Origin of the sequence: Streptomyces sp. NPDC086549 (assembly GCF_044746205.1) — a bacterium.
In the GTDB taxonomy this organism is placed as follows: Bacteria; Actinomycetota; Actinomycetes; order Streptomycetales; family Streptomycetaceae; genus Streptomyces.
Genome location: NZ_JBIVBS010000021.1, coordinates 55725 through 143923, shown reverse-complemented (window position 1 = coordinate 143923; position 88199 = coordinate 55725). Strand labels below are relative to the sequence as shown.

Here is an 88199-nt window from a genome sequence, read left to right as displayed (position 1 = left end):
ACACTCACGGGGTCGGTCGTAAGCAAGAGTCAGACCGCCTCAGCCGGGGCTACCCGATCCTTGCGGGATCCGGTGCGAAAAGACTGACAGTCGTAGGCGTCGCCGACCGATCCGATGGACGCGGCGATGCCTGCCCGCTCGAGGTGTTCGGCGAGCGCGAATGACGTGTATTGCGACCCGGCGTCGCTGTGGTGTATCAACTCGCCTTCTTCGTAAGGGTGTTGGTCGCGGTCGCGTTGCCACAGGGCCATCTCGAGGGCGTCCAGGACGAGCCGGGTCTCCTTCGAAGTGGCCGCGGACCAGCCGACGATGCGGCGGGAGAAAGTGTCCACGACGAAGGCGACGTAGACGACGCCGGCGAATGTGTTGACGTGGGTGAAGTCGGCGACCCAGCAGCGGTTCGGGCTCGGGGCGACGAAGTCACGGTCCACCAGGTCCGGGGCTCGTTCCGCGCTTGCGTCGGGAATCGTGGTGATCACCTTCTTGCCGCGGACCGCGCCGCTGATGCCGAGGTCGCGCATGAGGCGTTCGACGGTGCAACGGGCCACCGCGACGTCCCGGCGGTTCAGGTGCCGCCAGATCTTCCGCGCGCCGTAGACACGGTAGTTGGCCTCGTACGCCTGGATGATCAGGGCTTTCAGCTCGGCGTCGCGCAGGGTGCGAGCCGCTGGCCTGGCCCGGCGTTTGTGGTGGGCGTAGTAGGTGGAGGGGGCGATCTTGCAGTCGTGTGCGGTCAGCACGCGGCAGATCGGCTCGACGCCGCCGAAGCGGTCCTTGTACTCGTCGATGAACGCTACGAGCGTGTGCGTGGCCGGTCGAGCTCGGCCGCGAAGAAAGACGCCGCGGCCTTCAGGATCTCGTTGGCCCGCTTGAGCTCGGCGTTCTCCTTCTTCAGCGCTTTCATCGCCGCGGACTCCTCCGTGGTCGTCCCCGGACGCTGCCCGGAGTCGATCTCGTCCCGCCTGACCCAGTTCCGCAGCGTCTCGGCGGAGCCGATGCCGAGCTTCTGGGCGACCGCCCGCAGCGCAGCCGACTCGTTCGGATGGTCACCGCGGACTTCGGCGACCATGCGGACCGCTCGTTTGCGCAGCTCAGCTGGGTAGGAGGAAGGGCGTGCCATGACTCGATCCTTTCATGGAATCGAGTCTCTACCGAACCCGGAACGGTTCACCCCCCTTGCTTACGAAGCCGTCCGGACCGCCACAACGGCGCTCTCCGACAGCTCCCACATCGTCGTTCCCCTCCAACTGGGGCTCACTGCAGGCCTCGTCAGGGCCCTCCAGCCCCTGGCTGCGGACGATCCAGCTGCCAACGAACCCGACCTCGCCAGCGCGCTGACCAACTTCGGCGGCCGGCTGTTGCAGGTGGGTCGGCACACGGAGGCCCTTAGAACTCCTAACAGAATGCTGCAACTTGCCTTGGAATGTTGGGGCCTGATGGGTTGTTAGCCTGCACATGAGAAGGGGTGAGCAGCTGCCGTGGATCGTGTCCGATGAGCTGTGGGCGCGGATCGAGCCGTTGCTGCCGGTCGTGCCGCGCCGCACGGATCACCCCGGGCGCAAGCGTCTGGACAACCGGAAGGTGCTGTCGGGCATCCTGTTCGTGCTGTACACCGGCATTCCGTGGGAGTTCCTGCCGCAGGAGCTGGGCTTCGGTTCCGGCATGACCTGCTGGCGGCGCCTGCGTGACTGGAACGACGCGGGTGTCTGGCAGCGTCTGCACGAGTCGCTCCTGGCTGAACTGAACGCCGCCGGCGCGCTGGACTGGTCGAGGGCGGTGATCGACGGCTCGCACGTCAGGGCGCTCAAGGGCGGCCCAAAACCGGGCCGAGCCCGGTCGACCGTGCCCGACCGGGCTCCAAGCACCATCTGATCACCGAAGGGCACGGCATCCCGCTGGCGGTATCGCTGACCGGCGGAAACCGCAACGACGTCACCCAGCTCGTCCCCCTGGTCCAGGCCGTCCCGCCCGTACGCGGCCGACGAGGGCGGCCCCGACAGCGACCGGTCGCGCTCTACGCCGACCGCGGCTACGACCACGACAAGTACCGCAAGCAGGTCCGGGCCCTTGGGATCACCCTCGTCATCGCCCGTCGCGGCACCGACCACGGTTCAGGTCTGGGCGTCCACCGGTGGGTCGTCGAGCAGAGCTTCGCGCTGCTGCACTGGTTCCGCCGGTTACGCATCCGCTGGGAGATCCGCGACGACATCCACGAAGCCTTCCTCAGCCTGGCCTGCGGCATCATCTGCTGGCGCCGACTGAAGAAACTCTCACTTTGATAGGAGTTCTTACCGCCACCGAGCAGGCGGTGGAGATCTGGCGGCGCCTGGCGGCGGACAATCCGGCCGCCCACGAACCCGACCTCGCATCCGGGCTGACCAACCTCGGCATCTGGTTGTCGGTGGTCGGTCGGCACACGGAGGCCCTGAGCACCACCGAGCAGGCGGTGGAGATCTGGCGGCGGCTGGCGGCGGACAATCCGGCCGCCCACGAACCCGACCTCGCCCGCTCGCTGGCCAATCTGGCCAATCTGGGCAGTCGGCTGTCGGCGGTTAGGCAGCACACGGAGGCCGTGACCGCCACTGAACAGGCGGTCACCATCTACCGTCGGCTGGCGGCGCACAATCCAGCTGCCTACGAACCCGACCTCGCCACCGCGCTGTCCAACCTCTGCAACCGGCTGTCGGAGGTGGGTCGGCACACGGAGGCCCTGAGCGCTGAGCAGGAGGCGGTGGGGATTCGACGGCGCCTGGCGGCGGACAATCCGGCCGCCCACGAATCCAATCTCGCCCACTCGCTATTTGTCGTGGCCGTGCTTCTGGCGATGGGGAATGACCTTTCCAGAGCCCTGCATGCCACTGGGGAAGCAGTGGAGCTCTACCGGAACCACATTTCCGTGATGCCCTCCGCGCTTCAGCAACTCCATGCTGTGCTGAGCCTGCAGGCGCAGTTGCTCGACGATCTCGGACGTCAGAACGACGCGCAGGCAGTCCGCCGCTGGCTTTACTGGCGGCCCCGCACAGGACGGCAACCGCGACCGCACTGGCCAGGGTGGTTGTGGCAAGGTCCAGTTTGAAGGCGGGGGCGCGGGCGCTGTCCTCCCAGAAGCGTTCCTCGTGCTCCAGGAGGATCTCCTCGGCCGGGGCGTCAGGGGTGGTGGTGACGGGAGCGGGGCCATGCTGTAGCAGGGCGGCCAGCTGCAGCGTGAGGACGTTGTTGTAACGGAGATCGCTCAGGTCGTTGTGGGGCTGACGCGTGGCGGCGAGGGCTTCCCAGTCGTACTCAGGCAGGCTGGGCACGCGCGGCAGCAAGCGGGCGAGGTCTCGCGCGGTGTCAGTGAAGGCCGTGGTGCGGTCCTGTGCCACCTGGCAGCGGGGCAGGAGCGGGGCGAGTTCGGTGACCGGTGCTGCTTTGAGCAAGCGGCGGGTGCGCGGCGTAGCGTTGAGCGCGTCGGTGCGCCATTCGCCGTCGGAGCGGGCGAGCAGCAGCAGCCGTACCGGGTGCCGTGAGTCCAGGTGAGTGACCAGTCGGCGGAGCAGGCGGGGGCGGGTCTCGGCGTAGTCGACGACGAGCAGCAGGGGCAGGGCGGTGGCCAGAGGGCTGAAGTCGGTGCTGTCGTCGTCGGTGAGGTCGGAGCGCAGGTGCCCGGTAACCCAGCCTTCCTGGCTGATGGTGTGGGTGAGATGGCGGGCGAGGCGGGTCTTGCCCTGGCCGCCGGGTCCGGTCACCACGCGTACCAACAGGGCTGCCGGGCCGCTTTCGCACCAGGTGCGGAGGTCGGCCAGTTCGTGCTCGCGGCCGTGGAAGGCGACGGCTTCAGTTTCGGCGCGCAGTAGCGCGGCCGGCGAGTGCAGGTCGCGTTCAACTGCGGCGGGGGCGAGCAGATGAGCTGGTTCCGCCGGTTCGAGGAGGGGTTCCCAGCCGCAGTGCTCGGTGACCAACGCGCGGAAGGCGCGGTCGGCGAGGAGGAGGGCGGCGGGGGTGGCGGTCAGGCGGGTGCCGCCGGTGGCTTGCCGATCACGGCGGGTGACGCCGCACAGCAGAGAGCCGCCGAAGGGGGTATCGCTGAGCACGACGGCGCCGGACATCCCCGACCACCGGCTGCCGCCGGACCCCTCAGGCAGGTCGACGGGGACGGTGGGGCCGGTGCTGGAGATCTCGTAGCGGCCGGCGAGTGTGCCGGTGCCCGGGGTGATGTGTCCAGTGAGCTGCTCGTCCAGACGGCGGCCGCCATCGGCGTCTTTCTGCATGCGGGGGAAGCCGGCGAGGGCGACCGGGTGTGGGCGGGTGCCGATCAGGTGGCCCCACCGCTGCGGCGGTCGGGTGAACAGATCGCTTAGCGATTCGGGTGCCTGCCAGCCGTGGGCGTTGTCGACCTCGACCAGCGCGGCATCCACCTGCTCGTCCCTGCGCCGCCAGCGCACGGTCGCGGGATACTCCCTCTCCCGCGCATCCGGCAGCGACACGCTCACCCTGACTGGTCCGGGGTCCGACACCTCACCCAGGATGTGGGCGGCGGTCAGCACAAGGCGCGGCGCTACCAAGTAGCCCGAACCGAACCCTCGCTCATCCGTCCCTGGCCTTCGTGTACGAATCTGCACCCGGCGGTCGAACTCCACCCATGCCCTCCTCTTCCTCGTCCCCGCCTGCCGTGTCTCTACTGGGCCTGGGTGTTACTCCTTGTCGCTGACCTCGACATCGCGACCGCCGGGTTGGTGTGGCTTCAACCGCACGGTGACCGTGTGGGTCGCCTTGTCTGCGGTCTCTTTCTTGCCGCCGATGCCGACGACGCTGAAGCGCAACCCGCCGTTGATTCCGCGCGTGTGGGCCAGCTCCATGCCGAGGTCCAGCGTGATCTCCCCAAGGGTGAACAACACCCCCTGGTGCCGGGCGTCCGTTCCGTTTGGGCTGGCGATCCGAAACTGGGCCTCGGCGATCTGGTCACGCAGCAGCGTGATCGCATCCGCCAGGTCCAGCCAGTCCTCGCCCTGGCTGTGCCCGTTCCCCATCGCACTCCTTTCCTGGTAGGTGCCGCCCGGCCGCGCGGCCGGATCCAGATTGCTCACCACTCCGGAGTAAATGTGAACAAAATACATATATCTGACCTGCGGCGACGCCGCCTGTCCCGTCCCGCGGGCGGGATGCGTCGGCTACAGGTCACCCTCCGCAGCCGTGTTGTCGGTATCGCCCGGGTCAAGCAAAGGGCGCAGGCCGACTGCGGGGATGGAGGCGCGGAAGCTGTAGCACCCGGGCAGTTGGCGTTCGCGCGGCGGAGGCGAGAGAGCCGAGGCCGTCCTCCCCACACAGGCGATATCCGGCCGGGTCCGTTCGGCCCGGAGCAGACCGGCGTCCTCGCAGAAACGCAGCGTGGTCACCGGTACACCCCAGCGCTCGGCGAGCTGCGAGATGGGTCCTATACCAAGATCTCAGCGCACCCTTTGGTATCGCACAGGCGTACGCGCTGCCTCGGTGGGGACGAGTCCGTCTCCACGATGTCCTGGATGTCGGGCCAGGCCGACTTCCTCACCCCGGGTGGCCTACTTGGCGGCCCAGCAGCCCAAGTTGTTCCGGTTCCCCTCCGCCGCCCGGCGCGGCGCGTCCGGCGACCCCAGCAGACCGTACGGCAGATACCCGGACCGGACACCGAGTTCCCACCCATGGACCTGGACGGCGAGGCAGGCCAGGGCGAGGGTGCCGAGGGGGAGGAGGGACCGGGGCGCGGGATCACCGGCATCGGCCTCGACGCTCTCCCGGTACGCGACCAGCCGGGCGACGAGGGCGTCCTCGAAGGCGTGCTGGTCGTCGTCGAGGAGTACGCGGAGCAGCCGCTGGTCCGCGCTCAGCGCGTCGCCGACCTCGTCGAGCCGCCGGGCGGCCTCCGCGCGCTCCCCGGCGTCCGGCTTGCGCAGCGGAACCGTCGGCCAGTCGCGGGGCAGATGCCCGGCCGCCTCGGTGAGATAGGGGCACAGGGCGTCCATGGCGGCGAGGTCGGCGGGGTCGGAGACGGAGGTGTAGCGGTTGTAGGGCACGCCGTCACGGATGGCGGGCGCGTAGTCGCCGCGCAGCAGCAGCCCGGTGACCCGCTCCCAGTCCCACACATGCCCGCTGACGACACACATCTCGAACATGTCGAGCCAGGTCCGCGCGGTGGGCGCCTCCTGGACGACATCCCGGAAGGTGATGGGCCCGTCCCCGAACTCGTCGTCGTCCGGGTCCGTGCTGATCCGCTCCCCGACAAGGGGGAACCGGATCTCCTGGTCCCCGCTCGGGAAGCACATGACGCTCAGCACCCCGTGCACACACTCCGCGGCGGTGACGGCGACCGTGCCGGCCGCGGCGTCGAGCCCCGGCTCCGTCACCGTTCGCGCGGCGACATGGTCGAGAAGCTCGTCCGCCATGGCCCGGATCAGGGCCGGCGAGATGCTGCCGTACCGCAGCGAGTGCCACCGCGTGTAGGCCCGCCCGTCGATGTCGTCGAGCGCCTCGGCCAACCGGTCCTCGGAAACCTGATGGCACGTCACATTCCGCACGTACTCCGTCCCTTCATGAACTCTCCGCGACTGGACGAAGCACGTTATCAACGGGCACTGACAGCACCGTCCTCTCGCGAGGCCGGGCAGGAGATGTTGGTCCGGTGCGGTATACACGAGGAGATCACAGACCGCCGCACTGTGAGGCGGCGCACCGGGGGTAGGGAATGACCGTTCCGCACGTGAGTACCGCGCTTCGCCCGGGGGACTACCTCCAGATCGCCTCGGAACGGATGGTCGTCGACGGCGTGCCGGACGGCGAAGGGTTCGCCCGGATCGAGCGGGTGGAGGTCATCACCGACATCGGTTTCCTGGCTCCGGACTCCACCCAGGTGCGTACCCGGGCAGCCCGGCAGATCGCGGTCGTGTTCTGTCACGGCATGCCGGGCCCGGTCATGCTACGCGAGGGTGATCAGTGGACCCTCGGCGAGGTCGACAGCGGCCGGGCCCGCTGGGATTCCGCCCATCCCTGGTGGCCAGAGACCCAAGAACCCCTGTTCACCGGAAGCCGCTTGGCCGCCGGACCACACCCCTTTCGCAGCAACATCCACGGCCCCGACCTCGTGGCGCCGGCCGCCGCGCTGGACGCCCTGCGCTTCGTGCCGGCCCTGGCGAAGGCGGCCCACCACGGCTGATGTGCGACTGCCGTGAAATGACTGCCTGCTGACGGTTGCTCGGCCGACGGCGGCTCGGGTGCCCACCCGGGCCGCCGTCCCCTTCACAGTGATGAGGCGGGAGCGTGTACCGCGTTCGACCACTGGAGCTGGACCGGAACCTTGCCGGCCCCGTCAGTGAGGGGCACCTCCTTGAAGACCGTCTTGATGTCGCGGCCTTGGGCCTCGAGTTCGTTGATGGGGAGATCTCCGATCTCACCCCGGCCGTCCAGGGAGTACCACCCGAGCTTCGAGAAGTCGTTCGACCGGGCGGCGTCCTCGACATCGGGGTCGGTCCGCGCTTCGTTGAGCTCGTGGTAGAAGGTGGCCACCACGTTCTTCCAGGCGTCCGGTCCGTTGAACACCGGTATGCCGTTCCTCACTCCGTTGACCACCTGGGAGAAGACCCCGACCGCGTAGTAGACCGTGACGTTCCGGCCGTTGTGCCTCAGGTGCACCGACCCGTGGAAACCGGCGAGTCCGTTCTCCGAGTCGGAGTCGGCGTCGTCATCGAGTTTGATCAGCGCCTGCTGGCGGCGTTCGTGTTCCTCTTCCTCGCCGGCCGGAGGCCGGAACTGCGGTGAGAACCCGTCGACGAGGACGACGCCGCGCGGAAGCATGAGGCTGATGACGCTCTCGCCGGGGTCGCTGTCACCGAGCGCCCCGTCCTGGAACAGCCGTGCGGCGAGTTTCTCCGCCTGGTCCTTGAAGAACCTCTTCGGCGCCGGTTCCGCCAGCACGTCGGAGTCCAGCATTCTGGACGAGATCTCGCCCGGGTAGTACTGGGCGATCACCGATTGCAGCCGGGGGTCCGTCATCGCGGCCTCGAGCGCTGCATCGATCTCCTTGATGTCGTCCGTGTCCCAGGCGTCCTGCCCGCCGAGGTAGCGGTTGACGAAGACGAGGTCCGTGATCTTCCTGCCGCCGTGGTCCGTCAGGTCCCACGCCGGGATCTCGCGGAATCCCTCGGACGTCACCGCCTCCGTCGTGACCGTCGCAGGTGCCTGCTCCCTCGCGTAGGCCTGGGAGACCGGCGACTCGGGACGCAGCACGACATTGAGCGGTCTCACTCTCCTGTTCGCTGAGTCAGCCATGTCTGTTCCCCTTTCAACCAGAAGTCAGAGGATTTTTCTGCTCACTTCTAGTGTCGAAAGCAGCCGCCACACCTGCAACGGGAGCCGCTGCCGTGTCGAAGGGGCCCGGCACCAGCCGACGTGCGCGAGCCGTAGCGGACCGCGCAGTCCGAGGCGGACGTCGTGCACGCCCTCGGTGACGAGGCCGGCGACCACGGTGGTGTAGGCGTCGGCCGTGGGGGTGTCGAGGATGAGCGACGCCAGGACCGGACCGCCGTCCAGGGAGAGTTCCAGCGGGCCCTCGCCCGCGAGCTGGGCGGTCAGTGCGGTGATGCGGTGACCCCCGTGCCGAAGTCGCACGCTGGTACATCAGTTCGCCCGTTCCGCCCTCCGCCGGCGTCACCGCGTCGCCCGCCGCTTCGTCCGGTCCACGATCGCGATGCCCGACTGCTCGTCGAAGTCGGCGCCCGCCAGGCCGCGTCGGACCACCGGGCGCGGGCACCCGGGGGCTCGCCGTGGAGGAGGACGGTCGTCCGCAGGCGGATTGTCCTCGCCGGACGTGCCGGCCGGCACGTAGTACGAGCCCCGTTCGAGGCGTCGGCGACCCTGCGCCACGTCCCAGAACTCCAAAGCGCTGAGCGGTGCTTCGAAGGAGACCTCGGCCTTCTCACCGGGGGCGAGCGTGAGACGGCGATGGGCCGGCAGTTCACGGCGCGGGCGGGGCTCCGACGGGGCTGACGGCCGGCGCTCTGACCCGTCGAGTTGGATGCCGAGGGCCTGGTCCGCTTCCTGCACAGCGAGGACGGCTCGGAGCTGCTCCCGAAGACCCTGCGGGATACGGCCGGCGGGACAGACGTCACCGGCCAGTACCCGCGCCAGGGCCGTGCCCGCCGCCTGTCCGCGCGTGCGCCGTCCACAGCACGACGGGCAGCCCGGAGACGTCCACCGCGTACGGGTACGCCGACGTCAGGACCAGCACCGTGTGCGGGTCGGCGGCGCGTGCCGCGTGCAGAATGCGCTGCTGGTGGCCGCGCAGCCGCAGGGTCGTACGGGCGCCGTTCGCCTGCGCCGACCTGACGGCCCGGGCCGGGGGCGGCACGCTGCGGGTGTGCTGCACGATCACCCCCACCTGCGACCGCCCCCGGCGGACGAGGTGGTCCAGCTCTACGCACGCGCCGTGGACGGGCACGCCGTCGGCGGTCTTCACCGTGCCGGTCCGGTCGGGCGGGGAGTCGAGGAGCGCCCCGGGCAGGCCCTCGAGGACCGGGCCGCCGGGCGGGCGCGCACCCGGACCGCGTCCGTACCCCACGGCTCGATCCGCACCGTCTCCTGGCGGCCGCTCCACTGCAGCGCGCCGTCCCGCTCCCAGAAGGTGCCGACGGTGGGGGTGGACTGGGCGAGGCCGACCTCGGGCTGTGCGACGGCATTCTGATGCACGGCGTGCTCCTGGAGCGAGGAGTGCAGACAGGGGAAGCGGGCAGAGGCGCGCCCCGAACCGGGCGTGACCGGAGGGTGTCAGGCCGCGGCCGGCGCCGGTCCCGAACTCGCCCGTACCGTCGGGCGAGCAGCACGACCTCGTCGCCGCCCCGCCCGTCCAGCTTGGCCACCAGGTGCTCCACGGCGTGCCGGCCCCTCTCCTGCGCGAGGACGGCGACCGAGGTCAGCCGCACCGAGGCCCTGGACGGCGACCTGCTCCGGGCAGATCGCGACCACCGCCGCGTCCTCGGGCACGGCCCGGCCCTGCCGGCGCAGCAGCGCGAGGAGCGGCTCAACCGCCGACTCGTTCTGCACCACGAACCCGGTGGTCCCGGACCGCTCGTCGAAGATCCGGGCCAGGGTGAGGGCCATGGCGTCGTACCCGCCCTGGCATGGCCGGTGCAGCACTCGGACGCCCGACTCCCGGACCCGGGAGCGGTGCCCGTCGAGGGTGCGCTCGGCGAACCCGGTGACTGCGATCCGGGTCGGCGCAGTGGCTCGAGGAACCTGGCCTCGCGGTCCAGAAGGCACCGTTACATCAGGTGGGAAGCGGCCGGCGGGCTTCACCTTTGTACGGCAATTCGCGGCGGTGCAGGCCCGAGCGGGCCCACGACCTACGTTCCGGACTCGTCAGAGCGCGGCGAGCACAGGTCGCGCCACGGATTTGAAGGCCGAAGGACTGTTCTATGACTGCTGAACTCATCGAGGATGTACGCCTCTGGACCGCGACGCTCGCGCGCACCATCGTTGCCGGCCTGTGGGCCCACGACGATGATCTGCCCACGCCTTACGGGCGCGTGCACGAAGGGCTTCTGCCGCCTCTCCCCACCGAGGTGCGAGCTCCCGCGGTCACGTCGGCGACTGAGGTCGCCGTCGACGACCTCGTGGTGATCTTCGACCAGCGACGTCGCGCCCGTCCCTTCGACATCCTGCGCTTCTACACCGCTCGCGAAGCGGTGGCCGATAGGGAGACAGCGGTCGCACGCGTGACGGCCACGACCGCCAGGACCATCACCGTGACCAACTTCCCGACTACTGGCGTGCCGTCGACCCTGCGGCCTTCGGGGAAGCGGCGGAAGACGCACCGCGCTACACGCTGCGCCCGAACATACCCAACCGGCAGATTGGCCGCCTCGGAGCCCTCGACGACCTTCGTCGTCGCATCGCCGCGCACCCGCACTATCCGGACTGGCAGCAGAGCTACGCCGCATCCTGTCGTGCGGAACAGACCGAAGCCGAAGAGCAACACACCCGGCGGCAGAAAAACAGGAACGACAGGTGCCGCTGCGTGCCGCCACCCAGCACCTCGCTCTGCTCATCGGCGACGACTTGATCAGCTGGGGCGGACCCGTAGCGGGCAACGCGGTGGTGGCACGGGACCTGCGCGCCCCGGGACGGCTGCGTACCTGCGTCGCGGGCCTCCGGAGCACCGAAGCGATCGACGATGGAACGTACACGGCAGCGAGGAAGCAACTGAACCTCCTCGGCCTCTGACAGACCCGCAGCGGAGAACTGGAAAGCACGAGAGCAGAGAGCGACCGAAGCGACCGGCTGTCGGTCCCGGCCCAAGAGCTGCTGAAGTTCAGCACGCCTCGTGACCCGGCGCAGCTGGCCGCGTTCATCAACCTGCGCGTCCTCAACCCCGAGCACGAGCACTGGCGGCGCGGCATCGAGGCCGCCGTCATCTACGCCCGCGAGCACGGCGACCTGAAGGTGCCGTTCACGTACCGCGTGCCCGGCGGCGACGACCAAGCGGTAGGAGCCGAGGGGTGGCCGGTCTCACTCGCCGGGTACCCGCTCGGGCAGTGGATCGCCGACGCCAGGAGGTTCTACGCCCGCGGCCGTCTGGACGAGGAACGCATCGAGCAGCTGGAGAAGCTGGGCATGGTGTGGTCGCATCTCGCCGAGTGCGACCGGGTCGGCGACGGACGGGCCGACCACTCCCACAAAGACCGCCGGCACGGGGTGAACGTGCAGGTGGTCACCGATCCGGGCGGCCGGCTGCTGTGGCTCTCACCCGCATTGCCCGGCCGGGCTCACGATCTGAGCGCCGCCCGCACCCACCGGATCATCCGCATCTGCGAGCGCCAGGGCGTCCCAATCCTGGCCGACCTCGCCCACCAGGGCGGCGGCCCCTGGGTGAGCACCGGCATCAAACGCAAGCCCCTGCAGGAACTCACCCTCACCGAGAAGACCCTCAAACCGGGCCCTGACCGCGGCACAGGCACCGGTCGAACGTGGCGTCGCACGCCTGAAGTCCTGGCAGCTCTTCCGCAGATCCCGATGCAGCCCAAACCGCATGACGTCAATCGCCAAAGCCATCCTCACCCTGGAGCGGCAACACTGAAGAAGCTCACTGAAAGTGATATCTATGCGCTGTGCAGTGATATCCGGTGAAAGGTGATCTCTTGTCCGATATCCAGGCGTTCGACGTCATTATCGTCGGCTCCGGGGCTGCCGGCGGAATGGCGGCGCACGAGCTCTGTGCAGCGGGTGCTCGCGTCCTGATACTGGAGGCGGGCCGGGACTACGATCCAGGGACCGAGACGCCGATGTTCAACACTCCGCAGGACGCGCCTTTGCGGGCGGCCTCGACGTCGGACAAGCCGCAGGGTTTCTACGACGCCACCGTCGATGGCGGCTCACAGATCGTCGGTGAGCCCTACAGCCAGGCGGACCCTCCGAATCCGGATAAGTCGAATCAGTTCAGCTGGTGGCGGCCGCGGATGCTGGGCGGTCGCACCAACCACTGGGGTCGGGTGGCGCTGCGCTTCGGACCGTACGACTTCAAGCCGAAGACCCGTGACGGACTGGGCTTCGACTGGCCGATCGAGTACGCCGACCTGGCGCCGTGGTACGACAAGGCCGAACGCCTCATCGGTGTCACCGGCCTTCCCCACGGGATCGAGAACGCCCCCGACTCCCCGCCCGGCGTCCAGCTCCCACCGCCGCCCCCGCGCGCCTTCGAGATGGTCCTCAGCCGGGCGTTCGAGCACCTGGGCATGAAGACGGCGGCGATCCGGGCGGCCGTACTCACCCGCCCGTTGAACGGCCGCGCGGCGTGCTTGTACTCGACCCAGTGCACCCGCGGCTGCTCCAGCCGCTCCAACTTCCAGAGCACGACCGTCCTCATTCCTCCGGCCCACGCCACCGGCAATCTCACCGTCGTGTGCAACGCCATGGTGTCCCGGGTCGACGTCGACGCGACCGGGCGGGCCGCCGGGGTCACCTACAACGACCGGGTGACCGGCTCCGAGTTCTCGGTCACGGGGCGGGTGGTGGTGCTGGCGGCGGGAACCTGCTCGTCGGTGCGCATCCTGCTCAATTCGCGAAGCGCCGCGTTCCCCAACGGGATCGGAAACGGCCACGGGCTGGTCGGCAAGTACCTGATGGACTCGGTTGAGTTCTCGCGCTCGTCGCGAATTCCGATGCTCGAAAAACTCCCCGTGCTGAACGACGACGGCATCTTCACCCCGCACATCTACGTGCCGTGGTGGCTGCTGCCCGAGCAGGCTGCCGGGCAGCTCGGGTTCCCGCGCGGGTACCACATCGAGCCGCGTGGGGGGCGCAGGATGCCGACCACCGGCATCGGAAGCCTGATCGACAACAGCAGCGCGATCTACGGCGACGCCTTGCGGGCGGAGGTCCGGCGGAGGTACGGCACCGCCGTCACTCTCATCGGCGAGGGCGAGATGATCCCGAACGAGGATTCCTTCTGCGAGCTCGATCCGACGGTCAAGGACAAGTGGGGCGTTCCGGTCCTGCGGTTCCATTGGAAATGGGGAAACCCGGAAGTCCGGCAGGTCACGCACATGCGCGACACCTTCAACAAAGTCTTCAGCCTGCTCGGCGGCGCGCCGGACACCAGTCCCATCGCGATGCCGCAGGGCGGCGGGGCGGTCCACGAGGTCGGCGGCGCGCGGATGGGGACCTCGCCGCAGAGCTCCGTGCTCGACGCCTACAACCAGTGCTGGGACGTGAGGAACCTGTTCGTCGTCGACGGCGCCTCATTCGCGTCGAGCCCGGACAAGAACCCCACGCTCACCATCCTGGCCCTGGCCGCGCGGAGTTCGGCCCGCATCCTCGAACTGCTGAGGAGCGGCGGCATCTGACCACGCCAGGCACCTAACAGCCGAGCGAGCGCGACCGGATGACGGTACAACGGAAGCGAAAGGAAAAAATGGACCAGCACAGTGCCGCCGAGGCCGGCACCGCACCGCAGGGCTACGGCACCGATCCCAACCTCGTGACGCCGCACACGCCATGGTCGCGCACCCTCTCGGAGCGCGAGCGCGCACTCGTCGGGGCCCTCGCCGACATCGTTCTGCCGGGCACCGCCGAGTACCCGGCGCCGAGTGCGATGGGGATCGCCGATTTCCTCGACGACTGGGTGAGTGCTCCCTACACGACGCAGCAGGGCCACAGGACCGTCATCACGACCGGCCTTGCCATGGTCGAAGCGGAGGCGCGGCGCCAGTTCGGGACGGGGTTCGTCGAACTGGACGGCTCCCGGCAGCGCGCGATCGTCGACCAGATCGCGTCGACCACCGCCACGGACCGGAGCTTCTTCACGAGGTTCCGGTCCCTGCTGCTCGCCGGCTACTTCACCTCCGACATCGGCTTCAAGGCGATCGGGTATCCCGGGAACGTGCCGCTGCTCGCTTTTCCGGGCGTCCCGCCGGAGGCGCAGCGCATCATTGACGACGAACTCAGGAAGCTGGGGCTGTAGCGTGGATTCGGTGACCGCGGACACTCCGCGCATGAAGACCATCAGGGAGTACGTCGAGGCGGGGGTTCTGCCGCTGGACGACCTCAAAGGCGCCTTGCAGCTCGCGATGCGGCTGGAATTCGCCACCATCCCGCCGTATCTGTGTGCGCAGTGGTCGGTCAAGGACGACCCGGACCGCACTGAGGGTGCGCTGCACAGAATCGTCAGCCAGGAGATGAACCACTTCGCACTGGCCGGAAACCTGCTGGCCGCGATCGGCGGCCGGCCGTCGATCGCGCACCCGGACTTCCTGCCGACCTATCCGGCCGACGAGCTGCCCGGCGGCATTCCGCAGCAGCTTCCGGTTGATCTGAAGCCGCTGGTCAAGCACCAGCTCGCGGTGTTCATGCAGATCGAGTACCCGGAGTTCCCCCCGATCGCCCTCCTGCGCGAGCGGCCGCCTGCCACGATCGGCGCCTTCTACGACACGATCATCCAGACGTTCCAGAAGCTCGAGCCGGCGATCGACCTGAAGGCCCACGCGGTGGCGGTGCCTTTCGCGAAGCCGATCAGAACGGTCGCCGACGCGGTCGACACGATCGACCGGATCAAGCGCGAGGGGGAGGGGACGCAGGGCTCCCCCGATCAGCCGCCGGAGGAGGGGGGTAGCGGACACGCGCACTACTACCTGTTCAAGGAGCTCTACGTCCAGAAGCGGCTGGTCAAAACCGGCGGCAAGTGGAGTTTCAGCGGAGCTCCCGTCACCCTGCCGGAGGTGTACGACTTCGCGTCCTCACAGGCCCGGCCGAACCCCTCGACCGAGTTAAACCGCACCCTGTCGAAGCTGCTGGTCGACCTTGAGACGTGCTGGACGTCTGGCGCACCGCCGAACGTGGCGGCCATGTTCCAGCTTCAGACCCTCGGGCGGGACCTGATCAAGCGAGGGATCCGTCCGGAGTTCCGGTGGGATGACGGAGCGGCCTGAGCGAGCTCTGCGCGTGCCGGCGGGACCGGCCGGACACACAGCGGCCCGGAGGCGGGCTGTGAAGTTTGCCCCGGGCATGGCGGGTATGTCGACGGATTACGCGTAACGCCTGACAGCGCGGCCATGAGCCAGGACCCCTCGCAAAAAAAGGGGCCCCGGCCGACGAGCCCGGCGACCATGCCCTCGGCCGGTCCCGCGGCGGTCTGACGACCAAGATCCACCTGGCCGCCGACGGCCTCTGCCGCCCACTGTGCTTCGTCCTCACACCCGGGCAGGCCGGCGACGCACCCGCCTTCGAACACGTCCTGGCCAAGGTCCGGCTGCCACGACCCATCGAAAGACCCCGAAACCAGGCCGGATGCGGTCCTGGCCGACAAGGCCTATTCATCCCGCGCCAGCCGCGAACACCTGCGACGCCGCGGAATCCCGGCAGTGATCGCGATCCCCACCGACCAGCAGGCACACCGCAAACGACGCGACAGCCACGGTGGCCGGCCACCCACCTTCGACCGCGAGGCCTACAAGCAACGCAACACCGTCGAACGCTGTATCAAGCGCCTCAAACAGTGGCGTGGCATCGCCACCCGCTACCCAGTAGGTACGAAGTGATCGGTGCGCTCGCACCGCCCCGAGGCGCCGCACAGAAGATGCCAGGGCCCAGGTCACAGCCACGCCCACTGAAATCTTCTGTACGGCCCGACACCTGATCTTCGCCTTCGCCGCCTCTGGCCCACCGAAGCGGGGCCAAGATCGGCCCGTTGTCGCCGCTCGACCCGGCACGAGCATCGCGGCGATCGCGACAGCCGGGGCGGTCGACCGCCGCACGGTCTACCGGCGCTTCGCTACCCGCGAGGCGCTGACGGCCGCCGTCCACATCGCCAAGCTCGACGCCTGCGAGGAGCTCGTCGCCCGGGCCCGGCTGAACGAATCCGTGAGCTGCGCGAGCACGGGTGTCGGCCCGGCTTGAGGCGGAAGCTTCACCCCTCCCTCCACCGCAGATCGGGCCCGCGGACCAGGCCGGGTGCGCCGGTGCGGGAGAACGGATGACGCAATGTTCCGAGTGCCTCCTGAACGTCGGGGGTGTGATCAATACAACGGTGAAGCTGTGCGGCACGGCAGGCTCACGAGGGCTGAACCCGGGACCCAGAAGCGCCTAGGGGGTGTCGTGGAAACGGCTCTGTGCCACTGAACCGGGCCTCCCAGGAACCGGTCGGCGGGTCCGTATTGTGTGCGGGTCCGATCTTCTCTGTCACCCTCCGGCCTCGACGTACCGGAATTCCGGACCGAAGGTCATCTCGCTGCCGTCCGACAGTGGGATCTGCATCAGCTGCCGCGCCGGATTCTCCAGTTTGCGCATCTCCTTGACGGCCTGGTTCAGCAATTGTGCCGGTGTTGGCGTACTTGACGGGTCAGCCTGCCAGGCGTTTTCGAGGGACCGAAGCATCGCACTGTAGCGCTGATTGAAGGTGTCAAGGAGTCCACGCACCTCACTGGAGATCGGAACCCCTCCCTGCTCCCAGCCACCGGTGGGGACTGTCCCCATGCGGGAGGTCCGTGGCATGGGAATCTCGTCGCCTTGGAAGTCGAACCGCTGCGGGTCGCTTGACACCAGGACCAGTTTTCGGCCGTGGAAAATCTCCCGGAAGGAGTAGAAGTGGGCCAGTTCCCCCGGCTGCCCCGGGAAGGGGTTGTCCGGCGACGCGGTAGTTCCTTCCCCCTGTTCCTTGATGATGATGATGGCAGCATCTACGTCATCCAGCGATGTGAGTGCGACGACATCGTTCCCCTTGCCGTGGAACGACATGTCCCTGGTGACCTGCTTGGTTCCCTTGATGAGCTGCGGCTGGTTCCGGAACGCTTCAAGGATTTGCGTGTAGAAGGCCCCGATGGACGTGTGGACTTCCGCGTCCTCGACGACAGGGTCGTCGGGCCTCTCGATCTGGGAGTACATGTTGACCGCCTCCCTGGTCAGGCCGGTGAGGGAAACGGACAGCTCAGGCCGTACGCCGCCGGGCAGTGGGCCGGGATATTTCGGCACCAGTGCCGCGTCGGCGATCCGGGGGGCGCCGCCGATGGTGGTGAGCATGTTGCAGACCAGGCCCATGTGGGACATCTCGTCGAAGATGATTTCCTTGATCGTTTCGGAGACGTCGCCGTCACGGTCCGGATCTTCGATCGACCAGAGACCGCACAAGTAAGGGGGAAGCGTCGCCAGCTCCAGCAGGACCGCCTGCTGCAGTGCGTTTTTTAGCCACAGCTCGTCGTGTTCCTCGGCGGGCATCCGCATCAGTTCGACGATCATGTTGCTTCGATAGTTGAGAACCGCGGACACAGTGGTCTCCTTCTCGCTCACGGGGGATTCTGATTCATTGTGAAATAGGGCGGGTGTGCGTCACTGGAGGTGCGAGACCGCGCTGGCAGAGTTCATCCGTACGGTCGGCGTGGGTTGCGATACGTCGAAGCGGTGCTCGGGGAGGAATTCCTATTGCCCGGTAGGGATTCCCGTGTCGACTGCTGTCACATTCACCTGTTTGGCCGCGGCTCGTCGGAGTGCAAACCGGCACGACAGCCCTCCCCGGAGGTGCCCGTAGAAGAGGAACGGTGCTCCTGGAGCCTGCCTTCACTCGGGAAGCTGTCGGGCAACCTCGCGCTCAGGTGAACGCAAGTCGGCAGTCGGGAGCAACTGAGGACGTGATGGCCAAGTCGCGTATCACTGAATGATCCGCCAGGCTGGACATCAGGTCCTGCACCGCCCACGACAGCCTTCTGATGCCTCCGACTGATCCAGGTAGACGGACCCATCCACGGTGCGGGCTTCTGTTCCGGCACCGGCCACCCTGTAGGCCAGCCCGGAAGACGTCACGTCCCAGGCTCGATGAAAGGGGCCCGCATGCCCGTCGATCTCAACAACCCCCTGTCGTGGAAGAACGCCACCGGTGACGCCGACACGATGCTGCAGAATCTGCAGGCCAATATTCTGAAGGGCCACGTACGCGAACACCTTCACATCCGGCTGCTGCAGTTCGGCCAGGGCGCGGAAGCCATTGCGGAGGCGCGGGCGTTCCTGACCGGGCTGGCCCCGCTGGTGAAGTCGGCCAAGACGCAACTTCAGGAAGTGAAGGCCTTCAAGGAGAACGGGCCGAAGGACGTGTCGGACGTGCCCTACGTCGGTGTGGGACTGACATTCGCAGGCTACGAACAGCTGGAACTGGCGGACCGGGCTCCCTCCGATGAGGCGTTCAGGAGGGGGATGCGGGACGACGGGACCCGGGAAAAGCTGGGAGACCCGGAGGTCGCGCAGTGGGAAGCCGGCTTTCAGGAGACGATCCACGCCGTCGTTCTGGTCGGCGGCGCCGAAGCCGGCCCGGTGGACAGCAAGCGCCAGGAGATTGAGGGCCTGCTGACGGGCTCGATCCGTGTGCTCGGCAGGGAGACGGGACGCGGCATGCACAATGCGAACGGTGATGGGATCGAGCACTTCGGCTATGTCGACGGCCGCAGCCAGCCGCTGTTCCTTACCGAGGACCTGGAGGAAGAGCTCCGCCGGACCGACGGAGTCTCCGTATGGGACCCGACCCAGCCACTGGAACGCGTACTGGTCGCGGATCCGGCCGCACCTGACCCCGCGACGGACTTCGGCAGCTACTTCGTGCTGCGCAAGCTGGAGCAGAACGTCTTGGCGTTCAGGCAGGCGGAGGAAGCCCTCGCCGATGCGTTGAAGCTTGAGAACAACGACCGCGAGCGAGCCGGTGCCATGCTCGTCGGCCGCTTCAAGGACGGCACTCCGCTCACGCTGCAGGCCACGCCCGGAGCACACAGCCCGGTGATGAACAACTTCAACTACGCGAGCGACGGCGCCGCCGACAAGTGTCCGTACCAGGCACACATCCGCAAGACCAACCCGCGCGGCTCCGGCGGCTTCGGGCAGCCACCGGAAGCCGAACGCCGCCACCTGATGGCGCGGCGCGGGCAGACCTATGGCGAGCGGTCCGAGGGCGACCTTCCCGAGACCGGCGTCGGCCTGCTGTTCATGGCATTCAACTCCGATCTGAGCAAACAGTTCGAGTTCACGCAGCACACCTGGGCCAACAAACCCGGCTTCCCAGAGCCCGGTGAAGGTGAGTCGGCCCCCGGCCTCGACCAGGTCATCGGGCAAGGCGATCGCCCCCCGGCGACCTGGCCGCGGGTGTGGGGCAAGGCGGAGGGCCAGGAAGTCCCTGCAATGGTGCAGGCCGTGACCATGAAGGGTGGTGAGTACTTCTTCATGCCCTCGCTCTCCTTCCTGCGCGGTCTGTGACCGGCACGCGCCGACCACCACGAGCTGGAGACCTCCTCGTAGCCTTAACGGACCCTGTCCAAGGACCCGGTACTGCTGGTGACGATGTACTGCCGCACCGACCTCTGACCATGCACAGGCCTGGCGGCATAGGTGTCAGGCCTGCGCGGCGCGGGGACAGCGTCACGCGGCCGGCGCCGGACGGCGGTGGTCGTCATCCAGAGCGGCGGTGACGGTGCCGCCGCCCCTCATATCGCCTCGGCCGCTAAGCCGTTGGACGCGCGGACGACGGCCGCCGTCCCACACACGCCGCGAACTGCGCGACACCGCCTTCGCGTTCAAGTGCACCAGGGTGGCCGGGCCTCACGTTCCTGCGTCCGCGCCGCACGCGGTCCGCGCACGCCGTCGAAACCGCACGGCAAGGACTCGGCGACCGAACAGCAGCAGGACTGGGCGCTCGACTCGGCCGGCGGCGGGCGTCGACGAGGCGCGCACGGTACGGGTCTGGCAGCGGGTCGAGGCGTTGTCCGGCGCGTGCGAGATGGCCCGTAGACGCGCCGTACACAGCACCGGAGGCCGGGCCGCGCGGACACGGCCACCGGTCGCTCAGGCTTCGACTCCTTCCGGGGAGGCCGGCAGGGGGTGGGGGCGGTGGTTACGGAGACCATGTGCGCCACTTCCTCGTGCGCGGTGGGACTGATAGGCCGGTCCAGGCTCGTCGCTCGGCTGCGTGACCGGACCGGATTCCGGCGTTTGGCGATCAAGGAGAACTGCGCAGGCCGCCACGCCGCCGAATGAGCCCAGGTCACTGGGGGCGCATAGGGAACACGGGTGCGCCCCCAGCGCACGACCCAGGCCATCCTGTGCGCATGTGCGCCGCACACCGGCCGGGTGTCACAGCCCGGATGCCCGCGTCCCGGCAGGAAGACTTTCTGGCATATGCCACTGCGGGCGCTGCCCCGGCCACGGAAGGGCCGCCCCGACGCGCCGAGCCCAAGGACGGTACCCATGCGAACGAGGATGACCAGGCACCTGGAGTCCGTCCTCACCGAGGCCGCCGCCGGTGCCAAAGCCGCACCGGCGCGCCGGCCCGTCCTTCCGCCGGAGTTCAACTGGCGCGACTACGCCGTGCTGCTGCTGCACATCGCTGCGGAGATCGAGCACTCCCTGATGGTGCAGTACCTCTTCGCCGCGTACTCGCTGGGCGGACCACAGGTCCCCGAGCGCCTGCGCGCAGACGTACGGCGATGGCAGGAGGTCGTCCTCGGCATCGCGAAGGAGGAGATGGGCCACTTGCTCACCGTGCAGAACCTCCTGATCGCGCTCGGCGGCCCGGTGCACCTCGGCCGTGAGGACTACCCGTGGGGAACGGACTTCTATCCGTTCCCGTTCACGCTCCGGCGGCTCACCCAGGAAACGCTCGCCCGGTACATCTGCGCGGAAAGCCCGCCCAACTGGACCGGCGAGGAGGCCGAGCGGATCCGGCAGCTGGCCGCGGGCCGGCAAGGCGCACCGGTGAACCGCGTGGGCGCCCTCTACGACCGGCTGACCGACATCCTGGGAGATCGCGATCGCATCCCGGATGCCGCCTTCCAGGCCGCGACCCTGCCCTACCAGGCCTCCTGGCACGAGTGGGGTCGCGGCTACACCCTCGGCGAACGCGGCCGGGACGCCGGCAACGTGCCCGAGACGCAGTCCCCCGACCTGCTGATCATTGGCGTCTCCTCGCGTGACTCCGCCCTGAACGCGCTGAAGCAGATCGGCGAGCAGGGTGAGGCGTTGCCTCCGCTGCAGGCACCTCTCCCCGCGGCCGGCACGGATTCGAGGGAACTCTCCCACTTCTTCCGCTTCCTGACGATCTTCCGCGAGCTGGATCGGCTCGACCCGCCCGACCAGGACACCGTCGCGCGGCGGGTCGCCGAGAACCCTCGCACCGATCACCGGCTCAACCAGGAGACTCTGGCACTGACGCGCACATTGGTCCTCGAACCGGACCAGCCGCGCCCCGAGGTCAACCCCATCACCGACCCCAAGGCCGCTCGCTGGGGCCACTTGTTCAACCTACGCTACCGCATGCTGCTGACCGACGTGGCACACGCCTTCCGCCTGATCGGCCCACTCGACAACGGCGCCACCCTGACCGCGCGTGGATCGCTGATCCACCGGGCATTTGGCGAGATGTACAACCTACGGGCCGTCGCGGGAACGCTGCTCCAGCTCCCCCTCGACCACGAACGGGACGGCGGCCTGCTGGCCGGCCCGCCGTTCGAGATGCCGTACACGCTGGACCTCCCGGCGGGCGACCGCAACCGGTGGCTGCTCCAGCGCGATCTCACCGAGGCCTCGCTGCTCGCCGTCGACGCCCTGCTCCAGACGAGGTTGACGCCCGAGGGCGAGGCGTACCTGCGCGCGCTTCGCGAGACCGACATCCAGGCACGGAAGTTCGCCGAACGCGTTCTGGCCGAGCGCTGAACACCCCTCGGCAACCGACCAACCACCGACGAGGAGAGAGCGTGGCCATCAAGGAACTCCGGATCCTGCCGCCCCTGGCGATCGGCCGCCTGGGCTCGGCCGCCCGGCCGATGGACAACTACGAGGTACTGGTCGACCCGCACCGCCCGTTGGCGCCCCGGCAGGTGCGGCCGGCCCCGACCTTCCAGCTGGATCCGCACAGCGGCGCCATCACATCGGCCGAGACCCCGCCGACGCTGCGCTTCACCGAAGACGGCCAGGTCCGGCCGGTGGCTCCGTTCCTGGAGGTCTGGGCGCTGACCTCGCAGCCGGACCGGGAGGACGTGCTGGAACCGCTGACCCTCGACCTGCTCGCCCGTCACGGGCTCGGGCCCGAGGACGTGCACTGGTCCGTGCACGTGGCCAACCACAAGATCCACCGCAGGACCGGTGACGAGAACGACCGCATCGATGCGCGGGTCGGCCCCGTCAACGACCACGCGGTGCACCCGCTCAACGGCACCTGCCCAAACTTCTGGGAGGGTAAGGCACTTCCGCTCGGGCATGTCCGATACCTCAAGCCCACCCCCGAGTTCCCCGGCATCCGGCTGCGTTTCACCCCCGCCGCCGGCCGCGTCTACGGCTCCAGCCCGCAGCAGCCGCCGCCCGGACCGCCCCGGCCCGACCCGGAGCGCGACCCGAACGTGGTCGACGTGCTGTACGACGCCAACCGGGGCACGTGGCTCGGCTACCACGACGACCCCGCGAGCCCCCGGGTCACCAATCCCTCCCAGATCTACGCCGGTTCCGCACAGAACGGCAACTGGGCCAGCAAGGGCTACCTGGACGATGAGTGCGACGGCCTGGTCAGGGCCGAACTCACCGTCGACGGTACCCTGCTGAGCGCCTACGGCCGGATCGGCGCAGGGCCGCCGGCCTACGCTCCCGACAGCTTCCCGGTGCGCGCCGTCGCGGACGAGCTGGAGCAGGCCATGTTCGGCCCCACGGTCGGTGCCGGCCAGGTGTCGCCGGAGGCCGCCGAGGAGGTGGTCCGGCGTGCCTTCGACACGGTCCGGCTCATGAACACAGCCGTGCTGAACGGCAACACGGTGAACGGCCAGGTCCGTGGCGCCTCCACCATGGTCGCCCAGGACACCAACGACACCGGCCGTCTGTACGAGCCGATCATGGCTCCGTCGCTGGTCGACCGCAGCGCGCTGCTGAACCTGCACCAGCAGGTGCTCACCGGCCTGCGCAGCGGCACGGCGCCTTGGTTCGCCGACGTGCTGCGCGACTTCGACGACGTCGGCGACCTGTCCGACAAGGGGCGGCGCAAGATGCCGGCCCTGATGCGCGGTGCGGACGGCCGCTCCCTCGCGCTGACCCGCCGCCAGGTCGACCTGGTCCGCAAGGTCGCCCAGCGGGCGATCTTCACCGACATCGGCCCCGCCGCCACTTCGACTTCCGACCCCGAGGAGCGGGGATGACCGAGCCGCAGCCCATCACCTCGATCCGGCCGAGCAACCTCTCGGCGCAGCTTCACTACCGGGCAGCCGGTAACCCGCCCAGTACTCTGGCCGCCTCCGCCATCTCCAACGCCTTTCCCGGTCTTGAGTTCGACTTCCGCAACATCTGGCGCCGCATCTTCGAGGGCATCGAGCTGCACGAGGCGGACAACCTGGTGGTCCGGGCCGATCCGGACCACCAGGAGCTGGAGGGTTGCCGGTTGCTCCGGGTGGCCGGTGAGCCGGTGGTCGGCAGCCTGCTCGGCCCGCAGCTTCCCAGGGGCACGTCCGACCCGCTCACCTCGGCCGGCAACCCCGACGGGGTGACGATGCTGGAATGGTCCAACTCCCTTGCCAAGGTCCTGGACGGCCATGCCGGACGGCCGGTGGCCTGCGAGTTCACGATGCAGCCTAGCGACAGCCCGGTGGGCATCCCGGACGACCCGGCCACGCTGCGCTCCGTCGACCTGGTCATCCGTCCACTGTTCGCCGTCAGCGAGGCGGCGAAAGGCTGGATGACGGTGATCGACGAGCAGCTGGTGCAGCCCGGCGACCTCACCCGCAGCCTCTGCTCTCCCTGGCAGAACGACTACCGCGAGTGCGCCTGCTACTACTGGGCGGCCAGCCGGCCGGACTACGTCAACGTGGACGTGGACGAGCAGGGCGTCAGCGTCGGCAACAACTGGCTCGCGGTGCATCGCGAACCCAAGGAGTACGTGCTCGACAACGGCCGGGACACCCGCCTCCTGACGTACGAGAACCTGTTCCGGGAATGGCAGTCGCACCTGCGATTCATCGTCGGCGGCCGGGACTACCCGGACGACGGCCGGCCGACGCACAACCCCTGACGAGGTCTTGTCTGATGAACCCCTCCCTCACCCCGCACGCGACCGGTGGACCGGCCCGTGAGCTGTTCGAGCTGTCCGCCCCGGTCAGCCCCGACCTCCACCTGGTGCGCACCGAGGTCGGCCGACACGCCCTGGTGGTCAACGGCAACCGCATCTTCGACCTCGACGCGGAGACCTACCTGGCCCTCGACCGCGCACGGCACGCCGACGACGGCCCCGGGTTGTCCCGGTTGATGTCCGAACTCGGGCTGGACGCCCCACGGCTGATCGACGACCGGCCTCCCGCCGAGCTGCCGGTGCACGCCCTGTCGCTCTCCGTGGCGCAGAAGTGCAACCTCGGCTGCACCTACTGCTACGCCCAGCAAGGCAGCTTCGGCGGGACACCCACCAGCATGTCGGCCGAGACCGCGCTCACCGCAGTGGAACTGCTCTTTCGCGAGGTCGCAGCGGGAGAGCGGGTGAACCTGGCCTTCCTCGGCGGCGAGCCCTTGCTCAACCGGCCGGTCGTACACGCCGCCACCGAGTATGCGGTCCGGCTCGCGGCGGAGCGGAATGTGCAGGCGACCTTCTCGATCACCACCAACGGCACCACGCTGACCGCCGCGGACGCCGACTTCTTCGAGCGGCACGGCTTCGCGGTGACGGTGAGCCTGGACGGCACCAAGGAGGCGCACGACTCGCTGCGGCCCTACCGGGGCGGAAGGGGCAGCTTCCGGAGAGTGATCACCAACGTGACCCCACTGCTGGCGGCTCAGCAACGGATGCAGGTCTCGGCACGGGTGACAGTGACCCCGCACAACCTCGCCCTGCGGGAAACCCTGGATGCCTTCGTCGAACTCGGCTTCCACAGCGTCGGCTTCTCGCCCATGCTGAACTCTCCGACCGGCCAAGCCGAACTGTCAGCTGCACACCTAGAGTTGATGCTTAATCAGATGGTGTCATGTGGTGAGGAGTTCGAACGACAGATGGTCGCAGGCCGCCGTTACCCTTTCGCCAACCTCGCCAACGCGCTGCGTGAGCTCCACCGGGGCACCCATCGCCCCTATCCCTGCGGTGCCGGCGCCGGGTATCTGGGCGTCTCCGCGGAGGGCGAGCTCGCTGCCTGCCACCGCTTCGTGGGCGATCCCAGGGGCGCGCTGGGCAGCCTCGACCGGGGCGTGGACCGTGCACGGCAACTGACCTGGCTCGGCGAACGGCATGTGCACCGCCAGGAGCCGTGCCGTTCGTGCTGGGCGCGTTATCTGTGCGGCGGTGGCTGCCACCACGAGGTGATCGACCGTGGCCGCCCCGCCTGCCAGTACATCCGCGGTTGGCTGCACTATGCCCTGGGCGCGTACCACCGGCTGCTCAGCCGCAGGTCCGACTGGTTCCGCCCCGCGCCGGCCGGCGGGACACCGGCGTGACCGACGGGTCGGAAGCCGCCCGTCGCATCCACACCGAGGTGTGCGTGCTCGGTGCTGGACCGTCGGGTGCCCTCTGCGCCCGGCGACTGACCGAACTGGGTCACCGGGCACTGCTGGTGGAGCGGCACCCGTTTCCGCGTCCGCACGTGGGTGAGGCGCTGACGCCGGCCGTCCGGCCGCTGCTGGACAGCCTCGGGCTGCTGCGGGCTGTACGCGACTCGGGCGTCCTCGCCTCCACCTGGTCGTGCGTGCGCTGGGCGGACGAGCACGTGCGTCAGGTTCGCCTGCCAGCCGGTACGAGCGGGTTCACGGTCTGCCGTGCACGCTTCGACCAACTCCTGCTGGACGCCGCCCGATCCGTCGGCGTCGCGGTGCTCCAGCCCGCCCGCGCCCACCGACCCCGCCGCCACGCGGCGGGCTGGGAGGTGCCGCTCACGACCCCCGACGGGCCCCGAATCCTGCGCGCGCGGTTCCTGGTCGACGCCACCGGGCGGGCGCGGGTCCTCGGCGGGCGGGTGACGCGTACGGGCCCGCGGACGATCGCACTGTACGCGGCGTGGCGCATCGGGACCCGGAGAGTCCCGCCGACCTGCCTGGAGGCCGGACCGCACGGCTGGCTGTGGGGCACGCTGCTGCCGGGCGGGGAGTACCGGGTCATGGCCTTGACCGACCCCGAGCAGTTGCGCCGCTGCGGTGTCCACCGCTCCTCCCGGGCCGATTTCCTGCGAGGCCTGCTGGCCGGCTCCGAGCTGCTCAGCGAGCTGGCGGCAGACCGGCCCGCGAGTGCGGTGGCGGTGTGCGACGCCACCGGCTACCTCGATCCCGACCCCGTCGCCGAGGACCGCATCAGCCTGGGCGAGGCGGCGTTCGCGATCGACCCGCTCTCCTCCTCCGGGGTGGACAAGGCCCTGCAGAGCGCCATGGCCGGGGCGGTCACCGTACACACCCTGCTCGGTGCGGGCGGTGACCGACGGGCCGCGCTGGCCTACTACCGCGACAGCCAGCACGCCTCGGTCGAGCAGCACGCGCGCTGGGCCGGCGGCTACTACGCGGAACACCTGACATACCGGGGTAACGCCTTCTGGCGCCGCCGCGCCCGGCCCCTTCCGGACCCTGGACCGGATTCCACGCCCCGCCCGGACCTCGCCGCCCTGATGCACCGGCGGGTACGCCTGGCACCCGCCGGCCGGCTCACAAGCACCGCGTGCGTGGTCGGCGACCAGGTGATCTTCCGTCCCGCGCTCGTCCATCCGGCGCTGCCCCGGCCGGTGGCCTATCTCGGTGGACATGCGCTCGCCCCGCTGGTCGCGTCCCTGCACGCCGGACAGACACTCGCCGAGACCCTGCGGACCTGGAGCCGCACCATGCCGGCCGAGCAGGCCCTGACCGTCGCCACCTGGCTGTACGGGCAGGATCTGCTGGTGCCCCAGCCGTAGTCCGACACCGGACGCCGCTGCCACGGCGGTCGAGCCGCAGACGCGCCTCCGGTACGGCGTGACAGGAGAAGTGGAGCAGATCCGCGGAGCCCAGCTGACGGCGCGCTCTTGATTGCTCCGCTCTGGTGATGATTCGCCAGTCCGGTAGGGCTCAGACGCCTGAGCGTGAATCAATTTGTCGTATTGTGCAACGTTCCTTTGCCCTGAGGGTGGCCCATGACGCAACCACAGACCCCGGCAGGCCCCGTCAAGCACGTGGTGTTCATGGTTCAGGAGAACCACACCACGGACAACTACTTCCTCTCCATGGCGGCCTACGGCGCCAACATCGCCACCGGCTGGCAGGTCACGCCGAACCCGCCGGTGATGGACCCGCCGCACGACCGGCATGCCTACTACCGCTGGCTCACGCAGCAGTCCAGCGGTGACCATGTCCAGTTCGACACCGCCTCGGTGCTGCCGTTCTACGCCTGGCTGGCCGCCAGCGGGGCGTTCCTGGAGAACCACTGCTCCGGTTTCGGGACCAACTCGACACCGAACCACCTGCTCATCGTCGGCGGCCAGTCCCCTACGCTGCGCAACCCCCGCCACAACACCCAACCGGTGTGGGATCTGCCTTCCCTGCCGGGGCACGCTCAGGACAACAACCTGAGCTGGAAGGCCTACACCGGCGCCACTGGCTACCCGGTCGAGTTCTACCAGCAGCTCAAGGGGTCGGCGAACATCATCCGCTCGGCCAAACCGTCACAGCAGTTCCTCGACGATGCCGCCAACGGCTCCTTGCCCACGCTCGCCATGGTGTGGCACGACGAACCGTACGACGAGCACCCGACGGCGGATGTATCACTTGGCATGGACGCGGTCTGGCAGGCCGTCGACGCGGTGGTACAGGCCGGACGGTGGGACGAAACGGTCTTCTTGCTCACCTGGGACGACTGGGGCGGTTTCGATGACCATGTAGCCACGCCGAACGTGGAATACACGCCGGACGGCGTCCAGTTGGCCTACGGGCCACGGGTGCCCCTGCTGATGTTCGGTGGTCGGGTCCGTCCCGGCATCGACAGCCGGTGGTGCTCGCACGTCAGTCTGCCCAAGACGGCCTTGCAACTGCTCGGTCTGCCGCCACTCGGTGTACCTCGGTTGGACAATGACGGCGGCCTGGCGGACCTGGTCGACCTCGCTGGGGGTGGTGGCACCATGCCGCAACCGCCCGCCTATGGCAGCCAGATCATCCTACCGGCCCCGCCTCAGCCGACACCTCAGTCGGCGCCATTGCCGCCCTCGCCGGTCGCAAGTCCGAAGCTCGTGGATGAAGTGATCCTGCGCGATGGCACTTCGTTGGGCCGACCTCAGGATGTGCTCATCAAGACGCACTGACCCGCCGGCCCGCGAAGCCCATACGAAACGGAGCGCGCCCGTATGACCACTCCACCGAGCACCGGCGGGCGCATCCCAACCCTCACTCGCCAACAGGCAAAAGCCGCCTCCTGCGTATTGTTCGCGGCATTCGTCGGCCTGATGGTCCTCCTCGGGTGGATTGCATGGAATGTGCCGAGCCTCGACCTGTCGAGTTTGACGAAGAACCTGTCGGTCGTGGTGGCTGCTCTCTTCGGAGCCGTGATCAATCCGAAGAAAGACTCGGCACTTGCAAAAAGGGGTCTGGTCACCGGCTGGGCCTGGGTTGCCCTGACAGTGGTCGGATTGTTCGGAGCCATTGCGACGGGGGGCGCACTGTGTTGGCACGGCAACCAACCGAACAGCGTGCCGGCCCTGACTGCAGCCGTAGCCGCATTTGCCGGATTGTTCGTCGACACAACAGGGCTCACCCACTCGGACTAAGCCTCGATCCACCGACGTGGCTCGCGGGTGATCTTCTGAGGCGGGTGTGGAGCCGTGGCCGTGGTTGGGCAGGGAGTATCCGCTGGTCTGCCCAGCTCTTCCACGTATTCGGCTCCGGTTGGGCCCTGGCGGGCGAGGCGGTCGGGGGTGTCAGGCTGCCTCGGGTGGGCGATGGACGGTGTCGAACAGGTGTGTCCAGGCATGCTGCCAGGGCCAGTTGTTCGGCAGGTGCAGGGTGATGCGCCGGGCGGAGCGGGCGATCCGGGCCGGGACACGGACGAGGTGGGCGCGCAAGGTGGCGGTGGTGGCCTTGGTGTGGAAGGCCGAGGTCAGGGCGCCTGCGGCCCGCAGCAGGTTGTAGGCCATCGCCCACAGGATCAGCCAGGCGGAGTTGGCGTGGAAGTGGCCCGAGGGCAGGTGGGCCAGGGCGGAGGCTTTGCTGTCGGCGATGACCTGCTCGACGACGGCGTGGTGGCGGTGTTCCCGCTCGGCCTGGAGGGTGGGGGCGGGGTTGTCGGTGAAGAAGGGGTGGTAGCGCCAGACCGGGAACAGTTCGCCCTGTTCCCCGATGGCGGGTGTGGCCAGGTCTCGGACTCGGCGCACGATCAGTCGGGCGGTGACCTGCTCGCTCTTCTTGCGGCTCGCGAACGCGGTGTAGGCGGGGATCTCGGCGACCTCGGCGTCCGAGATGAGCTCGCCGGTGTCGGGATCGGGCACGGCGGTGGTGTAGGTGATCTGCTGCCATGCGGTGTCGTCGATGGCCAGGACGGCGCGTTTGACGGAAGGGTTCATGCCGCAGGTGATGGAGAAGCGGGCCCCGGCCCGGCGGCACGCGGCGATCACACCGGCGTTGTAGAACTGCGCGTCCGCCCGCAGGATGCGCATGCCCGTGCAGCCGGCCTCGGCCGCGGTGGCCAGGGCCTCGCTGACGAGTTTCGGGGCGCCGCGGGAGTCGGCTGCTTTGCCGCGGCGCAGCCGCACGGTGGCGATCACCGGCCGGGAGGTGGGGGTGCAGATCGTGGCGAGCAGAGGGTGCAGGGTGCGGATGCCCTTGAACCGGCCGTACTCGGCGCCCTGCTTGGTGCGGCCGTAGACCCGTTTGTGGGTGGAGTCGACCTCGATGAACGCCTTATCACTCGCGCCGGGCAGCAGCGGGGTGTGCGCGGCCAGTTGGGCCAGGAACCGGCGGTGCACGGCGTGGAGTTGGAGGGCGTGACCATGGGTGAACGCGCGCAGGAACGTCCCCAGCGTGGACGGGGCGCGGACACCTGCGAACAGGGCCGGCATCGCACCGTGCCGCAGGACATCCAGGTCGTCGATGCTGTCCGCACCCGCGACCATGCCGGCCACGATGCTGGTGACCTTGGCGTGGGCTGCGGCACCCGCGCTGTTCTTCGCCCCGGTCAGCCTCACCTTCTGCGCCGTCAGACGGGCAAGCCCGCACCGCTCGGCCAGCCGCATCACCGGGACCAGCCCGGCATACGCGACCAGGTTCGTGTCATCGAACGCGGCGGACACCGCCGAAGCGGCATGGGAAGATTGCATCTCGCGGATGCACTCCGAATCTGTGGACATGGAACCCTAGGAAGTCCCATCGTCCCAGCTCAGAGGGCATTCGCGTCTTCATGTCCAAGCCCTGTACCGGCTATTGCCCGGTGGATCAAGGCTAAGCCCCCGATACTCCGCGGGGACGAGCGCACCGCGAAGGTCCTGATCGCCGGGCACTTCGGCGCAGGCAAGACCACCTTCGTTCATGGCCTGTCCCAGATCGCGCCCGTCAGCACCGAAGAGGTGATGACCAGCGCCGGCGAAGGCATCGACCACTCCGACCTGCCGCAGAAGACCACCACGACCGTGGCGATGGATTTCGGCCGGCTCCACCTCGCCGATGACCTGGTCCTCTACCTCTTCGGAGCGCCCGGCCAGCCCCGCTTCTTCAACATCCTCAAGGACCTGGCGTACGGCGCGCTGGGCGCGCTCGTCCTCACCGACACCCGCCGCCTGCACGAGACCTATCCCATCCTCGAGCTCGTCGAGCAGCTCCACATGCCGTACGCGGTCGCTGTCAACGCCTCCGACGGTGCTCCGGTCCACGCCGAGCCGCGGCTGCGGCAGGTCATGGACCTTGCCGAGACGACCCCGCTGGTCACCTGCGATGCCCGCGAGCCGACGAGCTCCCGCAACGCGCTGATCGTCCTCATCCGCCACCTCCTGACGCCGGAGTCCGCCCGATGACCGCCCGCCACGTATCCGATACCGCCCAGTGCCCCGCGCGCGGGCAAATCCCGCCGCCCGAGCGGCCCCTGCCGACCTACGGCCCGGCCTTTGACGCCGACCCGCAGGCCACCTACCGGCGGCTGCGCGAATTCGGCCCGGTCGTGCCCGTCGAGATCTCGCCCGGCGTCTTCGGATACCTCGCCGTCACCTACCGGGCCTGCCTCTACCTGCTGCGCCACACCCCCGCGCTGTTCCACAAGGACCCCACCTACCACTGGGAGGCTCTGCGAACCGGGCAGATCCCGGCGGACAGCCCGGCGCGGCAGATGATGATGCCCCGGGACAACGCGCTGTGGAAGGACGGCACGGAGCACCAGCGGCTGCGGGGCGCCATCACCGGCGCGCTCGCCCGCATCGACACCTACGCGCTCGCCGACACCGTCGCCCGCGTCGCCGACAAGCTGATCGACGCGTTCTTCCCGGCCGGTCAGGCCGATCTCGTAGCCCAGTACGCTGACCCGCTGCCAATGCTCACCGTCATCGAGCTGTTCGGCTGCCCGCCCGAGCACGGCGAGCGGATCATCCGTCACGTCACCCGTCTGTTCGCCGCCGGGGCCGACGCCGCCCAGGCCAACGCCGCGCTCGAGGCCGCCTGCCTGGAGCTGGTGCAGCTCAAGCGGGCCCAGCCCGGCCGCGACATCGTCAGCTACCTGATCCAAGCCGGGCTGAGCGACGGCGAACTCGTGCAGACGCTGCTGCTCCTGTTCGGCGCGGCGGCCCCGCCGACCGCCAAGCACATCGGCCGCGGCATCCAGCGCTTCCTCGCCAGCGAGCGGTTCGCCGGCAGCGTGTACACCGGCGTCACCCCGGTCGCCGCCGCCCTCGAAGAGGTGCTGTGGGACGAGCCGCCCGTGCCGAACTACTCCCCGCTGTACGCCCAGGGCCCCCAGTACGTCGAAGGCGTCACCGTCCAGCCGGGCTACCCGATCCTCATCTCCTTCGCCGCCGCCAACAGCGACCCGGCCGTGGCCGTCGACACCGACCAGCGCGCCGGGAACCGCGGGCACCTGGCCTTCAGCGCGGGCGTCCACGCCTGCCCGGCCCCGGGACTGGCCCGCGTCATCTCCGAGACCGCCGTCGAACGCCTCCTCGACCGCCTGCCCGGCCTCGCGCTCACCGTCCCCGCCGCCGACGTGGCGAACCTGCCCGGCACCTTCCTCGCCGGCCCCGCCTCGCTTCCCGTGCACTTCCAGCCCGCAACGCAACCAGGCCGCGCCCGCGCTCGACATCCGGTCCACAGCCCAGACCAGCAGTGATCACCCGACGCTGGTTCCCGGAGAGATAGCGGTCCCATAGGAACAAAGCCATGGCCGCGGCATCGAGGAGATGCCTGATCAACGGATACGCTGGCAACGCTGGATCCAGCCCCCGCGATTTCCCCCAAACCGACTCATCCACAACAGGGCGGTGCATGCGAACCTCCTCGAAACGCTGCCGCGAGGCAACCATGAGGCACTGACAACGACTACCGTCAGAGTTCAGGCCAAAACGCCGAGCACACACGCATCACCACGCCGGGAGGCGCCAGGTGCTTTCCGAGCAGGCGAAAGCAAAGAAAGTACAAAGGCTCCGCTGAGTCGCAGGTCAGGAAGTGTCCTCCCCGCCGACGCGGGGTTGTTCCCACGCTGATGCTGCCCGGCGGCGGCGTCTCCTTGTCCTCCCCGCCGACGCGGGGTTGTTCCGGCCGCGCTCGTCGTGCCCGGCCACATGCTCGAGTCCTCCCCGCCGACGCGGGGGTGTTCCGCCCCGTCGGCCGACGACGCCGAACCCCGGGACGTCCTCCCCGCCGACGCGGGGGTGTTCCGAAACCGGATGGCACGTGGGGGTCTGAGCCCGGGTCCTCCCCGCCGACGCGGGGGTGTTCCGTCGCCGGCCGGTCCAACGCCACGCTCCGGGCGTCCTCCCCGCCGACGCGGGGGTGTTCCGCCGCCTACAACCGGGTCAAGACGCAACTCGAAGTCCTCCCCGCCGACGCGGGGGTGTTCCGCGCTGGGCACCCGCGCCGGCCGAGACGATCGCGTCCTCCCCGCCGACGCGGGGGTGTTCCGCCGGCGTTCATCTTCCCGGCGATCGCTGACGCGTCCTCCCCGCCGACGCGGGGGTGTTCCGAGGCCGCGCCGGACGCTCACCGATGTGACGGAGTCCTCCCCGCCGACGCGGGGGTGTTCCGTCGACGAGGTTGATGTCACCCGCGGTGCCCACGTCCTCCCCGCCGACGCGGGGGTGATCCGGCAATGCCTCCGGCGACCGCGGCCACGTCACAGTCCTCCCCGCCGACGCGGGGGTGTTCCGATCGTGACCCGTCCGTGTCCGCTCATGTCCTTGTCCTCCCCGCCGACGCGGGGGTGTTCCGGGCGACACGGGCGATCGGGGTCCGGCGGGGCCGTCCTCCCCGCCGACGCGGGGGTGTTCCGTCGGCCGCGCGGATCGTGCTGGAGGCGAAGGCGTCCTCCCCGCCGACGCGGGGGTGTTCCGTGGGCGCCCAGGGTGCCGAACGAGAAGCTCGGGTCCTCCCCGCCGACGCGGGGGTATTCCGGTTTCCCGACCACCGCACCGGCACCCCCGCCCAGATCGACCGCGGAGCCAGCCCATCTCGCACGACCGATCTACAGCTCGATCTCCAGTTCTTCGATGTCGGTGAACTCGACCTCCAGGCCGTGCGCGCGGCGGCCGCGGTCGCGGAAGTACATCTCCCCCAGGCCCTCGGCGAGGATCGCCCGCAGCTGCTGGTCGGTGGCGCCGGCAGCCAGGCGTGCGCCTGACGCCGGAGAACGGCTTCAACTCGATGTCGGACTCCGACCCGCAGGGCCACTTCGAATACACCCTGGGGCAGCTGAGTGCCCGAGGCCTGGCGTACGCGCACGTCCTGGAAGGCAACATGGCGACGAAGACCGCTTCCGTCGACTACCGCGCGCTGCGGACAAGGTTCACCGGAGCGTTCATCGCCAACAACGGCTACGACCTCGCGCGCGCCCAGGCGACGGTGGACGCCGGGGACGCCGACCTGGTCGCCTTCGGCACGCCGTTCGTGGCCAACCCGGACCTGGTCCGCCGCTACCGGGACAACCTGCCTCTGGCCGCAGCCGACCCGACCACGTTCTACGGCGGCGGGGAGGCCGGCTACACCGACTATCCGTCCTACCGGGGCGACGAAACCCGGACTCGCGAGAACGCAGCCGCGGCCGATGCCCAGTCCGGCATGCCGCCGCACCTGGCTCTGCAGGACCTGCCGACGGTCGGCTGACGCGCCTGCCGGCCTCGGGCCGCTCGGGCAGGTTCACCGGCGTCACCGGCACGCCGGGTGGGGCGGGCCGGCCCCGGACACCGCTGCCGCCAAGCCGGCAGGCCGTTGCCGGTCGGCGCCAGGGGCCGTCCCGCTGCCGGGCTGCGGACATGGTGCGTCACTCATTTCGCGTGGTGAGACGCCCGGCGGCGTCGAGTCGTGCGAGGCGGTCGCGTTCCCTGTCGGCCCACTGCCGTACCCGGTCGGCGTCGAGCGGGGTGCCGTGGCCGACGTGGAGGGCGGTGGGGTTGAGGGCGAGCATCCGGCGAAGGCTGGCGAGATTCTGCCGGGGGTCGTCGTGGAAGGGCGGGTTGGCGGGCTTGCCGGGGACCAGGCCCATGAACGACCCTGCGATCAGGTCGCCGGCGACGAGGTCTCCGTCGTCAGTGAGGACGGAGACCGATCCGGCAGTGTGGCCGGGGGTGGGCATGATGCGCGCCGCAAGCCCGAAGTCCTCCAGGCTCGACTCGCCGCGGATCAGCACGGCAGGTTCGAAGGGTTCGGCCTGGACGTGGAGCTTCTTGTTGCGGGCCATGAGGCGGCCCATCGGGCCGGTGGGCAGGTACGGTTCACGGACCCGGCCGGAGCAGTACGGCCCGAGGTCGGCGACGTGCCCGGCGACGGGCGCGCCGGTGAGCCGGTGCAGTTCGGCGGCGGAGCCGAAGTGGTCGATGTGGCCGTGGGTGATGACGATCAGCGAGATGTCGGCGGGGTCGACGCCGCGAGCGGTGACCTGGTCGAGGATCTTCTGGCCGCTGCCGGGGGTTCCGGCATCGACGATGACGGGCCGGCGGCCGAGCAAGAGGTAGGCGTTGATGTTGTGCCGGCCCATGACCGGGATCGGGACGACCTTCGTGCTGGACATGGCTTTCCTCCGGAGTGTGCTGGTCGATGCCACCCTGTGCGGGCATGGCGAAGCTCGGCCGGTGATTCCGGCAGGTGGTGTGGGTGGGGTGGGTCAGAAGCGGCGGCGGTACTCGGCCGGGGTGGTGCCAAGCCGCCGCCTGAATACGCGGTGCAGCGTCTCCACGGAGCCGAGGCCGCTGGCGGTGGAGACCTCGGGCAGGCTCCGGTCGCTGTCCTCCAGCAGTCGCCGGGCCGCCTCCAGCCTGGCCGCCTCCACGTAGGCGGCCGGTGTCGTGGAGGTGCGCTGGTGGAACAGCCGGGTGAAATGGCGCACGCTCAGGTGTGTCCGGGCCGCGAGGACTTCGAGGGAGAGGTCCTCGGTGAGGTGTTCGGCGATCCACCTGCGCAGCTCGTCGATCCGGTCATCCTCGGAGCTCTGAACGGACAGAGGCACGCTGAACTGGCTCTGCCCGCCGGAGCGTTTGACGTACATCACCATCATCCGGGCCGTCGCGAGCGCGAGGTCCTGGCCATGGTCCTCGGCGACCATGGCCAGCGCCATGTCCATCCCGGAGGTGACGCCGGCGCAGGTCCACACCTGCCCGTCCCGGATGAAGATCGGATCGGGGTCGACCCGGACGCTGGGGTGTTCGGCGGCCAACCGGTCAGCGGTGAGCCAGTGTGTGGTGGCCGGGCGGCAGTCGAGCAGCCCGGCGGCGGCCAGCAGGTGTGCTCCCGCGCAGATCGATCCGATCCGCCGGGCCCGGGGTGCAGCGCGACGCAGCCAGTGGGTGACCTCGTGGTCGATCACGGGCTCCACGCCGCCGTCGACGAGCTCGATCGCCCCCGACACCAGCAGGGTGTCGATCGGGCCGGTCACGTCGTCGAGGGCCAGGTCGGCCATCAGCCGGACGCCGCTGGAGGTGGTCACCGGCCCGCCGTCGGCCGTCGCGATCCGCACGAGGTAGCCGGGCCGGTCGGCCCCGGCGACCCGGGAGGCGACGGAGAACACCTCGGCGGGGCCGGTGGCGTCCAGCAGCTCGATGCCGGGGAAGGCGACGATCACGACGCGGTGGGGTTGGGGCATGCCCTGATCATCCGCCCGGCCGGACATGGCTGCAATGACCAGGATCTGTCACATCAGGCCATCGAGAGGGGTGGCCGGACCCGCACGCTGATCAGCGCCCTGGCCGGATCCTGACACTCAGTCCGCTTCCGCCGCGTCGTCCTCGTCCACAGCCTCCGCCGGGTCTCGTAGGGGCCGCAGCCCGCCGTCGGCCGGACCGATGGTGCGGAAGATGCGCGAGCTCACCGGTACGAGCCCCGGTCTGCCTTCCGGCGGGAGAGTTCGGCAGCGTAGGCGGCGCGCGTGGATGCCGATTCCTGCGTGCCGCGCAGGTGATCCTCGCGGAGATCGGCGACGACATCGCCCGGTTCCCCAGCGCGGCCGACCTGGCCTCCTGGGCCGGCGTCAGCCCCGGCAACCACCACTCTGGCGGCCGGCAGGGCAGCGGCAAGACCCGGCACGGCGACCCCTGGCTCAAGGCAGCCCTTGGCCAAGCCGCCGTCTCCGCCTCGCGCACCAAGGACACCTACCTCGCCGCCCGCTACCGGCGCATCGTCGCCCGCCGCGGCAAGAAGAGAGCCCTGGTCGCCCTGGAGCACTCGGTCCTCACCGCCGTCTGGCACATGTTCACCCGCGACACCGAATACGCCGACCTCGGCGGCCAGTACTTCATCGAACGCACCGGCCGAGCCAGGCAGACCCGACGTCTGGTGAGCCAACTCAACCAACTCGGCTACCAAGTGACCCTCCAAGCAGAAGGAGCCTGACCAGCGGCTACGGACACGGGACGGGGGATTTTCGAATCAGGCGGGCCGCCCTCACGGCGGTGGACGAGCCGATGCAGCATGCGCCGCAGTTCTGCCCAGACGGCGCGCGATTCGTATCCGAACATGGTCCGCTCCCATCGCTGCGGCCGGGCTCATCGCCCTCAGGCGCGCCGCCCCACCAGCGGGGGCAGGAGGCTGTCCCCCGGCCAGAAGGGCTGCTCGGTCGCAATGCCGGTGAGGTACATGCCGACTTCGTCCAGGACCGCGGCGCGCTCCGAAGAGCCGTAGACAACGAAGTCGTCGGCCGCGGCGTCATAGGCGCGGGCGTGGCTGTGGGGCCCCGTGCAGACGAGGGCGCGCGCGATCTCGGGCAGGCCGAGGCTGAGGGCGTCGCAGTCCCCGGAGCGGACGAGCTGCAGCAGGTGGGTGGTGACGCTCTCCCAGTCGCCGACAGTCGGCCAGTCGGCGCCGCCGTTCAGTTCGTGGGTGAGGGTGGCCAGCGGGATGATCTCGCCCGGCTGCCTTCCTTGGGTGAGGAGGTCGTGGATGCGGGCACCGTCGGGCTGGCGCACCTGCGGGTGGAGCAGCGAGTCTGCGGCCACCACGGTGTCGGACACGAGAACACCAGCCACGGCTGCGTCGGCCTGCACGACGCCAAGGGCGCGAACGACAGCTCCGTGGCGGGCTACAGGTTCTACGAAAGCTCGATGCTCGGCGACGTGGTGATCGTGAAGAACTCGGGCGAGAGGACCGTGGAGCCGTCGAACGGCCTGAACGGCTGGAACCTGTCCTGGGCGGACTGGAAGGACGGCAGCGCGCTCTAGCCCGTCCACGCCTTCACCGGGTGAACTCCCCTGCGCCGGAAGGACTTTCTTTGTTTTAACTCTTGACGGTCGGAGGGTGCGAGAGCACAGTGACCGCACCTTGAGAGCGCTCTCAAGAGCACCCGCGCACATCCCTCCGTACCCGAGAGGCCTCCCCATGAGCGCAACCTCCGGCATACCCACACGGCGCCCCCTCGGGCGGGCGCTCGTCGCCGTGCTCTGCACACTCGGCCTGGCCGCAGCCGTCGCCACGGCCGCCGCCCTCCCCGCGGACGCGTCCGCCCCCACCCCACCGTCCGGCTGGTCCCAGGTCTTCCTCGACGACTTCAACGGGCCCGCCGGATCGGGCATCAACACGGCCAACTGGCAGTACACGACGGGCACGAGCTACCCCGGCGGGCCCGCCGGCTTCGGCACCGGGGAGGTCGAGACGATGACCTCCAGCACCAGCAACGTCTCGCTCGACGGCGCCGGAAACCTCAGGATCACCCCACGGCGCGACACCGCGGGCAACTGGACGTCCGGCCGTGTCGAGACGAACCGCTCCGACTTCCAGCCGCCCGCCGGCAGCAAGCTGCGCGTCGAGGCCCGCCTCCAGATGCCGAACGTGACCGGCGCCGCCGCCAAGGGTTACTGGCCGGCCTTCTGGATGCTGGGCGCCCCCTACCGCGGCAACTGGTGGAACTGGCCCGGCGTGGGCGAACTGGACATCATGGAGAACGTCCAGGGCATCAACAACGAGTGGGCCACGATGCACTGCGGCACCAGCCCGGGCGGCCCCTGCAACGAGAAGTCCGGCATCGGCGGCCAGAAGGCCTGCGCGGGCACGACCTGCCAGGGCGGCTTCCACACCTACGCCGTCGAGTGGGACAGGTCGACCAGCCCCGAGGAGATGCGCTTCTACCTCGACGGCGTCAACTTCCACACGGTCAGGCAGAATCAGGTCGACGCGACGACCTGGGCCAACGCCACGAACCACGGCTACTTCATCATCCTGAACGTCGCGATGGGCGGCGAGTTCCCGGCGGCCTTCGGTGGCGGGCCCGACGGCGGCACCGACCCTGGTCACCCGCTCGTGGTCGACTACGTCCAGGTGCTCCGGTCGGCCGGCGGTGGCGGCACCACCCCGCCGCCGACCACCCCGCCGCCCACGACCCCACCGCCGTCCGGCAACCGTGACGCGTACAGCGCGATCCAGGCCGAGTCGTACGACGGCCAGGCCGGCGTCGGCACCGAGACCACCACCGACACGGGCGGCGGCCAGAACATCAGCACGCTCGCGAACGGCGACTACGCGCTGTACAAGGGCGTCGACTTCGGTTCCACGGCGGCCAGGCAGTTCTACGGCCGGGTCGCGAGCGGCGCGGCGGGCGGTGTCAGCGGACTGGTCGAGGTGCGCCTCGACAGCCGTACGAGCGCGCCGATCGGCAGCTTCGCGGTGGCCGACACCGGCGGCTGGCAGGCCTGGCGGACGGTGCCCGCGAACATCAGCTCCGTCACCGGAACGCACGACGTCTATCTGACCTTCACCAGCGGGCAGCCGGCCGACTTCGTGAACGTCAACTGGTTCGACTTCGGCCACTGACAAGGGAGTCGACCGATGACCACACACTCCCCGGCCAGGTCCGGAGCGCTCGGCCCCGGGGCCGGGCGGCTGGTGACGGCCGTCCTGACCGCCCTCCTCACGGTGCTGGCACTCGGCCTGGCCGGGGCGGCGCCCGCGAGGGCCGCCGCCGACTACACCCAAGGGGTCACCCCGGCCGGCACCGGCTCGGTCCAGATCTGGTTCAAGCCGGCCACACCCGCATCCCTTGTCGATGTGCACTACCTGTCGCCGACCGCCGGACAGCAGAACTTCCGGATGACGAACAACGCGGGCACCTGGCAGCAGAGCGTCAGCGGCCTGCCGGGCGGCTTCACACTGGAGTACTGGTTCACGTACGAGAAGAGCGGCCCGCTCTACGACACCCCGCACTTCACCTACACCGTCGGCAGCGGAGGCGGAGGTGACGGCGGTGGCGGCGGTGGCGGCAGCTTCCCGATCTCGTTCCAGAACAACACCCGTGGCGCGTACGCGAACTCACAGATCTACGTCACCGTGCTCGGCCAGGTGACGCCCGGTCAGTGGTCGTACATGAAGTCCGACGGGACGATGACGCACATCAATCACCTGGACGCCACCGCGCCCGGCCACCTGACCAAGAACGGCGTGAACTACCCGAACATGTCGTTCACGCTGGCCCAGTCGGGCGGCTCGGTGCCTTCACCCACATCGATCCGCGGCGGACGGATCTACGTGTCCCTCGGCTCCCCGCTGTACATCCCGGTGTCCCCGGACGACCAGGGCTGGGGCGGCCCCGACCTGCGCAATCCGAACGACCCCAACACGGACGTCTACTACGACTGGTACGAGTACACGTACGTCTTCGGACAGGTGTCCTTCGGCGGCAACACCACGCAGGTCGACCAGTTCGGCTTCCCGATGACCTCGCGGCTGACGCAGACCTCCAGCGGCTACGACACCACGCGGGGCATCACGCTGACCCGCGCCCAGGTCATGTCGCAGTACGCCGCCTCGGTGGGCGCGGCCTTCAGGCCGCTGCAGAACACGTACCGTATCGTCGCCCCGCGCTCCTCCAGCCTCTTCCTCGCGGGCGGCTCCCAGGCGAACTACCTCCAGGCGTACGTCGATCAGACCTGGTCCTACTACGCCGCCCACCCCTTCAAGCTCACCCGGCTCGGTGAGACCTTCTCGGGACAGGTCTCCGGGAACACCCTCACCTTCACCAAGAACGGCGCCGGTCCCTACACACTCGCCAAGCCGTCCTCCCCGGACGTCGTGGCCTGCGCGGGCGCGCTGGCCTCGGGCAGCGACCCGGAGAAGCAACTCGGCGCGGAGTTCTGCGCCGCGTTCAACCGGGGCGTGGCCCTCGACACCTCGGCCTGGTACACCCCGTCCGCCTACTACACCGGAGGCATCAAGAACGACTACGCCGCCTTCCTGCACACCGTCGGTCTCGACAAGCGTGCCTATGCCTTCCCCTACGACGACATCAACGACCAGTCGTCGGTGCAGATCCTGGGCAACGCGAACCCGCCGACCGGGCTGACGCTCGGCATCGGCTGGTGATCCACAGGTACTGAAGAGGGGGCGGGCCTTGCTGCCCGCCCCTTCGGCACACGGCGGCTTCACCGGGTGAACTCCACTGAGAAACAAGGAGTTTCTTTGTTTCAAGTCTTGACGACCCAGGGAGCTGAGAGCGCATTGGGCCCACTTTGAGAGCGCTCTCAGAAGTGGCTCTCGGAGGTCACCCGCGCATCTCCCCGTACCCGAGAGGCACCCCCATGAGTGAAACCTCCGGCATACCCAGACGGCGGCGGGCCCTCGTCGCCGTCCTCGCCACGTTCGGCCTCGCGGCCGCGGTGGCCACGGCCGCCACCCTGCCGGCCAACGCCTCCGCGCCCACGCCCCCGTCGGGCTGGACACAGGTCTTCCTGGACGACTTCAACGGCTCGGCGGGCACCGGCGTCAACACCTCGAACTGGCAGTACGACACCGGGACTTCGTATCCCGGCGGCCCCGCCAAGTGGGGCACCGGTGAGGTCGAGACGACGACGGCCGGCACGAACAACGTCTCGCTCGACGGCAACGGCAACCTCCGCATCACCCCGGTGCGCGACTCGGCCGGCCACTGGACATCGGGCCGCATCGAGACCACCCGCACCGACTTCCAGCCCCCGGCCGGCGGCAAACTGCGCGTCGAGGCCCGCCTGCAGATGCCGAACGTCACCGGCACCGCGGCCGAGGGCTACTGGCCCGCGTTCTGGATGCTGGGCGCCCCCTACCGCGGCAACTACCAGAACTGGCCGGGCGTCGGCGAGCTGGACGTCATGGAGAACGTCCAGGGCCTGAACAAGGTCTGGGCCACCATGCACTGCGGCACCAACCCCGGCGGCCCCTGCAACGAGACCACCGGCATCGGCAACTCCGTCGCCTGCCCGAACACCACCTGCCAGTCCGGCTTCCACACCTACACGATGGAGTGGGACCGCTCGGTGAGCCCCGAGGCGATCCGCTTCTACGTCGACGGCGTCAACTACCACACGGTGACCGCGAACCAGGTCGACGCGACGACCTGGGCCAACGCCACCGGCCACGGTTTCTTCGTCATCCTCAACGTGGCGATGGGCGGCGCCTTCCCGGACGCGCTCGGCGGCGGCCTGGACGGCGGCACCGAGTCCGGGCACCCGATGGTCGTCGACTACGTCCAGGTCCTGCAGTCCGGTGGGAGCGATACCACTCCCCCGCCCTCCGGCAACCGGGACGCCTACAGCGCCGTCCAGGCGGAGTCGTACGACAGCCAGATCTCCTGGGTTCCAGGGCCGGGGTAGTACGGCTCGTGCGCGAAGAGGAGACAGACATCCGGGGTGCGGTCGGCCGGGCCGGACTCGGGCTGGGGCATGAGCACAGTTCCCTTCAGCGGTGATGGGGCGGTCATGGGGCGAGGTGTCGACGGCCGGACGCTCGGTGAGTGCAAGCTGAGGGGCCGCCCAAGGTCGCGGGTCTGGTCCTCGGCGGCGGTGGCGTCCTCGTGAGCGGTGCGCTCGATGATCTGGGCGACCTGGTGGGCGAGTTGCAGCATCAGCCGCTCGCGGGCGATGAGGCCCTCTGAGACCGCGCGGGTGTCCCGGGCCTGGAGCAGACTGGCGGCGTCCCACAGCAGGTTGTGGCCGATCTCGGCGGAGCGGCGCAGTTCGTAGCGGTCACTGCCGGCGGCGGCCTGGACGAGCGAGGCGTGCAAGGCGGCGAGGCGCTGCAGGTAGCGGCAGGCATCGTCGCCTTCGACGGTGTGGACGTGTTCGCGGGCCCAGATGTCCAGTCGGTCGGGCAGGTGTTCGGCGAGCAGCGGGGCGAGGAGCATCGCCGGGGCGACGTCGACGGGGACTGCGTGGCTCATGGCGACCAGGCCGGTGACCAGACTGACGAGCGCGGCGACCGCGGTGGAGAACCGCAGGGACCCGGGGACGCTGTCCGGGGCGATGCGCTGGGCGGGGCGCCTGGTCAGCCAGCGCAGGGCCAGGCGCTGCGTACGCGTGGCGGCTGGAGCGAGGACCGCGATCCGGTGGGGGATCTCGGGCGGGCTGCCGTCGCCGGGGACGGTCCAGGCGAGCCAGCCCCAGGGGGTGCGCTCGTGGACGAGCACCAGCTCGCAGGCGGCCGAGCAGGTGTGGTCGCGGACGTGGCCGGTCCGCAGGGCACAGGAGCGTTCTCTTTCCCACCGTCCCGGGTCGCGGGTGAAGGGGCGCTCGTGGTGCGCGGCCGCTGCCGGGGGTGGTGTGTGGAGCGTGGCTGTCACGGGCTGATTCCTTCCGGTTGGGCGGTGAGGGCGGAGGCGCACGTGGTGCAGCGGCCGTCGCAGTCGGGGTGGGCGCGCCGGGGTGTGGGGCCGGGGCAGGTGCGGCAGAACGGCCAGCCGAGGCAGGCCGGGCAGAGGTCCTCGCCGGGAGCGGTTCCGGGAACGCCGCAGCCGGCGCATTCGGTCAGGGCCCGGTAGGTCAGGGCCTCGCTCACCGTGCGCGCGGCCGCGGAGCCGGTCACCGGCTGCGGCGGCGGGTCGTCCCACACGGGCTGGTCGTGGTGGTCGGCCGCGCGGGTGGGCGGCGAGTAGGCCTGGGCGGCACGCAGGCGGGCAGCGATGATCGCGCCGACCGAGGTTCGCACCGGATGGGGCAGGGGCCGGGCAGCGATGACGTGCCGCAGCTGCTCGGCTCTCCAGCCGGATTCCAGCATCACGGTCACGACGCGGCCTTGGTCGGTCAGCGCCTGCCCGGTCAGCAGCAGCTCGGGGCGAGCCGCCCCGAGGTCGAGCAGCAGCCGGATCCCCGGGTGCATCCCATCCGCCGCGGGCGCGGCCGGCGGGGACGTCGGCGGGTCCGGCCGGTCCGTCCGTCCAGGTGCTCGCGACGCGTCGCCGCGGCACGGACGGAGGGGTCTGGTCTTCTGCTGAGTGGTCTTCTTTCTGTTGGTGTTCTTAGTGGACCGATCAGCCAACGTAGGGTCATCCACTGGTGGAAAACCCGACCCTGGTTGTGACCTGCTGCTGTGCAGAGCAGGCAGATCGGTGAGGAAGTACGCGGCCGCGCCGAGGGTGCCGTCTGGACCGCGCTCGCGTTCCCGGACCAGGAAGCCGTGCTTCTCCAGCTCCTTCAGCCCGCTCTTGACGGCTGAGTCCCCGTCGCGGCCACAGCGGGCGATGTCGGCAACCGTCATCCGCCAGCCGTCCCGGTGCGTGGAGAGCAGTCCGAACAGGCCCTTGGCCTTGAAGGACAACCGGGTGTCGCGGAAGAGCCCGTTGGCGATCTGGGTGAACTGATCGGCCGCCATCACGCCCCGACGGATCCCCGCCCCGAAGCCGACGTCGTGTTCGTCTTCGATCGCGAGGGTGGACGTGGCTTCCAGCAAGGCGACGTCGAGGGTGGCAGGGCGGTCGGTGATCGAGTAGACGACCTCGCCGAGCGTTCCGTTGGGGCGCCGCAGGCGTTCGCGGATGAGGTAGCCGTACCGTTCCAGTTCCTTCAGGCCGGCACGGACCGCCTCCCGCCCGTCGGGCCCGACCGCAACGAGGTGGGCGAGGGTGACCTGCCAGCCGTCCCGATGCGTGCTGACGTACCCGAAGATCCCCTTCGCCTTGAAGGAAAGCCGGCTGTCCCGGAACAGCCCGTTGGCGATCTGGGTGAACCGGTCCGCCGCCATCACGCCCCGGCGAACGCCTGCCCCGAAGCGGCTCACCGCCACGCCCCCGAAGCGGGCCGCGCGCGGTGGCCAAGGCAGCGCACCGGGCCCGCCGAGGTGGGGCGGTCGGCGGACCTGGGTGCGCGGGCGTGCGCGTGTTCCATGTCGCCAGCTCACCCGCCGACCCCGACCAGGCTGACGGCCACGAGCCCCGACCATCGATCACGATCCGGCAACGGACCCTTCTAGCTGCCGTGGTCGGGCTCATGGTCGGGCCGACCAACCACCTTCAACCCGGGCGCTCAGCGATTGCGCAGCCGACTGCGCAGCCCCGGACGGGCGTTGCGCAATCGGACTGCGCAACCGGTCGAGGATCCTGCGCAGTCGAGTTGTGCCGGGGAGGCTGCGCAGTCCGCCCGCGGGTTCCTGATCTTCTCTTGCGCAGGTCCGTCTGACGCACTGCGCAAGCGTCTGTCCTGGCCCGATCGGCTTCCGCCCGCGCATCGGTGTCCGGGCCCTGTGGCCGAGCGGCACGTGATCACACAGCGGTCGCCGGACCGGGCAACATGCGCCGGACGCGATGGCCTGCCGCCAGCTCGCGGCTGACCCGTGGTCGGGGTCATGGTCGGGCCGACCATGACCCCGACCACGGACTTCGTGTCCCCATCGTGACCGTGGTCGGGGGTTCGTGGTCGGTGGTCGGGTCGGGGTCGACGGGCCTTCTCGAGGTCAGAAACATCCGTTCTGACCTGGGAGTTTGACCATGCCTCCTGGCAAGCAGGCCTCACAGAGCGAGACCGCTGCCCCGATGGCGGCCGGCGCCCGGCTGGAGGCGATGCGCCGCCGCGTACGCCTCTCACGCGTGGCAGTCTGGACCGTCATCGCGGCCGGCCCCATCGCCCTCGCCGTCGCCGTCGCCTCCACCCCGACCACGGTCGCGGCAGCCCCCTCGGCCAAGCCCACCGCCCTGCGCACCGCGACATCCGCCACCGACCCGGGCGGCTATGCGCAGGTGTTCATCGGAGCGTGGCTGCGCAGCGACGCGAACGACGAGACGAGTGCGCAGGCGCGGCTTGCGCAGTCGACGGCGCCGGACGTCGAACTGCCCAACCCGGCCGCCGACGCGCAATCAGCGCCTCAGTTGGTCACGGCGGTACGCAACGCGCACCGCGCGGACGGCGCGCGGGCGGTGACGGTGGCTGCGCAGTTCACGCAGATCGCCAACGGGCCCTGCATCCGGGCCACTCGCCCACCCCACCTCGGCGAGGCCGGTGGGCTTCCACGCCTGCCATGCGAACCGGCCATGTCCGCGACCACACCCGCGTCTTTCAGAAAGAGCCGCAGCGTCCCACTTGGGCCGGCGACCGGATAAACAGTGTCGGTCTCCGGTTCAAACGCGATTACGACCTGAACCTGGCCACAGTGTGGCCGGGCGTCTGGCAGCTCCTTCCAGACGCCCCGCGCCAACAGCTTGAGGCCGCCCGCGCAGCGCTCGGCCGTGCGGCCTTACTCGTCGGCTGGGCAGCGCTCTACGCGCTGCTCGGCGTGCTGTGGTGGCCCGCCCTGCCACTGGCCGCTGCCATGCTCGTCACGGCGCGCTTCAGGTTCCACGCGGCCATCGACGCCTACGCTTCCCTCGTCGAGGCGTCGGTCCATCTGTACGCCTCCGAACTCGCCCAGCGGAGTCGAATACACGGGGATGCTCAGTCGACGGACCGGCTGGGAAATGACCTGCCTCTTGCAGGGCAGGCGTCACCTCATCGAATTGACTGGACATCAGCCACAAACCTGAATCGCAGAGGCATCCGGTGGCCACGGCGATCGAGGACCAGCTGGGCATGTCTTCAGCCAACAATACGACGGCTTCGTAGATGCGCAGGCCGCCGAATTTCGGCGTGAACTCCTCCGGCGGTAGTCAGCCGCCAGGGCACGGAGCGGTTCATGCAGCCGCATCAGCAAAGGTGCCAGCCCGGCCCGCTTGCTTCAGCCAGGCTCGGATCTGAGCTGTCCCGAGTTTCGTAGCGGCCAGCTTGCGTGTTTTCAGGCTGTTTTCTCAGTGGCCAAGAATCGGTAGTACTGGGCCTCGAACTCCTAGGGCGGGAGGTAGTCGAGGGCGGAGTGCAGGCGCTCGGTGCTGTACCAGCCGACCCACTGCACGACGGCGCGTTCAACCTGGTCAGCGTCCCGCCATGGACCTTGGTGCTCGATCAGCTCGGCCTGAAAGTGCCGTTGAGCTAGTCGGGGTACTTCCAAGGCCGCAGGTGCGTGACCCCGTGCAGGCGGGTGTAGGTCGCCCGTCGGCGGGGCCTTCGTTCGCCGTCGCGGTGCTTGTGTCGGCCGCCGCGTTCGACCTACTGACGGCCGGGGTGGGGCTGGAGGTTGAGCGGCCCGAGCTCGTCCAGGCAGAAGACGACATCGGGTTCGCCTTCCTCGGGTATGACCTCGCCGTCGGCGATCGCGTAGAGGTGTTCGACGCGGGTCTTCTTGGTGGCGTGGTCAGGTTCGCGGGAGGTCTTCCAGGTCGTCACGCGTTGAAAGGAGACGCCCTCTTCGCGGAGCAGGACCCGAAGGCCCTCGTGGCCGATGTCGTCGACCACCCCCTCGGCGACCAGGAAGCCGGCCAGCTTGGCCAGGCTCCAGGTCGAGAACGGCAAGCCCTGCTCGGCCGGCTTGGACTTGGCAATCTTCTTGATCTCGCGCCGTTCGGGCAGGGTGAACGTCCTCGGCCGGCCGCCCTTGTTCTTCGGGCAGAGGGAGTCGAAGCCGTCGGCGTTGAAGTTGTGGACCGGGTCGCGGACTCGGTCCTTGCTGGTGAACCTCGCCCCGGCGATCTTCCCCACCGGCCTGCCCTGCGCGGACAGGAGCACCATCTGGGCCCGCAGCCAGGTCCCCAGTGCCCCAGTGCCCCGGCGAACGATCCGCAGCAGCCGCTGCCCGTCGTCGTCATCGATCTCACGGACCGTACGCGTTCAGCCACGTGATCATTCTGACTGCCCGGAGCTACCGGCCGCAGCAACCGAGCGACCAGCGGGGGCGTCCCGCTCACCGAACGCAATAGCGCCAGCTGGCTCCCAAACCGCGGACACCGTCTACGACCGCTGCCACGACGTTGGGGAGCGCACCCTCTCGCCGCGGTGCCGTACGTCAGGCCCGCGCGCGGCAGGACACTACGGAATCCGGCGGGAGTTGAGGCGGCTTCCGCCCATGTCAGTGGGCAGCGCGAATCATGACGGTGAGGACCGGCGAGGCGGGTGACGGCTGACTCTGACCTAGGTCTTGGTAGCCCCACGACCGGTAGAGTCGGTGGACCTTTCCTTCGCCGGCCGCGGGGTTCACCATGAGCGTCACGTACGGCTCGTCCCGCGCGGCGAGGAAAGCGTCATGCATGCGCCGCGCAGTCCCGGTCCCCCTCCATGCTTCCCGTACGCCGATCTCCTTCAAGGCCACCGCTGGACGGTTGGTGTATTCCTCTGCCGGTTCCGGGGCGGTGCGCTGCCAGTACCGGTCACCGTGCTCGATGCGGTTGCCGTAGGCGTAGCCGACCGGGTGTCCGTCGGCGTACGCGAGGATGACCGCGAAGCCCGGCTCGGCTCCGTGCCGGTCCAGCCGTTCCCCGAATGCGGTGATGGAGTAGTTCGCCAGATGAAGCAGCGGCGCGCGTACCTCGGCGTAGACGTCGATGACGTCGCCGCGGATGGGGATCAGGTCGGTGAACGTGCGGAGTTCGAGTTCACTTGGGGGAGCCGTGGTCATGTGGTGGCCTTCCAGGCGTCGCGGGTGTGCTCGGTCCAGGTCTGTGTGGTGGAGCTGCGCGGTGCCCGGGCGCGTAGCGCGGCCCCGAACTCCTGGAGCATGCGGGAGACGCGGGCGTGTTGGGTAGCGGCGTCGGTGGGCACCTGCATGGCGGTGACCGTGGCGGCTTCGAGGTCACCCTGAGCGAGTTGGGCGTGGGCGAGGCGCGTGGTGGTGATGGCGTGGGACCGGCGCATGTGGGGCCGCAGGGTGGACAGGCAGCGGTGAGCGTGGAACTCGGCGGTCGGGTGGTCGCCGAGGGCGAGGTAGGCGGAGAGCGCGAGTGAGTGCAGCTCGGCCTCGTCGTAGAAGGCGAGCAGCCACACCGGCCGGTAGTCGTCTGGGTCAGCGCGTTGCAGGGCGTCCTGTGCCTGGTCGAACGTGCGGCGGATGCCGGTGCGGTCCTGCGCTGCACCGTGGATGGCGGCCTGCCGGGCCAGGCCGAGGGAAGCGAACATGGGATCGCGGCGTGTGATGTGGAGGTTGCGTGCGACATCGTTCGCGGCGAAGGCTTCGCCAGGACGGCCAATGTGCCGATACATGGCGCCCGCGTGGCTCCAGATGCGGAACTTGATCGCCTGGTCGCCGGACATCTCGGCCAGGGCCTGGGCCTCGCGCATGTGTGCCTTCGCGTCGCCGTAGCGGCGGCCGTCGATCGCCGCCCACATCGCGGAGGAGCGGAACGAGGCTGCACACGCGTACAGGTTGCTGCGTACGCGTTGGGTGGCGCTGCCAGCGTTCTGAAGGTTCAGCGCCTCGTCGGCGAGTGTGGCGGCCCGCTGCTCGATACCGAGCTGGCCGCCATAGCGGTGGTCGCTGGCGATGACCTCGGCAAAGCGTCGCTGTAGTCGGTCGACGTCGCTCATGCCGATACGGCGGATTGAGGTGCCGGGGGCTGCTGCTGCGGCGGCAGCGATACCGCCGACGAGGGTGCGGCGCTTCATATCAGGGTCCTCCTGCGGTGCGGCTGGGGTGGACAGAGTCCGGCCCCGTGGCACGAACCCTAAAGCGGTCGCGGGTAAGCCGGTGACGGTCTCAAGTGCCTTGCGGGTAGCGGATTTGGGCCACTTGACCCGGCCTGCCTTCCAGTCCCGGACGGAGGAGCCGTCCAGTCCGCCGGCCCTGCCGGTGAGCTGCTCAAGGGCCCTGTTCACCGCTTCAGCCAGGCTGTTGGACTTGTAGCCATGCTCGTCCATCCACGCCTCAAGAACCTCATTGCGCGTGGCTTCCATGCACGCACCGTAGTGGCACGCTGCCCGCCTGTCAGGCAAAGCAATAGTCAAATCGGCCTAGGACGTTCCGCCGGATCAGCGCTCAATCGCCCTAACCAGCACCCCACACATCGGAGTTATCTGGTTACCGGACAGCCGCTTTCCCTGTGGTTGACCACCGACGGCCCTACCCGCTCCCGGCCGCCCACTTCCCTGAAAGTGCCGATCGAGCAGAGAACCCATGGGAGTCCCCCGTGAACCCCCCAACGCACGACACCACTCCGTCTTCCGGCGAAACCAGTGCGCGCGGCGACCACGAAGCTGGCGAACATCCAGTCAGCGTCACCGTGCTCCTCCTGCCCTTACAACAGGAGGAGAAGCCTCGATTCAAGTGGCAGACCAGGCTCACGGCGAACGAGGGCGCCGGTCCCAACGCCCGGCTGCAGGTACGCACCCGACTCACCGTTGCCCACTGGCCCGGAAACATCGACGCAGCGGCCCGAGTCGCGGACAAGCTCGTGGACAACGCTATCCGGCACGCCAAGCCGTTCGGGCCCGGCGAGGGTTGGATCGAGCTCAGGCTGACGGTGCTGTCCGGTACGGACGAGCTGCTCATCGAGGTAGACGATGCCACTCCCGAGTTCGCTGACTTCAACGAAGCGATGAGCGCCACCCCCTCGGGCCCTCCGCCTGGGCTCTGGTGGGTCCGCCACTACCAGGGGGCCCTGTCGTGGGACCCGAAGACGGATGCCACCACCGGTGACGTCGTCGGCAAGACCGTGACGGCGTTCCTCCCCACCACCTGGGGCGCGGCATGAGCCGCACGGGGCAGATGCCGCGCCGGCCGGTCGACGGCGACCGGGTGATCCCGTCCGCCCGGCCCGCGGGCTTCACCGCGACCAGCCTCCGGGCAGACCCCGCGCTCGTCGCCCCCGACATGGGGGACCTGGCCTCGCGCGTACGCAGCCTGATGGCGCTCCAGCAGCAGGAGATTCTCCAACTGCCGTTGGGCGGCCGCTTCTTCGACATCATCGTCACGGCGAGCGGCCCGCAGGCGTATGCCGCCATCAAGGTGATGGACGAGATCCAGCAGACGGGTGACGAGCGGGCGGACGCGTGCGGGCCGGTGATCGAGGACCCGCAGCGGTCGTGGCTCATCTGGCTCGTGCCCCCGGGGACCAGCGAGCAGTGGGTGCCGTACCGGTACGCGGCGTGCCTCGGTCGGCCCCATCGATTCGCGCTGCCCGCCATGACGTCGGCGGAGCCACCCGGGCCGTACTGGCTGCGCCCCTGCCGCGGCGACCGGCTCGTACCGCCCACAGCGCTGCGGCCGCTGCTCGACCAGTTCCGGCCGGACCCCGCCCCACACGAAACGCTCCTCGGATCGGTGCTGAGCACCATCGCCTGAACTCAGAAGGTGACGGGGCTCGCGCCGGACAGGCGACGCAGCTGAGGGGGAAGTCCGGCTCCGGTCATCCGGGGACAGAGAGACCAAACGGCTCTCGTCCGCAAGCCCGGCGACCACCACCGCAATGCCCCCTCATCAGCCGTTACCTGCAGCGCCCCGCGGTTCGCAGACCGTCGAAGAGGCCTTGTCGCACAACTCATTCGAGAGGACTGCACCGTGTGTCGCCACGATCCCGCCTGCCCCGCCACCGTCGTTGCCCGCCACGACGATCAGGGGTGGTCGTTGATGTCCGACGGCTCCATCGTGTTCGACGACACCGGTGAACTCCTGCCGAACGGGCGGATCGTCCCTCCGCACCGGCCCCTCCCGGTGAGCGTGAACGCATGAGCGAGGCCGGCCCGCGGCAGTTCTTCTGGCGGGGCGTGCGGGTGCCGTTCATCGCTCCCTGGTCGAGCGAGGCGCGGATCCACGCACCGCTGGTGCGGCTGCCGAACCTGCCGGGTGGGGGCATCGGATACGCCGGCGAGAGTCCCCGAGTCGATCGTCGCGACGGGATCCTCTGGGTGCGGATGCCGGCCGTGCGCGGCGTGGGGGAACCCCGCCTCGCGGGCGTGCACGCACTGCGTCAGCGTCAGGCCATGACGCACCTGTTGTGCCAGGTGTGCGGCACGTCGACCTACCCCAGGCAGGACGAACGGCACCTGTTCCTGATGGGCGAGCGGAACGGCAGACCGATCGTCGAAGGCGAGCGGACAGCCGTTCCGCCCGTACACGAGGAATGTGCAGCCGAGGCCCTGCGGGACTGTCCGCACCTGCGCTGCGGCGCAGTGGCTGCCCGGGTCGCGTACCCGTCCCCGTGGGGTGTCGCCGGCATCCTGCACCACCCCCGAACCCTCGCCGCGCTCCCGGCCCCGACGAACGAGGACCTGGACTTCGTGCCCCACGGCCACCCAGACCTGCGCTGGATCATCGCCGCCCGCGACGTCGTCACCCTGCACGGCTGCACCCCTGTCTCGCTCGACGAAATCATGAGCCTCTCGGCATAAGGCCCGCCGGCGATCCGGCGTTCCTTGCGGCCCGGATCGTCGGCGTAACAAGCCCCCGGCGCGGGCGGCAACTTGCGCCCCACCCCCGATGGGCGGCGAGCTGTCCCCGCGCCGGGCCTCCTACTACGTGCAAGGAGCCATCCCGTGAATGCCATCCTGCCCGCCTTCGTCAGCAGGCTGCTCCAGCAAGGCCACGAGCCCGGCAAGGTCCCAGACATCTCCCAGCAGGCCACCACTGGGTGGCTCGGACCGCTGGCCTCCCGCATCCTCAACGGATTCGACACCCGCTCGCATCAGGCGGCCGGCTCCTTCTCCGCATACGGGTACTGCCACCTGCCGATCCCGGTTGCCGACGGGCAGTGCGCCTACCTCCGCCTCCGGAAGGAATTCGGCTGGCACTCATGGCCGGTGCTCACCACCTCCGTCGTCCTGACGATGGCGGGCACCGTCGGACTGGAGGTATACCAGGAGGTCGCCGGCGCCCTGGCGGGACAGCCACAGTACGTGCGCAGCTTCGGTCCCGAAGAAGTGTTCGCCGTGCACCCGGGCACGCACTGCAGCACCCGCTCGGAGTCCGACAACCTGCAGGTTCTCGTAACGGAGCAGCCGCTGCAGGCGGGCCGATCGCCGCTAAGCGGCGACGAATACCGGGCCGTTGCCGGGGAGGCCCGCCGCGTCCTGGAGAGGCTCTCGCTGGCCGCCACGGCAGGTGGTCTGCAGTGAAAGTCGCAACCGCCTGGCTCGCGCAGGTCCCTTCGCTGGACCGGCCCAGCCTGCGCGAAGTGCAGATCATCAGCCACGACCTGTTGAATCGGCTCGCCGATGACCGGGCTCTGCTCACACGGCTCGTAAACGACGTCCTGACCGATCCCGATCGTCTTTCCGCAAGCCGTGTCACCCTCCTGCTCAACCGGCTGTCGCTGTACGAGGCACCGGACCGCGGGTTCGAGATCCGTCTCGACATGAACCCGCGACCGGCCAATCAGCTCGTCCCTCACGACCACTGCTACGCGTTCGCCTCCCGCATCCTGACCGGTGGGTACATCCACGTCGTACGTCGGCGCACCGACGGCCGGGATGGTCCGTTCACCGGGGCGGACGTGCAGCCCGCTGTCGTGACGATCGAGCGGCCCGGCAGCGCGTACACCCTCGATCACGCGATGGTGCACCAGGCCGTGATGGCTCCCGACACCGTCACCCTCTTCGTCCGCGGACCGCGCCGCAAGAGGCTGTCGAACGCCGCCGAAGAACTCATGCCATCCAAGGAGTCCTGGCCCCAGCCCGCCATCCCGGGCGACGAGCCGGAGGAGTCCCGTGCGGCGACCCTCGACGAGTACCTGCAGATGCGCCGCTACCTCCGAGACCGCCGCCTCATCGACTGATGCCCCGCATTCCCCAGCCTCACGGCGTGCCGCCCTGCGGTAACGCGAGAGGCTACGGCGAACGACCCGAACCACACGAAGGAGCATCCTTATGACCGGCGCCCTGACGACCGATCACCCCGCCTGGCACAGCGACGACGACGGCGCACGCGCTCGTGCAGTCCGTACCACCTCCGGCATCTGGGTCCTGTCCCACGACCGGCACGGCCTGCGCGTCGACTGCGTGGAGGGCACCGAGGACGTGAAGCCCACATTCCTCACCACCGACCCGGCCGCACTCCCGCCGGCCGCACCCCGCACGCTGCGCGCCGGACTCGGCGAACTCGGCGTCTCCCAGCGGCTGGCGAACCCGTGGCTGTGGGACGCGATCACCACGGCGATCCTGCGCCAGGTCGTGCGCGCGGAACAGGCACGCAAGCTCTACCGCGCCTGGTGCAGCACCTACGGCACCGTCGTCGACGGCCCGTTCGGCAATCTCGCCGTAGCCCCCTGCCCCACCCGGGTGCTGGAACTTGCCGACGAGAGCTTCGCCGCCATCGGCGCGAAGTTCCATCGCACCGCGCTGCAGGCCGCGGCCGAGCACTACGAGCGCCATCACCCGACCTGGCAGGAGGCCACTGGCGACGACCTGGTCGTCGCCCTGACTGCCATCCCCCGGATCGGCCCGTGGACCGCGCGTGCTGCCGCAGCCGACTTCACCGGCGACTTCAGCATCTACCCGCACGACGACCTCGCGGTACGCACGTGGGCTGCACAGATCGACCCCGCCTACCCCTGGCCGGACAAGACCGACAAAGCCTTCGGCCCGCTGTGGACCGGCTGGGCCGGCACCGACCGCACCGCCCTGCACACCCTCACCCTCGCCACCCTCACCTGGGGGGCGCACGCCCGATGACCTGGAGGACCCATGCAGCAGTTATCGCTGATCGCGGGCGCCGACGACCGTCACACGCTGGACGCCCTGTTCATCAACGCCCCGCTGCGTGACTACACCCTGCGGCCGCGGACCAACGACTACACCCTCCCCGTGCTCGGCATGGCCTACATCGCCACCTACGCCCAGCAGCGCGGCTTCAACATCGGCGTGCTCGACGCCGAAGCCCACGGCCTGGGCCTCGAAGAGACCGCTCGGATCGTCAACGCAGCGGCGCCCCGCTGGGCCGCCATGAACCTCCTCGCGCCCACCTATGAGATGTCCGCGAAGATCGCTGCTCTGCTCGATCCAGGCATCGCCCTCATGGTCGGCGGCCACCACGCCAAGGCCCTGCCGGACCGCGTCCTGAACGACCCCCGCATGCGTCACCTGCGCGCCCTGGTCCTTGGAGAAGGAGAACTCCGCGTGGCCGCACTCCTGGAGGACGAGCACAACCGGCGCACGCTGCCCGGCGTCCTGTGGCGAGACCCCCTGCTCGGCACCCGCGCCGCGGGCATCGCCGACCCCAAGACCACTGCCGCGCTCCTGAGCCCCGACATCGATGCCCTGCCGTACGTCAATCGCGCCTTCCTGCCCCAGGACCCCTACCAGGACGTCCCGACGGCGACGGACCGCCGTCTGGCCGGCGAACGACCCTGGCTCAGCGGGATCACTACGCAAGGACAGCGGGAGGCCAACATCGTCGGGAGCCGTGGCTGCCCCTACAACTGCACCTTCTGCGGCGCTGCCGTCTCCGCCAACCCGGACGTCACCATCCGCGTACGCTCCCCTGAGAACATCATCGGCGAGCTGGACCAGCTGCACGACGAGTACGGCGTGACCGCCTTCCGCTTCGTCGACGACCTCTTCCTCGGCGTCGGCCGCGTCATCGATGAGCAGATGGAAGCCTTCACCCGGAACAGGGTCGGCGAGCGGTACGTGTGGGACGCCACCGGCCGCATCAACGTCCTCAACCGCCTCACCGACACCGATCTCGACCGCCTGGTGACCAACGGTCTCCGCGAGGTCGCCCTCGGCATCGAATCCGGCAGCGACCGCATCCTTGCAGCAATGGACAAGCGGATCGACGCCGAAATGACCGAACGCGTCGCCCACCGCCTGGTCGCCCACAGCATCGGCGTCAAGGGCTACTTCATCCTCGGCTTCCCCGGCGAAACCCAACAGGACCTGGACGCCACCGTCCAGCACATCCGCAACCTGTGGGCCCTCTCCGACCGCCACAGCGGCGACGTCCGCGCCAGCGTGTTCGAGTTCCGGCCGTACCCGGGCACGCCGGTGTGGCAGACACTCATCGACGCCGGCCACGAAGCCGACGCCCTGCTCGCGTACGGCGACGTCGACCTGACCGGCGACGGCGCTCACGAGTCGATGCGGCAACGCGACGAATTCAACTTCTCCGTCGGCATCCAGTTCAGCGACGTACCTCTGCAACGCATCCGCTCAACACTCGCCGCGCTCACCCGCGAGCAGCACGAGCGGAACCAGCGCGGACAGGAGGCCGCTGCATGACCAGGGGGCGCACCGGCTGGTTCGTCACCATCGACGGCCCCAGCGGAGTCGGCAAGTCAACGACCGTTCAGGCCCTGCACGATCTCCTCGCCGATCAAGGCCGTCCCGCCACCCGAACCGCCGAACCGACCACCACAGCCCTGGGTACGTTCACCCGCTCCCACGCCAACACCATTCACGGCCTGGCGCTCGCCTGTCTCGTCGCCGCCACCCGCTACGAGCACGTCGAGACCGTCATCGACCCGGCGCTGCGCCGGGGCGCACTCGTCGTCAGCGACCGCTACCTGCCCTCCACACTGGTTCTGCAGCAGCTCGACGGCGTCCCGTCCCAGTTCCTGATCGACGTCAACCGCCACGTGCCGATGCCGGATCTGGCCGTGATCCTCACCGCCGAGCCGGGACTGATCGCCCAGCGCATCACCGAGCGCGGCATCACTCACCGCTGGCACCTCGACCCCACCGGCCCCAGCCGGGAGGCCGACCTGTACCGGGAAGCGGCGACCTACCTGACGAGCCGAGGGGTCGATGTGCTGCTTCTGGACAACAGCGCGTACACCCCATCGGACGTAGCACGGCGAATCGCCGACGCCATACCAACCCCGCCGATAGCGTCAGCCACCAGCCCCGTCCCGACAACCCCCCAAGGAACATGAGCGGACAACCGGCCACACCCGTCATCGACACCCACGTCATCCTCCGCGACGGCGACAAAATCCTCTTCTCCCAACGCGGCGGCCCCTACGGCTACGGCCGATGGCACATGCCGTCAGGAAAACTCGACAAAGGGGAGCCACTGGCCGACGGCGCCGCCCGCGAGCTCTTCGAGGAAACCGGCATCACCGTTGACCCTGCCGACCTCGAACTCGTACAGGTCGTACACCACCGCCAAGACGACAAAGTCGAACGGATCGGCTTCTTCTTCAAAGCCGTCAAATGGCAGGGCGAACCCGTCAACAAAGAACCCGACAAATGCCTCGCACTGCAATGGTTCACCGACGATGACCTGCCCGAGGACATCATCGAGTACCCGCAGGCCGGACTACGCGGCTACCTCAACGGCACCGGCCCCCTCACACTCCACGGCTGGCACTAGCCACCACAGCTCTCCCAGCACGAAACGCGGCAGTGGCACGAAGACCCGTACAAGGGCTGTGCCGCTGGTCCGACCGCGCCTGCCCGAGCTGGCGTGCCGCCAGGCTGATCCCGGCGGCACGCACCGGCTAGTGCCCTGACCACATAGGTTCACCGGGTTGACGGTTCCGGCGGTTGGATCGGCCGCGAGGCGTTACCGTGCCTGCTCGCCCGCCGCGGCATCACCTTCCAGCCCACCAAGACCTGGAAGGGGTCACCCGGACCGCAACGCCAAGCTCGACCGCATCGAGTACGTCCTGGCGCGCTTCCCCGACCGCGTCTTCGCGTTCGACGAGTCGTGGTCGACAACGTCGTACGGCAGGGCCAGGTCGCCGACGCCCGCAGCACCTCGCCGGACGTGGTGGGCAGCCGGGCCGTGATCGAACTGATCGGCAGCCACGCGAGGTTGACCGGCACGGCGCTGCAGACGGTGGGCAGCAAGGGCCACGACGGCTTCGCGCTGGCGCGCGTGCTGGCGTAGCCCCCGGCCGCTCAGCTCTTCGGGGTGAGGTCGAAGGCGGGGTAGGACGGCGTGGACAGCCCGAAGCCGGACGACGGGTAGCCGGACGGTGCGGGGGATGCCGTGGGGATGCCGTTGTCGTCGCAGAGCTGGGGCGCGGACGGCGCGAACACGTGGTAATCGACTACGCGCTTGGTCGGGAAGGTGACGTCGTCGCCGACGATCGTGTTGCCCGTGCTGATCTTGGTCGGCAGTTCGCGGTTCTTGAGCGGTGCGCCGACGTAGATCGCCTCCAGGAAGCCGTCGCAGGGGCTGGCCTTGGCCGAGGCGAAGCCCTTCGGCGGCTTCACGTCGTGGACCTTGCGGCCGTCGATGTGCAGTTCGGTGCGCTTGAGGGACTGCAGGGCGTAGTCGTAGTTCACCTCCCTCGAAAGCGGGTCGGCGGCCGAAGTGGCGCTGGACGGCCGGTAGTTGACGCGCCAGTACTGGACCTGGACGGTCACCCGGTCGCACAGGGGCCCGTCGAAGCCGGGCATGGACTTGGGGAACCGGACCTCTCCCGGGCCCAGGGCGGGCGTGCCGACCTGCCCCCAGTCGACCCAGTCCACCGCCTTCGCCGTACTCCACTTCGCGTTCGGATGGCAGCCGGCCGCGTTCGTGGGGTAGATGTCCGACGGTTTGACCGCAGGGGTGGGCGAGGCCGTCGAAGGGGTGGTGGCCGGGGCCGCCGCGGTCGTCGTCGCGGAGGGGCTGGAAGCGGCGTCGTCACCGCCCCCGCCGGAACAGCCGGCGGCCGCCAGCACCGCCGCAACGATCATGGCCGCACGAACCCGTCTGTGCGCAGTGGTCATCCCGCTTTCCCCCCGTCCACCCGATGGACAATCATGCTCCCAGGTGAAGTTGCCCGTCGGCCATGACGGAAAACTCACGTTTCGCGGGGTTCGAAGCGGGCGGCGGGTCCTCAGAGAGCGTTTTCTTCCGATGTTTCGTCCCGAGATGCGGCTTTGATGAGGCATTAGAGCCCTCGCCGGATCAGGGTGGATTCTCCGGTGAGTCGGCGGGCCATCAGGGCGATCATCGCAAGGTAGATCATGGCGGCAGAGCGGGCCGGGAGGGCTTCGTAGTCGCGGGCCAGGCGGCGGTGGTACACACCACCGCCGGCTCTCCGTAGAAGACGGGCAATGCACCCTGCACTGGTTCTGACACCCGGACGACGTGTCAGTTCCCACCGCGGGACCGTCGGGAGAGCGCTAGGGCCATACCGCCAGCCAGCAGCAGCGCGCCGGCCGCCCAGGCGATCCAGCCGCCGCCGAATCCGGTGTCGGCCAGCGGTCCGGACCCTGCGGAAGGGCCGCCCGAAACGGAGCCGGACGCTCCGGCCGCGGAGCCGCCCTGCGCCAGCCGCAGGGTCAGCGCCGCGCTGTCGTTGGAGGCGTCGGGGTCGAGCCCCTTCATGACCTCCAGCGTGCGGACCTGGCCCGTGGAGACGGCCGGGGTACGGGGGCTGATAGCGACGGTGAACGACAGGACGTGTCTGTCCCCCGGGGCGGGGTCGCCGAAGTAGCACTGGTAGGAGGACCGGCCCATCCGGGGGCCGGGGTCCGACCCGTCGTCCGTGGGCGGCGGCTGGCAGTTGTCCGGGATCTTCGTGGCCTTCGTGCCCGGCGGCAGCTTGACGAGGACCGGGAGGAAGGCGTCGTCGTCGAGGAGGTCCTCCACCACCGCCGGCCCCCGGTCGATCACCGTGGCGTGCAGCGTGGCGTGACCGCCGCGCCGCCCGGTGACGGTGTCCCCGGTGACGGCGAAGTCGGCGTGGTTGACGCTGTTGACGTAGGTGGTGAAGTACGGGTCGATGTTCCCGTCGGACGGCATCGCGCCCCTCGGGACCAGGGTCAGCGGGGACCCGGGGCCGTTCGCCGGGGCGGCGCTGGTCAGCGGGGTGAATTCGTAGAAGATCTTGTCGCGCAGGGCCTCGTCGCCGACCTTGACGCACAGCGGCGACGACAACGCGTACTGCTGGCCGGGCTCCACCGGGGTGGGGAAGTCGCACAGGGTCTCGCGCACGATGTGCCCCCCGCGGTCGCTCGCGGGCACGTCGCGGCAGTTGGCCCAGGAGCCCTGGAGGTGCAGCCCGGCGGTGGTGTCGATCCGCAGCTCCACCCCCTTGGCCGCCGGGAGTTGGCCGTTGTTCCACACGTCGAGCGGGAAGGTCAGCGTGTCGCCCGGCACCTGGTGCAGCTGCTCGGCGGACGCGCTCACCTTCAGCTGCGTCGCGCCGTTGGTCAGGGTGAGGTGGTCGCCGGTGACGGTGGCGTCCGACGCCGTGCCGGAGACGGTCACGGTGCCGCTGCTGCCGACGGCCGCACCGGGCTTCGGCACCAGCGTGATGGCGTGGAAGTCCGAGGTGGCGGACGCCAGGTCCAGCGTGCAGAGGTTGCCCTTGCAGTGCTCCAACGGTGCCGGCTCGGCGAAGTCGGCCACTCCGGACAGGTCGACGGTCAGGTGGACGTGGTGTGCCGTGCCCCCGCCGGCCACCTTCCACCGGTAGGACAGGTCCACGCTCGCCGGCTCCGTCCCGATGAAGAGCTCGTGCTCGGCGAACTGGACCGTCATCCCTCGTGCGGCGTCCGCCGTGTCGGCGCGGGCCGGACACGTGCCGAACACCCCCGCCACCAGCGCCACCGCGCCCGCCGCCGCCGTCGCGACCGTGCGTACCCGTGATCGTCTTGCCATCCGACCGAAACCTTCCCCGCGCGCCGGGAGGGTCCCGGCCCGCCGTGCTTCACAGGTGTGACCCGCGAGGTGCGGAAATGGTTGCGGCCAGCCGGGCTCAGGTGTCCGCGCTGCCGGGCACGATGTGACGTGGTCTAGGAGGCCGGACACGGATGATCACATGACGGACCGGGAGTACCCCCGGCAGCGGGTCACTCGGGGTGAGCACGACTGGGTGATGGCCTGGACGTCCGAGAGGACCTTTCACATTGCGTGTGGGCCAGGCAACCTGACCGAGGCGCCCTCGATGTTCCGTACCTGGGCGTCTGAAGACGTCGCGGGAGTACTCTGACCGGATCTCACGCCGCGAGCGCGGGTCTGCCGCCCCAGCGGATGCTTTTCTCGCTGCGGATCCGTGCGCGCTCCCGGCGCTGGGCGGCCAACACGTCGGGGTGGCGGGCGTTGGCGTTGCGCCAGCGCAGGTAGGCGTGCAGGGCCCGGGTCTGCACCGTGTGGTTGGGGTGGTGGGAGTTGGCAATGGTGAACTGCCGCAGCGGTCCGAAGTGCGCCTCGATCGGGTTGGCCCACGAGGCGTAGGTCGGCGTGAAGCACAACTCGACCTTGCTCTTCTTCGCCCAGCGGCGTATGTCTGCGCCCTTGTGGGCGGACAAGTTGTCCATGATCACGTAGATGGGTGCGCCGTCGGGCCGGGCGGCGCGGATCGACTTCAGCGCGGCCAGGGTGTTCGCGGCGCCTTTCCTGCGGTGGTTGACGCCCCACAGGCGGTCGTCGCCGACCGAGTAACAGCCGTGGAAGTAGCGCACTCCGTGGGTGCGGTGGTAGGTGGCCGGCAACCGGTCCGGGCGCTGCTGCCTGGCCCGGCCCGAGCCTGCAGTGGGCCGGATCCCGAGCGGGCCGAATTCGTCGAAGGCGAAGACCCGGTCCGGGAAGCGGTCCAGCACCTCTTCGATGCGGCCCAGCTTCGCCTCGCGTTCGGGGTCGGGGGACTCCTTCCACGTCTTGGTGCGCTGGAAAGTGACGCCGCGTCGAGCGAGCAGGCAGCGTAATGCTTCGCGGCCGATGCGGATCACCCGGCCGTGGACTTTCCACAGGTAGGCGACCAGCTTGCGCAGTGACCAGCGAGTGAAGGGCTGGTCCAGTTTGGCCGGGCGGGTGGTGGCCGTCGCCACGACGAAGTCCTCGTCGTCAGGGCTGAGTCGGCGGGGACGGCCTCCCGCCCATTGAGGGTTCAGGCAGGCCAGGCCGATCTCGTTGAACCGGTGGATCACATCTCGGACAGTGTCCTCGTCGGCTTGGAGCAGCTGGGCGATCACCGGCACCCGGTTCCCGCCAGCCGAGGCGAGCAGCATCATCGCCCGCCGATAGCGCACCGTGCTGGCACTGCCCCGACGCACGATCTGCTGCAGCTTCTGCCCCTCTTGGTCGGTCAGTCTGCGCACACGGACGGGCTCAGCCACCGCGCCTCCAGTGATCGGAACGGACGTCACCGCACATCCAACCGCCACGACCACCAACCCGGCGAACCTACGCGGTCACAGCACTAGCTACGCGTTGATCGATGCGGAGAAGGCCACCGAGGCGCGAGCGGGCGAGGTCGCATGTCTCGGCTGACATCACTCGTGCGGAGCCACCGCGAGCAATCGGTCTGCGAGAGGATCTTCCGCAGACCGATTGCGCCCTCCTGTCCTGTTTTCCTATCGCGGCCATAAGCAACCACTGTGGCTGCGTCGGAAGCTCGTGACGAGCTGAGCGTTGGCATTGGGCGGAGGCTGCGCGCCAGGCGGACCGCTCCTGACCACGCGGCTGTCATGTCCTGCCTGCGGGGACGCCCGGGCAGCCCCCAACAGCACCAGCAGGGGGGACAAGGCCGTGCACCCACCCTTCGCCCTGCCCGCACCGCTCGGGCTGTCATATGCAACGTAGGAAGGAATGTTCTGCCATGGAAAGCCGAGCAGATGCCCTCGTGGTTTTCGGCGTCACAAGAGACCTCGCCCACAAGAAGCTCTTTCCGGCTCTCTACCAACTGAAGAGACGGGGCCAGCTGGGTGGCCCGGTAGTCGGCGTCGGGCGTTCCGCCTGGGAGGACTGGCACCTCGTTGCCGCTGCCCGCAAGTCTCTTAGAGAGATGGACAGTCAAGTGGACATGTCCGTGTTCGACGAGTTCGCTTCGCACCTGACGATGATCGCCGGCGACTACGCCGACCCCGGACTGTACGAGCGCCTGGCACAGCGTCTGGACGGATCCGAGCATCCGCTGTTCTACCTCGCCGTGCCACCGGCCATGTTCCCCCATGCGATTGCGGGCCTGGCCTCGGCTGGTCTGGCGGGCCGCGGAAGGATCGTGGTTGAGAAGCCCTTCGGGCACGACCGGCGCTCCGCTCGCGACCTGGACGACCTCCTACGCTCGGCATTCGAGCCGGACCGCATCTACAGGATCGATCACTACCTGGGCAAGGAATCGGTGGAAGGCCTCCTGGCACTACGCTTCGCCAACGCTCTTTTCGAGCCCCTGTGGAACCGCGACCACATTGCCAAGGTAGAGATCACCATGGCGGAGAAGTTCGGCACTCAGGGGCGCGCGGGCTTCTACGACGGGGTGGGAGCCGTACGCGACGTCCTGCAGAACCACCTGCTTCAAGTGGTCGCGCTGCTGACCATGGAACCCCCGGTCAGCCCGGACGTCATCGGAGAGGAGACCTTGGCCGTGCTGCAGCGGATGCGCAAGCTGTCTCCGGCGACGACCGTCCGCGGGCAGTACGCCGGCTACCGGGACGAACCGGGGGTGGACCCACTCTCCACGACGGAGACGTTCGCTGCGAGCCGGCTGGAAATCGTGTCACCTCGCTGGCAAGGGGTGCCGTTCCTAGTGCGCGTCGGCAAGCACCTGCGGGCTAATGCCGCCGAGGTCGTCGTTGCGCTGCGGCGGCGGCCGGCGGATCTGTTCACCGGAGAGCGCACACTACAGCCCGAGCCGAACCTGCTTCGGCTCCGGTTCGGACACGACGACGGCGTGACGATCTCCCTCCAAGCGAAGGTACCGGGCGCTGACGCGGTGAGCCGCTCGGTGGAGCTCTCGACCGTTCCCGACCCCACGCCACGCCAGGAGGCCTACGAGCGGCTGATCGAGGACGTCGTCAACGGTCGACGTCACCGGTTCGTCAGCGCCGAGGCCATCGAAGAGCAATGGCGCATCGTTCAGCCTCTGCTCGATGTCGCCGAGCAGCCCCTCCCCTACCAGCGGGGCAGTTGGGGACCGGACGCCGCAGAGTTGTTGAGCGGTGGTTGGCACGAACCGCACCTTCCTCGTGAGAAGGCGGCCTGAGGGAGCTGCGTGCAGTCGGCGTGGACGCCTCCCAGGCGTAAGGGTCAGGGGCTGGGCGTGTGGTGCATCGCCGACTGTTTCCCACACCGACAGCACTGGGGGCAGCTTGCGCCTACGTACCCATGAGTCGGGCGAACTCATGCAGTCGCTTCCTGGCGGCCCCTCGAACAAGCGGCATCGCTCACTGCACAATCAGGAGTACTGTCCTGGCGCAATACGGTCTTCAGCCGACCCCGAAGGCCGACCGAGGTCCTGAAGGTCATGGAGAGTCACGGCGCGGACGGCACGATCTTTCGCCCTTCTTTCACCCTTGCCCGCAACACGGATGAACCTGCCAGCCGACGACCATCCGGGAGAAGACGTCGACGACGAACGCGGCGTACACCCAGCGGGAAAAGGTGCGGATGTAGGTGATGTCCGCGACCCACAGCACGTTCGGAGTTTGGGTGGTGAACTGCCGCTCGACCAGGTCCGCGGGGCGCGCGGTCTCGGGCGCGGGGCGGGTCGTACGGGGGCGTTTGGCTCTGACCACGCTGCGCAGGCCGCGGCGCGCATGAGGCGCTCGACCGTGCAGCGGGCCACCTTCCGGCCGCGCCGCAGCAGCGCGGCGTGGATCTTACGGGCGCCGTAAACCCCGTAACTCTCGCGGTAGATGGCGGTGATCTCCCGGGTCAGCTGCCGGTCGCGGGTGGTGCGGGTCCCCACCGGGCGGGCGTGGGCGGCATAGTAGGCGCTCGGTACGATCTCGGCGGCGGTGCGCTTCAGGCCGCGTAGATCGGCTGGACGCCGAACTCCTCCGTGTGCTGGTCGATGTATGCGACCGTCAGCGCAGTGGACGGTCCAGCTCCGCCGCGAAGAAAGGTAACGCGGACTTCAGGATCGTGTTCGCCCGCCTCAGTTCCTTCACCTCGCGTTCCAGTTCGGCGATCCGGGCTGCGTCCTGGCTGGTGGTGCCAGGGCGGGCACCCTCGTCGGTCTCGGCGCGCTTGACGGCGCCGGCACGCGCGTCGGGGTCCTTGCGGGCCTCGACAGCCAGCCGCGTCGCGCCCTCACGCAGTTGGGCGGAGTACTTGCGGGGAGCAGCCGTGATCGGGATCCTTCCGGGGCTTGGATGTCTCCATTCAAATCCGGGGCGATTCGCTTCGCGCTGTCCCGGGATCGCCACCGCCGAGCAGCGTTCCGGGAATTCGCCCAGCGGACCGGGCGGCAGCGCAGCCGGGCGTTGGAGGAAGGCGTTGGCATCGGCCGCCTCACACAGGGGCGGGCAGCGAGCAAACCTTCCCGGCCCTACCCCATGGGGCGTCGCATCCCTTGGGATAGCTCAAGAACTCGGCACTGCTGCTGCGCCGGCCCGCACTCATCCCGTCTGCGGGAAGCAGAGCCTTGCTGCCCGCTCCTCCGGGCGATCCTTCCAGGCCAGGTGCGCGGGCCCTGGCCGGTTCGGCTCCTCGGTGAGCGCCCGGTGTCCTGTTCGAGCAGGACACCGGGCGCCGACACTCAGTTCACGCTCTGCCCGCCGTCCACCATGACCGACTGTCCGGTGACGAAGGAGGCCCGGTCGGAGAGGAGGAAGAGCACCACCTGGGCAACCTCGTCCGCCTCACCGATGCGGCCGAGGGGAATCATCTCCCCATGCGGGTGGTACTCGGATCCGTCCTCCGTCCTCGTGATGCCGCCCTCGGTCAGCGGCGTGCGGATGACGGTCGGGTTCACGGTGTTCACGCGAATCGCGTCCGGCCCGAGCTCCACCGCCGCGGCGCGTGCCAGCGCGGCGACGCCGCCCTTGCTCGCGCTGTAGATGGAGATGCCCGGGGTGCCGAGCTCGGCAAACACCGATCCGTTGAAAACGATGGCCCCGCCCTCACGCTGTCGCTTCATCTGGTCGGCCTCGGCCTGCAGATAGAAGAAAGAGCCCTTCAGGTTGCCGTCCATGAGGTGGTCCCAGGCCTTCTCGTCCAGCTCGGTCAGCGGGCCGACCGCGGCGGTGCCAGCATTATTGAAGGCCACATCAAGCCTGCCGAAGCGATCGACGACCTGCCGCACCACATCCCGCGCGCCGACGAAGTCCGTGGCATCGGCCTTGATGAACAGCGCCTCGCCGCCATCCCGCGTGATCTCCTCGACCACTGCCCGGCCCGCGTCCTCCCGCCGCCCGGTGACGGCCACCTTCGCGCCTTCCTGCGCGAACAGAAGCGCGCTGATCCGGCCGATCCCGGACGTGCCCCCGGTGATCAGAGCAACCTTGCCGTCCAGAAGTCCCATAGTTTGTTCACTCCACCCTTGGAAGTTGCTAATGGTCGATATGGACCCGGCGTTCCAAAACCGATGACGGTTCTCGGGCCGGGTGCCATGCCACCTCATCGGGTGGCGAGCAGGTTCAGCGTCCGCCCATCCGGGGGGATTCCGAGCCGGCCATAGGCCGTTGCGATAGCCGGTATAACCGAGCCGCCTGCCGCCCGGACCGTGTGCCGAGCAGGCAAGCCGGTGAAGCGTGACGATGGCGCTGGTGACCAGCTCGTTGACGGCGATACGGACGCTGTCCAGCAGCTTCGGTGCGCTTGCGCGCCGTAGCAGAAAATCGGCGGCGATGTTGTCCCACCGGTGCCCCCGGGGCCTCGGCTCGAACGACGCGGACCGAGGGGCGGGGCGGCGGCCTCACATACCGGTGCGACTAACCGAGGCTTTGGCTTCCCGCGCCCCGGTTGCGCCGTTCGGCCGAAGGCAGGGGGCTGCATGGCCAGACGGTCAGCAGTGCTCTGATAACAAAGCACTATGCAACTCGGCGTATCCCTCGAGCCGCCCAGCTGGGCCCCCGAGGACAGCGGCCCCCTCCTGGAGACCGCGCAGCAGGCCGAGCGCCTCGGCTACGACTACGTCCTGATGTCGAGCCACATGCTGCGCAACCGCATCGATGTCTCACATCTGTACGACCAGCACGACGGCACCGCTTCTCCTCTCCGTCCGCTCGCGTGCGGGAGCCGGGATGTGGCCGTCGTCCCCGGCGTGGTCCATGGCGCCCGCTTGGCCCCAGGGCCGGGACGACTTCGGACGAATCCCGCGCCGCACGGCCCGGCTCCAGTGGCTGTTGCCCAAGCGATCAGCACGTGCGGCCATGTCCGGTGCTCCAACCCCGGGCCACTGACCGCGTACCTCATCATCGACGAAGGATCCGGCCATGACGTCTGCATCAATGCAGGGGAAGGTCGCACTGGTCACCGGGGCGACCAGCGGTATCGGCTCAGCTACAGCGGAAGCGCTGGCCGAGCGCGGTGCACATGTATTGGCGGCAGGTCGCGACAGCGCCCGCGGCAAGGCCGTGGTGAGCGCGATCCGGGAACGCGGCGGGAAGGCGGATTTCGTAGGCGCTGACCTGCGCGACGCCCAGGCAGTGCGACAACTGGCGCAGGACGCGCTTGGGCTGGGCGGCGGCCGGGTCGACGTGCTGATCAACAATGCAGGGATCTACCCCTTCGGGCCGACGGAGGACACGGAGGAGAACCTCTTCGACGCCGTATACGCCCTCAACGTCAAGGCCCCCTTCTACCTGGTGGCCGAACTCGCCCCGGGGATGGCTGACCGGGGTGGCGGAGCGATCGTCAACGTGAGCACCATCGCGGCCGCGCTCGGCTTCTCGGGAATGGCGCTGTACGGGTCGAGCAAGGCGGCGCTCAACCTGCTGACGAAGGCGTGGGCGGCCGAGTACGGCCCACGCGGGGTGCGGGTGAACGCCGTACAGGTCGGCCCCACCCGGACCGAGACCACCGCCCAGACCGAGGAGGACCTGCTGAGCCTGGCCGCCCAGGCGCCCACCGGACGGCCGGCGTCCGCCGCGGAGATTGCGGCGGCGATCGTGTACCTGGCGGACGACGCGGCAAGCAGCTTCGTGCAGGGCGCGGTCCTGCCCGTCGACGGCGGCCGTACCGCTGTCTGACCGAGCGCCCGCCCAGGCTTATCTCACTGCCTTGAATCAGTCGCTGGACGGCTGTTCGAAGGCGGCAATGAGGCGGCCCAGATCCTGTCGCCGCGAGTCGGTCGGCCACACTGCCCACGTCCGGCGGATGAGGGGGTGATCGACCAGCGGTGACCACGCCACGCCGTCAGGAATGGGCTGCGACCAGTGCGGCGGAGCTAGCGCGAAGGCATGTCCGGCGGCGACGGCCGCCAGTTTCACCTCGCCGATGAGCCGCTGCCCTAGCGGCGCCTGCGCTCCGATATCAAGGCCATGGCTGCGCAGGATTGCGGTCAGCTCGTCGTACCAGGCGGGACTGTCCGCACGGGGAAAGGCCACCCATTCCATTCCGGCCAGCGCATCCAGCGCGATCCCCTTCGGCCCGGCGAGCTCCGCTGCCTGTTGCACAGCCAGCAGAACGCCCAAATTCTCCCGGTTGACCAGCATCGCGTCGAACTCTTGCCCGGTAGGACGCTCCCGGAGCAGCCCCATATCGAGCTCACCGGCCTGCAGTGCGGACAGTTGCTCAGCCGTGGACAGATGCCGGGCCTGTACCCGGGTGTCGGGGCAGGCCTCGGCCAGCTCCGCAAGTGCGGGATTCAGCAGGCGCGACGGGAACTCCAGCGGAATGCCGATCCGTAGCACTCCGCCACCCCCGCCGGCGTACCGGGCCATCGTCCGCAGCGCCTGACCACGCCGGGCAAGGACCGCACGCGCCTCCCCCAGCAGAGCAGCGCCTGCATCGGTGGCCCGCACCCCGGTACTACTGCGCACCAGCAGCTTCACTCTCAGCTGCCGCTCCAGACCACTGACCGTCTGGGACAGCGCCGGCTGACTGACGTGCAGCCGCCGGGCCGCGGCCGAGAAGCCGCCCTCCTCGACCACCGCCACAAAGGCATGTAGTTCTCGCAACTCCATGACCCCATCGCACCACGCTGCGGACGCCCGGACCACAGCCGCAAAGCCAATTGCCGTTGGAAGCGAAACGTGCGGCCCGTCGGGGACACGTACGAGGCACCACTACGCGTTCCATTCATTCATCACGCCGAGGGAACCTACCGGCCACGCGTTCGCATGGTCCGGCTCTTCCCCCGAGCAGACACAGTGATGCTGCGACGCTCCGCGCGTCGCAGTCACGAGGATGCGATTCCTCGCTGGACTCGACCTTCTTGCTCTGCATCGGCGTACCCCCTTAGGCCTGTGGGGCTGTGTGGTGGCGCCGGTAGTGGCGGGCGACGCGCACGCGATTGCCGCACGCTGGGGAGCACCATTCCCGGCGCGCGTGGTTCTTGATGAAGAAGAGCAGGCAGTTCGGTGCCAGGCAGGGGCGCAGGCGATCGCGGTCGGGTCCGGTGAAGAGTTCGACAGCCTGGTGCGCGATGAGCTGTACGGCAAGGTCTGCGGCCGCCCCGGGGCCCCGGTACGCACGTGACGGTTGGCTGTCGGCGGGCCAGACGAGCTCGGGCCAGGCTTGCGCAAGGGCGTTCAGCGTGGTGGTTGCCTCCGGTCGCGCCAGTTCCGGCGCGGTCGTCGGCGGGCGTGGATCCTTGGTCGCTTCCCCTGCCAGCTGTCGCAGCGCGTCACGCAACGCACGTAGTGCTCCGGCGAGCGGGCGCACCGCGTCCTCGTCCAGCTGGTCAGCCTTGATCGCGGTCTCGGCTCCGAGTCGGTGGGCGACCGCGCGCAGCCAGGCTGTGGCGCCGGTGTCGCTGTCGAGGGCGTCGTGGGTGCGGCCGCGGTCGATGGTGACGGTGTTCATCAGCTCGACCGGCAGCGGTTCCCCCAGCAGCGGCGCGCTCGTGGTCACACCTTCAGTCGTCATGCCCCCAAGATACCCGGGCTAATGGATGGAGACATCATTACCCATTTGACGGCAGAGGAATAATGCACTGCAGCCCTAACGCTAAAGCGTCCATCCAATCATTAGGATTGGGTGCAGGGACTTCAAGGAGACCGCAATGTCAGCGCTGCCCCAGATCAACCCCGCCGAGGCCACGGGCGAGGCCGCCACGCTGCTCGCCGAGCTCAAGAGGAGCATCGGTTCCGTTCCGAACATGGCGAAGGCGATGGCGAACAGCCCCGCCCTGCTTAAGGGGTGGATGAGCCTGTCCGGCGCGCTCGCCGGTGGAGTGCTGCCCACCGCGGTCCGGGAACGCCTCGCGCTGGCCAGCGCCGAGTACAACCGCTGCACCTACTGCCTGTCCGCCCACACCTTCCTGGGCAAGAACGTCGCCAAGCTCGACAGTGACGAAATCGAGCGCGCCCGCCACGCGGAGTCCACCGACCCGCACGCGGCCGCCCTGCTCACCCTCTCCGACGCCATCACCCGAGGCCGCGGCACCGTCGACGAGACCACACTCAAGACCGCCCGGGCCGCCGGAGTCACCGACGCCGAAATCGCCGAAGTCGTCGGCAACCTCGCCCTCAACATCCTGACCAACTACTTCAACATCGTTGCCGACACCGACAACGAATTCCCCCTCGTCACGCCGCACCAGCACGCCTGACGCCCCAGCCCGTGCGGGTCGCCACGCCCTGTCCTGCCAGCGGCGACCCGCACGGCTCTCTGCCCGCCCCAACTCTCGCCGCCCCCTGGCAAAGGGCGGCGAGAGGCCACGACCCTCCGGTGAACCAAGACTCCGTCCGCAACTGGCGTAAGGGATACCTCCTCGGGTTGCCGGCCGCAGGATGCCTTCGGTGCTCGCCGGCCGGGCGGACCAGGTCCGCCACCCCGCACCCACACCGATCAGCCATTCGTCAACGGCCACATGCAGCAGCACCGGCTGCGCGTTCCGCGCGCCGCAATGCAGCCGGTCAGCCGCTGCCTGCCCGGCCGGGGCGGGACGACAACGGGACGCTGATGACCCTCCTGCCCTCCCCCTATGCCGGCGGCTGGGCGCTGATCAGGGGGGCGACAACGCCGCTTGCCGCCTGAGGGGGCGGGCAGGCATGGTGCGCTCCTGCCCGATGCAGCCACCAGGCCGACAAAAGCTGCGGGGGAACCCCAAGGAGTGTTTGTGTGGAGTGCGACCCCAAAAGCGCCCTCCGACGCAAGGAGTGCTCATGCTGCCCATCGCACCCCCGTCGCATATCGGTGCCGCCGGGAAAGGTCACCATGAGCCGGAGCGATCCGGGTGCGCTGAAGTCTGCTCACGGCAGGCCGGCAACATTCGCCGGGCTGCTCACGCTGGCCCTTCGTACGGGGCTCTGTGCTTGCTGTCGCGGCAACCCACTGCGGCGCCTCCGGCGCCTGCCCACCTCGCCGGGAGCCTGTGACCGCCAGGGCTGCAGACGGTCGTCGAACGACGCGGAGAACAGCTGCGGATCAGCCCCGATCGTGAAACGAGAGAGCAATGACCGAAACGCGCGAAAACCAGGAAAGCGCCACCTACGACGTGATCGTGCTGGGCGCCGGTCCGGTGGGCCAGAACGTCGCCGACCGCGCCCGCGCCGCCGGCCTCACCGTAGCCGTCGTGGAACGTGAACTCGTCGGCGGCGAATGCTCCTACTGGGCCTGCGTACCCAGCAAGGCACTGCTGCGGCCGGTGATTGCGGTCGCCGACGCCCGCCGCGTGGACGGTGCCCGACAGGCCGTCACCGGGCAGATCGACACCGACCAGGTATTCGCCCGCCGCAACCGCTACGTCACCGACTGGGACGACACCGGACAGGCCAAGTGGGTCAAGTCCATCGGCGCAGACCTGTTCCGCGGCCACGGCCGGATCGACGGCCCCCGCCGGGTCACCGTCACCCGTGACGACGGTGCGCACCACACCCTCACCGCCCAGCACGCGGTGGCCATCGCAACTGGCAGCCGACCAGCCCTGCCCGATATCCCCGGCATCCAAGAGGCTCAGCCCTGGACGAACCGGCACGGTACTGACTCCAGTACGGTGCCCGACCGGCTCACCATCGTCGGCGGCGGCGGGGTCGGCATTGAGATGGCCACCCTCTGGCAGGGGCTGGGCTCCCAGGTCACCCTGCTCGCCCGCCGCCGCCTCATCCCCCGTATGGAACCCTTCGCGGGCGAGCTGGTCGAGGGCAGCCTCACCGACGCCGGCGTCGACGTGCGGACCGGCGTGCAGGTCACCGCGCTGCACCGCCCGGATGCCAAGGGGCCTGTCACCCTTACCCTCGACGACGGCAGCGAACTGGAGGCGGACGAGGTCATGTTCGCCACCGGCCGCACCCCCAACACCGACGACATCGGCCTCGAGACGGCCGGCGCCACCCCCGGCGCCTGGCTGGACGTGGACACCACCTGCCTGGTCCGCGACGTGGAAGGCACATGGCTGTACGCCCTCGGCGACGTCAACCACCGCGCCCTGCTCACCCACCAGGGCAAATACCAGGCCCGGACCGCAGGCGACACCATCGCCGCCCGCGCCGCCGGCCGCCCGCTGGACGACGGCCCCTGGGGCGATCACGCCACCACCGCCGACCAGCACGCCGTACCGCAGGTCTTCTTCACCGACCCCGAAGCCGCCGCCGTGGGCCTGACCGCCCAACAGGCAACCGACGCCGGCCACCGCATCAAGACCATCGACGTCGACCTCAACGCCGCCCAGGGCGCCAACCTCTACGCCGACGGCTATCAGGGCCACGCCCGGATGATCGTCGACCTCGACCGGGACATCCTGCTCGGTGTGACCTTCGTCGGGCCTGCGGTCAGCGAACTCCTGCACTCGGCGACCGTCGCGGTCGCCGGCGAAGTACCGCTCAAACGGCTGCGACACGCCATCGCCTGCTTCCCGACCGTCAGCGAGATCTGGCTCTTCCTCCTCGCGGCCTACCAGCGCGAGAGCGACTGAGCCACACCACACGCGTGCGAGGCCAGGGCACCTACGCAAGCGGTGGTGCACGATCCTGACGGAGTGCGCCCCTCTGCATGCGTCGGCGATATCCGCCGGTTGCCGGCAAATGGCAACCGGCGGATACCGCCGCCTGGGCTGAGGCGCTTTTTACACCCGCTGCGTGCTCACACTTTCCAACTCGCGGACGAGGTTGGACGCCACGTCCTTGGCGTCACCGAAGATCATGAGGGTCTTGTCGAGGTGGTACAGCTCGTTGTCCACTCCGGCGAATCCCGCGCTCATCCCCCGCTTGATCACCATGACGGTACGGGCCGAGGCGACGTCGAGGATCGGCATGCCGTAGATCGGACTGTCCTGCCGTGTGCGTGCGGCCGGATTGGTGACGTCGTTGGCTCCGACGACCAGCGCGACATCGGCCTGGGGGAAGTCCCTGTTGATGTTGTCCATGTCCACGATCCGGTCGTAGGGCACGTCCGCTTCGGCCAGAAGCACGTTCATGTGCCCGGGCATGCGGCCGGCGACCGGGTGAATGGCGTAGCGGACGCGGGCGCCGTTGCGCTCCAAGATCTCGCCGACTTCCTTGATGCGGTGCTGAGCCTGGGCTACGGCCAGACCGTAGCCGGGAACGACGATGACGTCCCGGGCGGTCTCCAGGATCATCGCGGCCTCGTCCGAGGTGACGCTGCGTACGGGGCGTTCCTCCGCCTCGCCGGCCGCGCCGGGGGTCGGGGCGTCGAGCTGGCCGAAGGCGCCGAACAGCACGTTGCGGAAGGACCTGTTCATGGCGCGGCTCATCATGATGGACAGCAGGAAGCCCGAGGCGCCGTCGAGAGCTCCGGCGATGATGAGGGCCTTGTTGTCCAGGACGAAGCCCATGGCGGCGCCGGACAGTCCGGCGTAGGAGTTCAGCAGGGAGATGACGGTGGGCATGTCCGCGCCGCCGATGGGGACGACGAGCAGGATGCCGAACAGCGCGGCCAGGGCGATCAGCACAGGGAACCGGGCGTCGGTCGTCGGGGTGACCACCAGCCAGAGGGCGATCAGGACGGCGGCGCTGAACAGGACGAGGTTCAGCACTTGCTGGCCGGCAAAGACCGTCGGCCGGCCCGGAAGAATGCCCTTGAGCTTGCCGAAGGCCATCACGCTGCCGGTGAACGTGATGAAGGCGAGGAGGACTTCGAACATCAGCGCCGCGGTGATGAACGTACTGAGGGACTCGGCGTGCTCGTAGTACTCCGCGGTGCCGACGAGTCCGGCCGCCAGGGCGCCGAACGCGTGAGAGAGGGCGATGCGTTCGGGCATGGCCGTCATCGGCATGTACTTGGCCATGGCGCCACCGATGAGAGCGCCGACGGCGACGGCCGGCACGATCCACCGGTAGTCGACGATGTCCTTGTGGATCAGGGTGCCGGTCACGGCCGCGGCCATGCCGGTCACGGCGAGCAGCAGGCCGCGCCGCGCCGTGCGGGGGTGGGTGATGCCGCGTAGGCCGAGGATGAACAGGGTGCCGGCGGCGAGGTACAGCAGGGGTATGACGACGTCACGCATCGGTTTCTGCCTTTCGTGCGGCGTGTGCCCCTGCCTTGCTGGGCCGGAACATGCGCAACATCCGGTTGGTGATCATGAAGCCTCCGACGACGTTGATGCTGGACGCGGCCACCGCGACGGCGCCGAGCGTGGTGATGAGCACTCCGCGGCCGGATCCGGCCAGCAGGAGGCTGCCGACCAGAGAGATTCCGGCGATGGCGTTGGTGAGCGCCATCAGGGGGGTGTGCAGGAGCGCGGGTACGCGGCGGATGACTTCCAGGCCGACGATGGAGCCCAGGACCAGGACGTACAGGCCGGCTTCGATGGCGGTGGGCATGATCAGCCTCTTTCTGAAGCGACGGGGTGCGGTGCGCCCGCAGCCGGATCGATGGGATCCAGGCCCAGCAGCGCGCGCAGCTGCGAGTGGACGACGTGGCCCTCCCGGGCCAGGAGGGTGTCCTGGATGATCGGGTCGTCGGAAGTGAGTCGCGGCCCGTCGTTGCCGATCAGGTGGCGGGTGAAGTTGGCGATGTTCCTCGCGTACAGGCGGCTGGCGTGGGCTGCGGCGCCAGCCGCCAGGTTGGTGGGCGCGGTGATGGACACGCCGAAGTGCTCGATCGTCTGGTCGGGCACGGAGACGGCGCAGTTGCCTCCCTGGGCGGCTGCGGCATCGACGATGACGGATCCTGGCCGCATGGCACGGACCATGTCCTCGGTCACGAGGAGGGGCGCCGGCCTTCCAGGAACCTGAGCGGTGGCGATGACGATGTCGGAGGCGGCCACTTCGTTGCCGAGGACCTCTCGCTGGCGGGCGTAGAAGTCCTCCCCTTGGGCCTGGGCGTAGCCGCCGGCGCCCTCGGCCGAAGAGGTGTCGAGCGGAAGGTCGACGAAGATGCCGCCGACGCTTTCGACCTGTTCCCGTGCCGCGGCCCGGATGTCGTAGGCGTGGACGACGGCTCCCAGTCGGCGCGCGGTGGCGATCGCCTGCAGGCCTGCGACGCCCGCGCCGAGGACGAGGACCCGTGCCGGGGGGAGGCTGCCTGCGGCGGTGGTCATCATCGGCAGCATCTTGTTGACCTGTCCCGCCGCGATCAGGGCAGCGCGGTAGCCCGCTATGGAGGACTGCGAGGAGAGCACATCCATGGCCTGGGCACGGGTGATGCGCGGCAGCAGGTCGAGCGAGAACGCCGTGACGTCGTGCTCGGCAATACGTCGGACGGGCTCGGGATGGCTGAGCGGGTTGGCGAGCCCGATCAGGATGGTGCCGGGACGCAAAAGCTTCAAATCCTGTGCTGAATCCGTGTCCTCGGCCCGGTGGCCGGAGCCGGAGAGGTGAACCTGCAGCACCAGGTCGGCGGCCAGGGCGTCGGTGCGGGTTGCGGTCCGCGCGCCGGCATCGCGGTATTCGCCGTCGAGGTGGCCGGCCCGGTCACCGGCGCCGTACTCGACGATCACCTCGTGTCCGTCGTCGGTGAGGGAATGAACCTCGTTCGGGGTGAGAGCGACGCGGGTCTCTCCGGGAGTGCGTTCGTGTATGACGCCGATCTGCATCTGCGTCGTCCTTTCACCGCCGCCTCGTCGAGGCGGCGCGCGGGCTTGAGGGGGATAGGTGCGAACCGTGTTTTTCGCAGCGGTCACGGCGTTACGAGCGGCGCAGGAACCGCGCCGTGGGCGGGAGGCCGCCGCGAGGCCACAACGGGGCTGCCGGGGGGCGCTCCGCTCCGGCCTCGCGACCTCGGTCGCTTACTGAGCGGCGATACCGAGGGCCATGAAACCGCCGTCCGCGGCGAGAGTGACGCCCGTGATGTAGCTGGCGCGGGGCGAGGCAAGGAAGACGATGGCTTCGGCGATCTCACGCGCCGAGCCCAGGCGCCCCAGCGGCACCCTCGCCCCCAGCGCCTCGAAGTCCTCCTCGCCGATCATGTCCGTCACGTTGTCGGTCTTCGTGTGGCCAGGGGCGACCGCGTTGAAGCGCACCCCGCGGCCGCCGAACTCGACGGCCCAGGCACGGGTGAACGAGTCCACGGCCGCCTTCGACGCGCCGTAGACGGACGTGCCGGCAATGCCGGCCAGAGCGGCGACCGTGCTGACATTCACGACACTGCCGGAACCCTTGGCCGCCATATTCGCCACCAGTGCCTGGGTGAGGAAGAACGTGCCGCGCACATTGGTCTGAACCAGGGCCTCGAACGTGTCCAGACCCTGCTCCAGCGTGGGCGCGAACGGGTAGGCGCCGGCATTATTCACCAGGACGTCCACCTCACCGGCCTCCTCGGCCAGGCGCCGGACCGAATCCAGATCGCTGAGGTCCGCGGCGACGAACCTGGCCTTGCCGCCAGCGGCCTCGATGGCTGCGACGGTGCCGGCGCCATTGGAGGCATTACGGCCGGAGACAATGACGAACGCGCCCTTCTGGGCCAGCAGGAGCGCCGTCTCACGGCCGATGCCGGACGTGCTGCCAGTGACGAGAGCGGTCTGATTCTCGAACTCCACGAGAAACACCTTTCTGCGAGGCCGAGATGACCCGCAAACAGTAGGTACGAAATCTGTCGTACCTATGGATAGACGCTTCCCGAATGTGAAGCAAGTCGGGCCTGACACCGTCGAAGAATGTCAATCGCCAGCCTGATCAGGGGATTCCTTTCCCCTCTTACAGCTGCTTTTGGCGGCCATAAGTAGAACTGCGGTGTGCCGGCTCCCCCGGCCGGCGCCCAGCCGGGCCATCCGGCAGCGGTCCGCCCAACGGCGGGAGCACGACCATCCGCGCCAACGAAAGGAAAAGGCCTGGCAGGCACGCCGAGAGGCCGGTCCACCAGGCAGCCCGCCGCACGGGTGGGATCACATGCCAGGCGATCGCAGGTCGGCAGATGTGCTGCCGGCTCGTATTGCATGCCGCCGTCGCACCGGTCGCACGGCCGCCGAATACAGTTACGATGAATCACGTACCTGGGGAGGAAAGTCATGCCGGACAGCGAAGGCCACCCCGACGTCGAAGAGATGGATCTCGGCACGATCTTTGCCGCGCTGGCGGACCCTCACCGACGCCGGGTGATCGAGGAACTTTGCGCAGAGGGCGAGGACATCGAGCGAACGTGCGCATCGTTCCCTCTCAACTTGTCCAAGTCGACGCTCACTCACCATTTCCGCATCCTGCGGGAATCCGGGCTGATACGGCAGAACGACTACGGCAACAGCCGCAAGGTCAGGCTCCGCCGGGCGGAGCTGGAGAGCCGCTTTCCCGGCCTGCTCGATCTGGTCCACGCGCAGGCGGCCACCCACGCCTGAGCCGGCGGCCGCATCCGAAGACCACTTCTCAAAGCCCCCGCCACGCCCGCGGTCCGTGACCGAGCGCAAAAACACCCCTCCAGCCTCCGCCTGCCCCGATCCGACCACCGCCCCAGCGCGCCGCTCCTGCCGGCGGATACGACGGATGCGCATGGGCCCGGTAGCCGCGCTCGTGAGCACGGCTACCAGGCCGATGAGGTCATAGGCTCGACGCCGACCGGCGGAGATCGCCGACAACCCGCCGGGCGCTCACGACCCCGCCGCGACGCCCCTGCGGCTGGGCCATCGGCGCAATGAGGCCCAGGCACCAGCTGTCTTCGGTGCTGCCGCCAGCCAGCGGCTCAGCCCCGGGCCCGGTAGGCCAGGTCGGCGGCGGTGAGACCCTCAAGAGCCGCACCGAAGGGGACGTCCCCGAGGAGACGGCGGCGCAGGTTGAGGGTCTGCTTCTGGAGCGAGCGGTAGAGGGCCGGCTTGGCAGCGCACCGTCGCCGTTGCCCAAGGCGCGCAGCTCGCAGGCTTGGGACGTCAGGACGTGAGCTGTCATCCGGCGGGAATCCGACAGCCCCTGTGCAACCAGCCAACCCCATCGCGGCGCCAAGCGACACCTGCGACCCCAGCGTGCTGCTGATACCTCCATAAGCCCTGGCTCTGGCGGGGCGGGACCCATGTCCAGGCCACGGTTCACCCCGTCGCTGCGGAGGGCGGCCGGGGTGACATCCTCATGTCGGGCCTGAGCCGACCGGCCTGCCAGCTGTACCAGGCCACGACGCTGCGGAAGGGCCTGAACGGCTCACCCAGGCGCTGCAGTTGGCGGGCCATGGGGGTGGGAACCTCCCAGGCGTGAGCGAAGCCCTGCGCATGGCGAGATCGCCTGTGGGCCAGATGTCGGGGCGGTGCAGGTGGAACAGGAGGAACATCTGGGCCGTCCACAAGCCGATTCCGCGCACAGCCGTGAGGTGTGCCGTGACTGTCTCATCGCTCTGCTGGGCGAGGCGGCCGGGGTCGAGGTTGACATCGCCGCTCAGTGTTCTGGCGGCGAGATCCTGCAGGGAAGCAGTCTTGTTGGCCGACAGGCCTGCCTCGCGCAGCGTCTGCCCGGGAAGCACAAGCAGGCGTCCGGGCGTGACCTGGCCGTCAAGGGCGGTGACCAGCCGGGTGTGGATCGTGGGGGCCGCTGCGGTGGCCAGTTGTTGCTGGGTGATGGTGCGGACCAGCGCAGCGAAGGGCGTGTCCGTCGGGCAGGGGAAGTCAGGGAAGCCGATCACCTGGGTGAGACGGGCAATCACAGGATCCCGTCGGGCCAGGAGCAGGGCTGCCTGTCTCGTGTTCGCCCGGGTCAGAAGAGGCTCGATGGCGTTCATGGGCCAGCCTTGGGGCGACAGGGGCGGGTACGGTCAAGACAGCGGCGCGAGAGACCACCTGCCGCAAAACGCTGTTGGAAGGGATGCCGCCAGGCGGCGCATCGCAGGACGTGATGGGCGGACGGCGAGCGCCGGCCGGTGACGCCATGACAGTGAGCCTTTGCCAACTTGAGGCGTGAGCAGGTCAGTTGGTTCGACATATAAGTGAAGCCCCTGGTAGACGGGTTCACGACCAAGATCACCCGGTACCCACCAGAGGCTTCACGTGCTTGTCTACCCGTGCGGGCTGGACGTGTCCAGTCGATCCCTGTCCTTCCTCGCCGCTCGTCTGCGAGAGCACCGTCGTCGGATCGGAAGCCGTTGGCGCCGGCTCCCGGTCGGCCGTCAAGCCCTGCTGGGGTTGGCGCATCTGCGTAATGGGGCCACGTACGCTCAGCTCGCAGCGGGTTTCGAGATCGGCACGAGCACGGTCTACCGCTACATCAGCGAGGCCGTCGACCTGCTGGCCGCACTCGCACCGACCCTCGACGAGGCCGTCCGAGCTGCTTCGACGAAGGCTTACGTCCTGCTCGACGGGACGCTCCTGCCGATCGACCGGATCGCCGCCGACCGGCCCTTCTTCTCCGACAAGTACAAGAAGCACGGCATGAACGTGCAGGTCATCGCCGATCCGTTCGGCCGGCTGCCGTGGGCCTCACCCGCACTGCCAGGGGCCGTCCACGACGTTCGCGCAGCCCGCGAACACGGCATCATCGACGCCCTCGACCAGGCCCACATCCCCTGCTGGGCGGACAAGGGCTACCAGGGCGCCCGCGGCACGGTCCGGGTTCCGTTCCGCGGCCGATGGGAGACGCTTTCCAGCGGTCAGCAGGCCGTGAACCGATCCCAGGCCAAGATCCGCGCCCTCGTCGAACAAGCCGTGGCCACCCTCAAGTCCTGGCGACTACTCCGCAAACTTCGCTGCTCGACCACCCGTATCACGGGCCTCGTCCAGGCCGTACTCACCCTGCATCACGCCAGCTCAACCTCAGGTTGTAGGGTCGGGGGCTGGCGCGGTGGCGGAGTACGTCCGCTCCGTTTCCAGCCCCCGCCGCTTCGAACCGTGCATGCGGTTCTCCCGCACACGGCTCACCGACGCCGTTCACCGGCGGCATTCGGTCTCTCCCGCCAGGGCTTTCCGGCCCTGGGTGCCACGACGGATCCATAGGGGCTGATCAGTCCGAGCCGGTTGGGAGACGAGACCATAAACACCCACCAGCCGAAGTTCCGGCTGCGCCGGTGCTTCCTGCTGATGAAGTGCGCGACTCTCTCCTGCGCGAATCTTCCGACCTTGCTGAAGCGGCGGGCGGAATGGCCATACCGGAAGTACGCCATCCACCCGCGGAGGAACAGATTCAGATCCTCCACGATCACTTGCGGGTGCAGCGGGAGCCTGCGCCGGGCGGTGATCTCCCGGATCCGGTCGCGGGCGTGCTGCATCGCCCTGTTCGAGGGCCAGCGGGCGAGGAACTCGACGCGTCGACGTCCGTGCAGCCCCCGGGAACGGACCTGACGGTGGTGGAATCCGAGGAAGTCGAAGCCTTCCCCACCCACTTCCAGGTGCACGATCCGGGTCTTGGCCGCCTTCGGCTTCAGCCCCAGCTCCCCCAACAGCCTGACCAGTTGGGCAAGCGCCCGCTCGGCCTGACTGCGCGAAAAACACATCACGACCAGGTCGTCGGCATAACGGACCAGGATCCCGTCGTGCTCGTCCCATCCCCGGTCCAGCCGGTGCAGATAGACGTTGCACATCAACGGTGAAATGACACCGCCCTGTGGGGTCCCGCTCACCGGCCGCCGCACCTGCCCGTCCTCCATGACCCCGGCACGCAAGATCTGCCGCACGAGCTTGAGGACGGACTGGTCACAGACGCGCTCTTCGACCGCGCGCATCAACTCCTCATGCGGAATCGCCGAGAAACACTCGGCGATGTCCGTCTCCACCACCCACCGCCGGCCCCGGTGGTGCTCGTCGATGAGCACCTGCAGGGCGTCGTGAGCCGAGCGTTTCGGGCGGAACCCGAAGCTGCACGCCAGCATGTCGGCCTCGAAGACCGGCTCGAGCACGATCTTCATGGCGGCCTGCACGACACGGTCACGAACCGTCGGGATGGACAGCGGCCTGCGCTCGTCCTTCATCCCCGGCTTGGGGATGAACACCCGACGGGCGGGCGAGGGCCGATACCGTCCCTGCCCCAACTCGCCGGCCAGCTCGCCGAGGAGACGGCCGATGCCGTACTCCTCGACCGCGGCCAGGGTGGTGCGGTCGATGCCTGGTGCGCCGTTGTTGGCACGCACCATGGCCCACGCGCGCCGGAGAACATCCCTGCGGTGGATCTTGTCTCCCAGCGCGTGGAACCGCCGTCCGGGATCGGCCTTGGCCGCCCGGTAAAGCGCATGCTGCAAGGCACGGACCTTGTCCGAGGGAGTACATCCCCCGACGGCGGGACTAGCCACACGGGCACTCACCGGGCCCCTCCTCCACTTCATGACGCACCGACGAAGCAGTGGCCCTTCCCTCACCGGGAGTTGTGTTGTCTCCCGGCTGCAAGCGGTACTACGGCCACCTCCGACGCCCACCCGGCCCGCGCCCACTTCCCGGGATCACCGGTTATAGGACGCGCCGCTTCCGATGACGTCTATCCGCAGGTCATCGGGCCGGGGAGGGCCTCCCCAGTTCCCGCCGCCACCTTCGATACGTTCCGCGCCCCATACGCCGGGGAGTCCTTCACGGCTGCCCGTCCAGGATCTTCACCGCTTCCATGGCCTTCACCCCGATTTCGAAGGGCTCGGCACTCCCTCGTTCCACCCGAAAGGGTGGCTGAGTAACGACGCCGCAGGCTTCGCGTGATGCTACGGACCGTATCGTCGCTCCCCCTGTTACAGGGCCTTTGACGCTGGGCTTCGACGCCGGACGTTTCCCTCCGACGCCGCCAGCCTGCTACCGGGCCTCCTGGCAGCTACCCGGACCGGACTTCCACCGGCAGGCGACGACGAGCTTCCGAACAGCAAGAACACCGCTACGTCACGGTGTCACCTCCCGTTCTACTGGGCGCACGAAAAAGCCTCAGTGCCAGGCAGCCGGACCCGGCGCAGGCGGGTCCGGCAGGCGAGGGAACAGGCGGGCTGAGACAACGGGGGTTCTCCGGGGCCGGAGGAAAAAGCGAGGGCGACCGTTGCAGCATTCGCTGCGCAGCGACGATTCCGCGACAGCTATTAGTCATCCCGATCACCCCCATAATGACGCCTTCAACCCCCGAGCTTGCGCAACTCGTGCCTCACCCACCACCGTTGGAACGTGACGATTCAGCGGCATGCGGGGAATCCCTCGGCAGACCCACGGACGTCAGGGGCTGGCACATAGATGTCCGCGAGGCAGGCGGCAGCCGTGCCCCGGCCCGGGCCGAGAAGGAGACAGCCTCCCTGTTCCATGGCCGTCTGAAGGACGCCGCTGACGGCGTTCAATGCATTCCGAGCAGATTGAGAATCCCCACAGACATGGAATTGCGGGAACTGAGAGCGTTCGTTGCGGTGGCCGAGAAAGGCAGCATGTCCGCGGCGGCGCGTCACCTCCACATCAGCCAGCCCGCCCTGTCACAGACGGTCGGAGCGCTGGAGCGTCAGCTCCATCTGAAACTCCTCATACGCAGCAGTACCGGCGTGCGCCCCACGGAGGGAGGCAAGATGCTTCTCATCGAAGCACGCGCAATCCTCTCCCGGCACGAGCAAGCCATACGCACGATGACCACGTTCGCCGGGGACGCCTGCGGGGTACTGCGGATCGGGATTCCCTTGGAGCTGCCGACGGACCTGCTGGGACCGGCCATGGAACACATGGCGTCAGCATGTCCCGAGACGCGTGTGCAAGCTCGCCACCTGTCCACCACAGCACAAGTGGCCGCCTTGCAAAGCGGTGAACTCGACGTCGGCCTGCTGCGTGAACGCCCGGTTGCACCGGAACTTGACGCCATGCTGGTCGCCAGGGAGAACCTGGGTGTCCTGATCACCGCCGAGCAGGCCGCCGAGTTCTCCGACGAGGACGGGATCCGGCTCGAAACGCTGACCCAGCTGGAATGGCTGGCGTTCCCGCGCTCCGGCAGCCCTGCCTGGTATGACCAGGTGACAGCCGTCTTTCGCAGCCACGGCTTGAACCTGGGCCCCGAGCCTCCTGAGAACCAAACCCTGATCGCCGGGGTGAAGATTGCCGCCGTGCGCTCCAAAAAGGCCTTCGCGCTGGCACCCGCGAACTGGCCGCATCCTCTGCCCGACCGCATCGTCTGGTCTCCCCTGGCCGGCGACCCCCTGGTCCGCCGCACCTGGGCGGCGTGGCCGGCCAACGCCCGCAGCCGCGACCTGGCGAGCTTCGTCTCGGGCTTTCCCGAGCCCGCCACCTACTAGACCGACGCACAAGCTGCCCAGCCCCTGTGCCGCGGGCTTGGCGACGAAAAACACCAAGGCCGGCTACAGGGGCCTGCCGGGTGCGTCACGCGGCGCGGTCGCCGGGCGCCTTTGCCGACAAGGAGCATGCGGCAGGCCAGCACAGCAGCTTATGGCCGCTGTTCGCGACCCGACTGGCCAAAGCCTTCACGAGCCTACGACGTCTGGATTACATAGCCGGTGACGCGGTGACGCGCCGCCGCACGACACGGAGAGTGCAAGGAACCCCACACCATGAACAAGACGACCACCGAGGACTGGCTGAAAGCCCTTCGCGCCACCTCCGAGCGCCTCGACGGCCGGGTACGCGGCCTGTCGGAGAAGGACCTGGCCCGCCCGTCCTTTGCCGAGGGCTGGAGCATTGCTCAAGTGCTCTCCCACCTGGGCAGCGGCGCGGAGATCGGTGTCATGCTCCTCGAGCGAGGCATCAGGGGCAGGACAAACGGCCCGGTCCACGACGAAGTGCTGCCGATCTGGGAGCGCTGGGATGCACTGGGACCGCTGGAGCAGCGTGCGGCGTGGCAGGACGCCAACGCCCGCCACCTGGGCTTGCTCGACTCCCTGAATGCGGCGCAGCACGCGTCTGCCAGGGTGCCGTACTTCGCGGGATTGCTGAGTGTCGCGGATTACGCGGGTTACCGGCTGTCCGAGCAGTCCGTGCACGGTTGGGACATCGCCGTGGCCCTGGACCCGACCACGACCATTCCTGCCGACGAACTGCGTCTGCTGTGGAAACGCCTGGACCTGGTCGCCACGCGCTTCCGCGACGCTGACACACTCAGCCGCCTGGCACCCGCTCAGCTGGCCGTCACACTCACTGACGAGCAGCGCACCCTCCTGCTGGATCTCGACAGCGAGCTGCACATCTACCCCGCGACTCCCGCCGACCCGGCCGGTACCGTCACCGGAACCGCAGACACGGTCCTGCGACTCGTCTACGGCCGCCACCGTCCAGGAACCGACGCTGTGACGGCCGCCGGCCGGCTCGCTGTGGACGACCTGCGGGCACTGTTCCCGGGATTCTGAACGCCCCGGCACCGGCTCAGACCCTCCGGGCACGGTCCGGCCAGCCGCGGACACAGCGCACGGCTGCGGCGACCAACGGGTCGGCTTGCACCCGTGGCTGTCGCAGACCGGCGCTGCGAAACCGGCCACCGACGCCGACGTGGCCGGTGCACACCAGCAATTTCGGACAGGACCTGGCAAGCAATCTGCACCCACTTCCCGGAAGCCAACGAGATCGTCATCGAGTGGCCGCACCAGTACCTGGAGCGCACCGAGGTCGACGGCCGCACAGCGCTGTGCGTACTACTCACCCACGACGCCAAGTTCGACGTCCCGCTGCTCCGCCTGGCGCTCAGGCTCCCGGTCGCCTACATCGTCGCGATGGGCTCGCGCCGCACCCACCTGGACCGCAACGAGCGTCTGCGCAAGGTGGGCGTCAGTGAGCTCGTAGATCGTCGCCGGCCGCCGTGGAGGCAGCGGCGTCCCGCTCACCGGCGCCCACGGGCCCCTGCACCACGACAGGGCACCGGCAGCGATGGCCGGCTGAGCGCACAAGGCGCCATCGTCCGACTCAAACCGGTACGGCTCTGCTGCGGAACGCGTCTGGCAATTCAGGGGTGCTGAGGGGAACTGAAGTTGATCGTTGCGCTGTCTGCCTTCTTCGCCTTGTTGGCTGCAGGAAGTAACGCTCTGGGCACTGTCCTTCAGCGCCGCGCGGTACTGTCGATTCCTGCTTCCCCGTCCCTTCGTCCCGGATTGCTTCGCGACCTTGCCCGCACCCCCAGCTGGTTGTGCGGAATGCTGGCCGTCGTCGCAGCGGCACTCTTGCAGGGCCTTGCGTTGGCAACCGGGGCTCTGTCCGTGGTGCAGCCCGTCTTTGTGCTTGAACTCCCCTTGGCGCTGGTGATCGGTGGTGCGGTGTTCCACGTTCACCAATCCAGAGCAGCGTGGATCAGCGTGGCGGGTATCGCCTCCGGCGCCGGAAGGTCTGACCGCCGCCGAGCTGGTGCATGGGGTGAGAGCCGAACCAGTTCTCAGCTGCGGGATGACATGCGCTCCTCGCGGCCTTCGGCCTGACAACACCGTGCGGGAAATGCGCCGCCCGGAGGCGATTATTCGAGGTGATCCCGCCCTGTCAGCGGAGGTTATGACCGCCATCGGCATCCCCTATTACCGACACGAAATCTCCGGCAGGCACCACGCGCTGATGACGGACGTCGCCTCGGCCACGAGGCGACGGGCAGCCGGGAGAAGCGGTATCGCCCTCCCGGACAACGGCCATGACGGAAGCGAAGGATTGACTCATGAGTTCTACCTATCTTGCCGGGAGCGTCGCACTGGTGACCGGGGCGACCAGCGGCATCGGCGCAGCCACCGCGGCACAGCTGGCCGAGCGGGGCGCGCACGTGCTGGTCGCCGGCCGGGACCAGGCGCGCGGCGAGACGGTGGTCAGCGCCATCCGCAGCCGCGGCGGCAAGGCGGACTTCGTCGCCGCCGATCTGCGGAACGCTGCGTCCGTGCGACAGTTGGCGCGCGATGCCAGGGAGCTGGGCGGTGGCCGGGTGGACATCTTGGTCAACAATGCGGGGATCTACCCGTTCGGGCCGACGGAGCAGGCGTCTGAGAGCGATGTCGACGCCGTCTACGCGCTGAACGTCAAGGCCCCGTTCTACCTGGTGGCCGAGCTTGCTCCGGCGATGGCCGAGCGCGGCTACGGCGCCATCATCAACGTGGGCACCATGGTCGCCGAGTACGGAGTGCCGGGGATGGCACTGTACGGGTCGAGCAAGGCGGCGCTGAACCTGCTGACCAAGGCGTGGGCCGCCGAGTACGGCCCGCGCGGGGTGCGAGTCAACGCTGTCGAGCCGGGACCGACCCGAACAGAGGGCACCGCCGACATGGGTGAGGACCTGCAGGCTCTCGCCGCGCAGGCGCCCGCCGGGCGGCCCGCCGCGCCCCGAGAGATCGCCCAGGTCATTGCGTTCCTGGCCAGCGACGCGGCGAGCTTCGTCCACGGTGCAGTGCTGCCGGTCGACGGCGGCCGCGTGGCGGTCTGAGACCGCACCGGATTCGGGGCTGTGCGGTCCGCCGGTGACGGTGGACCGCACACGCCCAAGCACCGCCCGACCTGAGTTTAGGACGGTCATCGCTACGCAGCGGGGGACGCGACGCGTCATCCCCGGGTTGACGAAGGCGATTTGGGACCTACGCAGGGAGGCACCTCATGCGAGGGGACGGCGCTGCACTGCATCTACCAACCGACAGTGCCCAGGCGGACGGCGGCTTCGAGAAGGCGCCGAAGTCCGCCGCGATGGCACTCCCCACTCAGGCGGCACTCGTGGAGAGCCTGTCAATCCCCTCGCGTCGTGGAGATCTTTCAAGCGGCCAATTCCACGGCGGGGTCGGCCTGGTGTTCTCGTTCGTAGTCGATCGGGCTCCGGTACCCGCACACGCTGTGTAGCCGGCGGGTGTTGTAGAAGCCGGTGATCCAGGTGGCGATCTTCAGCCGCGCCTGGGTGCGGGTGGCGAAGGTGTGCCGGTGGACGTACTCGACTTTGAGGACGCTGTTGAACGCCTCGCTGACGGCATTATCGAAACAAGAGCCGACCCGGCCCATGGACTGGGTCACGCCCAGGCGCCGGCAGGCACGGCGGAAGCGCCGGGATTGGTACTCGCTGCCCCTGTCGCTGTGAAAGATCACGCCCTTGACGTCGCCGCCGCGGGTGGCCGCGGCCATGTTCAAGGAGGCGATGACCAGTTCCGCGTCGTGACGCTCACCCATCGCACAGCCGAGCGGGCGGCGGGAGAACAGGTCGATCACCGTGGCCAGGTAGAGCTTGCCCTCGTCCGTGACGATCTCCGTCATATCTCCGGACCACACCTGGTCGGGGGCGGTCGCGGTGAAGTCGCGTCGGACGAAGTCAGGGAATGCGGCCCGCTTGCCGGACCTGGTCAGACCGCGGCGTCGAGGGACCTTCCGTCCGGCCAGGCCGAGTTCGGCCATGAGGCGGGCGACGGTGTTCACCGAGACCCGCCGGCCCTCACGTACGAGCATGATCCAGATCTTCGGGGAGCCGTAGGTGCCGCCCGAGGCGCCGAAGATGCGCCGGATCGCGTCGGCCAGCCTCCCGCGGCGCACCTCACGGGCGGTGACGGGCTTGTTCCGGTCGGGTAGCCCCGGGGAATCTCACCCCGGGGCTCCCACAGATCCCGGCGTGAACCTCTCGGTTCACCGGGCTCTTGTCGTTCTGATCACCAGACAGCCGGGACAGTGTTGACCCATACCCAGTGTGCGAAGAACCGAGGCCGTAGCTTCACGGCCCGGTTCCACGCGGCTTGGGCTTTCTTCCTGTTCCGCAGCCGTTTGTACTTGTTGCGCGACCACCGCATCACGTAGGCGTTGATGCGGGTCAGGAGGGAATACAGCGCCGACCGGTAGAAGGCGCCGTAGTAGTTCAACCAACCACGCACGACCGGGTTGATCCGTCGTGCGAGGTCCGCTTCGGAAAGGTCGGTGCGCTGATGCAGTCTCCAGGACCGCACCTGTGCGCTCATCATCTTCAGGGCTTCCTTGCTGACCGCCGGGTTGAAGCTGAGGAACATCTCCCCGGTCTTCGTCCGCGCCCCGCGCGCCCGGAACGTGAACCCCAGGAACGTGAACGCCGTGTGCTCATGCGAGCCGCGCCGCTTGCCGTCCTTGCAGTAGACGATCCGGGTCTTGTCGGGGTGCAGTTCCAACCCGACCTCGCGCATCCGTTCCTCGATCGCCTCCAGCACCGTGCGCGCTCGCGACTCACTGACGCAGTGGACCACCGCGTCGTCCACGTAACGTTCGAACCCGATGCCGGGGAACTCCCGGGCCATCCAGGCGTCGA

At 69.0% G+C, this 88199-nt stretch carries 75 protein-coding genes, 16 pseudogenes and 1 CRISPR repeat array (1 of these 92 only partly in view); of the genes and pseudogenes, 50 read left to right on the top strand and 41 right to left on the bottom strand.

What is annotated here, in order from left to right:
* Positions 1-29: 29 nt before the first annotated feature.
* Both ACIPSA_RS43325 and ACIPSA_RS43320 read right to left on the bottom strand, forming a co-directional pair.
* Positions 30-788 (bottom strand): IS3 family transposase, encoded by a 759-nt coding sequence (locus ACIPSA_RS43325; RefSeq protein WP_402645628.1) that lies wholly within the window; start codon positions 786-788, stop codon positions 30-32.
* Positions 789-793: 5 nt separating this feature from the next.
* The gene (locus ACIPSA_RS43320; RefSeq protein WP_402645614.1) at positions 794-1120 is read right to left on the bottom strand and encodes a transposase; all 327 of its coding nucleotides are present in this window, start codon (positions 1118-1120) and stop codon (positions 794-796) included.
* 335 nt (positions 1121-1455) lie between these two features.
* Between ACIPSA_RS43320 and ACIPSA_RS43315 the strand changes: the two genes are divergently transcribed.
* From ACIPSA_RS43315 to ACIPSA_RS43305, 3 genes are all read left to right on the top strand, one after another.
* Positions 1456-2279, top strand: a protein-coding gene (locus ACIPSA_RS43315; RefSeq protein ID WP_402645612.1) for an IS5 family transposase whose coding sequence is annotated in 2 segments (ribosomal slippage) — positions 1456-1816 and positions 1816-2279 — 825 coding nt in all. Because the reading frame shifts where the segments join, the coding sequence is not laid out codon by codon here.
* Positions 2280-2308: 29 nt separating this feature from the next.
* Entirely contained in the window at positions 2309-3076 is a 768-nt protein-coding gene (locus ACIPSA_RS43310) for a tetratricopeptide repeat protein (RefSeq protein ID WP_402645609.1), read from the top strand.
* Between the two features lie 439 nt (positions 3077-3515).
* Positions 3516-3836: a hypothetical protein gene (locus ACIPSA_RS43305; RefSeq protein WP_402645606.1), complete on the top strand. Its 321-nt coding sequence runs from the start codon at positions 3516-3518 to the stop codon at positions 3834-3836.
* Between the two features lie 285 nt (positions 3837-4121).
* Here the strand turns inward: ACIPSA_RS43305 and ACIPSA_RS43300 are convergent.
* The 4 genes and pseudogenes from ACIPSA_RS43300 to ACIPSA_RS43285 form a co-directional block, all read right to left on the bottom strand.
* A pseudogene (locus ACIPSA_RS43300) lies at positions 4122-4496 on the bottom strand (hypothetical protein); the annotation flags it as partial.
* Positions 4497-4673: 177 nt separating this feature from the next.
* Positions 4674-5066, bottom strand: coding sequence for a trypco2 family protein (locus tag ACIPSA_RS43295; RefSeq protein WP_402645603.1), 393 nt, complete (start codon positions 5064-5066; stop codon positions 4674-4676).
* A gap of 84 nt (positions 5067-5150) precedes the next feature.
* Positions 5151-5375, bottom strand: a complete 225-nt coding sequence (locus tag ACIPSA_RS43290; RefSeq protein ID WP_402645600.1) for a hypothetical protein — start codon at positions 5373-5375, stop codon at positions 5151-5153.
* Positions 5376-5537: 162 nt separating this feature from the next.
* Complete coding sequence (locus ACIPSA_RS43285) at positions 5538-6530, bottom strand: immunity 49 family protein (protein ID WP_402645597.1); 993 nt, start codon at positions 6528-6530, stop codon at positions 5538-5540.
* Between the two features lie 182 nt (positions 6531-6712).
* Here ACIPSA_RS43285 and ACIPSA_RS43280 point away from each other — a divergent pair, with 182 nt between their 5' ends.
* The gene (locus ACIPSA_RS43280) at positions 6713-7165 is read left to right on the top strand and encodes a hypothetical protein (protein WP_402645594.1); all 453 of its coding nucleotides are present in this window, start codon (positions 6713-6715) and stop codon (positions 7163-7165) included.
* 83 nt (positions 7166-7248) lie between these two features.
* On the opposite strand, the gene ACIPSA_RS43275 is transcribed toward ACIPSA_RS43280, so the two are convergent.
* The 4 genes and pseudogenes from ACIPSA_RS43275 to ACIPSA_RS43260 form a co-directional block, all read right to left on the bottom strand.
* Positions 7249-8277 carry a hypothetical protein gene (locus ACIPSA_RS43275; RefSeq protein WP_402645593.1) on the bottom strand — a complete coding sequence of 343 codons (1029 nt, stop codon included), beginning with the start codon at positions 8275-8277 and terminating at the stop codon, positions 7249-7251.
* 24 nt (positions 8278-8301) lie between these two features.
* Positions 8302-8616 (bottom strand): hypothetical protein, encoded by a 315-nt coding sequence (locus ACIPSA_RS43270; protein ID WP_402645591.1) that lies wholly within the window; start codon positions 8614-8616, stop codon positions 8302-8304.
* A gap of 1 nt (position 8617) precedes the next feature.
* Positions 8618-9693: pseudogene (locus ACIPSA_RS43265) on the bottom strand (glycoside hydrolase family 3 C-terminal domain-containing protein); the annotation flags it as partial.
* A gap of 78 nt (positions 9694-9771) precedes the next feature.
* Positions 9772-10203, bottom strand: a pseudogene (locus ACIPSA_RS43260) (substrate-binding domain-containing protein); the annotation flags it as partial.
* A gap of 807 nt (positions 10204-11010) precedes the next feature.
* Between ACIPSA_RS43260 and ACIPSA_RS43255 the strand changes: the two are divergent.
* From ACIPSA_RS43255 to ACIPSA_RS43230, 6 genes and pseudogenes are all read left to right on the top strand, one after another.
* Positions 11011-11226, top strand: a complete 216-nt coding sequence (locus ACIPSA_RS43255; protein WP_402645588.1) for a hypothetical protein — start codon at positions 11011-11013, stop codon at positions 11224-11226.
* 183 nt (positions 11227-11409) lie between these two features.
* Positions 11410-12079: pseudogene (locus ACIPSA_RS43250) on the top strand (transposase family protein); the annotation flags it as partial.
* 61 nt (positions 12080-12140) lie between these two features.
* On the top strand, positions 12141-13844 hold the full coding sequence (locus ACIPSA_RS43245; protein WP_402645586.1) for a GMC oxidoreductase: 1704 nt from the start codon (positions 12141-12143) through the stop codon (positions 13842-13844).
* A 68-nt stretch (positions 13845-13912) separates the two neighbouring features.
* The gene (locus ACIPSA_RS43240) at positions 13913-14461 is read left to right on the top strand and encodes a gluconate 2-dehydrogenase subunit 3 family protein (protein WP_402645583.1); all 549 of its coding nucleotides are present in this window, start codon (positions 13913-13915) and stop codon (positions 14459-14461) included.
* 31 nt (positions 14462-14492) lie between these two features.
* Positions 14493-15425 carry a ferritin-like protein gene (locus ACIPSA_RS43235; RefSeq protein WP_402645580.1) on the top strand — a complete coding sequence of 311 codons (933 nt, stop codon included), beginning with the start codon at positions 14493-14495 and terminating at the stop codon, positions 15423-15425.
* Between the two features lie 182 nt (positions 15426-15607).
* Positions 15608-16016 (top strand): annotated as a pseudogene (locus ACIPSA_RS43230) (IS5 family transposase); the annotation flags it as partial.
* 658 nt (positions 16017-16674) lie between these two features.
* On the opposite strand, the gene ACIPSA_RS43225 reads toward ACIPSA_RS43230, so the two are convergent.
* Positions 16675-17778 carry a ferritin-like protein gene (locus ACIPSA_RS43225; RefSeq protein ID WP_402645578.1) on the bottom strand — a complete coding sequence of 368 codons (1104 nt, stop codon included), beginning with the start codon at positions 17776-17778 and terminating at the stop codon, positions 16675-16677.
* Between the two features lie 537 nt (positions 17779-18315).
* On the opposite strand from ACIPSA_RS43225, the gene ACIPSA_RS43220 reads away from it, so the two are divergent.
* The 8 genes from ACIPSA_RS43220 (at position 18316) to ACIPSA_RS43185 (ending at position 29183) form a co-directional block, all read left to right on the top strand.
* Positions 18316-19722, top strand: a complete 1407-nt coding sequence (locus tag ACIPSA_RS43220; protein WP_402645576.1) for a Dyp-type peroxidase — start codon at positions 18316-18318, stop codon at positions 19720-19722.
* 987 nt (positions 19723-20709) lie between these two features.
* On the top strand, positions 20710-22173 hold the full coding sequence (locus ACIPSA_RS43215) for a ferritin-like domain-containing protein (protein ID WP_402645574.1): 1464 nt from the start codon (positions 20710-20712) through the stop codon (positions 22171-22173).
* 41 nt (positions 22174-22214) lie between these two features.
* The gene (locus ACIPSA_RS43210) at positions 22215-23639 is read left to right on the top strand and encodes a hypothetical protein (protein ID WP_402645571.1); all 1425 of its coding nucleotides are present in this window, start codon (positions 22215-22217) and stop codon (positions 23637-23639) included.
* Positions 23636-24505, top strand: a complete 870-nt coding sequence (locus ACIPSA_RS43205) for a LodA/GoxA family CTQ-dependent oxidase (protein WP_402645568.1) — start codon at positions 23636-23638, stop codon at positions 24503-24505. Before ACIPSA_RS43210 ends, ACIPSA_RS43205 begins: the two co-directional genes overlap by 4 nt.
* Positions 24506-24519: 14 nt before the next feature.
* Positions 24520-25908 carry a radical SAM protein gene (locus ACIPSA_RS43200; protein ID WP_402645565.1) on the top strand — a complete coding sequence of 463 codons (1389 nt, stop codon included), beginning with the start codon at positions 24520-24522 and terminating at the stop codon, positions 25906-25908.
* Complete coding sequence (locus ACIPSA_RS43195; protein ID WP_402645562.1) at positions 25905-27344, top strand: NAD(P)/FAD-dependent oxidoreductase; 1440 nt, start codon at positions 25905-25907, stop codon at positions 27342-27344. Before ACIPSA_RS43200 ends, ACIPSA_RS43195 begins: the two co-directional genes overlap by 4 nt.
* Before the next feature lie 264 nt (positions 27345-27608).
* A complete protein-coding gene (locus tag ACIPSA_RS43190) occupies positions 27609-28721 on the top strand; it encodes an alkaline phosphatase family protein (RefSeq protein WP_402645559.1) in 1113 nt (370 codons plus the stop codon).
* Positions 28722-28763: 42 nt separating this feature from the next.
* Positions 28764-29183: a hypothetical protein gene (locus tag ACIPSA_RS43185; RefSeq protein ID WP_402645556.1), complete on the top strand. Its 420-nt coding sequence runs from the start codon at positions 28764-28766 to the stop codon at positions 29181-29183.
* 150 nt (positions 29184-29333) lie between these two features.
* Here ACIPSA_RS43185 and ACIPSA_RS43180 read toward each other — a convergent pair whose 3' ends face one another.
* Positions 29334-30728, bottom strand: a complete 1395-nt coding sequence (locus ACIPSA_RS43180) for an IS1380 family transposase (protein ID WP_402645553.1) — start codon at positions 30726-30728, stop codon at positions 29334-29336.
* 102 nt (positions 30729-30830) lie between these two features.
* Between ACIPSA_RS43180 and ACIPSA_RS43175 the strand changes: the two genes are divergently transcribed.
* A complete protein-coding gene (locus ACIPSA_RS43175) occupies positions 30831-31418 on the top strand; it encodes a GTP-binding protein (RefSeq protein WP_402645626.1) in 588 nt (195 codons plus the stop codon).
* Positions 31415-32716, top strand: a complete 1302-nt coding sequence (locus ACIPSA_RS43170) for a cytochrome P450 (protein ID WP_402645551.1) — start codon at positions 31415-31417, stop codon at positions 32714-32716. Before ACIPSA_RS43175 ends, ACIPSA_RS43170 begins: the two co-directional genes overlap by 4 nt.
* 1 nt (position 32717) lies before the next feature.
* Here the strand turns inward: ACIPSA_RS43170 and ACIPSA_RS43165 are convergent.
* Positions 32718-32873, bottom strand: a pseudogene (locus ACIPSA_RS43165) (HD domain-containing protein); the annotation flags it as partial.
* A 180-nt stretch (positions 32874-33053) separates the two neighbouring features.
* Positions 33054-33996: direct repeats of the CRISPR family, unit length 29 nt; unit sequence GTCCTCCCCGCCGACGCGGGGGTGTTCCG.
* 216 nt (positions 33997-34212) lie between these two features.
* Between ACIPSA_RS43165 and ACIPSA_RS43160 the strand changes: the two are divergent.
* A complete protein-coding gene (locus tag ACIPSA_RS43160) occupies positions 34213-34704 on the top strand; it encodes a hypothetical protein (RefSeq protein ID WP_402645548.1) in 492 nt (163 codons plus the stop codon).
* Positions 34705-34861: 157 nt separating this feature from the next.
* Here ACIPSA_RS43160 and ACIPSA_RS43155 read toward each other — a convergent pair whose 3' ends face one another.
* A complete protein-coding gene (locus ACIPSA_RS43155) occupies positions 34862-35608 on the bottom strand; it encodes an MBL fold metallo-hydrolase (RefSeq protein ID WP_402645546.1) in 747 nt (248 codons plus the stop codon).
* A 93-nt stretch (positions 35609-35701) separates the two neighbouring features.
* On the bottom strand, positions 35702-36676 hold the full coding sequence (locus tag ACIPSA_RS43150; protein ID WP_402645544.1) for a GlxA family transcriptional regulator: 975 nt from the start codon (positions 36674-36676) through the stop codon (positions 35702-35704).
* A gap of 311 nt (positions 36677-36987) precedes the next feature.
* Between ACIPSA_RS43150 and ACIPSA_RS43145 the strand changes: the two genes are divergently transcribed.
* Complete coding sequence (locus ACIPSA_RS43145; RefSeq protein WP_402645542.1) at positions 36988-37422, top strand: transposase; 435 nt, start codon at positions 36988-36990, stop codon at positions 37420-37422.
* Between the two features lie 161 nt (positions 37423-37583).
* Here the strand turns inward: ACIPSA_RS43145 and ACIPSA_RS43140 are convergent, their stop codons facing one another.
* Positions 37584-37994 carry a hypothetical protein gene (locus tag ACIPSA_RS43140; protein ID WP_402645540.1) on the bottom strand — a complete coding sequence of 137 codons (411 nt, stop codon included), beginning with the start codon at positions 37992-37994 and terminating at the stop codon, positions 37584-37586.
* 39 nt (positions 37995-38033) lie between these two features.
* Between ACIPSA_RS43140 and ACIPSA_RS43135 the strand changes: the two are divergent.
* From ACIPSA_RS43135 to ACIPSA_RS43120, 4 genes and pseudogenes are all read left to right on the top strand, one after another.
* A pseudogene (locus ACIPSA_RS43135) lies at positions 38034-38246 on the top strand (hypothetical protein); the annotation flags it as partial.
* Between the two features lie 157 nt (positions 38247-38403).
* The gene (locus ACIPSA_RS43130; RefSeq protein WP_402645537.1) at positions 38404-39831 is read left to right on the top strand and encodes a glycoside hydrolase family 16 protein; all 1428 of its coding nucleotides are present in this window, start codon (positions 38404-38406) and stop codon (positions 39829-39831) included.
* Positions 39832-39846: 15 nt separating this feature from the next.
* The gene (locus ACIPSA_RS43125) at positions 39847-41376 is read left to right on the top strand and encodes a glycoside hydrolase family 64 protein (protein ID WP_402645534.1); all 1530 of its coding nucleotides are present in this window, start codon (positions 39847-39849) and stop codon (positions 41374-41376) included.
* 215 nt (positions 41377-41591) lie between these two features.
* Positions 41592-42611: pseudogene (locus ACIPSA_RS43120) on the top strand (glycoside hydrolase family 16 protein); the annotation flags it as partial.
* On the opposite strand, the gene ACIPSA_RS43115 reads toward ACIPSA_RS43120, so the two are convergent.
* Both ACIPSA_RS43115 and ACIPSA_RS43110 read right to left on the bottom strand, forming a co-directional pair.
* On the bottom strand, positions 42575-43603 hold the full coding sequence (locus ACIPSA_RS43115) for a hypothetical protein (RefSeq protein ID WP_402645533.1): 1029 nt from the start codon (positions 43601-43603) through the stop codon (positions 42575-42577). The pseudogene ACIPSA_RS43120 and the gene ACIPSA_RS43115 overlap by 37 nt on opposite strands.
* Positions 43600-45036 carry a hypothetical protein gene (locus ACIPSA_RS43110; protein WP_402645530.1) on the bottom strand — a complete coding sequence of 479 codons (1437 nt, stop codon included), beginning with the start codon at positions 45034-45036 and terminating at the stop codon, positions 43600-43602. The genes ACIPSA_RS43115 and ACIPSA_RS43110 overlap by 4 nt, the downstream gene beginning before the upstream one ends.
* Before the next feature lie 706 nt (positions 45037-45742).
* On the opposite strand from ACIPSA_RS43110, the gene ACIPSA_RS43105 reads away from it, so the two are divergent.
* A complete protein-coding gene (locus tag ACIPSA_RS43105; RefSeq protein WP_402645528.1) occupies positions 45743-46351 on the top strand; it encodes a hypothetical protein in 609 nt (202 codons plus the stop codon).
* Positions 46352-47070: 719 nt separating this feature from the next.
* Here the strand turns inward: ACIPSA_RS43105 and ACIPSA_RS43100 are convergent.
* The 4 genes and pseudogenes from ACIPSA_RS43100 to ACIPSA_RS43085 form a co-directional block, all read right to left on the bottom strand.
* Positions 47071-47232: an integrase core domain-containing protein gene (locus ACIPSA_RS43100; RefSeq protein WP_402645525.1), complete on the bottom strand. Its 162-nt coding sequence runs from the start codon at positions 47230-47232 to the stop codon at positions 47071-47073.
* 5 nt (positions 47233-47237) lie between these two features.
* Positions 47238-47906: pseudogene (locus tag ACIPSA_RS43095) on the bottom strand (helix-turn-helix domain-containing protein); the annotation flags it as partial.
* A gap of 280 nt (positions 47907-48186) precedes the next feature.
* Entirely contained in the window at positions 48187-48732 is a 546-nt protein-coding gene (locus ACIPSA_RS43090; protein ID WP_402645522.1) for a GNAT family N-acetyltransferase, read from the bottom strand.
* Positions 48729-50003, bottom strand: a complete 1275-nt coding sequence (locus ACIPSA_RS43085) for an XRE family transcriptional regulator (RefSeq protein ID WP_402645520.1) — start codon at positions 50001-50003, stop codon at positions 48729-48731. Before ACIPSA_RS43085 ends, ACIPSA_RS43090 begins: the two co-directional genes overlap by 4 nt.
* A 326-nt stretch (positions 50004-50329) precedes the next feature.
* Here ACIPSA_RS43085 and ACIPSA_RS43080 point away from each other — a divergent pair, with 326 nt between their 5' ends.
* The 12 genes and pseudogenes from ACIPSA_RS43080 to ACIPSA_RS43025 all read left to right on the top strand — a co-directional run.
* A complete protein-coding gene (locus ACIPSA_RS43080) occupies positions 50330-50800 on the top strand; it encodes a hypothetical protein (protein ID WP_402645517.1) in 471 nt (156 codons plus the stop codon).
* Complete coding sequence (locus tag ACIPSA_RS43075) at positions 50797-51390, top strand: hypothetical protein (RefSeq protein WP_402645515.1); 594 nt, start codon at positions 50797-50799, stop codon at positions 51388-51390. Before ACIPSA_RS43080 ends, ACIPSA_RS43075 begins: the two co-directional genes overlap by 4 nt.
* 216 nt (positions 51391-51606) lie before the next feature.
* Positions 51607-51777: a DUF5999 family protein gene (locus tag ACIPSA_RS43070; RefSeq protein WP_402645514.1), complete on the top strand. Its 171-nt coding sequence runs from the start codon at positions 51607-51609 to the stop codon at positions 51775-51777.
* On the top strand, positions 51774-52436 hold the full coding sequence (locus ACIPSA_RS43065) for a hypothetical protein (protein ID WP_402645511.1): 663 nt from the start codon (positions 51774-51776) through the stop codon (positions 52434-52436). The genes ACIPSA_RS43070 and ACIPSA_RS43065 overlap by 4 nt, the downstream gene beginning before the upstream one ends.
* Before the next feature lie 144 nt (positions 52437-52580).
* Positions 52581-53159, top strand: coding sequence for a hypothetical protein (locus ACIPSA_RS43060; RefSeq protein WP_402645509.1), 579 nt, complete (start codon positions 52581-52583; stop codon positions 53157-53159).
* Positions 53156-53818, top strand: a complete 663-nt coding sequence (locus ACIPSA_RS43055; protein WP_402645507.1) for a hypothetical protein — start codon at positions 53156-53158, stop codon at positions 53816-53818. The genes ACIPSA_RS43060 and ACIPSA_RS43055 overlap by 4 nt, the downstream gene beginning before the upstream one ends.
* A gap of 91 nt (positions 53819-53909) precedes the next feature.
* Entirely contained in the window at positions 53910-54713 is an 804-nt protein-coding gene (locus ACIPSA_RS43050) for a hypothetical protein (protein ID WP_402645504.1), read from the top strand.
* Positions 54714-54725: 12 nt separating this feature from the next.
* The gene (locus ACIPSA_RS43045; protein ID WP_402645501.1) at positions 54726-56261 is read left to right on the top strand and encodes a B12-binding domain-containing radical SAM protein; all 1536 of its coding nucleotides are present in this window, start codon (positions 54726-54728) and stop codon (positions 56259-56261) included.
* On the top strand, positions 56258-56914 hold the full coding sequence (gene tmk, locus ACIPSA_RS43040) for a dTMP kinase (protein ID WP_402645500.1): 657 nt from the start codon (positions 56258-56260) through the stop codon (positions 56912-56914). The genes ACIPSA_RS43045 and tmk overlap by 4 nt, the downstream gene beginning before the upstream one ends.
* On the top strand, positions 56911-57354 hold the full coding sequence (locus ACIPSA_RS43035) for an NUDIX domain-containing protein (protein ID WP_402645497.1): 444 nt from the start codon (positions 56911-56913) through the stop codon (positions 57352-57354). Before tmk ends, ACIPSA_RS43035 begins: the two co-directional genes overlap by 4 nt.
* 171 nt (positions 57355-57525) lie before the next feature.
* A pseudogene (locus ACIPSA_RS43030) lies at positions 57526-57688 on the top strand (IS630 family transposase); the annotation flags it as partial.
* A pseudogene (locus ACIPSA_RS43025) lies at positions 57688-57873 on the top strand (methyltransferase); the annotation flags it as partial. The pseudogenes ACIPSA_RS43030 and ACIPSA_RS43025, both read left to right, overlap by 1 nt.
* 11 nt (positions 57874-57884) lie before the next feature.
* On the opposite strand, the gene ACIPSA_RS43020 reads toward ACIPSA_RS43025, so the two are convergent.
* The 3 genes and pseudogenes from ACIPSA_RS43020 to ACIPSA_RS43010 all read right to left on the bottom strand — a co-directional run bounded on the left by ACIPSA_RS43020 (position 57885) and on the right by ACIPSA_RS43010 (position 60585).
* The gene (locus ACIPSA_RS43020) at positions 57885-58703 is read right to left on the bottom strand and encodes a hypothetical protein (RefSeq protein ID WP_327425923.1); all 819 of its coding nucleotides are present in this window, start codon (positions 58701-58703) and stop codon (positions 57885-57887) included.
* Between the two features lie 164 nt (positions 58704-58867).
* Positions 58868-59002, bottom strand: a pseudogene (locus ACIPSA_RS43015) (IS5/IS1182 family transposase); the annotation flags it as partial.
* Positions 59003-59070: 68 nt separating this feature from the next.
* On the bottom strand, positions 59071-60585 hold the full coding sequence (locus ACIPSA_RS43010; RefSeq protein ID WP_402645494.1) for a hypothetical protein: 1515 nt from the start codon (positions 60583-60585) through the stop codon (positions 59071-59073).
* Positions 60586-60745: 160 nt separating this feature from the next.
* Here ACIPSA_RS43010 and ACIPSA_RS43005 point away from each other — a divergent pair, with 160 nt between their 5' ends.
* Positions 60746-60916, top strand: coding sequence for an Imm53 family immunity protein (locus tag ACIPSA_RS43005; RefSeq protein ID WP_402645492.1), 171 nt, complete (start codon positions 60746-60748; stop codon positions 60914-60916).
* Between the two features lie 7 nt (positions 60917-60923).
* Here the strand turns inward: ACIPSA_RS43005 and ACIPSA_RS43000 are convergent, their stop codons facing one another.
* Positions 60924-62042, bottom strand: coding sequence for an IS630 family transposase (locus tag ACIPSA_RS43000; RefSeq protein WP_402645490.1), 1119 nt, complete (start codon positions 62040-62042; stop codon positions 60924-60926).
* 482 nt (positions 62043-62524) lie between these two features.
* On the opposite strand from ACIPSA_RS43000, the gene zwf reads away from it, so the two are divergent.
* Entirely contained in the window at positions 62525-63907 is a 1383-nt protein-coding gene (gene zwf / locus ACIPSA_RS42995) for a glucose-6-phosphate dehydrogenase (RefSeq protein WP_402645487.1), read from the top strand.
* A gap of 304 nt (positions 63908-64211) precedes the next feature.
* Here zwf and ACIPSA_RS42990 read toward each other — a convergent pair whose 3' ends face one another.
* The 5 genes and pseudogenes from ACIPSA_RS42990 to ACIPSA_RS42970 form a co-directional block, all read right to left on the bottom strand.
* Entirely contained in the window at positions 64212-64439 is a 228-nt protein-coding gene (locus ACIPSA_RS42990; RefSeq protein WP_402645485.1) for a DDE-type integrase/transposase/recombinase, read from the bottom strand.
* A gap of 23 nt (positions 64440-64462) precedes the next feature.
* Positions 64463-64612: pseudogene (locus ACIPSA_RS42985) on the bottom strand (IS3 family transposase); the annotation flags it as partial.
* 118 nt (positions 64613-64730) lie between these two features.
* The gene (locus tag ACIPSA_RS42980; protein WP_402645482.1) at positions 64731-65072 is read right to left on the bottom strand and encodes a hypothetical protein; all 342 of its coding nucleotides are present in this window, start codon (positions 65070-65072) and stop codon (positions 64731-64733) included.
* A gap of 332 nt (positions 65073-65404) precedes the next feature.
* Positions 65405-66169, bottom strand: a complete 765-nt coding sequence (locus tag ACIPSA_RS42975) for an SDR family NAD(P)-dependent oxidoreductase (protein ID WP_402645480.1) — start codon at positions 66167-66169, stop codon at positions 65405-65407.
* A 654-nt stretch (positions 66170-66823) separates the two neighbouring features.
* The gene (locus ACIPSA_RS42970) at positions 66824-67021 is read right to left on the bottom strand and encodes a hypothetical protein (protein WP_402645477.1); all 198 of its coding nucleotides are present in this window, start codon (positions 67019-67021) and stop codon (positions 66824-66826) included.
* A 61-nt stretch (positions 67022-67082) separates the two neighbouring features.
* Between ACIPSA_RS42970 and ACIPSA_RS42965 the strand changes: the two genes are divergently transcribed.
* On the top strand, positions 67083-67838 hold the full coding sequence (locus tag ACIPSA_RS42965) for an SDR family NAD(P)-dependent oxidoreductase (protein ID WP_402645475.1): 756 nt from the start codon (positions 67083-67085) through the stop codon (positions 67836-67838).
* Positions 67839-67874: 36 nt separating this feature from the next.
* Here the strand turns inward: ACIPSA_RS42965 and ACIPSA_RS42960 are convergent, their stop codons facing one another.
* Both ACIPSA_RS42960 and ACIPSA_RS42955 read right to left on the bottom strand, forming a co-directional pair.
* The gene (locus ACIPSA_RS42960; protein ID WP_402645473.1) at positions 67875-68774 is read right to left on the bottom strand and encodes a LysR family transcriptional regulator; all 900 of its coding nucleotides are present in this window, start codon (positions 68772-68774) and stop codon (positions 67875-67877) included.
* Positions 68775-69048: 274 nt separating this feature from the next.
* Positions 69049-69678, bottom strand: a complete 630-nt coding sequence (locus tag ACIPSA_RS42955; protein WP_402645470.1) for a CGNR zinc finger domain-containing protein — start codon at positions 69676-69678, stop codon at positions 69049-69051.
* 136 nt (positions 69679-69814) lie between these two features.
* Between ACIPSA_RS42955 and ACIPSA_RS42950 the strand changes: the two genes are divergently transcribed.
* Both ACIPSA_RS42950 and ACIPSA_RS42945 read left to right on the top strand, forming a co-directional pair.
* Positions 69815-70363 (top strand): carboxymuconolactone decarboxylase family protein, encoded by a 549-nt coding sequence (locus tag ACIPSA_RS42950; protein WP_402645467.1) that lies wholly within the window; start codon positions 69815-69817, stop codon positions 70361-70363.
* Between the two features lie 846 nt (positions 70364-71209).
* Entirely contained in the window at positions 71210-72667 is a 1458-nt protein-coding gene (locus ACIPSA_RS42945) for a dihydrolipoyl dehydrogenase family protein (RefSeq protein ID WP_402645465.1), read from the top strand.
* Between the two features lie 150 nt (positions 72668-72817).
* Here ACIPSA_RS42945 and ACIPSA_RS42940 read toward each other — a convergent pair whose 3' ends face one another.
* The 4 genes from ACIPSA_RS42940 to ACIPSA_RS42925 all read right to left on the bottom strand — a co-directional run bounded on the left by ACIPSA_RS42940 (position 72818) and on the right by ACIPSA_RS42925 (position 76690).
* Positions 72818-74218, bottom strand: a complete 1401-nt coding sequence (locus tag ACIPSA_RS42940; RefSeq protein WP_402645462.1) for an NAD(P)(+) transhydrogenase (Re/Si-specific) subunit beta — start codon at positions 74216-74218, stop codon at positions 72818-72820.
* On the bottom strand, positions 74211-74534 hold the full coding sequence (locus ACIPSA_RS42935; RefSeq protein ID WP_402645459.1) for an NAD(P) transhydrogenase subunit alpha: 324 nt from the start codon (positions 74532-74534) through the stop codon (positions 74211-74213). The genes ACIPSA_RS42940 and ACIPSA_RS42935 overlap by 8 nt, the downstream gene beginning before the upstream one ends.
* A 2-nt stretch (positions 74535-74536) precedes the next feature.
* The gene (locus ACIPSA_RS42930) at positions 74537-75748 is read right to left on the bottom strand and encodes an NAD(P) transhydrogenase subunit alpha (RefSeq protein ID WP_402645457.1); all 1212 of its coding nucleotides are present in this window, start codon (positions 75746-75748) and stop codon (positions 74537-74539) included.
* A gap of 192 nt (positions 75749-75940) precedes the next feature.
* Entirely contained in the window at positions 75941-76690 is a 750-nt protein-coding gene (locus tag ACIPSA_RS42925; protein WP_402645455.1) for an SDR family NAD(P)-dependent oxidoreductase, read from the bottom strand.
* A 468-nt stretch (positions 76691-77158) separates the two neighbouring features.
* Between ACIPSA_RS42925 and ACIPSA_RS42920 the strand changes: the two genes are divergently transcribed.
* Positions 77159-77482: an ArsR/SmtB family transcription factor gene (locus ACIPSA_RS42920; RefSeq protein ID WP_402645452.1), complete on the top strand. Its 324-nt coding sequence runs from the start codon at positions 77159-77161 to the stop codon at positions 77480-77482.
* A 719-nt stretch (positions 77483-78201) separates the two neighbouring features.
* On the opposite strand, the gene ACIPSA_RS42915 is transcribed toward ACIPSA_RS42920, so the two are convergent.
* Complete coding sequence (locus ACIPSA_RS42915) at positions 78202-78843, bottom strand: DNA-3-methyladenine glycosylase family protein (RefSeq protein WP_402645449.1); 642 nt, start codon at positions 78841-78843, stop codon at positions 78202-78204.
* Positions 78844-79108: 265 nt separating this feature from the next.
* On the opposite strand from ACIPSA_RS42915, the pseudogene ACIPSA_RS42910 reads away from it, so the two are divergent.
* Positions 79109-79867: pseudogene (locus ACIPSA_RS42910) on the top strand (transposase family protein); the annotation flags it as partial.
* 104 nt (positions 79868-79971) lie between these two features.
* Here the strand turns inward: ACIPSA_RS42910 and ltrA (ACIPSA_RS42905) are convergent.
* A complete protein-coding gene (gene ltrA / locus ACIPSA_RS42905) occupies positions 79972-81351 on the bottom strand; it encodes a group II intron reverse transcriptase/maturase (RefSeq protein WP_402645446.1) in 1380 nt (459 codons plus the stop codon).
* A 1029-nt stretch (positions 81352-82380) separates the two neighbouring features.
* Between ltrA (ACIPSA_RS42905) and ACIPSA_RS42900 the strand changes: the two genes are divergently transcribed.
* The 4 genes and pseudogenes from ACIPSA_RS42900 (at position 82381) to ACIPSA_RS42885 (ending at position 86381) form a co-directional block, all read left to right on the top strand.
* Positions 82381-83280, top strand: a complete 900-nt coding sequence (locus ACIPSA_RS42900; protein ID WP_402645443.1) for a LysR substrate-binding domain-containing protein — start codon at positions 82381-82383, stop codon at positions 83278-83280.
* Between the two features lie 273 nt (positions 83281-83553).
* On the top strand, positions 83554-84345 hold the full coding sequence (locus ACIPSA_RS42895; protein ID WP_402645440.1) for a maleylpyruvate isomerase family mycothiol-dependent enzyme: 792 nt from the start codon (positions 83554-83556) through the stop codon (positions 84343-84345).
* Positions 84346-84540: 195 nt separating this feature from the next.
* Positions 84541-84871: pseudogene (locus ACIPSA_RS42890) on the top strand (XdhC family protein); the annotation flags it as partial.
* Positions 84872-85628: 757 nt separating this feature from the next.
* Positions 85629-86381 carry an SDR family NAD(P)-dependent oxidoreductase gene (locus ACIPSA_RS42885; RefSeq protein WP_402645438.1) on the top strand — a complete coding sequence of 251 codons (753 nt, stop codon included), beginning with the start codon at positions 85629-85631 and terminating at the stop codon, positions 86379-86381.
* A gap of 320 nt (positions 86382-86701) precedes the next feature.
* On the opposite strand, the pseudogene ACIPSA_RS42880 reads toward ACIPSA_RS42885, so the two are convergent.
* Positions 86702-87469, bottom strand: a pseudogene (locus ACIPSA_RS42880) (IS3 family transposase); the annotation flags it as partial.
* Positions 87470-87576: 107 nt separating this feature from the next.
* On the bottom strand, positions 87577-88199 hold the 3' portion of the coding sequence (ltrA, locus tag ACIPSA_RS42875; RefSeq protein ID WP_402645435.1) for a group II intron reverse transcriptase/maturase. The gene runs 388 nt beyond the window's last position; only the last 623 of its 1011 coding nucleotides appear in the window; the start codon falls outside the window, past its right edge; the stop codon is at positions 87577-87579.

Coding starts and splice junctions, on each gene's coding strand:
- ACIPSA_RS43180 (WP_402645553.1), bottom strand. CDS start 30,728: ATGCAATCTTCCCATGCCGCTTCGGCGGTGTCCGCCGCGTTCGATGAC.
- ACIPSA_RS42930 (WP_402645457.1), bottom strand. CDS start 75,748: ATGCAGATCGGCGTCATACACGAACGCACTCCCGGAGAGACCCGCGTC.
- ACIPSA_RS43105 (WP_402645528.1), top strand. CDS start 45,743: ATGCCTCCTGGCAAGCAGGCCTCACAGAGCGAGACCGCTGCCCCGATG.
- ACIPSA_RS42935 (WP_402645459.1), bottom strand. CDS start 74,534: ATGCCCACCGCCATCGAAGCCGGCCTGTACGTCCTGGTCCTGGGCTCC.
- ACIPSA_RS42975 (WP_402645480.1), bottom strand. CDS start 66,169: ATGGGACTTCTGGACGGCAAGGTTGCTCTGATCACCGGGGGCACGTCC.
- ACIPSA_RS42950 (WP_402645467.1), top strand. CDS start 69,815: ATGTCAGCGCTGCCCCAGATCAACCCCGCCGAGGCCACGGGCGAGGCC.
- ACIPSA_RS42965 (WP_402645475.1), top strand. CDS start 67,083: ATGACGTCTGCATCAATGCAGGGGAAGGTCGCACTGGTCACCGGGGCG.
- ACIPSA_RS43220 (WP_402645576.1), top strand. CDS start 18,316: ATGCCCGTCGATCTCAACAACCCCCTGTCGTGGAAGAACGCCACCGGT.
- ACIPSA_RS43090 (WP_402645522.1), bottom strand. CDS start 48,732: ATGACCACGGCTCCCCCAAGTGAACTCGAACTCCGCACGTTCACCGAC.
- ACIPSA_RS43155 (WP_402645546.1), bottom strand. CDS start 35,608: ATGTCCAGCACGAAGGTCGTCCCGATCCCGGTCATGGGCCGGCACAAC.
- ACIPSA_RS42960 (WP_402645473.1), bottom strand. CDS start 68,774: ATGGAGTTGCGAGAACTACATGCCTTTGTGGCGGTGGTCGAGGAGGGC.
- ACIPSA_RS42900 (WP_402645443.1), top strand. CDS start 82,381: ATGGAATTGCGGGAACTGAGAGCGTTCGTTGCGGTGGCCGAGAAAGGC.
- ACIPSA_RS43240 (WP_402645583.1), top strand. CDS start 13,913: ATGGACCAGCACAGTGCCGCCGAGGCCGGCACCGCACCGCAGGGCTAC.
- ACIPSA_RS43035 (WP_402645497.1), top strand. CDS start 56,911: ATGAGCGGACAACCGGCCACACCCGTCATCGACACCCACGTCATCCTC.
- ACIPSA_RS43045 (WP_402645501.1), top strand. CDS start 54,726: ATGCAGCAGTTATCGCTGATCGCGGGCGCCGACGACCGTCACACGCTG.
- ACIPSA_RS42955 (WP_402645470.1), bottom strand. CDS start 69,678: ATGACGACTGAAGGTGTGACCACGAGCGCGCCGCTGCTGGGGGAACCG.
- ACIPSA_RS43205 (WP_402645568.1), top strand. CDS start 23,636: ATGACCGAGCCGCAGCCCATCACCTCGATCCGGCCGAGCAACCTCTCG.
- ACIPSA_RS43185 (WP_402645556.1), top strand. CDS start 28,764: ATGACCACTCCACCGAGCACCGGCGGGCGCATCCCAACCCTCACTCGC.
- ACIPSA_RS43075 (WP_402645515.1), top strand. CDS start 50,797: ATGAGCCGCACGGGGCAGATGCCGCGCCGGCCGGTCGACGGCGACCGG.
- ACIPSA_RS43085 (WP_402645520.1), bottom strand. CDS start 50,003: ATGGAAGCCACGCGCAATGAGGTTCTTGAGGCGTGGATGGACGAGCAT.
- ACIPSA_RS42945 (WP_402645465.1), top strand. CDS start 71,210: ATGACCGAAACGCGCGAAAACCAGGAAAGCGCCACCTACGACGTGATC.
- ACIPSA_RS42885 (WP_402645438.1), top strand. CDS start 85,629: ATGAGTTCTACCTATCTTGCCGGGAGCGTCGCACTGGTGACCGGGGCG.
- ACIPSA_RS42915 (WP_402645449.1), bottom strand. CDS start 78,843: ATGAACGCCATCGAGCCTCTTCTGACCCGGGCGAACACGAGACAGGCA.
- tmk (WP_402645500.1), top strand. CDS start 56,258: ATGACCAGGGGGCGCACCGGCTGGTTCGTCACCATCGACGGCCCCAGC.
- ACIPSA_RS43150 (WP_402645544.1), bottom strand. CDS start 36,676: ATGCCCCAACCCCACCGCGTCGTGATCGTCGCCTTCCCCGGCATCGAG.
- ACIPSA_RS42970 (WP_402645477.1), bottom strand. CDS start 67,021: ATGGCCGCACGTGCTGATCGCTTGGGCAACAGCCACTGGAGCCGGGCC.
- ACIPSA_RS43065 (WP_402645511.1), top strand. CDS start 51,774: ATGAGCGAGGCCGGCCCGCGGCAGTTCTTCTGGCGGGGCGTGCGGGTG.
- ACIPSA_RS43200 (WP_402645565.1), top strand. CDS start 24,520: ATGAACCCCTCCCTCACCCCGCACGCGACCGGTGGACCGGCCCGTGAG.
- ACIPSA_RS43190 (WP_402645559.1), top strand. CDS start 27,609: ATGGTTCAGGAGAACCACACCACGGACAACTACTTCCTCTCCATGGCG.
- ACIPSA_RS42920 (WP_402645452.1), top strand. CDS start 77,159: ATGCCGGACAGCGAAGGCCACCCCGACGTCGAAGAGATGGATCTCGGC.
- ACIPSA_RS43170 (WP_402645551.1), top strand. CDS start 31,415: ATGACCGCCCGCCACGTATCCGATACCGCCCAGTGCCCCGCGCGCGGG.
- ACIPSA_RS43125 (WP_402645534.1), top strand. CDS start 39,847: ATGACCACACACTCCCCGGCCAGGTCCGGAGCGCTCGGCCCCGGGGCC.
- ACIPSA_RS43320 (WP_402645614.1), bottom strand. CDS start 1,120: ATGGCACGCCCTTCCTCCTACCCAGCTGAGCTGCGCAAACGAGCGGTC.
- ACIPSA_RS43215 (WP_402645574.1), top strand. CDS start 20,710: ATGCGAACGAGGATGACCAGGCACCTGGAGTCCGTCCTCACCGAGGCC.
- ACIPSA_RS43275 (WP_402645593.1), bottom strand. CDS start 8,277: ATGGCTGACTCAGCGAACAGGAGAGTGAGACCGCTCAATGTCGTGCTG.
- ACIPSA_RS43050 (WP_402645504.1), top strand. CDS start 53,910: ATGACCGGCGCCCTGACGACCGATCACCCCGCCTGGCACAGCGACGAC.
- ACIPSA_RS43010 (WP_402645494.1), bottom strand. CDS start 60,585: ATGGCAAGACGATCACGGGTACGCACGGTCGCGACGGCGGCGGCGGGC.
- zwf (WP_402645487.1), top strand. CDS start 62,525: ATGGAAAGCCGAGCAGATGCCCTCGTGGTTTTCGGCGTCACAAGAGAC.
- ACIPSA_RS43020 (WP_327425923.1), bottom strand. CDS start 58,703: ATGACCACTGCGCACAGACGGGTTCGTGCGGCCATGATCGTTGCGGCG.
- ACIPSA_RS43005 (WP_402645492.1), top strand. CDS start 60,746: ATGACGGACCGGGAGTACCCCCGGCAGCGGGTCACTCGGGGTGAGCAC.
- ACIPSA_RS42895 (WP_402645440.1), top strand. CDS start 83,554: ATGAACAAGACGACCACCGAGGACTGGCTGAAAGCCCTTCGCGCCACC.
- ACIPSA_RS43235 (WP_402645580.1), top strand. CDS start 14,493: ATGAAGACCATCAGGGAGTACGTCGAGGCGGGGGTTCTGCCGCTGGAC.
- ACIPSA_RS43130 (WP_402645537.1), top strand. CDS start 38,404: ATGAGCGCAACCTCCGGCATACCCACACGGCGCCCCCTCGGGCGGGCG.
- ACIPSA_RS42940 (WP_402645462.1), bottom strand. CDS start 74,218: ATGCGTGACGTCGTCATACCCCTGCTGTACCTCGCCGCCGGCACCCTG.